At 64.3% G+C, this 115,343-nt stretch carries 102 protein-coding genes and 1 pseudogene (1 of these 103 running past the window's edge); 54 read left to right on the top strand and 49 right to left on the bottom strand.

The genetic code is table 11. From position 1 onward, the window contains the following. From GGD62_RS06880 to GGD62_RS06850, 7 genes are all read right to left on the bottom strand, one after another. Positions 1-1,180: the 5' portion of an arylsulfatase gene (locus GGD62_RS06880; RefSeq protein ID WP_179737406.1), read on the bottom strand. Its footprint begins 464 nt before the window's first position; 1,180 of the gene's 1,644 nt are visible here — the first part of the coding sequence; its start codon is at positions 1,178-1,180; its stop codon lies off the left edge, out of view. A 30-nt stretch (positions 1,181-1,210) separates the two neighbouring features. Beyond that, the gene (locus GGD62_RS06875; RefSeq protein ID WP_179737408.1) at positions 1,211-1,984 is read right to left on the bottom strand and encodes a GntR family transcriptional regulator; all 774 of its coding nucleotides are present in this window, start codon (positions 1,982-1,984) and stop codon (positions 1,211-1,213) included. A gap of 4 nt (positions 1,985-1,988) precedes the next feature. Then, positions 1,989-3,041 carry an ABC transporter ATP-binding protein gene (locus GGD62_RS06870; RefSeq protein WP_179737410.1) on the bottom strand — a complete coding sequence of 351 codons (1,053 nt, stop codon included), beginning with the start codon at positions 3,039-3,041 and terminating at the stop codon, positions 1,989-1,991. Next, positions 3,038-3,877 (bottom strand): carbohydrate ABC transporter permease, encoded by an 840-nt coding sequence (locus GGD62_RS06865; RefSeq protein WP_179737412.1) that lies wholly within the window; start codon positions 3,875-3,877, stop codon positions 3,038-3,040. The genes GGD62_RS06870 and GGD62_RS06865 overlap by 4 nt, the downstream gene beginning before the upstream one ends. Further along, a complete protein-coding gene (locus GGD62_RS06860; RefSeq protein WP_179737415.1) occupies positions 3,874-4,809 on the bottom strand; it encodes a carbohydrate ABC transporter permease in 936 nt (311 codons plus the stop codon). Before GGD62_RS06860 ends, GGD62_RS06865 begins: the two co-directional genes overlap by 4 nt. Positions 4,810-4,811: 2 nt before the next feature. After that, positions 4,812-6,206, bottom strand: a complete 1,395-nt coding sequence (locus GGD62_RS06855) for a sugar ABC transporter substrate-binding protein (protein ID WP_179737417.1) — start codon at positions 6,204-6,206, stop codon at positions 4,812-4,814. 182 nt (positions 6,207-6,388) lie between these two features. Then, a complete protein-coding gene (locus tag GGD62_RS06850) occupies positions 6,389-7,240 on the bottom strand; it encodes a DeoR/GlpR family DNA-binding transcription regulator (RefSeq protein ID WP_246784203.1) in 852 nt (283 codons plus the stop codon). A 174-nt stretch (positions 7,241-7,414) separates the two neighbouring features. Between GGD62_RS06850 and GGD62_RS06845 the strand changes: the two genes are divergently transcribed. The 6 genes from GGD62_RS06845 (at position 7,415) to GGD62_RS06820 (ending at position 12,755) form a co-directional block, all read left to right on the top strand. Continuing rightward, a complete protein-coding gene (locus tag GGD62_RS06845; RefSeq protein ID WP_179737419.1) occupies positions 7,415-8,434 on the top strand; it encodes an ABC transporter ATP-binding protein in 1,020 nt (339 codons plus the stop codon). 63 nt (positions 8,435-8,497) lie between these two features. Continuing rightward, positions 8,498-9,751, top strand: a complete 1,254-nt coding sequence (locus tag GGD62_RS06840; RefSeq protein WP_179737547.1) for an ABC transporter substrate-binding protein — start codon at positions 8,498-8,500, stop codon at positions 9,749-9,751. A gap of 57 nt (positions 9,752-9,808) precedes the next feature. Beyond that, positions 9,809-10,729: a carbohydrate ABC transporter permease gene (locus GGD62_RS06835; RefSeq protein ID WP_018321019.1), complete on the top strand. Its 921-nt coding sequence runs from the start codon at positions 9,809-9,811 to the stop codon at positions 10,727-10,729. Beyond that, on the top strand, positions 10,726-11,535 hold the full coding sequence (locus GGD62_RS06830; protein ID WP_018321018.1) for a carbohydrate ABC transporter permease: 810 nt from the start codon (positions 10,726-10,728) through the stop codon (positions 11,533-11,535). Before GGD62_RS06835 ends, GGD62_RS06830 begins: the two co-directional genes overlap by 4 nt. Then, positions 11,424-12,374 (top strand): endonuclease/exonuclease/phosphatase family protein, encoded by a 951-nt coding sequence (locus tag GGD62_RS06825; RefSeq protein ID WP_244550701.1) that lies wholly within the window; start codon positions 11,424-11,426, stop codon positions 12,372-12,374. Before GGD62_RS06830 ends, GGD62_RS06825 begins: the two co-directional genes overlap by 112 nt. A 3-nt stretch (positions 12,375-12,377) precedes the next feature. Further along, positions 12,378-12,755 carry an NUDIX hydrolase gene (locus GGD62_RS06820; RefSeq protein ID WP_018321016.1) on the top strand — a complete coding sequence of 126 codons (378 nt, stop codon included), beginning with the start codon at positions 12,378-12,380 and terminating at the stop codon, positions 12,753-12,755. Positions 12,756-12,797: 42 nt separating this feature from the next. Here GGD62_RS06820 and GGD62_RS06815 read toward each other — a convergent pair whose 3' ends face one another. Both GGD62_RS06815 and GGD62_RS06810 read right to left on the bottom strand, forming a co-directional pair. Continuing rightward, positions 12,798-13,385 (bottom strand): ANTAR domain-containing response regulator, encoded by a 588-nt coding sequence (locus GGD62_RS06815; RefSeq protein ID WP_018321015.1) that lies wholly within the window; start codon positions 13,383-13,385, stop codon positions 12,798-12,800. Beyond that, a complete protein-coding gene (locus tag GGD62_RS06810; RefSeq protein WP_018321014.1) occupies positions 13,382-14,557 on the bottom strand; it encodes a transporter substrate-binding domain-containing protein in 1,176 nt (391 codons plus the stop codon). The genes GGD62_RS06815 and GGD62_RS06810 overlap by 4 nt, the downstream gene beginning before the upstream one ends. A gap of 428 nt (positions 14,558-14,985) precedes the next feature. Between GGD62_RS06810 and GGD62_RS06805 the strand changes: the two genes are divergently transcribed. From GGD62_RS06805 to GGD62_RS06765, 9 genes are all read left to right on the top strand, one after another. Then, positions 14,986-16,386 (top strand): amidase, encoded by a 1,401-nt coding sequence (locus GGD62_RS06805; protein ID WP_183232640.1) that lies wholly within the window; start codon positions 14,986-14,988, stop codon positions 16,384-16,386. A 17-nt stretch (positions 16,387-16,403) separates the two neighbouring features. Beyond that, positions 16,404-17,399 (top strand): acetamidase/formamidase family protein, encoded by a 996-nt coding sequence (locus GGD62_RS06800; protein ID WP_018321012.1) that lies wholly within the window; start codon positions 16,404-16,406, stop codon positions 17,397-17,399. Between the two features lie 57 nt (positions 17,400-17,456). After that, on the top strand, positions 17,457-18,674 hold the full coding sequence (locus GGD62_RS06795) for an urea ABC transporter substrate-binding protein (RefSeq protein WP_018321011.1): 1,218 nt from the start codon (positions 17,457-17,459) through the stop codon (positions 18,672-18,674). Between the two features lie 93 nt (positions 18,675-18,767). Continuing rightward, a complete protein-coding gene (locus GGD62_RS06790; RefSeq protein ID WP_018321010.1) occupies positions 18,768-19,634 on the top strand; it encodes an ABC transporter permease subunit in 867 nt (288 codons plus the stop codon). 13 nt (positions 19,635-19,647) lie between these two features. Beyond that, the gene (locus tag GGD62_RS06785) at positions 19,648-20,715 is read left to right on the top strand and encodes a branched-chain amino acid ABC transporter permease (RefSeq protein ID WP_183232641.1); all 1,068 of its coding nucleotides are present in this window, start codon (positions 19,648-19,650) and stop codon (positions 20,713-20,715) included. A 2-nt stretch (positions 20,716-20,717) separates the two neighbouring features. After that, the gene (locus GGD62_RS06780; protein ID WP_179737427.1) at positions 20,718-21,437 is read left to right on the top strand and encodes an ABC transporter ATP-binding protein; all 720 of its coding nucleotides are present in this window, start codon (positions 20,718-20,720) and stop codon (positions 21,435-21,437) included. After that, on the top strand, positions 21,427-22,152 hold the full coding sequence (locus tag GGD62_RS06775; RefSeq protein ID WP_179737429.1) for an ABC transporter ATP-binding protein: 726 nt from the start codon (positions 21,427-21,429) through the stop codon (positions 22,150-22,152). Before GGD62_RS06780 ends, GGD62_RS06775 begins: the two co-directional genes overlap by 11 nt. A gap of 46 nt (positions 22,153-22,198) precedes the next feature. Next, positions 22,199-22,960 (top strand): SDR family NAD(P)-dependent oxidoreductase, encoded by a 762-nt coding sequence (locus GGD62_RS06770; protein WP_179737431.1) that lies wholly within the window; start codon positions 22,199-22,201, stop codon positions 22,958-22,960. 84 nt (positions 22,961-23,044) lie between these two features. Next, positions 23,045-24,448 (top strand): amidase, encoded by a 1,404-nt coding sequence (locus GGD62_RS06765; protein WP_179737433.1) that lies wholly within the window; start codon positions 23,045-23,047, stop codon positions 24,446-24,448. Positions 24,449-25,224: 776 nt separating this feature from the next. Here the strand turns inward: GGD62_RS06765 and GGD62_RS41650 are convergent. Further along, on the bottom strand, positions 25,225-26,478 hold the full coding sequence (locus tag GGD62_RS41650) for a site-specific integrase (protein WP_179737435.1): 1,254 nt from the start codon (positions 26,476-26,478) through the stop codon (positions 25,225-25,227). Between the two features lie 283 nt (positions 26,479-26,761). On the opposite strand from GGD62_RS41650, the gene GGD62_RS06755 reads away from it, so the two are divergent. Continuing rightward, positions 26,762-28,222, top strand: a complete 1,461-nt coding sequence (locus GGD62_RS06755) for an ATP-binding protein (RefSeq protein WP_183707696.1) — start codon at positions 26,762-26,764, stop codon at positions 28,220-28,222. After that, on the top strand, positions 28,219-31,203 hold the full coding sequence (locus GGD62_RS06750) for a bifunctional [glutamine synthetase] adenylyltransferase/[glutamine synthetase]-adenylyl-L-tyrosine phosphorylase (RefSeq protein WP_183707694.1): 2,985 nt from the start codon (positions 28,219-28,221) through the stop codon (positions 31,201-31,203). The genes GGD62_RS06755 and GGD62_RS06750 overlap by 4 nt, the downstream gene beginning before the upstream one ends. Here the strand turns inward: GGD62_RS06750 and GGD62_RS06745 are convergent. From GGD62_RS06745 to GGD62_RS06725, 5 genes are read right to left on the bottom strand one after another with little or no spacing between them, the layout of a single operon-like run. Next, complete coding sequence (locus GGD62_RS06745; RefSeq protein ID WP_018315834.1) at positions 31,163-31,393, bottom strand: formate dehydrogenase subunit delta; 231 nt, start codon at positions 31,391-31,393, stop codon at positions 31,163-31,165. The genes GGD62_RS06750 and GGD62_RS06745 overlap by 41 nt on opposite strands. After that, positions 31,383-32,210, bottom strand: a complete 828-nt coding sequence (gene fdhD, locus GGD62_RS06740) for a formate dehydrogenase accessory sulfurtransferase FdhD (RefSeq protein ID WP_018315835.1) — start codon at positions 32,208-32,210, stop codon at positions 31,383-31,385. Before fdhD ends, GGD62_RS06745 begins: the two co-directional genes overlap by 11 nt. 4 nt (positions 32,211-32,214) lie before the next feature. Further along, on the bottom strand, positions 32,215-35,100 hold the full coding sequence (gene fdhF, locus GGD62_RS06735) for a formate dehydrogenase subunit alpha (RefSeq protein ID WP_183238274.1): 2,886 nt from the start codon (positions 35,098-35,100) through the stop codon (positions 32,215-32,217). A 10-nt stretch (positions 35,101-35,110) separates the two neighbouring features. After that, on the bottom strand, positions 35,111-36,667 hold the full coding sequence (locus tag GGD62_RS06730; RefSeq protein WP_183707692.1) for an NADH-quinone oxidoreductase subunit NuoF: 1,557 nt from the start codon (positions 36,665-36,667) through the stop codon (positions 35,111-35,113). Then, the gene (locus GGD62_RS06725) at positions 36,664-37,140 is read right to left on the bottom strand and encodes a formate dehydrogenase subunit gamma (protein WP_018315838.1); all 477 of its coding nucleotides are present in this window, start codon (positions 37,138-37,140) and stop codon (positions 36,664-36,666) included. The genes GGD62_RS06730 and GGD62_RS06725 overlap by 4 nt, the downstream gene beginning before the upstream one ends. A gap of 225 nt (positions 37,141-37,365) precedes the next feature. On the opposite strand from GGD62_RS06725, the gene GGD62_RS06720 reads away from it, so the two are divergent. Next, positions 37,366-38,259 (top strand): LysR family transcriptional regulator, encoded by an 894-nt coding sequence (locus GGD62_RS06720; RefSeq protein ID WP_018315839.1) that lies wholly within the window; start codon positions 37,366-37,368, stop codon positions 38,257-38,259. A gap of 3 nt (positions 38,260-38,262) precedes the next feature. Here GGD62_RS06720 and GGD62_RS06715 read toward each other — a convergent pair whose 3' ends face one another. The 16 genes and pseudogenes from GGD62_RS06715 to GGD62_RS06640 all read right to left on the bottom strand — a co-directional run bounded on the left by GGD62_RS06715 (position 38,263) and on the right by GGD62_RS06640 (position 58,479). Continuing rightward, on the bottom strand, positions 38,263-40,593 hold the full coding sequence (locus GGD62_RS06715) for a PAS domain-containing sensor histidine kinase (protein ID WP_092256462.1): 2,331 nt from the start codon (positions 40,591-40,593) through the stop codon (positions 38,263-38,265). Positions 40,594-40,820: 227 nt separating this feature from the next. Then, entirely contained in the window at positions 40,821-42,194 is a 1,374-nt protein-coding gene (locus GGD62_RS06710) for a cation-efflux pump (RefSeq protein WP_018315841.1), read from the bottom strand. Between the two features lie 207 nt (positions 42,195-42,401). Beyond that, a complete protein-coding gene (locus GGD62_RS06705) occupies positions 42,402-43,373 on the bottom strand; it encodes a zinc-binding dehydrogenase (protein WP_183707690.1) in 972 nt (323 codons plus the stop codon). 25 nt (positions 43,374-43,398) lie between these two features. Further along, positions 43,399-44,394 (bottom strand): nitronate monooxygenase family protein, encoded by a 996-nt coding sequence (locus GGD62_RS06700; RefSeq protein WP_183707688.1) that lies wholly within the window; start codon positions 44,392-44,394, stop codon positions 43,399-43,401. A gap of 1,330 nt (positions 44,395-45,724) precedes the next feature. Beyond that, positions 45,725-46,375 carry a hypothetical protein gene (locus GGD62_RS06695; protein ID WP_092256450.1) on the bottom strand — a complete coding sequence of 217 codons (651 nt, stop codon included), beginning with the start codon at positions 46,373-46,375 and terminating at the stop codon, positions 45,725-45,727. Positions 46,376-46,422: 47 nt separating this feature from the next. Beyond that, on the bottom strand, positions 46,423-46,620 hold the full coding sequence (locus GGD62_RS06690) for a hypothetical protein (RefSeq protein ID WP_018315845.1): 198 nt from the start codon (positions 46,618-46,620) through the stop codon (positions 46,423-46,425). 188 nt (positions 46,621-46,808) lie between these two features. Beyond that, on the bottom strand, positions 46,809-48,215 hold the full coding sequence (locus tag GGD62_RS06685; protein ID WP_183707686.1) for a hypothetical protein: 1,407 nt from the start codon (positions 48,213-48,215) through the stop codon (positions 46,809-46,811). 742 nt (positions 48,216-48,957) lie between these two features. After that, positions 48,958-49,731 carry a fumarylacetoacetate hydrolase family protein gene (locus GGD62_RS06680; RefSeq protein ID WP_049814768.1) on the bottom strand — a complete coding sequence of 258 codons (774 nt, stop codon included), beginning with the start codon at positions 49,729-49,731 and terminating at the stop codon, positions 48,958-48,960. A gap of 11 nt (positions 49,732-49,742) precedes the next feature. Continuing rightward, positions 49,743-50,762 carry a 2-dehydropantoate 2-reductase gene (locus tag GGD62_RS06675; protein WP_179737445.1) on the bottom strand — a complete coding sequence of 340 codons (1,020 nt, stop codon included), beginning with the start codon at positions 50,760-50,762 and terminating at the stop codon, positions 49,743-49,745. Positions 50,763-50,860: 98 nt separating this feature from the next. Next, complete coding sequence (locus tag GGD62_RS06670; RefSeq protein WP_018315849.1) at positions 50,861-51,289, bottom strand: CBS domain-containing protein; 429 nt, start codon at positions 51,287-51,289, stop codon at positions 50,861-50,863. A 178-nt stretch (positions 51,290-51,467) separates the two neighbouring features. After that, complete coding sequence (gene oxlT / locus GGD62_RS06665; RefSeq protein ID WP_183707684.1) at positions 51,468-52,802, bottom strand: oxalate/formate MFS antiporter; 1,335 nt, start codon at positions 52,800-52,802, stop codon at positions 51,468-51,470. 261 nt (positions 52,803-53,063) lie between these two features. Beyond that, the gene (gene oxlT, locus GGD62_RS06660) at positions 53,064-54,353 is read right to left on the bottom strand and encodes an oxalate/formate MFS antiporter (RefSeq protein ID WP_026201561.1); all 1,290 of its coding nucleotides are present in this window, start codon (positions 54,351-54,353) and stop codon (positions 53,064-53,066) included. Between the two features lie 404 nt (positions 54,354-54,757). Further along, a complete protein-coding gene (locus GGD62_RS06655; protein ID WP_183707682.1) occupies positions 54,758-56,257 on the bottom strand; it encodes a tripartite tricarboxylate transporter permease in 1,500 nt (499 codons plus the stop codon). A 42-nt stretch (positions 56,258-56,299) separates the two neighbouring features. After that, complete coding sequence (locus GGD62_RS06650; protein WP_183707680.1) at positions 56,300-56,797, bottom strand: tripartite tricarboxylate transporter TctB family protein; 498 nt, start codon at positions 56,795-56,797, stop codon at positions 56,300-56,302. An 84-nt stretch (positions 56,798-56,881) separates the two neighbouring features. Continuing rightward, positions 56,882-57,885: pseudogene (locus tag GGD62_RS06645) on the bottom strand (Bug family tripartite tricarboxylate transporter substrate binding protein). Between the two features lie 456 nt (positions 57,886-58,341). Then, positions 58,342-58,479, bottom strand: a complete 138-nt coding sequence (locus tag GGD62_RS06640; RefSeq protein WP_018315855.1) for a hypothetical protein — start codon at positions 58,477-58,479, stop codon at positions 58,342-58,344. 397 nt (positions 58,480-58,876) lie between these two features. Between GGD62_RS06640 and GGD62_RS06635 the strand changes: the two genes are divergently transcribed. After that, positions 58,877-60,208 carry an Hsp70 family protein gene (locus GGD62_RS06635; RefSeq protein ID WP_183707678.1) on the top strand — a complete coding sequence of 444 codons (1,332 nt, stop codon included), beginning with the start codon at positions 58,877-58,879 and terminating at the stop codon, positions 60,206-60,208. A 229-nt stretch (positions 60,209-60,437) separates the two neighbouring features. Here the strand turns inward: GGD62_RS06635 and GGD62_RS06630 are convergent, their stop codons facing one another. Further along, positions 60,438-60,881, bottom strand: coding sequence for an SRPBCC family protein (locus tag GGD62_RS06630; RefSeq protein ID WP_091953031.1), 444 nt, complete (start codon positions 60,879-60,881; stop codon positions 60,438-60,440). A 132-nt stretch (positions 60,882-61,013) separates the two neighbouring features. Further along, positions 61,014-61,703: a hypothetical protein gene (locus tag GGD62_RS06625; protein WP_183238285.1), complete on the bottom strand. Its 690-nt coding sequence runs from the start codon at positions 61,701-61,703 to the stop codon at positions 61,014-61,016. A 345-nt stretch (positions 61,704-62,048) separates the two neighbouring features. On the opposite strand from GGD62_RS06625, the gene GGD62_RS06620 reads away from it, so the two are divergent. The 3 genes from GGD62_RS06620 (at position 62,049) to GGD62_RS06610 (ending at position 62,982) form a co-directional block, all read left to right on the top strand. Then, positions 62,049-62,258, top strand: a complete 210-nt coding sequence (locus tag GGD62_RS06620; protein ID WP_026201564.1) for a cold-shock protein — start codon at positions 62,049-62,051, stop codon at positions 62,256-62,258. 200 nt (positions 62,259-62,458) lie between these two features. After that, positions 62,459-62,701, top strand: coding sequence for a hypothetical protein (locus tag GGD62_RS06615; RefSeq protein WP_018315860.1), 243 nt, complete (start codon positions 62,459-62,461; stop codon positions 62,699-62,701). Between the two features lie 56 nt (positions 62,702-62,757). Then, entirely contained in the window at positions 62,758-62,982 is a 225-nt protein-coding gene (locus tag GGD62_RS06610; protein WP_018315861.1) for a hypothetical protein, read from the top strand. 74 nt (positions 62,983-63,056) lie between these two features. On the opposite strand, the gene GGD62_RS06605 is transcribed toward GGD62_RS06610, so the two are convergent. The 4 genes from GGD62_RS06605 to GGD62_RS06590 form a co-directional block, all read right to left on the bottom strand. Then, a complete protein-coding gene (locus GGD62_RS06605) occupies positions 63,057-63,254 on the bottom strand; it encodes a hypothetical protein (protein ID WP_018315862.1) in 198 nt (65 codons plus the stop codon). 281 nt (positions 63,255-63,535) lie between these two features. Then, positions 63,536-64,813, bottom strand: coding sequence for a formyl-CoA transferase (gene frc, locus GGD62_RS06600; protein WP_018315863.1), 1,278 nt, complete (start codon positions 64,811-64,813; stop codon positions 63,536-63,538). A 65-nt stretch (positions 64,814-64,878) separates the two neighbouring features. After that, positions 64,879-66,612, bottom strand: coding sequence for an oxalyl-CoA decarboxylase (oxc, locus tag GGD62_RS06595; RefSeq protein ID WP_183238286.1), 1,734 nt, complete (start codon positions 66,610-66,612; stop codon positions 64,879-64,881). A gap of 66 nt (positions 66,613-66,678) precedes the next feature. Then, a complete protein-coding gene (locus GGD62_RS06590; protein WP_161966556.1) occupies positions 66,679-67,374 on the bottom strand; it encodes a GntR family transcriptional regulator in 696 nt (231 codons plus the stop codon). Between the two features lie 349 nt (positions 67,375-67,723). Between GGD62_RS06590 and GGD62_RS06585 the strand changes: the two genes are divergently transcribed. The 11 genes from GGD62_RS06585 (at position 67,724) to GGD62_RS06535 (ending at position 81,023) form a co-directional block, all read left to right on the top strand. Beyond that, entirely contained in the window at positions 67,724-69,853 is a 2,130-nt protein-coding gene (locus GGD62_RS06585) for an acetate--CoA ligase family protein (protein WP_183238288.1), read from the top strand. A gap of 201 nt (positions 69,854-70,054) precedes the next feature. Further along, positions 70,055-70,897 (top strand): IclR family transcriptional regulator, encoded by an 843-nt coding sequence (locus GGD62_RS06580; RefSeq protein ID WP_177237117.1) that lies wholly within the window; start codon positions 70,055-70,057, stop codon positions 70,895-70,897. A 106-nt stretch (positions 70,898-71,003) separates the two neighbouring features. Then, on the top strand, positions 71,004-71,972 hold the full coding sequence (locus GGD62_RS06575) for a tripartite tricarboxylate transporter substrate binding protein (RefSeq protein ID WP_179737470.1): 969 nt from the start codon (positions 71,004-71,006) through the stop codon (positions 71,970-71,972). Beyond that, positions 71,969-72,454, top strand: coding sequence for a tripartite tricarboxylate transporter TctB family protein (locus GGD62_RS06570; protein ID WP_018315869.1), 486 nt, complete (start codon positions 71,969-71,971; stop codon positions 72,452-72,454). Before GGD62_RS06575 ends, GGD62_RS06570 begins: the two co-directional genes overlap by 4 nt. Continuing rightward, positions 72,454-73,953: a tripartite tricarboxylate transporter permease gene (locus tag GGD62_RS06565; protein ID WP_026201567.1), complete on the top strand. Its 1,500-nt coding sequence runs from the start codon at positions 72,454-72,456 to the stop codon at positions 73,951-73,953. The genes GGD62_RS06570 and GGD62_RS06565 overlap by 1 nt, the downstream gene beginning before the upstream one ends. Before the next feature lie 54 nt (positions 73,954-74,007). Further along, the gene (locus tag GGD62_RS06560) at positions 74,008-74,805 is read left to right on the top strand and encodes an NYN domain-containing protein (protein ID WP_179737474.1); all 798 of its coding nucleotides are present in this window, start codon (positions 74,008-74,010) and stop codon (positions 74,803-74,805) included. An 85-nt stretch (positions 74,806-74,890) separates the two neighbouring features. After that, positions 74,891-76,693, top strand: a complete 1,803-nt coding sequence (locus GGD62_RS06555) for an adenine deaminase (RefSeq protein ID WP_183707676.1) — start codon at positions 74,891-74,893, stop codon at positions 76,691-76,693. A gap of 152 nt (positions 76,694-76,845) precedes the next feature. After that, a complete protein-coding gene (gene gcl, locus GGD62_RS06550) occupies positions 76,846-78,630 on the top strand; it encodes a glyoxylate carboligase (RefSeq protein ID WP_183707673.1) in 1,785 nt (594 codons plus the stop codon). Positions 78,631-78,641: 11 nt separating this feature from the next. Continuing rightward, positions 78,642-79,427 carry a hydroxypyruvate isomerase gene (gene hyi, locus GGD62_RS06545; RefSeq protein WP_183707670.1) on the top strand — a complete coding sequence of 262 codons (786 nt, stop codon included), beginning with the start codon at positions 78,642-78,644 and terminating at the stop codon, positions 79,425-79,427. Between the two features lie 211 nt (positions 79,428-79,638). Further along, positions 79,639-80,526 carry a 2-hydroxy-3-oxopropionate reductase gene (locus GGD62_RS06540; protein WP_018315875.1) on the top strand — a complete coding sequence of 296 codons (888 nt, stop codon included), beginning with the start codon at positions 79,639-79,641 and terminating at the stop codon, positions 80,524-80,526. A gap of 113 nt (positions 80,527-80,639) precedes the next feature. After that, positions 80,640-81,023, top strand: coding sequence for a DUF1236 domain-containing protein (locus GGD62_RS06535; protein WP_018315876.1), 384 nt, complete (start codon positions 80,640-80,642; stop codon positions 81,021-81,023). A gap of 45 nt (positions 81,024-81,068) precedes the next feature. On the opposite strand, the gene GGD62_RS06530 is transcribed toward GGD62_RS06535, so the two are convergent. The 3 genes from GGD62_RS06530 to GGD62_RS06520 form a co-directional block, all read right to left on the bottom strand. Continuing rightward, positions 81,069-81,446 (bottom strand): VanZ family protein, encoded by a 378-nt coding sequence (locus GGD62_RS06530; RefSeq protein WP_092256390.1) that lies wholly within the window; start codon positions 81,444-81,446, stop codon positions 81,069-81,071. A gap of 77 nt (positions 81,447-81,523) precedes the next feature. Continuing rightward, entirely contained in the window at positions 81,524-82,120 is a 597-nt protein-coding gene (locus tag GGD62_RS06525; RefSeq protein ID WP_183707668.1) for a thiamine pyrophosphate-dependent enzyme, read from the bottom strand. An 8-nt stretch (positions 82,121-82,128) separates the two neighbouring features. After that, positions 82,129-82,686, bottom strand: coding sequence for a thiamine pyrophosphate-binding protein (locus GGD62_RS06520; protein WP_018315879.1), 558 nt, complete (start codon positions 82,684-82,686; stop codon positions 82,129-82,131). A gap of 253 nt (positions 82,687-82,939) precedes the next feature. Here GGD62_RS06520 and GGD62_RS06515 point away from each other — a divergent pair, with 253 nt between their 5' ends. The 3 genes from GGD62_RS06515 (at position 82,940) to GGD62_RS06505 (ending at position 84,875) form a co-directional block, all read left to right on the top strand. Then, positions 82,940-83,989 carry a hydroxyacid dehydrogenase gene (locus tag GGD62_RS06515; RefSeq protein ID WP_028142376.1) on the top strand — a complete coding sequence of 350 codons (1,050 nt, stop codon included), beginning with the start codon at positions 82,940-82,942 and terminating at the stop codon, positions 83,987-83,989. A gap of 114 nt (positions 83,990-84,103) precedes the next feature. Further along, positions 84,104-84,541, top strand: a complete 438-nt coding sequence (locus GGD62_RS06510) for a flagellar basal body rod protein FlgC (protein ID WP_183707666.1) — start codon at positions 84,104-84,106, stop codon at positions 84,539-84,541. 121 nt (positions 84,542-84,662) lie between these two features. Then, positions 84,663-84,875 carry a hypothetical protein gene (locus GGD62_RS06505; protein ID WP_018315882.1) on the top strand — a complete coding sequence of 71 codons (213 nt, stop codon included), beginning with the start codon at positions 84,663-84,665 and terminating at the stop codon, positions 84,873-84,875. Positions 84,876-84,878: 3 nt separating this feature from the next. On the opposite strand, the gene GGD62_RS06500 is transcribed toward GGD62_RS06505, so the two are convergent. From GGD62_RS06500 to GGD62_RS06475, 6 genes are all read right to left on the bottom strand, one after another. Then, entirely contained in the window at positions 84,879-85,454 is a 576-nt protein-coding gene (locus GGD62_RS06500; protein WP_183707664.1) for a GNAT family N-acetyltransferase, read from the bottom strand. 6 nt (positions 85,455-85,460) lie between these two features. Next, complete coding sequence (locus GGD62_RS06495) at positions 85,461-87,815, bottom strand: Orn/Lys/Arg decarboxylase N-terminal domain-containing protein (protein WP_183707662.1); 2,355 nt, start codon at positions 87,813-87,815, stop codon at positions 85,461-85,463. A gap of 100 nt (positions 87,816-87,915) precedes the next feature. Next, positions 87,916-90,120: a xanthine dehydrogenase family protein molybdopterin-binding subunit gene (locus tag GGD62_RS06490; RefSeq protein WP_183707660.1), complete on the bottom strand. Its 2,205-nt coding sequence runs from the start codon at positions 90,118-90,120 to the stop codon at positions 87,916-87,918. A gap of 7 nt (positions 90,121-90,127) precedes the next feature. Further along, positions 90,128-91,144 (bottom strand): xanthine dehydrogenase family protein subunit M, encoded by a 1,017-nt coding sequence (locus GGD62_RS06485; RefSeq protein ID WP_018315886.1) that lies wholly within the window; start codon positions 91,142-91,144, stop codon positions 90,128-90,130. Beyond that, positions 91,141-91,626 (bottom strand): (2Fe-2S)-binding protein, encoded by a 486-nt coding sequence (locus tag GGD62_RS06480; RefSeq protein ID WP_018315887.1) that lies wholly within the window; start codon positions 91,624-91,626, stop codon positions 91,141-91,143. Before GGD62_RS06480 ends, GGD62_RS06485 begins: the two co-directional genes overlap by 4 nt. A gap of 140 nt (positions 91,627-91,766) precedes the next feature. After that, positions 91,767-92,246: an Lrp/AsnC family transcriptional regulator gene (locus GGD62_RS06475; protein ID WP_026201569.1), complete on the bottom strand. Its 480-nt coding sequence runs from the start codon at positions 92,244-92,246 to the stop codon at positions 91,767-91,769. 145 nt (positions 92,247-92,391) lie between these two features. Here GGD62_RS06475 and ald point away from each other — a divergent pair, with 145 nt between their 5' ends. Next, positions 92,392-93,507: an alanine dehydrogenase gene (gene ald, locus GGD62_RS06470; protein WP_183707658.1), complete on the top strand. Its 1,116-nt coding sequence runs from the start codon at positions 92,392-92,394 to the stop codon at positions 93,505-93,507. Between the two features lie 76 nt (positions 93,508-93,583). Here the strand turns inward: ald and GGD62_RS06465 are convergent, their stop codons facing one another. Genes GGD62_RS06465 through GGD62_RS06455 form a run of 3 tightly spaced genes read right to left on the bottom strand, consistent with a single transcriptional unit; the run spans position 93,584 to position 97,628 of the window. Next, positions 93,584-95,494 carry an NAD(P)/FAD-dependent oxidoreductase gene (locus GGD62_RS06465; protein WP_183707657.1) on the bottom strand — a complete coding sequence of 637 codons (1,911 nt, stop codon included), beginning with the start codon at positions 95,492-95,494 and terminating at the stop codon, positions 93,584-93,586. Then, complete coding sequence (locus GGD62_RS06460; protein ID WP_018315891.1) at positions 95,491-96,138, bottom strand: TetR/AcrR family transcriptional regulator; 648 nt, start codon at positions 96,136-96,138, stop codon at positions 95,491-95,493. Before GGD62_RS06460 ends, GGD62_RS06465 begins: the two co-directional genes overlap by 4 nt. Beyond that, positions 96,135-97,628 carry an AMP-binding protein gene (locus GGD62_RS06455; RefSeq protein ID WP_183707654.1) on the bottom strand — a complete coding sequence of 498 codons (1,494 nt, stop codon included), beginning with the start codon at positions 97,626-97,628 and terminating at the stop codon, positions 96,135-96,137. The genes GGD62_RS06460 and GGD62_RS06455 overlap by 4 nt, the downstream gene beginning before the upstream one ends. 171 nt (positions 97,629-97,799) lie before the next feature. Here GGD62_RS06455 and GGD62_RS06450 point away from each other — a divergent pair, with 171 nt between their 5' ends. The 17 genes from GGD62_RS06450 to chvE all read left to right on the top strand — a co-directional run bounded on the left by GGD62_RS06450 (position 97,800) and on the right by chvE (position 115,131). Next, a complete protein-coding gene (locus tag GGD62_RS06450) occupies positions 97,800-99,059 on the top strand; it encodes an ABC transporter substrate-binding protein (protein ID WP_183707652.1) in 1,260 nt (419 codons plus the stop codon). A gap of 89 nt (positions 99,060-99,148) precedes the next feature. After that, positions 99,149-100,051, top strand: a complete 903-nt coding sequence (locus GGD62_RS06445; RefSeq protein ID WP_183707650.1) for a branched-chain amino acid ABC transporter permease — start codon at positions 99,149-99,151, stop codon at positions 100,049-100,051. Continuing rightward, positions 100,048-101,067, top strand: coding sequence for a branched-chain amino acid ABC transporter permease (locus tag GGD62_RS06440; protein WP_018315895.1), 1,020 nt, complete (start codon positions 100,048-100,050; stop codon positions 101,065-101,067). The genes GGD62_RS06445 and GGD62_RS06440 overlap by 4 nt, the downstream gene beginning before the upstream one ends. 2 nt (positions 101,068-101,069) lie before the next feature. Then, positions 101,070-101,825, top strand: a complete 756-nt coding sequence (locus GGD62_RS06435) for an ABC transporter ATP-binding protein (protein ID WP_183707648.1) — start codon at positions 101,070-101,072, stop codon at positions 101,823-101,825. Then, entirely contained in the window at positions 101,822-102,535 is a 714-nt protein-coding gene (locus tag GGD62_RS06430) for an ABC transporter ATP-binding protein (RefSeq protein WP_183707646.1), read from the top strand. Before GGD62_RS06435 ends, GGD62_RS06430 begins: the two co-directional genes overlap by 4 nt. Positions 102,536-102,700: 165 nt before the next feature. Beyond that, positions 102,701-102,919: a hypothetical protein gene (locus GGD62_RS06425; protein ID WP_018315898.1), complete on the top strand. Its 219-nt coding sequence runs from the start codon at positions 102,701-102,703 to the stop codon at positions 102,917-102,919. Between the two features lie 111 nt (positions 102,920-103,030). Then, positions 103,031-104,089, top strand: a complete 1,059-nt coding sequence (locus GGD62_RS06420; protein ID WP_183707644.1) for a putative sulfate exporter family transporter — start codon at positions 103,031-103,033, stop codon at positions 104,087-104,089. Positions 104,090-104,184: 95 nt separating this feature from the next. Beyond that, positions 104,185-105,357, top strand: a complete 1,173-nt coding sequence (locus tag GGD62_RS06415) for a fumarylacetoacetate hydrolase family protein (RefSeq protein WP_179737505.1) — start codon at positions 104,185-104,187, stop codon at positions 105,355-105,357. A gap of 388 nt (positions 105,358-105,745) precedes the next feature. After that, on the top strand, positions 105,746-106,711 hold the full coding sequence (gene ytfQ / locus GGD62_RS06410; protein ID WP_018315902.1) for a galactofuranose ABC transporter, galactofuranose-binding protein YtfQ: 966 nt from the start codon (positions 105,746-105,748) through the stop codon (positions 106,709-106,711). A gap of 118 nt (positions 106,712-106,829) precedes the next feature. Then, the gene (locus GGD62_RS06405; protein ID WP_183707642.1) at positions 106,830-108,374 is read left to right on the top strand and encodes a sugar ABC transporter ATP-binding protein; all 1,545 of its coding nucleotides are present in this window, start codon (positions 106,830-106,832) and stop codon (positions 108,372-108,374) included. Beyond that, a complete protein-coding gene (locus tag GGD62_RS06400; RefSeq protein WP_183707640.1) occupies positions 108,371-109,363 on the top strand; it encodes an ABC transporter permease in 993 nt (330 codons plus the stop codon). The genes GGD62_RS06405 and GGD62_RS06400 overlap by 4 nt, the downstream gene beginning before the upstream one ends. Next, positions 109,360-110,340, top strand: a complete 981-nt coding sequence (yjfF, locus tag GGD62_RS06395) for a galactofuranose ABC transporter, permease protein YjfF (RefSeq protein ID WP_183230962.1) — start codon at positions 109,360-109,362, stop codon at positions 110,338-110,340. The genes GGD62_RS06400 and yjfF overlap by 4 nt, the downstream gene beginning before the upstream one ends. After that, entirely contained in the window at positions 110,337-111,101 is a 765-nt protein-coding gene (locus GGD62_RS06390) for a FadR/GntR family transcriptional regulator (RefSeq protein ID WP_018315906.1), read from the top strand. The genes yjfF and GGD62_RS06390 overlap by 4 nt, the downstream gene beginning before the upstream one ends. Next, positions 111,098-112,024: a Gfo/Idh/MocA family protein gene (locus GGD62_RS06385; protein WP_183707638.1), complete on the top strand. Its 927-nt coding sequence runs from the start codon at positions 111,098-111,100 to the stop codon at positions 112,022-112,024. The genes GGD62_RS06390 and GGD62_RS06385 overlap by 4 nt, the downstream gene beginning before the upstream one ends. 2 nt (positions 112,025-112,026) lie before the next feature. Next, positions 112,027-113,103, top strand: a complete 1,077-nt coding sequence (locus tag GGD62_RS06380) for an aldose epimerase family protein (RefSeq protein ID WP_183707636.1) — start codon at positions 112,027-112,029, stop codon at positions 113,101-113,103. Continuing rightward, a complete protein-coding gene (locus GGD62_RS06375; protein WP_183708228.1) occupies positions 113,103-113,981 on the top strand; it encodes an SMP-30/gluconolactonase/LRE family protein in 879 nt (292 codons plus the stop codon). Before GGD62_RS06380 ends, GGD62_RS06375 begins: the two co-directional genes overlap by 1 nt. Positions 113,982-114,057: 76 nt before the next feature. Next, complete coding sequence (gene chvE, locus GGD62_RS06370) at positions 114,058-115,131, top strand: multiple monosaccharide ABC transporter substrate-binding protein (protein ID WP_018315910.1); 1,074 nt, start codon at positions 114,058-114,060, stop codon at positions 115,129-115,131. Positions 115,132-115,343: the final 212 nt, after the last annotated feature.

The following is a 115,343-nucleotide window of genomic DNA, read 5'->3' as shown; positions in this document are numbered from 1 at the left end:
GCACTATGAACGGGGTTGCGATGCCGCCTTCGTGGATCCAGTGCTTGTAGAGACGGAACGGCGTGTTGGAGAGGTTGGCCCAGGCGGTGCCGTAGCTCTGGTAGGTGTCCTCGTCGCCGGGCATCAGGGTCGGGTCATTGCCGAAGCGCACCGGTCTGCCGTCGCGCGTCTTCGCCTGCGCGATCATGAGCTGGTCAACCAGCTCCTCTGCCGTGACACCTTCCGGAATGTCCTCGGCGCAGGCGCCGTTGTCGGAGAGGAAGATGATCAGCGTGTTGTCCATCTGGCCGGTCTCGTCCAGCGCCTTCAGGATGCGGCCGATGCCCTGGTCCATGCGGTCGATCTGGGCCGCGTAGACCTCCATGCAGCGCAGCGTCCATTCGCGCTGCTCCGCGTCGGTCCACGGCGGTTGGGTCGGATCGCGATCGGTCAGGCGCCAGTTCGGATGGATGATGCCGTCGTCGACGAGGCGCTTGAGACGCTCCTCGCGCAGCCGGTCCCAGCCCGCATCGAAGCGGCCCTTGTACTTGGCGATGTCCTCGTCACGGGCATGAAGCGGCCAATGCGGCGCCGTATAGGCGACGTACTGGAAGAATGGCGCGTCGGGCTTCTGCGCCTTGTGCTGGCGGATGAAGGCGGCAGCCTGATCGCTGATCGCATCGGTGTAGAAGAACGAGGGATCCTTCACCGCCTCGTGCTCGATATTGTCGTTGCCGCGGGTGAGCGTGTTGGGATGGTAAAAGGAGCCGGCGCCGATGATGGTGCCGTAGAAGTGGTCGAAGCCGCGCTGCATCGGCCATGCGTCGGTCGGCTCCGTCAGGCTGCTGGCGATGTGCCATTTGCCGCTGAGGTAGGACGTGTAGTTCTTGCTCTTCAGGGCTTCGGCGATTGTCACGCAGCTCTTGTTGAGATTGCCGGAATAGCCTTCCGGGCCGTTGCTGTAGGTGAGGATGCCGATGCCGGTCTGGTGCGGATGCAGGCCGGTGAGCAGCGAGGCGCGTGAAGGGCTGCAGCGGGCGGTGTTGTAGAACTGCGAATAGCGCAAGCCATTGGCCGCGAGGTGATCGAGGTTCGGTGTCTGGATCTCGCCGCCGTAACAGCCGATGTCGGAGAAGCCCATGTCGTCGTTGAGGATGAGCAGGATGTTGGGGGTGTCAGGGGTCTTTGCGCCATTCGGCATGTTCTTGTCCTCGTGATTGACGTGTGGCGGTTAGTGGCGGCGCGTCAGGCTGATGCTGAGGCGGAAATATTTCGGCAAGTACACGGCGCGCAGCAGCTCGAGCGCCCGTCCGTCCTTGCCGAAGGTGACGCGCTCGATGGAGAGCAGGGGCGAGCCGACCTTGACCCCCAGCAGCTTGGCGCTGCCGGCGTCGGCGAGGTCGGCGCTGATGGTCTGCTGGGCGTCCTTGATGGCGAGACCAAGCTCGTCCTCGAAGACGCGGTACATGATGATCGAGACCAGATCGCGCTTCTCGAGCTCGAGACCGATATCCGGGGGATAGAAGGCGTGCTCGATGGCGATCGGCGTGTCGTCCGCGAGCCGCAAGCGCCGGAGCTGCCAGACGGCACGCTCGCGCAGCTGCTCGCGAACGGCGGCATCGTGCCGGTTGGTCATGCCCTGCTGCAGGATCGTGGCGCCGGCCTGGTAGCCGGCGTCGCGGATGGTTTCCGAGAAGCCCATTAGGTGGCCGACCCAGTTCTCGGGCTGGTTCGAGCGCAGGAAGGTGCCGCGGCCGCGCGAGCGGTCGAACATGCCTTCGTTCACGAGGGGGGCTATAGCGTTGCGGATGGTGATGCGGCTGACGCCGAAATGGCGGCCGAGTTCGGCCTCGGTCATCAGGCGGCCGGTCCCGTCGATCAACTTGCCGTCGCGCACCTGGCTGCGAATGGATTCACGGATCTGGATATGCAGGGGCATCGAGCCTTCCGCAACGACATCGCTGCCGAGCGGCGCGGGCTTCTTCTTGCGTGTTTGAATAGCCATGGTGTCAGAGCCGCATGCGTGTTGCTGGATCGAACAGATGAATGTCTTGCGGTCGGGCCGTGATCGAGATCGTGTCGCCCTCGCCGGGAATGTTGCCGTCGGCGACGCGCATGCGGATCATCGTGCCGGCGCAGTCGAGGTCGAGCACGGCGGTATCGCCGAGATCCTCGATCAGATCGACGCGGGCACCGAGGCCACCCACCGCCATGCGCAGGGCGCCGGGCCGAAGTCCAACCACCACATCGCGCTCACCTCGGGTCGTGGCCGTCGTCTTGAGGCGATGGCCGGCGATGATGACGTCGCCGTCCACGTAGCGGGCGGGAACGAGGTTCATCGGGGGATTGCCGATGAAGCCGGCAATGTCGATCGAGTTCGGGCGGGCGAACACCTCTGCGGGCGTGCCGACCTGCTGGATCTGGCCTGACATAAACACCGCCATGCGGTCCGCAAGCGTCATGGCCTCTTCCTGGTCGTGGGTGACGTAGACCGCGGTGACGCCGAGCGAGCGCTGCAGCTTCTTCAACTCGGCGCGGGTTTCCAGCCGCAGCTTTGCATCGAGGTTCGAGAGCGGCTCGTCGAGCAGAAACAGGCGAGCTTTGCGCACGATGGCGCGGGCCAGCGCACAGCGCTGCTGCTGGCCGCCCGAGAGCTGGCCCGGCTTGCGATCGAGCAAATGGTCGATCTTCACCTTGCGCGCCGCATCCTTCACGGCGGGCGTGATCTCGGCCTTCGGCAGCTTGGCCATCTCCAGCGGGAAGGCGATGTTCTCGGCCACCGTCATGTGCGGGTAGAGCGCGTAGCTCTGGAATACCATGGCGATGTCGCGGTCCCGCGCATCGGTCGAGGTGACGTCCTGGTCGTCGATCAGCACGCGGCCGGCGGTCGGCGCATCGAGGCCTGCGAGGATGCGCAGCGTCGTGCTCTTGCCCGAGCCGGACGGACCGAGCAGGGCAAAGAACTCGCCGGGCTTGATGTCGAAATTGACGCCCTTCAGCGCGGCGAACTCGCCGTGCATCTTGACGATGTTGCGAAAACTGACCTGACCCTGGCCGCTCATCGGCGTCCTCCGCCCTTGACTGCACCGACCGTCAGGCCCTTCACGATATGCTTCTGCGCGACCACGCCGAGGACGACGACAGGCAGCATGGCGAGAACCGAGACCGCGGCGAGCTTGGCCCACAGCGTCTGCTCGACGGAGACGAAATTGAACATGGCGACCGTGACCGGGCGCACCGTGTTGCCGCTGAGTACGACGGCGAACAAGAATTCGTTCCACGCATTTAGAAACACGAACACGACCGTCACGGCGATGCCGCCACGGACCTGCGGAATGATGATCCGCCACAATGTCTTCAACCGGCTGGCGCCATCGAGATAGGCGGCTTCCTCCATCTCGAAAGGAATGTCCTCGAAATAGGAGACCAGCAGCCAGATCGCGAAGGGCAGGGAGAACGACAGATAGATCAGGATGATGCCCTGATAGGTGTCGATCCAGCCGATGTTCCGCAACACCAGGAAGTACGGGATGATGATGCCGACCGGCGGCAGCATCTGCGTGGCCAGCACGTAGAAGCCCGCGAACTTCTTGCCGCGAAAGCGCAGGCGCGCCAGCGCATAGGCCGCGGGCACCGCCATCAGCATGGTGACCACGGTGGTGCCGACGGAGATGATGACGCTGGAAAGCAGGTTCGGCAGGAGTGATCCCGAGCCGAACAATACGTCGCGATAGGCTTCCCACGTCGGCGTGAACACCAGCTTGGGCGGATAGGCCAGCACGTCCGAATCGGTCTTGAGCGAATTCATGACGCTCCAGACGATCGGAAACGCCCAGGCGAGCAGGAAGACTGTGGAGATCGCGAGCAGGGCAATGATGCGGAGGCGCTTGGCGGTCATTTCGCCCTCCGGATCGCGAACAGGATGCCGGAGATGATGATGGTCACGACCAGGAGCGCGACCGCGAGCGCCGAACCGTAGCCGATCGACAGCTCGGTGAAGGATTTCCGATAGGCATAGAGGTTGAGGATCTCGGTCGCGGTGCCGGGGCCGCCGGCGGTGACGGTGAAGATCGCTGCGAACGCGGTCAGCGCCACCATGGTCCGCATGATGATGACCATCACGATCGCCGGGCGCAGCAAGGGCAGGGTGATGCGGCGGAAGCGCTGCCAGGCCGAGGCGCGGTCGAGCCGCGCGGCCTCGTAGATGTCCTCGGGCAAGGAGGCCAGCGAGGCCAGCAGCACCATGAACGCGAACGGCGTCCACTGCCAAGTGTGGATCGCGATCACCGAGACCATCGCAAGCATGGGATCGCCGAGCCAGTTCTTGCTGCCGACCCCTGCATTTATCGCGAGGAAGTCGACGATGCCGAATTCCGGCGCCAGCATGAAGGTACGCCAGATCATGCCGACCACGGCCGGGGAAAGGACCACGGGCAGGATGGCGATGACCCTGAACCAGCCCTGGCCGCGCTTCATGTCCATGACCAGCAAGGCGAGCGCGAGGCCGATGATGACCTGCAGCGCGACGGTCGAGCCGGTATAGACGAGGCTCACCAGCAGCGAGGTCCAGAAGCGCTCGTCGGAGAGCAGAACCTGATAGTTCTCGTATCCGACGAAGCCGTTGGTGAACGGCATCGCCAGATCCATCCGGAATGCACTGGTATAGACCAGGAAGAGCAGCGGAAACGTCGTCGTGGCGAGCAGTGCAAGAAACGCCGGTGCAAGCAGGGCCGCTGCAAACCGGCGCTCGCGCTGCGCCAGGACGCGTCCGAAATCGCTGCGAGGCGCCTCGCTCGCGATCCCGGCCGATGTCACCGCTGTCGTCGCCATGCTCACCCGCGCATCATGGGTTCGATGCGGCGCTGCGCATCGTCCAGTGCGGCCTTGATCGAGGCCTGGCCGGAGAGGGCCGACTGAATCGCGGTCGCCATGGTGTCGCCGATCGCCGGCCATTGCGGCACGCGCGGACGCCAGTCGACGTCGGTGTCGTCCTGCAGGGCGCCCATCGTGGCCTCGACGAAGTTCTCGCCAAAGCCATTCATCAGCTTGATGTAGTCGGGATCCTTCCACACCGAGGTGCGGTTGACACCCGAGCGCTTGGTGGGACCGGCGAACTTATGCGCGGTGCGCGCCTGGGTCTCGGCGCTCGCGGCCCACTGGATGAACAGCCAGGTCGCTTTCCGCTTCTTCTCCGGCAGCGCGGAATTGATCGGAAAGCCCCAGTTCCAGATCGACGTGGTGCGCTTGCCCGAGGGCCCCTTGGGCCAGCGGGCATAGGCGACCTTGCCGATCACCTTGGACTTCTCAGGATTGTTGATGACCGAAGCCGACGAATGCGCGTCGATGTAGCTGGCGACGGTGCCTTGCGAGAAGGCGTCGGCGATATCCGGCCAATTCCAGTTGGCGGCTGCCGTCGGCGCGTACTTCTTCATGATGTCGACGTACCAGGCGAGCGCCGCCTCGGCCTCGGGGCCATTGACGGTGAGCTTGCCGCCCTTCATCCAGTCGCCGCCGAACTCGCGGAAGATCGACGGATAGATGTACATGTTCTGGCCGGCACCGGCGACGCCGCGCAGCGCAGCCCCCCAGACGCGATCGTTCGGCGTGTTCAGCGCCGCGGCATTGGACATGTAGGCTTCTAGCGTGTCGGCCGGCTTCAGGCCTTTCGCGTCATAGAGGTCCTTGCGATAGACCTGAATGGTGACTTCACCGTCATAGGGCATGCCGTAGAGCTTGCCGTCGATGCCGTTGGCGCTGCGCCAGGCCGGAATGATGTCGTCGAGCTTGAACCAGGCCGGATCGGTCAGCGATTTGTCGGCGAGGTAAGTGTCGAGCGGCTCGACCCATTTGTTCGCGGCATAGAGCGCGTAATACATGGGATCGGCAGCGTGGGTTGCGTAGGTGCCCGTCTTCGAGGTCAGGTCGATGACGCTCTTCTGCCGGATCTGCGCCGGCGGGATCTTCTCGAAGCGGACGTCGATGCCGGTGAGCGCCTTGAACTGCGGCGCCAGTGCAATGAGGTTTTCGAAATAGCTCGCCGGGATCACGGCGACCGTGATGGTCTCGCCGGAAACCTGCTGCCAGTCGATCTGAGCGGATTTGTAGGGCGCGAGGTTGGCGTCCTGCGCGGCAGCTTGCCGGAGAAAGGCCGGGCCAAGTGTCGCGAAAGCGGCGGCGACGGTTCCGGTCTTGAGTAGCGTTCGTCGCGTCGGCTTGAATGACGTCATGCTGTCCTCCCGAAAATCCGGATTTATACTTCCGGTTAGTTAGGACATTTTCCTAAATGTTATAACAAGTCAACCGCGACAAATTGGGTGTTCTCCGGCCGTTTGACGCGGGCCGGGAACGACCGCGGATCTCGCCTCCGGGAGGCGCGATCGGGCCGAGCGGCGATCAGATGCAGTGTCGGCTAGATGTCGCCGAGGAGCTCGAAATCTGCGCGAGCGTCGCCGGCCGTATGGATCTGGCCGCTATATCGTTGTGCGCTCAGCTCGAACGCTGCCGGCAATCGGTCGTCGATAACGAGATGGTGGCACTCGTCGAGGTGGCCGCCGCGAACCGTCGCATTGCGCCCGAATTTGGTGATGTCGGCCACGAGCACGGACGTTCGTGAATTGGCGGCGATGGATTGGCGTGCCTTGACTTCATCGACATGGAAGTCGAGCAGCGAGCCGTCTGCATCGACGCCGCCGACGCCGAAGATTCCGAAGTCGGCGCGAAATCCAGAGAAGAAATGCACGGCGGCCTCGCCGATGATGTCGCGGTCGAGCGGCCGCAGCGTGCCGCCGGCGATGGTGATCTCCACGTCCGGATTGTGCGAGAAGGCTGCGGCCACGTTCAGGCTGTTGGTGATTACCCGCAGATCCCGTCGGCGGGAAAGTGCCTGCGCGACATATTCGGGGGTCGTGCCGAGCCCGATCATCAGCGACGTCCCGTCGGGAATGAGTTTGGCGGTCGCAAGCGCGATCCGCCGCTTGGCTTCGGCGTTCAGCCTGTGCCTGCTGCTGTAGGCGAGGTTCTGATTCTGGACGGGGAGGCTGACCCCACCATGCACGCGGCGAAGCAATCCCTGGTCGCAGAGCGCATTCACAAGGCGGCGGATAGTCTGCTGGGTCACTTCGAAACGCGCCGCAAGCTGCTCGATGGAAGCGAAGCCTTGCTCGCGCACGATCTCCAGTATGTGGACCTGACGTGTTCTGGCGCTCCTGGCCATGAGCCCTCCGTTCGCGACAAAAATATCATTTGAAGGGGCAAGAGGCAATTTTCTGTTTCATATGGTGTCACACTATGTTCATATGAACATAATAGTTGCTACGCCGATGAATGAGCGTGGCTCGAGGGAGGACGCATGTACTGGTCTTTGACCGGCACTGTGCTGCTCCGTTGGAGCGAGCCGCCATCGGCGTAGCTGCATCATGCTGAGAGCGAACCGGCCATGTCGGCGATTACGCTGAATCATGTCTCCAAGTCGTGGGGCGCGATGCGCGCCGTCGATGACATCAGTCTGACGGCGGACGAGGGCTCGCTGCTGGTGCTGCTGGGGCCGTCCGGCTGCGGCAAGTCGACCACATTGCGGCTGATCGCCGGGCTCGAGGAGGCCGATGCCGGCACGATCGCCATCGGCGGCGTGGACGTGACCCGCCTGTCGCCGGCGGACCGGAAGATCTCCATGGTCTTCCAGTCCTATGCGCTGTTCCCGCATTTGAGCGTGGCCGAGAACATCATTTTCGGCCTGCGCGTGCGGCGGGTGTCGCGCGCCGAACGCGACGCCCGGCTTCGTCGCGTCGCCGACATCGTTGGTCTTGCGCATCTGCTCGATCGCAAGCCGTCGCAATTGTCGGGAGGGCAGCGCCAGCGCGTCGCGCTGGGACGCGCCATCATCGCCGAGGCGCGGGTCTGTCTCATGGACGAGCCGCTGTCCAACCTGGACGCCAAGCTGCGGCACGAGATGCGAACGGAAATCCGCGCGTTGCAGCAGCGCCTTGGCATGACGATGGTCTACGTGACCCACGATCAGACCGAAGCCATGACGATGGCGGACCGCGTCGTCCTGATGCGCGATGGCCGTATCGAGCAGAACGGCTCGCCGGAAGAGCTCTACAACAGGCCGGCGACGGCGTTTACGGCGCGTTTCATCGGCACACCGCCGATGAACCTGGTGCGTCAGGGCGATCATCTGATCGGCATCCGGCCGGAGCACATTCGCATCGTGTCCGGTGGCGATCATGCGGCGCGGGTCAAGGCCGTCGAGCATCTCGGAGCCGACAGCATCGTGCTGTGCGACATCGACGGTCAGCCGATCTCGGTGCGGCTCGACGGGTTTAGCAAGGTTCAGCCCGGCGAGGATGTTCGGCTCGCCTGGGAGGCCGGTCACGAGCATCGGTTCGATCCGGCTACGGAATGCCGATGGGAAACTTCAGCCAGGGAGGGCCGGCTGGCGACCTCCGCTGGATAGCAGCGGTGGTTTCAGGCGCTCGGCGGATCACAGAGGGAGAGAGAGATGTTTGCGCGACGAACGATGCTGATGGCGGCCGCACTTGCCGTGCTCTCGATGGGAGCACGTCCCTCTGCCGCGGTGGATCTGACCATGTACTATCCGGTCGCGGTCGGCGGTCCCGTCACCAAGATCATCGACGACATGGTCTCACGTTTCGAGAAGGACAATCCGGACGTCAAGGTAACGGCAGTCTATGCCGGCAACTACACGGACACGATGACCAAGGCGATGACCGCCATGAAGGGCGGACAGCCGCCGCAACTGTCGGTCCTGCTGTCGACCGACGTCTTCACCCTGATGGACGAGAACGCCATCGTTCCGTTTGATGACCTCGTCGGCGACAAGGCCTGGTTCAAGGAATTCTATCCCGCGTTCATGGCCAACGGCCAGGTGGACGGCAAGACCTGGAGCATCCCGTTCCAGCGTTCGACCATCGTGCTGTACTGGAACAAGGACGCCTTCAAGGAAGCCGGCCTCGATCCCGAGAAGGCGCCGGCGTCCTGGGACGAAATGGTCGAGATGTCGAAGAAGCTGGTCAGGAAGGACGGCGCCAACACGACGCGTTGGGGCGTCGAGATCCCGACGACCGGCTACGGCTACTGGATGCTGCAGGCGCTCGCCATTGAGAACGGCCAGAAGATGATGAACGAGGCCGGCACCGAGGTGTATCTCACCGCGCCGAAGACGGTCGGCGCTCTCGACTACTGGGTCGACCTGTCGCGCAAGCGCAACGTCATGCCGACCGGCAGCATCGACTGGGCGACGCTCCGCACCGACTTCCTCGAAGGCAAGACGGCGATGATGTGGCACACGACGGGCAACCTCACGGCGGTCAAGGACGCCGCGAAATTCCAGTTCGGCGTGGCCATGCTGCCGGCCAAGGAGCGGCGGGGATCGCCGACCGGCGGCGGCAGCTTCTACATCTTCAAGAGCGCTTCGGCCGAGCAGCAGAAGGCCGCCGTCAAGTTCATCCAGTGGATGACGGCGCCCGAGCGTGCGGCGGAATGGAGCATGAAGACCGGCTACGTCGCGGTGTCGCCGGCCGCCTACAAGACCAAGGCGATGGAAGACTACGCCAAGGGCTTTCCGCAGGCGACCGTCGCGCGCGATCAGCTCGAGCATGCCGTGCCGGAGCTCTCCGTCCACGAGAACGGTCGCATCTACAAGTTCGTGAACGATGCCGTGCAGGCTGCGGTCACGGGCTCGCAGAAGCCGCAGGAAGCGCTGGCCGCAGCGCAGGCGCAATCCGACCGCGTGCTGCGCGCCGCCAAGTAAGCGCAAAGTAAGGGACATGGCGGGGTGGCGGTTCGCCGCCATTCCGCCGACTCTAGAATGACCGACTTCGCCGCCTCATCGCCAATCTCCGAACGCCGCGCCCGGTCGCAGGCGTGGTGGAATGCCGTGAATGCGTGGCTGCTGCTGTTGCCGGCGGCGGTGCTGCTGGTTGCGTTCACGCATTGGCCGATCCTGGCGACGATCCGGCATTCGCTGTTCATCACCAAGCGGAACGGCACCGAGGTCTTCGTCGGGGCGGACAGCTACCGGGCCATGGCGGCCGATCCGATCTTCTGGAAGGCGCTGGTCAACAATTTCTGGTTCGCGCTCGGCACGATCCCGACGTCGATCGCGCTCGCGCTGATCATGGCCGTTTGGGTCAATCGCAACATGCGCGGCCGCGGCTTTCTGCGGCTGGCGTACTTCACGCCGACCGTGCTGCCGATGATCGCCGTCGCCAACATCTGGCTGTTCTTCTACACGCCGGATTACGGCGCGCTCGATCAGCTGCGCGGGCTGTTCGGCCTTGGCGGCCGGAACTGGCTCGGCGATCCCTCGACGGTGATGGGCTGCCTGATCGTTATGGTGATCTGGAAGGAAGCCGGCTTCTTCATGATCTTCTATCTGGCGGCGCTGCAGCAGCTCTCGCCGGACCTCGATGAGGCCGCCTCCATCGAGGGCGCGAGCCGATGGTACACGTTCCGCCGGATCACTTTTCCGCTGCTGATGCCGACCACGCTGTTCGTGGCCATCAATGCGGTCATCAACTCGTTCAAGCTGGTGGACCATCTGGTCATCATGACCAAGGGCGGTCCCAACAACGCCAGCACGCTACTGCTCTATTACATCTATGAGGTCGCCTTCACGTTCCAGGATTCGTCCTACGCGGCAACGTTGACGGTTGTGCTTCTCATGCTCCTGAGCGCGATTGCGCTGATCAAGTTCGGCTATCTCGATCGCAGGATCCACTACCAATGAGAGGCCGGACACACCCCGTCGAAGCCGTCGCAGCATGGCTCCTGGCTTTGATTTGGCTCGCCCCGCTGGCCTATGCCTTCTGGAGCGCGCTGCATCCGGCTGCCTACGCCACCTCGTTCAGCCTGTCCGCGCCCTGGACGCTGGAGAATTTCACGCGGGCCTGGAAGCAGGCGCCGTTCGCCCGGTACTATCTCAACACGGTCGTGCTGGTGACGTTGGTCCTTGTTGGCCAACTCATCCTGTCGACGCTGGCTGCGTATGCCTTTGCGCGCTTCAGGTTCAAAGGTAGCGGCATGGCGTTCGCCCTCGTGCTGCTCCAGCTGATGATCATGCCCGACGTCCTCATCGTCGAGAACTATCGCGCGATTGCCAAGCTGGGCTTGCTCGATACGATCCCTGCCATCGCGCTGCCTTACATGGCGAGCGCCTTTGGCATCTTTCTGCTGCGGCAGACCTTCAAGAGCGTGCCTCAGGAGCTGGTCGAGGCCGCGCGGGTCGAGGGAGCAGGCCCACTCGTGATCCTTTGGCGGGTCTATGTGCCGTTGGCACGCCCCACCTACGTCGCCTTCGGCCTCGTCTCCGTCAGCTATCACTGGAACAACTTCCTGTGGCCGCTGATCGTCACGAATTCGGTGGAAGCGCGTCCGCTCACGGTGGGTCTTGCCGTGTTCGGCGCGCCTGAAACTGGTGTGGATTGGTCGGTGATCACGGCCGCGACCGTGATGACGATGGCCCCGCTGCTGATCGCGTTCCTGCTGTTCCAGCGTCAGTTCGTTCAGTCATTCATGCGCGCGGGTATCCGGTAATGCGGCTTCTCACCTGGAACATTCAGTGCGGCAAGGGGTGCGACGGCGTCACCGATCTGTCCAGGATCGTTGCCGTCGCCAGGCAGTCGCTCGATGCCGACGTGTTCTGCTTCCAGGAAGTGAGCGCCAATTTTTCGAGATTTGGCGATGGCGCGGATCAGAGCGCCCAGCTCGTGGCCTTGCTGCCCAGCTACTCCGCGATATTCCGGCCGGCGATCGAGACGGTGGATCGCGCGGGCAGTATCCACTGTTTCGGCAACATGACGCTGTCGCGGTTGCCGGTGCTGCAGATCGCCAATCACCTCTTGCCGTTCCCGGGCGCGGGTGGGGTGCGCAGCATGCGCCGTCACGCCCTGGAGGTGACGGTTCAAGCCTCGTTTGGCGCGATCCGCATCGTCAACACGCATCTCGAGTTTCATTCGGCCGATCAGCGTCAGGCGCAGATCACGCGGCTGCTCGACCTGCAGCAGGACGCATCGGGGAGTCCCAAGCAGGCCAGCTCCCGGCACGATGAGCCATATGGGAGCCAGACCGTCGCGGCGTCGAGCCTGATGTGCGGCGATTTCAATTTCGACGTGGCCGATCCCCAGCACGCCCTGATCGACCGCGCCGGCCGGCCCGGCCTGAATTACCGCGATGCGTGGACCGCCAATCGTCCGGGTCGCCCGCGGGCGCCGACATGCGGCATCTTTGATCGCGCGCAATGGCCCGACGGGCCGGACTGTCGCGACTTCATCTTCGTCACGGAGGATCTGGTCCGTCGCGTGCGCAGCATCGAGGTCAACGCAGCAACCGATGCGTCCGACCACCAACCCCTCGGGATCGAAGTGGCGGACTAGAGAATGGCGAAGTCATCAAAGCTTGTTGTGGCAAGGAAGGGCAGGGTGCTCCTCGTCAGGCGGCGGCGCGACAAGCGCTGGATGTTTCCGGGCGGCCGCAGGCGTGCCGGCGAGAGTGAGAGAAAGTGCCTCGATCGCGAGATCATGGAGGAGCTGCCCAAGCTCAGGCTTGGCGAGTTGAGGCTGTGGAAGGAAGTCAACGGCAAGAACCGCAGGTCCGGCCGAAGGATGAGCGATGCGATCTTCCTGGGCAAGAAGGCCTCGGGTCCCCTGAAGATCGGCGACAAGAAGGAGCTCGACCGGGCGGAATGGCGCAAGCCGCGCGGACTGAAGCTGACCCCAACCTCGCGCTACATTCGCGACAAGCTGTTTCCGAAATAGGCGGGGGCCTGGCTGTTCGCTGTGCGGAGCAGTACAGGCAGTCTAACCAGTTGCGCGCGGGAGCACGCCCCTGGCAGTGATCTCCGCCGAGAGTTCTTCGATCGTCTTGCGCTGCTCCATCGCGGTTCTGCGGATCAGGGCAAAGGCGGCAGGTTCGGCGAGCGCATGCGAATGCATCACCTGGAGAACGGCGGCGAGCACGACGCGACGCGACCGCAGGCGCTGCTCGAGCTTGAGAATCTGCTGCTTCAATTCGCCTGTGCGTTCGTTGCGCTCGAATGCCATGACGAGCGCTGCGTAAATGCCGGCGGACCGCAGCGGCTTGATCAGGAACGATGCCGGGTCGAGCTCGAACACCAGCTTGAGGCGGCTCGGCGTTTCGGTGCCGAGCAGGGCGATGACGGGCGATCGCGCCAGGTACGCGCGTTGCGCCGGTTGCAGCAGGGGCAGGAACTCGTCGTCGATCAGCGATAGATCAGGGGCGAAGCCGACGGGCTCCGCCGGCGTCCATGCGACACCCTCGATCCCGAGACGTTCGAACTGCCGTCGCACGATGGTTGAGTCGCGCTCGTCCTTGATGGCGACGAGCGCCTTGCGTCCGCGTAGCGAAAATGAAGACGGTCTGCTCATTTCACAACCCGCAAATGCGGCGCGTTCGGCAATGCGCAGCCCGCCGAGGTGTCTTTCGACGGGCTGACGGCAACGTCGAGCTGCGTCAGGTAGGGATCAGGCTTAACAGGCGCGTCGGCTTCCCAGAAAATATCAAACTGTCCTTGCGGATTGGATACGGCAAGCCGTGGTGTAAGGACGCAATGATTGTTGCCGCCATCGATCCACACCGGTCCTTGCGGCGAATTGTAGCGATAGCCCGCCGCGGCGCGCCGCACCTCGGCAATGTCGGACGTCCCCGCGCGCTGCAACGCGCGGGCCAGCAGATAGACCGCGACATAGGCGGACTGCCCGTCCACGGAAGGACTGCTGTCCGCGCCGTAGCGCGCCTTCCAGCGTGCGACGAAGGCGCGGTTCTCCGGCAGGCGGATGCTCTCGAAATAGGCCGACGAGGTGATGCAGCCGGCCGATGCCGGACCGACGATCGCCAGTTCCGGCTCGCAGAGGCTGCAGCTCAGCATGGGTATCTCGAGGCCGGCGGCTTTGGTGCCGGCGTCAAAGGCGCGGATGAAGTCGTAACTCGAGCTTCCGACCAGCGTGTTGAACACGATCGGCGGCTTGCGGCGGACGATCTCGTCGACGATGTGACCGACGGCGCTTTCGCCGAGCTCGAGCAGCCGTTCGGCGAGGATGTGGCCATCTGCCGCGCTGACCAGCTCACGGGTGACGCGATTGGTCTCCCAGGTCCACACATAGTTGGAGCCGACACAGAAAAACTCTCGCGACAGATTGTCGAGCACGTAGCGGACCAGCGGCAACACGTTGTGATTAGGCGAGGCGCCGACATAGATCACGTTGTCCGAGCACTCGAAGCCCTCGTAGCGGGCGGGATACCAGAGCAGGCGATCGGTGCGCTCCACGATGGGGAGGACCTGCTTGCGCGAGGCCGAGGTGTAGCAGCCGATGATGTGCTCGACGCCGACATTGCGGATCAAATCGTCACAGACCGTGTGATATTCGGAGACGATGCCGCGGGGGTCGCGGATGTGGGGCGTGATCGAGAAGGCGAACTCGGTCTGCGTGTTGATCTCGTCGACCGCCATCATCGCGCTCTTGAGGATCTCGCGGCCCATTGCCTGATAGGGCCCTGACTGCGAGCAGATGATGCCAACGGGAACAGACGGCTTTGTCATTGGCGGCTTTCGATCGCGAAACGCGAAGATGAAATCATCATCGCCGATGAGAGCGCAAGGGGCTTAGAGTCGGCTTGCCGTTTTGCTGCGCAGCACTCTCGAAATTTAGGCAGGGAGTATCGTTGACAACACGATGGTCAGTTACTTAGACTTTTCTCCTACAGGGCGACCTGTCGAACCTCGCGTGCGCTGATCTGGCCGATGACGTCCAGCTCTTTGCTAACCAAGTGCTTCGTTCGATCACGGCCCCTAAGCGATAGATCATAGCCGCGGCATTTGAGCCATTCGTTACCTCATTCGGGAGGGGCGGGTGGCTTTTTTCGTTTTGCCGCCAGGACAGCTGGCGATGCGTCCGCGTCGCCAGAACGGTGACGCATGTCCGCGCGCGAGCGTGCGTGTGCGTCACATCGCGTGGGAGGATAGGAACGATGGCGGCAACAGATCTCCACTATCTCGGTCTCGTCGACGTCGGACGGAAGATCCAGGCGGAGGAGCTGTCGCCGGTCGAAGCCACCAAGGCGATGCTCGGCCGGATCGAGAAGCTCGACGGCAAGCTCAAAAGCTTCGCCTATGTCATGGCCGACTCGGCGCTCGCGGAAGCGGCCGCGGCCGAGAAGGAGATCGCTTCCGGCAAGATCAGGGGACCGCTGCACGGCGTGCCGGTCGCTGTGAAGGATCTCTGCTGGGCCAAGGGCGCGCCGGCCGCGCATGGCATGACGATCCATCGCGACTTTCGCCCGACCGAGGACGCCACGGTGGTTGCGCGGCTGAAGGAGGCCGGCGCGATCATCCTCGGCAAGCTGCAGCAGACCGAGGGCGCCTATGCCGATCATCATCCGAAGATCGACCCGCCGAAGAATCCGTGGAACGCGGATCTCTGGCCCGGCGCATCGTCGAGCGGCTCGGGCGTGGCGACCGCGGCCGGCCTCTGCTTCGGCTCGCTCGGCACCGATACCGGCGGGTCGATCCGCTTTCCGTCCGCGGCCAATGGTGTCACCGGGCTCAAGCCGACCTGGGGACGGGTCAGCCGCTACGGCGCGTTCGAGCTGGCACCGACGCTGGATCACATCGGCCCGATGGCGCGGAGCGCGGTCGATTGCGGCGCGATGCTTCGCGTGATCGCCGGGCAAGATCCCAAGGATACGACGGCGGTTCCGCTGTCGGTACCCGATTATCTCGCCGGCCTGACCGGCGATCTGCGCGGCGTGACCATCGGCCTCGACCGGCGCTGGACCAGCGAAGGCACCGACGGCGATGCCGGCAAGGTGCTGGCCGAGGGGTTGCGGGTCGCGGCCGATCTCGGTGCGAAGATCAAGGAAGTTGCCTTTCCCGATCCCAAAGCGATCATCGACGACTGGTTCCCGCTCTGCGGCATCGAAGTCGCGGTCGCGCATGAGGAGACCTATCCAGCGCGCAAGGACGAGTACGGCCCGGCGTTGACCGGCCTGCTCGATCTCGGCCGGCAACAGTCCGGCATGGATTACCAGAAGATCGCGCTCCGACGCGAAGCGTTTCGCGGCGCCGTGCGTGTGCTGTTCGAGACGGTCGATCTCCTCGCGATCCCGGCCCAGGCGTTCGCCGCGCCGACGCTTGCCAAGATGGCAGCGCTCGGTGAGGACGCCTCGCTGATCGGAGGCCTGCTCCGCTTTACATGCCCGTTCGACATGACGGGAAGCCCGACCGTGACGTTGCCCGGCGGCTTCGCGGCGAACGGCGGCCCGATTGGCTTCCAGTTCGTCGGCCGTCATTTCGATGAGGCCGGTCTCGTTCGCGCGGGCGATGCGTTCCAGCGCGTCACCGACTGGCACAAGCGTCATCCCGCGATCTGAGTCGAGGAGCCGATCTCATGTCTGAAGACTGGTTGAAGACATCCATCATGGCCAAGCGCGCCGTCGCCAAGGGCGCGACCGGCACGACACATAGCCTGACCATCGAGCAGCAGGGGGACTTCCACTACGTCTATGGTCCCTATGCCAAGCCGACCCTGTCGATCGACCCCGGCGGGGTCGTCGTCGTCGAGACCGAAGATGCGTTCGGCGGCGTGTTGACCAAGGACACCGACAGTCCCACCGCCAAGTTGAACTTTCCCTATCTCAACCCGCAATGCGGGCCGATCGCGGTGAAGGGCGCCAAGAAGGGCGATTGCCTCGCGATCTATATTCGCGACGTCGAGACACGGGGCGAGCAGCCGGCCGGCACGACCTGCATCATTCCGGAGTTCGGTGGGCTGGTCGGGACCGGGTCGACGGCACTGCTCAATCCGCCGCTGCCGGAGCGCGTAAAGAAGCTGCATGTCGACAGGAGCGGCGTGCGCTGGAACGACAAGCTCACGCTGCCCTACGAGCCCTTCATCGGCACCATCGGCGTCTCGCCGGAGATCGAGGCGATCTCGTCGCTGCAGCCGGACTATCACGGCGGCAACATGGATTTGCCCGATGTTGCGCCCGGCGCGATCATCTATTTCCCGGTGCATACCGACGGCGGGATGCTCTACGTCGGCGACTGCCACGCAACGCAGGGCGACGGCGAACTCTCCGGCGTTGCGCTCGAGCAGCGTGCGACTGTCACGCTCCAGGTCGATTTGATCAAGAATTGGAGCTTCGCCTGGCCGCGGCTCGAGACCAAGGACTTCATCATGACGATCGGCAGCGCGCGTCCGCTCGAGGACGCCGCGCGCATCGCCTATCGCGAACTGGTGCGGTGGATGGCGGCCGATTACGGCTTCGACGAGATCGACGCCTACATGCTGCTCAGCCAGGCCGGCCGCATGCGCCTCGGCAACATGGTCGACCCCAAATACACGATGGGGGCGTCCATCTTGAAGAATTACCTCAAGCCATGACACCCAGCCGCTTTCCATAGAGGGGACATCACGATGAATTCGGGACACAAGCTACGGATGGTTTTGCTCGGCGCCATGTTCGGAACCGCGGCGTCGATGAGTATTGCCAACGCCGCGGAGCCGCCGCTGAAGGTGGGCCTGCTCGAAGACGTGTCCGGCGATCTTGCCTTCATGGGCATGCCGAAGCTGCACGGCTCGCAGCTCGCCGTCGAGGAGATCAACAAGAGCGGCGGCATTCTGGGCCGGCAGATCGAGCTGATCCACCTCGATCCCCAGGGCGATAACGCACGCTACCAGGAATTCGGCCGGCGCCTGCTCAATCGCGACAAGGTGGACGTACTGATCGGCGGCATCACTTCGGCCTCGCGCGAGGCGCTGCGTCCGATCGTCGATCGCACCACGACGCCGTATTTCTACACCAACCAGTACGAAGGCGGCGTCTGCGATGCCAGCATGATCAGCATGGGCGCGGTGCCCGAGCAGCAATTCTCGACGCTGATCCCCTGGATGGTCGAGAAGTTCGGCAAGAAGGTCTATGTCATCGCGGCCGACTACAATTTCGGCCAGATCTCGGCGGAGTGGAACCGCAAGATCATGAAGGAACTCGGCGGCGAGGTCGTCGGCGAGGAGTTCATCCCGCTCGGCGTGTCGCAGTTCGCGCAGACCATCCAGAACATCCAGAAGGCCAAGCCCGACTGGCTGCTGACGATCAATGTCGGCGCTGCCCAAGATTCGTTCTTCGAGCAGGCGGCGGCGGCCAACCTCAATTTGCCGATGGGCTCGTCGATCAAGGTCATGCTCGGCTTCGAGCACAAGCGGTTCAAGCCGCCGGCCCTCAACAACATGCACGCGACTGCGAACTGGTTCGAGGAGATCGATACGCCCGAGGCCACCGAGTTCAAGAAGCGCTGGCACGCCAAGTTCCCTGACGAGCTTTACATCAACGACATGGGGTACAACGCCTATAACGCGCTCTACATGTACAAGGCGCTGGTCGAGAAGGCGAAATCGATCAAGCTCGAGGACATGCGGAAAGTGATCGCGACCGGCGATGCCTGCATCGACGCGCCCGAGGGCAAGGTCTGCATCGACCCGAAGAGCCAGCACACCTCTCACCGCATGCGCCTGATATCGGTCGGGCCGAAGCACGAGGTGAAGGTCGAGAAGGACTACGGCACGATCCAGCCTTACTGGCTTGGCGAGATCGGGTGCGATCTCACCAAGAAGAACGACAAGGATCAGTACACGCCGAGCCATCTCCCCAAGAAGTCCTGAGGCGGGCACGGATCTTGCTCGTGTTTGATGTCACGTTTCTGAACAAGACCGGCGCCGCAACGACGCGGCGTCGGGATCGGCAAGGGGACCAAGATGTCGGCTGAAGTGTTCTCGCTGTTCTACCAGTTCGCCGACGTCTTCGCGTTCCTCATTCTCTCGGCCGCAGGCCTCGCCATCGTGTTTGGCATGATGGGTGTCATCAACATGGCGCATGGCGAATTCATAATGTGCGGCGCCTATGTGACCGTCGGCTTGGTGAATCTCGGCGTGCCGCTCGCGATTGCCCAGATGCTGGCCGCGGTGACGGCCGGGCTCATCGGTGTCCTCGTTGAATTCCTCGTCGTGCGGCGGTTCTACAAGCGCCCCCTGGATTCGCTGCTCGCGACCTGGGGACTTAGCCTGATCGTGACGCAGTCGATGCTCCTGATCGTCGGTTCCGCCGTGCGCGGCATCGGGACGCCCGAGGGGAGCTTTGCGATCGGCGGCTATACGTTCTCGACCTACCGCCTGGTGCTGTTCGGTTGCGCCGTGGCGGTGCTGGCCGGCCTCTACACCATCTTCATGAAGACGCGCTTTGGCGTGATCGCGCGAGCGACGATGCAAAATGCGGCAATGGCCAAGGCGCTGGGTGCACGCACCGGCCGCATCTATGCGATCAGCTTCGGGATCGGAACCGGCCTTGCCGGGCTTTGCGGCGCGCTCTACGCGCCGACCATGACGCTGATCCCGACCATGGGCGCGACCTTCGTGGTCGAGAGTTTTGTCACCGTCGTGATCGGCGGAGCCAACGTGCTGCTCGGAACGGCGCCGGCCGCCGTGTTCCTGGCGATGATCCGGATGGCGTTGAACGCGAGCTACGGCCAGATCATCGGACAGATCGGCATGCTGGTCGCCGTCATCCTGATCATCCGCGTCTTGCCCGAGGGACTCTCCAGCGTGCTGGTTCGCCGTGGACGCTAAAGGGGAATCTGTGATGTTCAAGCTGCTCGAAGGTCCACAGACGCTCGGACGCGGCAAGATGTTCTGGTCGTGCTTCCTGGTCGTGCTCGCGGGCGCGCTGGCCTATCCGCTGTTCGCCGATTCCTACGATGTCGGCAATTTCGCCTACTTCCTGATCTGGATCTTCATGGCGCTCGGCCTCTGCCTGATGTGGGGCTATGGCGGCATGCTGTCCTTCGGCCAGACACTTTTCTTCGGTATTGCCGGTTACAGCTACGGCGTGCTCGCGATCAACATGGGCGGCGGCACCGCGACGATCGCCGCGCTCGTTCTCTCTGTCGTCCTGGCAATGATCGCGGCCGGCATCCTCGGCTATTTCATGATCTGGGGCGGCATCAACGGCATCTTCTTTGGCATCGTGACGTTGTCCGCGACGTTGGTGCTGGCTTTCTTCCTCGGCCAGACGGCCGGGCCGGAATGGCATATCGGGCCGGCGCGGCTGAACGGCTTCAACGGCATGAAGGGCATGGACCCGCTGACCGTCGGCGACTTCTATATCGAGGGCTCGGCGCTCTATTACGTCATGATCGCCCTAATCGTGATCGTCTATCTCGCGCTGCGGATGCTGGTGAATTCCGGCATCGGCAACGTCATCGTGGCGACGCGCGAGAATCCGCAGCGTGCCGAGATGCTGGGTTACGACGTCCGCAAATATCAGCTGCTGACCTTCGTGATCGGAAGCGGTCTCGCAGGCCTCAGCGGCGCGCTGTACACGTCCTGGGGACAGTTCATCACGCCGTCCAGCATCGGCTTGCCGGCCGCCGCGATGCCCATCGTGTGGGTGGCGTTCTCCGGGCGCAGCGATCTGACCGCGACCTTGGTCGGGTCGTTCCTGCTGCTGTTCGGCTTTCAGACCATCACGGTCTACAGCCAGCAGGCGGCGCTGGTGCTGATGGGCGCGCTGCTGCTCGCGACCGTGATGCTGGCGCCGCAAGGCTTCGTGCTCGGCATCGGCAAGCTCGCCGCCGACTGGTGGCAGGGGCGCCGGCGACGCAGCGACGTGGTGGCTGAGGCCGGCCGCTTGCAACCGGAAGAGTCCTGATCATGGCGCTGGTCGAAGTCAAAGGCGTCTCGAAGCGCTTCGGCGGATTGACGGCCGTCTCCGGCGTCGACCTGACGGTCAATGCCGGGGAGATCCACTGCCTGATCGGCCCCAACGGTGCCGGCAAGAGCACACTGTTCAAGCTGATCGCCGGCCTCTATCCGCCGACCGAGGGCAGTATCCTGTTCGACACCGTCGATATCACGGCCGAGCGGCCCTACGCGCGCGTGCAGCGGGGCATGAGCATCAAGATGCAGGCCCCGAGCGTGTTCAAGGAATTGCCTGTCCGGCAGAACATCCAGACCGCGCTGCAGGAGCGATTGTCCGGCTCGGAACGCATCGCTGAGGAAGATCGCCTGCTGACGCTGCTCAATCTCGCGGCGGACGGCGACAAGCTCGCGGGCGCGCTGTCGCATGGCCAGCAGCAATGGCTCGAGATCGGGATGGCGCTGGCGTTGAAGCCGCAGCTCCTGCTGCTGGACGAGCCGACCGCGGGCATGTCGCCCGAGGAAACCTTCAGGACCGGCGAACTGATCAGGTCGTTCAATGCCGAGGGCATGACGGTGCTCGTGGTCGAGCACGACATGGCCTTCGTCCGCCAGGTCGCCCGGCGCGTCACGGTGCTGCATCTCGGCAGGATTTTTGCGCGCGGCACGCTCGAAAGCATCCTGCAGGACGAGAAGGTCGCGGAAATCTATCTGGGTAAGACCCATGCTCACTAAACCGTCGTCCTCTGAGCCGATCATCGACGTTGCCGAGTTATGGGCGGGATATGGCGCGACGCCGATCCTGCAGGGCGTCACCATGTCGGTCTCGCGCGGCGAGATCGTCGGCGTGATCGGCCGCAACGGCGTCGGCAAGTCGACCCTGATGCGCTGCCTGATCGGCCTGCTGCAAACTTGGCGCGGGACGATCAGCTTCATGGGGCAGGACGTCACGGCGCTGGAGGCCGACGCACGGGCAAGGGCTGGCTTCGGCTACATCCCGCAAGGGCGCGACGTCTTTCCGCAAATGACCGTCGAGGAGAATCTTCAGGTAGGCGAACTGATCGGCGGTCCTGGCGGCAAGAAGCTGCCGGAGCTGATCTACGAATATTTCCCGCGGCTGAAGGAGCGCCGGCGGCAGGCCGCAGGCACCATGTCGGGCGGCGAGCAACAGCAGCTCGCCATCGGCCGCGCGCTGATCGGCAATCCGTCCCTGATGATCTTGGACGAGCCGTCCGAGGGCATCCAGCCTTCGATCGTGCAGCACATTTGCGAGGCGCTGCGATCGTTCCGGAACGAGCTCGGAACCACCATCATCTTCGTCGAGCAGAACCTCGACACGATCCTGGCGATCGCCGAGCGCTGCTACATCATGGAGAAGGGCAAGATTACGCGGTCGCTCGCTGGCGGCGAGGTCAGTGAGGACAACGTGCGCGAACAGCTTCTGCTCTGATGGGCCTCGGGCGTGCTTTCAAGTCGTCAATAGGGAGGGAATGAACATGGATCTCGGACTCAAGGGAGCAAAGGTTCTCGTCACCGGCAGCACCAAGGGCATCGGCAGGGCGATCGCCGACACCTTCGCGGCGGAAGGGGCCAATGTCGGAATCTGCGCGCGCAACCAGGCGGACGTCGACGGCGCCGTCACCGCGATCAAGGCGAAGGGCGTCGCCGCGTTCGGCAGTTCGGTCGACGTCTCCAATGGTCCGGCGCTCAAGGCCTGGGTGGAGGATATGGCCTCCAAGCTCGGCGGCATCGACATCGTCGTCGCCAATGTCAGCGCCCTGTCGATCGGGCAGGACGAGGAGAGCTGGGAGAAGGAGTTCTCCACCGACATGATGGGCACGGTGCGGCTGGTCAATGCCGCGATGCCTTATCTGGAGAAGAGCAAGGCCGCTGCGATCGTCACGATCTCCAGCGTGTCGGGCCGCGAGGTCGATTTCGCCAGCGGTCCCTACGGCACGTTCAAGGCCGCGATCATCCACTACACGCAAGGGCTCGCCTTCCACCTGGCCGGCAAGGGCATCCGCGCCAACTCAATGTCGCCCGGCAACACCTATTTCGAGGGCGGTGTCTGGAACCAGATCAAGGACGGCAATCCCGAGCTGTACAAGACCGCGCTGGCGCTGAACCCGACCGGCCGCATGGGCACGCCGCAGGAAATGGCGAATGGCGCGGTGTTCCTTGCCAGCAAGGCGGCGAGCTTCATCACCGGGACCAATCTCGTGGTCGATGGGGCGCTCACGCGCGGGGTGCAGTTCTAGGCGCATCCGGAGCCGCGCCGCTACGAGACCGGGCCGTCGCGGCGCCGGTGAGCGAAGCCGTTTCGACAACAACAGGGCTGTCAGATGTCAGCAGATCCAATTCACTACAAGTCGATCACAGAGCTCTCCGAGCTGTTCCGCCGTGGTGAGCTGCTGCCCTCGAAGGTCACCGAGGCCATGCTGAGCCGGATCGCCAAGCTCGATGGCAAATTCCATGGCTATGCGCTTCTCCTCGCTGAGCGCGCCATGACGCGGGCGAAGCGCTGCGACGCCGAGCTGGCCAGGGGCATCTGGCGCGGACCGCTGCACGGCGTGCCGATCGGGCTGAAGGACCTCTGCTACACGACTTTTGCGCCGACGGCCGGTGGCACCACGATCCACGCGAAGTTCATTCCGTCCTTCAACGCCACGATAGTGGATCGGCTGGAGCAGGCCGGCGCCGTCACGCTCGGCAAGTTGAAGATGACCGAGGGGGCCTACACCAGCCATCACCCGAACGATCAGGCACCGCTCAATCCCTGGGGCGTCGATTACTGGGTGGGCTCGTCCTCGAGCGGATCGGGCGTGGCGACGTCGGCGGGGCTCTGCTTCGGCTCGATCGGCAGCGACACCGGCGGCTCAATCCGGTTTCCGTCGGCCACTTGCGGGCTGACCGGGATCAAGCCGACTTGGGGACGCGTCAGCCGCCACGGCGTCTTTCCTTTGGCCGACTCGCTCGACCATGTCGGCCCGATGTGCCGGAGCGCGGCCGATGCGGCCGCGATGCTCGGCGTCATCGCCGGCGCAGATGTCAACGATCCCACCGCGCTGCAGGCGCCGGTGCCGAACTATCTCGCAGGGATCGTCGACGGTGTCCGGGGGTTGCGGATTGGCGTCGACCGCAGCTACACCCAGGACGGAGTCGATCCGCAGGTGGTCGCCGCGTTGCTGGAAGCCGAGCGGACGCTCGCGGCGCTCGGGGCCGATATCCGCGATGTCAAATTCCCGGCCTACGAGAAGCTCGTGAGCATGTGGATTCCGATGTGTTCGATCGAGACCGCGGAGGCGCATCTCGAAACCTATCCCGCGCGGAAGTCGGAATACGGCCCGGACCTGGCGCAGCTGATCGAGCAGGGCAGGTCGGTGAGCGGCGTCGAGATCGCGCAGATCCATCACGAGCGGCTGAAATTCTGCGGCAGCCTGACCGCCCTGTTCGGCGATATCGACCTGCTGTTGATCCCCACCATGCCCGTGCCGATCCCGACGCTGACCAGGATGGGCGAGTACGGCGCCGATCCCAACGTGCTGCTCAGCATCCTGCGCTTCACGGCAGTGTTCGACTTCTCGGGCAGCCCGACCATCACGCTGCCGAATGGCGTGGCGTCGGACGGCCTGCCACTCAGCATGCAGCTCGTCGGCCCGCATCTGTCGGAGGATGTGCTCGCGCGCGCCGGGCATGCCTTCCAGTCGGCGACGGACTGGCATACCCGGCGCGCTCTGATCGATTGAGCCAGTGTCGGCTCGGCTCGTGGACTGGACCACCGCTTTCCTGATCACTGGCGGTATGTGAAGTATACTGTGGCAGTACAAGCGGTGGCGAGTTGCTCTACCTTTGTAAGACAATTCAGTTGATTGATCCCGATAGGTAAAAAAATTCGAGTATTACGAACGGCGCAAATTATCCTGTGAATCCAAGATCGAAAAATTGCGACGAATAGCTCTCACTTTTCCTTGACGTTCTCACCCGCTTCCAAAGTAGAGCTTTGCCGATAAGGGTAATGATCGATCGAAGATGGTTGCGTTGGTTTACAATGCCTGGCCCCACCTGAAGCTCGCCCATGATGGACTGGGCTGACCCACGCTAGCTGACGTTGGCCGTCGCTGGATAGAATTGACCGGCCCGGCCCAGCAGCGTGGGCGCGAGATACCGTGCTCACTTCCGGGAACTCAAACTGAGGTGTAGCGCCATTGCGCCCATGAGCAGTCAGCATTGCAGCGCCGGAAGTCGGCGACTGGCACGAGAGTCATTCTGGCAGGAGAAAATTCTGTAACGATCTCACCAGGCGCAAAGGCTGTGAATTGTCAGAACGAGCCTTGAGCAGGCACAGGAAAACTCGAGGAATCGATCTGCGTCTCCAACAGATCATCTCAGCGCGCGGAATTCCAGTCTGCGCAACACAAGCGTATCGGGAAGAGAGCCAGGAGATTTGAATTCCGGCCTCCTACGATCTGGTCTTATTCTGGTGTCAAAAATAGATCGCTGGCTGAAAGCTTTGTGCGCCTCTTTACACGACAAGTCTGAGCTTCTGCCGCTTCCTTCCGACCGGCTGTTGGCCGGACGGATCTTTGCGCGGCTTGATGAAGTCAGCCCACGCCTGGAGCACCTCGCGTCGCCGTTGGATCATCTCGCTGTCCCAATACGACAGTTCTGCCTCATCGCCGACACGATGCGACAAGCAGAACTCAAGCACTTCACGGCGGAAATTGTGCTCCTTATTGTCTGCGCCCCAGTTTCGGAAGGTCGTGCGGCAGCCATGCATGGTAGATTTGATGGCAGTGCGCTCGATAGCTCCAACAAGGGCGTTCGCGCGGAACGGCTGATGTCCCTCAGCGTGGTCGGAGGGGAATACGTATTTATCTGTGCGCCGCATCGATTGGATGATCTCGATGGCCTGATCTGACAGCGGAACGAGATGCGGTTTGGGTTCTAGGTCGCCCTTTATCTTCATCTTCTCAGCTGGAACCATCCAGGTCTTTGCTTCGAAGTCGAGCTCGGTCCATTCCATGAGCCGGATTTCTTGGCTGCGTGAGACCGTGAGGATGCCGACTTCGGTGCAGCGCGCGGCATTGCCGGGATCAGAGCGCAGCCCTGTCATCATTTGCTTCATCTTCGTGTAAGGGGCGGACCGATGTCCCTTTTTGCGATTTAGCTTGCGGGGAGACGGGAGCAGGTGTTTGAGGTTGCCGCGCCACGCGGCCGGATTCTCACCCGTGCGCAACTTCAACGCCTTGGCTGCGTCCATCAGCCGCTCGATTCGCTGGCGTGTTCGCGACGCTGTGACCGGCTTCACGGTCCAGATCGCTTTGAGAGCATCCAAGACGTGCTCGGTGGTGATCTCATGGAGCTTTTTCTCGTGCAAGCTCGGCACGTCGCGGATGGAGCGCTGCCATTGGGTTAACTCCTCTTTGGACAAGCCCCGGCACCAACCAGGGTACTGCTCGTCTGCAAATTCTTTGAACGTCTTGCTGCTCTGAGCAGCGGCCCGCTTTTTGACGCGCGGATCGATGCCCTCGCGCTTCAATGCAACCTTGTAATCGCGGGCCTTCTCGCGCGCGCTGCTTAGGGTCAGAACGTCCCCCCCTGCGCTGTCGCGGTCGCCAGCCCTGGCGAACTCCATCTGCGCCCGTTTGCCCTCGGGGTCGGTGAAACGGAAGGCCCACACCCGATCTCCGCTCGCGCGTACCACCAGGTAGAGTCCCGCACTGTCCGCATGAACGCCAGCTTGCAGGGATTTAACTTGGTTCGAATTGAGCGCCACTTTAACGTTCCCTTTCGCTTACCACTTACCGTCACGGATCCTTTTTTGCGTCATGGTCAGTGATTCCACGGGAACCGGTGCAGATGTGTGGCCGTCACGGATACTTTCAAATGGACGTATGTGCCTCCTTACCACTTTTTTGCCTGGGCCGCCTGGCGTTCGGCGATTTTAAGCGAAGATAGACGATAGCTTATAAACCCAAGATGCTGTAAATAAAGTAGAATACGAAGAGTGACGATGCTTGGTGATAGTAGACGCGCTACTGAAATTGGATACATGATCCGTGACGGCATTCGGTAAACTGGTCCGCACCACGGCGTTCCGGCTGACGCTGGTCTATCTGCTGCTGTTCGCGATGTTCGCGGCTTCGCTGCTGGCCTATTTCGCCTGGAATACGCGGCGGCTGATCACCGAGGAAATCACGCAGACAGTCAATGCCGAGACCTCGGAAATCAACGAGATCTACGGCCGCGGCGGCATGTTTCGCCTGGTGCGCACGATCGAATACCGCGCGCTGCGCCCGGGCGCCAACCTCTATCTCGTGACGACGCCGACAGGGCAGGCGATCGCCGGCAATGTCGGCTCGCTGGCGCCCGGCGTGATGGCGACGCGCGGCTGGTCCGAGACGGCCTACCGGCGGATCGAGGACGCCGACGACCGCGACCATCGCGCGCTCGTGCGCGTCACCGAACTGGAAAACGGCTTCCGGCTTCTGATCGGCCGCGACCTCGCCGAGCGGCGTCGCCTGTTCGGCATCGTCGCCAAGGCGGCGCAATGGTCGATCCTGATCGTCGTCGTGCTCGGTCTCGGCGGCGGCATTTTCGTCGCGCGCCGCGTGCTGAGGCGCATCGACGCGATGACCGGGACCGCGCAGCGCATCATGACCGGCGATCTCAGCGGGCGTCTCCCGGTGGGGCGTAGCGGCGACGAGCTCGACCGCCTCGCGGAAAATCTCAATGCCATGCTGGAGCGGATCGAGGCGTTGATGGCCGGCTTGAAGGAAGTCTCCGACAACATCGCCCACGACCTCAAGACGCCGCTGACGCGCTTGCGCAACCGCGCCGAGGAGGCGCTGGCGAAATCGGGCTGCGAAGCCGATTACCGCGCGGCGCTTGAGCGGACCATCGAGGAATCCGACGGATTGATCCGCACCTTCAACGCGCTGCTGATGATCGCGCGCGCGGAGTCAGGGCAGGCGCGCGGCAACATGGATGATTTCGACGCCGCCGAGGTCGCCAACGGCATCCACGAGCTCTACGAGCCGCTGGCCGAAGACGACGGCATGACCTTGAAGGTCAAGGCCGAGCCGACGCCGGTTCACGCCAATCGCGAGTTGATCAGCCAGGCGCTCGCCAATTTGGTCGAGAATGCGATCAAATACGGCAAGCCGGTCGCGCAGGCCGGCGGAACCGTGGTCAGCATGGACGCGAGACCGATCACGATCGAGGCCCGACGCGACGGCGACAAGGTGCTGCTCAGCGTCACCGATCGCGGTCCCGGCATCCCCGAAGCCGACCGCGCGCATGCCGTCGAACGATTCGTTCGCCTGGAAGCGAGCCGCACGCTGCCGGGCTCCGGCCTCGGTCTCAGCCTCGCTTCTGCGGTTGCGACATTGCACGGCGGCGAGTTGAGGTTGGACGATGCCCAACCCGGTCTCGTCGCAACGCTGGCGCTGCCCGCGCGCGCCGGGGCCGGCGACAGGGTTGCTCCGCCAATACCGGATGTGCCACAGAAGGTGGCATGAACCACTCCGCGCCGGGAAACGCGGACAAGCATGGTGAGAGGCTGGCCGCGCGCTTCGCGGAGGCTCCCCATATTGCCGCTTCCACAACCGACGAACGACGTCTTGAAAGCTGGCTGTCCGAGCTCGAGCCGACCCAATCGGCGCGTCTCGAAACGCTGCTGACACATCCTTTCGCCCGGAACATCCTGGCCGGTATCGCGGAATTCTCGCCCTATCTGTTCGATCTGGTGCGCGCCGATGCCTTGCGCCTGATCCGGTTGCTCGAATGCGATCCGGATGCGCATCTGACGGCACTGATCGCGGAGGCGAGGGGGGCGGTGCTCGCGGCCCCTGACGAGGCCGAGGTGATGCGGCTGCTTCGCCGCATGAAGGCCGAGGCCGCGCTCCTGACCGCCTTGTGCGACATCGGCGGGGTCTGGCCGGTGATGCGGGTGACGGCGGCGCTGACCGATGTCGCGGTGTCCTCGGTGCAGGCGGCGCTCCAATACCTGCTGCGGCAGGAGGCCGCACGTGGCAAGATCTCGCCGCCCAATCCCGAGGCGCCCGAGGAGGGCTGCGGCCTGATCGTGCTCGCGATGGGCAAGATGGGGGCGGGCGAGCTGAACTATTCCAGCGATATCGATCTCATCGTGTTCTTCGATCCCGACGAGACAACGCTGGCAGCGGACATCGAGCCGCAGCCGTTCTTTGTCCGGGTCACGCAGGGGATGGCGCGCATCCTGCAGCAGCGCACCTATGACGGCTATGTGTTCCGCGTCGACCTGCGCCTGCGTCCCGACCCATCCTCGACCCAGGTCGCGATCTCCCGTGACGCCGCTCTGAATTATTACGAGCGGGAAGGGCGCACCTGGGAGCGCGCCGCGATGATCAAGGCGCGTGCCTGCGCCGGTGATGCCAGGGCGGGCGAGGCATTGCTCGCCGAGATCGCGCCCTTCGTCTGGCGCAAGCATCTCGATTTCGCCGCGCTCGCCGACGTCCACGACATGAAGCGGCAGATGCAAACCTATCGCGGCCAGAGCGAGGTCGCGGTGGAAGGGCACAACGTCAAGGTCGGCCGCGGTGGCATCCGCGAGATCGAGTTCTTCGCGCAGACCCAGCAATTGATCGCCGGCGGCCGCCATCCGGAATTGCGGGTGCGGCCGACACTCGAGGCGCTCGACATTCTCGCCTCCAGCAACTGGATCACCGTTGCGGCGCGTGACGAGCTGACCATTGCGTACGAATTCCTGCGCCGGGTCGAGCATCGCCTCCAGATGATCGCCGACGAGCAGACCCATGCGCTGCCTGAGGACAAGGACGCGGTCGAGCGCTTTGCGCGCTTCTTCGGCTATGCGGATCGCGAGGCCTTCGCGGGCGAGCTGCTGCGACAGCTCAAGATCGTGCAGGGGCACTACGAAAAACTGTTCGAAGGCGACGATCCGACCGGCACGGCAAAGCTGCCGGCGCTCGACCACCGTGCGGGTCCCGAGGATCCGCGCCTGCTCCAGCACCTCGCGACGCTCGGATTCAAGAAGCCTGCCGCGGTCGCGCAGACGGTGCGCGACTGGATCGCCGGCGACTATCGCGTGTTCCGCAATGAGGCGACGCGCAGCGCCTTCGTCGAGTTCGTGCCGGCCCTGATCGACGGCCTTGCCCATGCCGAGGAGCCGGATCGCGCCGTCGTGGCGTTCGATCAATTCCTTGGGGCGCTCCAGCGCGGCGGCCGGCTGATCACCCTGCTCGGCCAGAACCGCGAGCTCGTCGCGCTGGTCGCGCTGGTGCTCGGTGCGGCGCCGCGGCTCGGCGAGATGCTGGCGCGGCAGCCGCAGCTGATGGATGGCCTGATCGATCCGCGCTTCTTCGGCGCCATGCCGGACAGGCAGGAATTGTCGGGGCGGTTGGCTGCGACCGTGCAGGACGCCGGCTCATACGAAGAGTTTCTCGATCGGCTGCGCCTGTTCGGGCAGGAGAGCCTGTTCCTGATCGGCACGCGCATTCTCTCCGGCACCGTCTCGGCGCAGCAGGCGAGCACGGCCTTTGCCGACGTCGCCGAAGGAATCGTCCACACCGTGCATGGCCTCGTTGCCGACCGCTTCGCGGCCCAGCATGGCCGGATCAAGGGGCAGGAGACCGCGATCATCGCGATGGGCCGGCTCGGCAGCCGCGAGATGACGGCCTCATCCGATCTCGATCTGATCCTGCTCTACGATTTCGACAGCGACAATCCGGACTCCGATGGGCCGAAATCGCTGCAGGGTCCGCATTATTTTGCGCGTCTGACCCAGCGCCTGATCAGCGCGTTCACGACGCGCACCAATTATGGCGTGCTCTACGAGATCGACATGCGGCTGCGTCCTTCAGGGCGCGCCGGTCCCGTAGCCTCGAGCCTCGTCTCATTCGCGGATTACCAGGCCAACGAGGCCTGGACCTGGGAGCACATGGCGCTGACGCGCGCGCGCGTGGTGTCGGCTTCGCCCGAATTCCGGATGCGGATCGAACGCGTCATCCGCGGCGTCCTGACCCGCCGCCGCGATTCCGCAATCACCGCCAACGACGTCGCCGACATGCGACGCGCGATCGCCCAGGAGAAGGGCGAGGCCGATTGCTGGGATCTCAAACATGCCGCCGGCGGCATGGTCGACATCGATTTCATCGCGCAATATCTCCAGCTCGTGCACGCGCACGATAAGCCGGAGATCCTCGACGTCAGCACGTTGCAGGTGCTCGACAATGCATGCAGGCTCGGCGTCCTCCCGCAATCGGAAACCGAGATATTGCGTGCGGCCGCACGGCTCTATCACGACCTCACGCAGATCCTGCGGCTCTGCGTCAGCGACCGCTTCAAGCCGGAAACCGCGGGCACCGATCTGCAACGCGTGATGGCGCGGGCCGGCGACGCGCCGGATTTCTCGTCGCTGGAGGCGCGCGTGAAGGAGACGCAGAGCGAGGTGCGGCGCGTGTTCAGGGCGCTGCTGGAAGGGACGTTGCCTTCAACGAGCTGAGCGCCTCGCGGACGTCAGGCTCGAGCCCCGCGCCGCCGGCATCGAGATGGGCGAAGATCGCGCGCTTCATCCTGGGATCCCAGAACTTCTTGATGTGCTCGGCGATTCCCGGCACGGCCTTGCCGTGGCCCTGGCTCTCGAAGAACTTGCCGATCTGGTTGGCCATGTAGATCAGGCGGTCAGGCGACATCGGCAACCTCCGTGGCATGGCGACCGACGATCCGGTCACCATGCGAAAACACCTCGAACCCATCCTGGCGGGCAATGGCGATCAGCGTGATGCCCGCGGCTTCCGCGGTACGCACCGCGAGCGCGGTGGGCGCGGACACCGCGATCATCACCGGCGCGCCGATCGCCGCAGTCTTCTGCACCATCTCGACCGAAACACGGCTCGTCAGCAGCACCATGCCGGCGCCTGCGTCGGTGCGGCTGCGCGCGAGGGCGCCTGCGAGCTTGTCCAGCGCGTTGTGGCGGCCGACATCCTCACGCAGCGCGACGATGTGGCCGGCAGGGGACCAGAACGCGGCGGCATGAACCGCGCGGGTCTGCAGATTGATCGATTGCAGCGGCGCGATCGCCTGCATCGCCGTCATGATTTCTTCCGGCGTGAAGCTCTGCCCCTGCGGCACGACCGCAGCGGGTCGCACGGCTTCGGCAATCGACTCGATACCGCAGATGCCGCAGCCGGTGGGACCGGCGACGTGGCGGCGGCGCTCGCTGATCAGTGCCGCGTCATCCGACGCCAGCCACATCCGCAGCTCAATGCCGTCGTCGAGGCGAACAATTTCGAGCGAGCGGATGTCGTCGACCGATTTAACGATGCCTTCGCTCAGGCTGAAGCCGACCGCAAAATCTTCCAGGTTCTGCGGCGTTCCCATCATGACGGCGTAAGTGCCGCCATTATAGGTCAGAGCCAGCGGCGTCTCCTCCGGAATGAACCGCGTTCCTTCGGACGCGACGCCGTTGCGCCAGATTCCGCGATCGATTGCCTGGACAGCTACATGCATGCGGTTACTCCGCGGCCTCGGCCGGCGCAATGCGCCGCGACTGGCGCGCCTGGGCGTCATAGGCCTTCTGCCAGTCGGACGGGCCGTTCGAGGGCGAGACCTCGACCGCCGTCACCTTGTATTCGGGGCAGTTGGTCGCCCAGTCCGAATAGTCGGTCGTGATGACGTTGGCCTGCGTGTCCGGATGGTGGAAGGTGGTGTAGACGACGCCGGGCGCCACGCGATCGGTGATCTCCGCACGCAGCGTGGTCTCGCCGGCGCGGCTCTTCAGCCGCACCCAGTCGCCGTCGCGCACGCCGCGCTGTTCGGCATCGTGCGGATGAATCTCCAACCGGTCCTCGGCGTGCCAGACCACGTTGTCGGTGCGCCTTGTCTGCGCGCCGACATTGTACTGGCTGAGGATGCGGCCGGTCGTGAGCAGCAGCGGATAACGCGGACCGGTGCGCTCGTCGGTCGCGACATATTCAGTGACGACGAACTTGCCCTTGCCGCGGACGAAGCCGTCGATATGCATCACCGGCGTGCCTTCGGGCGCCTTCTCGTTGCAGGGCCACTGCACCGAGCCGAGCTCGTCGAGCTTGGCGTAGGAGACGCCGGAGAAGGTCGGCGTCAGCGCCGCGATCTCGTCCATGATCTCGGAAGGATGGCTGTAGTTCATCTCGAAACCCATCGCCTTGGCAAGGCCGATGGTGACCTCCCAGTCGGCCATGCCATTCTTCGGGGTCATCACCTTGCGCACGCGCTGGATGCGGCGCTCGGCGTTGGTGAAGGTGCCGTCCTTCTCGAGGAAGCTCGAGCCGGGCAGGAAGACATGGGCGTAGTTCGCGGTCTCGTTGAGGAAGAGGTCGTGGACGATGACGCATTCCATCGCGGACAGTGCAGCCACCACGTGCTTGGTGTTGGGATCGGACTGCAGAATGTCCTCGCCCTGCACGTAGATCCCCATGAAGGTGCCCTCGACCGCGGCATCGAACATGTTGGGAATGCGCAGGCCCGGCTCGGGGTTGAGCTTGACGTTCCACAGCGCCTCGAACTGATCGCGCACTGCGTCGCCGGAGATGTGGCGATAGCCGGGCAGCTCGTGCGGGAACGAGCCCATGTCGCAGGAGCCCTGCACGTTGTTCTGGCCGCGTAGCGGGTTCACGCCGACGCCGGGACGGCCGATATTGCCCGTGACCATCGCAAGGTTCGCGATCGCGATCACGGTGGTCGAGCCCTGGCTGTGCTCGGTGACGCCGAGGCCGTAATAGATCGCGCCGTTGCCGCCGGTGGCGTAGGTGCGGGCGGCTTCGCGCAGATCCTTCGGATTGACGCCGGTGAGGATGGCGGTGGCTTCCGGACTGTTCTTGGGCTGCGCGACAAAGGCCGCCCATTCCTCGAACTCGCTCCAGTCGCAACGCTCGCGCACGAAGGCTTCGTTGACGAGGCCCTCGGTGACGATGACATGCGCCAGCGCGGTCATGACCGCGACGTTGGTGCCGGGCATCAGGGGCAGGTGCAGCGCCTTCACATGCGGCGATTCCACCATCTCGGTGCGGCGCGGATCGATCACGATCAGCTTGGCGCCCTGGCGCAGCCGCTTCTTCAGGCGGGACGCGAACACCGGATGAGCGGAGGCCGGATTGGCACCGATCACAAGGACGACGTCGGTGTCCTCGACCGAGTCGAAATCCTGCGTGCCTGCGGAAGTGCCGAAGGTGGTGGCAAGGCCATAGCCGGTCGGCGAGTGGCAGACGCGGGCGCAGGTGTCGACATTGTTGTTGCCGAAGCCGGCGCGGATCAGCTTCTGCACCAGATAGGTCTCTTCATTGGTGCAGCGGGACGAGGTAATGCCGCCGATGGCATCGCGGCCGTATGTCTTCTGGATGCCGCGCATCTTGGCGGCCGCGAACGAGAACGCCTCGTCCCAGGACACTTCGCGCCAGGGATCCTCGATCCGTTCGCGGATCATCGGATTGAGGATGCGTTCGCCGTGGTTGGTGTAGCCCCAGGCGAAGCGGCCCTTGACGCAGGAATGGCCGCGATTGGCCTTGCCGTCCTTGTACGGCACCATGCGCACGACTTCCTCGCCGCGCATCTCGGCCTTGAAAGTGCAGCCGACGCCGCAATAGGCGCAGGTGGTGACGACGGAGTGCTCGGGCTGGCCGATTTCGATCACCGACTTTTCGGTCAGCGTTGCGGTCGGGCAGGCCTGCACGCAGGCGCCGCAGGAGACGCATTCCGAGCCGAGGAAGCTTTCGCTCATGCCCGGCGAGACGCGGCTGTCGAAGCCTCGGCCGGAGATGGTCAGCGCGAAGGTGCCTTGCACCTCCTCGCAAGCGCGGACGCAGCGCGAGCAGACGATGCACTTGGAGGGATCATAGGTGAAATAGGGATTGGATTCGTCCTTCGGCATCCAATGGTCGTTGTCGCAGCCGTGGCTCTTGCCAGGTGTCTTGGCGAAGACGTGGTTTTCGCCCTCATAGCCGTAGCGCACGTCGCGTAGGCCCACGGCGCCGGCCATGTCCTGCAACTCGCAATCGCCATTGGCACCGCAGGTGAGGCAATCGAGCGGATGGTCGGAGATGTAGAGCTCCATCACGCCCTTGCGAAGCTTCTTCAGCCGCTCGCTCTGGGTATGGACGACGAGGCCGGGCATCACCGGCGTGGTGCAGGACGCCGGCGTGCCGGCGCGGCCCTCGATCTCGACGAGGCAGAGACGGCAGGAGCCGAACGCGTCGACCATGTCGGTGGCGCAGAGTTTTGGGATCTGGTGGCCCGCGTCCATCGCGGCCCGCATGATCGAAGTGCCCTCGGGCACCGTGACCTCATTGCCGTCGATGGTCAGCGTTACCATCGTTTCCGATTTGGAAGCCGGCGTGCCGAAGTCGATTTCTTCGATCAGAGACATTGTCGTTCTCCTATTCCGCGGCCTGAAGCGTGGTCGGCGCCGGAATGAAATCCTCCCGGAAGTGCTTCAATGCGCTGAGCACGGGGTAGGGCGTGAAGCCGCCGAGTGCGCAGAGCGAGCCGAATTTCATGGTGTTGCAGAGGTCCTCGACCAGCGCGATGTTTTCATGGACGCGCTCGCCGTTGATGATCTTCTCGATGGTCTCGACGCCGCGGGTCGAGCCGATCCGGCAGGGCGTGCACTTGCCGCAGGATTCGACGGCGCAGAATTCCATGGCGAAGCGCGCCTGCCTGCGCATGTCGACGCTGTCGTCGAACACGACGATGCCGCCATGGCCGATCAGGCCGTCGCGTGCGGCAAAGGCCTCGTAGTCGAATGGCGTGTCGAACAGGGCACGGGGGAAATAGGCCCCTAACGGACCGCCGACCTGCACGGCGCGGACCGGCCGGCCCGTGAACGTGCCGCCGCCGATGTCGTCGACGAGTTCGCCAAGCGTCACGCCGAAAGCGGTTTCATACAGTCCGCCATAGCGGATGTTGCCGGCGAGCTGGATCGGCATCGTGCCGCGCGAACGGCCCATACCGAAATCGGCATAGGCCTTGGCGCCCTCGGCGAGGATGAAGGGCACGGCCGCGAACGACAGCACGTTGTTGATGACGGTCGGCTTGCCGAACAGGCCGTGATGCGCCGGCAGCGGCGGCTTGGCCCGCACGATGCCGCGGCGGCCTTCGAGGCTCTCCAGCAGCGAAGTTTCCTCGCCGCAGACGTAAGCACCGGCGCCGACCCGGACTTCGAGGTCGAAGCTGTGGGTGGATCCGCCGATCTTGTCGCCGAGATAACCGCCGCGCTTGGCAGCCCGGATCGCAGCGTTCATCGCTTCCACCGCATGCGGATATTCGCTGCGGATGTAGATGTAGCCCTTGGTCGCGCCGACCGTGATGCCGGCGATGGTCATGCCCTCGATCACCAGGAAGGGATCGCCTTCCATGATCATGCGGTCGGCGAAAGTGCCGCTGTCGCCTTCGTCGGCGTTGCAGACGATGAACTTACGGTCGGCCTTGGCCTGCGTGACCGTCTTCCATTTGATGCCGGTCGGGAAGCCGGCGCCGCCGCGGCCGCGCAGGCCCGAGGCCGTGACTTCGTTGAGGATCGCATCCGAGCCGAGTGACAGCGCGCGCTCCAGCCCCTTGTAGCCGCCATGGGCGCGGTAGTCGTCGAGCGAACGCGGGTCGATCACGCCGCAACGGACGAAGGTGAGGCGGGTCTGGCGCTTCAACCAGGGAATCTCGTCGGTCGCCCCCAGCCGCAGCAGATGCGGCGTGTTGCTCGCGAGCGCGTCGAGCAGGGAGGGCACATCGGCTTCAGTAACCGGGCCGAAAGCGATCCGGCCCTGTGGCGTCGCCACCTCGACCAGCGGCTCCAGCCAGTACATGCCGCGCGAGCCGGTCCTGACGATCTCGACTGCAATGCCGCGCCCGGCTGCTGCCTGCTCAAGCGCCAGCGCAACCTGATCAGCACCAACGGCGATCGCGCCGGCGTCGCGTGAGACGAACAGACGCAAGCTCATCGCTGTGCCTCCACAATCAGCGCATCGAGGCGCTTCTGATCGAGCCTGCCGATGAGGCGGCCGTCGAGCATTGCGGACGGGGCGGTGGCGCACAGGCCGAGGCAGTAGATCGGCTCCAGCGTGACACGATCGTCGGCCGTCGTGTTGCCGAGCGACACGCCGAGTTTTGCTTCGGCGCGCGCCGCCAAGGCATCGCCGCCCGCGGCCTGGCAGGCCTCCGCGCGGCAGAGCTTCAGCACGTGGCGGCCGGCCGGCTTGTGGCGGAAATCATGATAGAACGTGAATACGCCGTGGACTTCGGCGCGCGACAGGTTGAGCGCCTGCGCGACCATGGGAATGGCGGCCTCCGGCACGTAGCCGAACGCCTCCTGCAGCGCGTGCAAGATGACGAGCGTCGCGCCCTCCTGGTTGGCGTGCTCGGCGATGATTTCGGCGCCGCGCGTCTCGTTCCAAGGCTCAAAAACCGCTGTCATTCTTCGTTCTCAACCAGAGCGTTTCCTTGGGCGCAAACTAGTTGGAATCATTCGAAGATCAATAAAGCTGTCCCGTGCTGCGATTGCGAATTCGGATCGATTTGCAACCGCAATCGACCGATACGAATTGGTAATGGAAGTTGGATCGGATGCCGGTTTTTGCGTGTTGGCGCAGGCCCGGCGTGCTAGCTTGCATGCCACGATGGAATTCGAGGGGACGGCCGGTTGATCGACAAACTTGAACTATTGCTGGCGCTGGCGAAGGAGCGGCATTTCGGACGCGCGGCGGAGGTCTGCGGCGTGACGCAACCGACGATGTCGACCGGGCTCAAGCAGCTTGAGGAGATTCTCGGCGTGATGCTGGTGCAGCGCGGCTCCCGTTTTCAGGGGTTCACTCCCGAAGGCGAGCGCGCGCTCGACTGGGCGCGGCGGATCGTCGGCGATGCCCGCGCGATGCGTGACGAGATCAACGGGCTGAAGCATCAGCTCTCCGGCGAGATCCGCATCGCGGCGATACCGACCGTGCTCGGCATGGTGGCCGCGCTGACGACGCCGTTTCGCGCAAGGCATCCCGAGGTGCGTTTCAGCATCCGCTCAACGACCTCATCGGAGGTGCTGGGATTGCTCGAAAATCTCGAGGTCGATGCGGGGCTGACCTATATCGAGAACGAGCCGATCGGCAAGGTGCGGACCATTCCGCTCTACAACGAGAGCTATCGTTTGCTGACGTCGCCGGACGGCATGTTTGGCGATCGCGAGACGGTGACCTGGAAGGAGGTCGGGCAGGTGCCGCTATGCTTGCTGACGCCCGACATGCAGAACCGCCGTATCATCGACCGCGCGCTGCGTTCGGTCGGCGCGGAGGCGACGCCGACGCTGACCTCGAACTCGTTGCTGGTGCTGTTCACGCATGTGAAGACGGGGCGCTGGGCGAGCGTGATGCCGGCCAAGCTTGCCGAGACGCTCGGCCTGTCCGACACGGTGCGCTCGATCCCGATCACCGATCCCGACGTCAATTACAGCATCGGCATGGTGATCCCGCAGCGCGATCCGATGACGCCGCTGATCGCAGCGCTGGTCAATGTCGCGCGGGAAGTCGCGCCGTCGCTGCAGCTGTAAGGATCACGCCGCCGCCGAAATCCCGGACGCAGCCTTGATCGCGTCGCGCGGCAGGGTCACGCGGACGACGGTGCCGACCTCGATCTTGGAGCGCAGCCGCATCGAGCCGCCGTGGAGTTGCGCCAGCGAGCGGGCGATCGCAAGGCCGAGGCCCGAGCCGTGATAGGTCTTGGTGAGCTGGCTCTCGACCTGCTCGAACGGGCGGCCGAGCCGCGCCAGCGAATGCGGCGCGATGCCGATGCCGGTGTCGGCGATCATCAGCACGATCCGGTCGTCGAGTTGCCGGCTGCGCACCACGACGCGTCCGCCGTCCGGCGTGAATTTCACGGCGTTGGAGAGCAGGTTGACGATGATCTGCTTGGTGGCGCGGCGGTCGGCGACGACGGAGATGGATTTTGCGATGTCGGCATCTAACGTGATGTGCTTGTCCTGGGCCCGGCCGGTGACGACCCGTAAGGATTCCGCCAGCGTCCGCGACAGGTCGAGCTCTTCCATGTCGAGCTTCATGCGGCCCGCCTCGATCTTGGACATGTCGAGGATGTCGTTGATGACCTCGAGCAGATAGTGGCCGCTGGTCAGGATGTCCTGGCAGTATTCCTGGTACTTTTCGCTGCCGAGCTCGCCGAACATGCCCGAGCCCATGATCTCGGAGAAGCCGATGATGGCGTTGAGCGGCGTGCGCAGCTCGTGGCTCATATTGGCGAGGAATTTCGACTTGGTCTGGTTGGCTTCCTCGGCGCGGGTCTTCTCGCGCTGGTACTTCTCGGCGAGGTCGGCAAGCTCGACCGCCTGGCGCTCCAGGGCCGCCTGCGAGCGCTTCAGGTCGATGACGGTGGCGCGCAGGCGCAGATCGTTGTCGACCAGCTTCTGCTCGTGCTCCTTGATGCGGGTGATGTCGGTGCCGACCGAGACGTAGCCGCCGTCCTTGGTGCGGCGCTCGCTGATGTGCAGCCAGCTGCCGTCGTCGAGCTGCGCCTCGAAGGTGCGCGCGCCGGGGCCTTGGGCAGCGGTCTCGTTGTGGCGGGTGCGCACCTCCGGCATGCGGCCGACCTCGAGCACGGTCTCGTAGGAGGTGCCCGGAATGACGGCGGTGTCGGGCAGCTTGTGCAGGCGCTGGAAGTGCGAGTTGCAGAGCACGAGGCGGTCGCTCGCGTCCCACAGCACGAAGGCTTCCGGGATGGTCTCGATCGCGTCGCGCAGGCGGAGGTCGGCTTCCACGGTCCTCTCGGCAAGGCTCTTCTGCTCGGTGATGTCGACGGCGATCCCGATCAGGTGCACGCTGGAATCGGTCGCCCCGCGCGTCTTCTCGCAGCGGACGCGGAGCCAGATCCAATGGCCGTCGACATGCTGCATCCGGAAGGTCTGGTCGATGTGGTCGATCTTCTCGGAGATGAGCTGGTCGGCGATCGCGAACAGGTCGATGTCGTCGGACTTCACCAGCGCGTTGACCTCGCCGAAGGTGAGGAGCTCGTTGCGGCCGTCGAGGCCCAGCATCGAGAACATCGACTGCGACCAGAAGATCCGGCCGCGCGACAGGTCCCAGTCCCACAGTCCGCAACGGCCGCGGTTGAGCGCGGTGTCGATCCGGCCGCGCACGGCGTCGTTGATGAGGTCGCCTTCGCGGGCGCGGGTGGACTGCCAGTGGAAGGCGAAGCCCAGGATCAGGACGACGAATCCGGTGGTCGCCGACAGCGTCACCGAGAGCGCGGCGTCCGAGCCCCAGATCGGCTCGTTGCGCTCCTGGATCACGGTGACGAAGCCGGGCAGCGACTTGATCTGCCGCGAGGTCGCCATCGCGGCGTTGCCGCTCGGCAGCGTCATGTCGGAGACGTTGCCGTCGCGTGTCGGCGCCGCGAGCAATTGTGCTGTCGTGATGGCATCGAGCAGGCGGTCGTTACCGGAAGGGTCGCTGTCGACCGGGACGCGGGCGAGGAGACGGCGATCGACGCCGGCCGAGGTGACGATGACGTGGCGGCCCGAGGCCGTGCCCCAGGACGGGATCATATCCGGCAACAGCGCCGGCAGGCTCTCGATGTTCTTGAGCCGCTCCTGACGGGCGGAGGTCAGGCGGTCGATGCGTTCGGCGAGCAGGTCGGCCAGCGCCGAGATGTCGTGCCGGATCACCAGCCGCTTCTGACGCGTCTGATCGACGACCTGCACGAAGGCGCCGAGGCAGATCGTGATCAGGAACGCGATGATGAGCGTCGGCACGGCGCGACGAAGCGCCGGCTCTGCAATCAAGAGCCGATGATAGGCAGGTTTCGCGATCGATTGCGCCAATCCCTTGATCGAATCGGATTGGACGCACGCGTTCGCGGCGTCTGCACGCGACATGCCTTCGGCCCCCTAAAAACCTAGCTTGCAACTGAAGTTCGGAGGCAGCCCCACATCGCTTCCGAATCACAGCGATTTGAATCCAGTTTTCGCGGGGTGTCGAGAGTCAATGAATCGTTAACGCGAAATTATTCTTATCCCACGCGCAGTTTGCGCATCGCGCGTCCGCAAACGCACGGGCGCGAGGAGTCCGAAACGAGAACGTGTGACTCCTCGCACGCTCTCCGTCACGCACGCGGCGGTTCGGCGTGGCTGATCACGCGCTTCACGCTCGGGAACGCGCGCCGCAGCGCGCGCTCGATGGCGTCGACGTGCTCGTGCACCTTGATCACGCTCATCGACGGCGCGGCGCGGCAGTGGAAATTGACGATCTCGCCGGCGTCGGTGTTGCGGACGCGCACATTATGGATGTCGTGGATCTCGCCGCCAGCGGCATATTCGGTCAGCGCGGCGGCGATGGCCTGGACGCGTTCCGGCGCGGCATCGACTCCGAACGGCAGTTCCGGTTCCAGCGGCTCGATGTGGACGTCGACCTCGACGTCCTCGCCGAACTCCTCCTGGATGTTGCGCTCCAGCGTGTTGGCGACGTCGTGGGCGGCCTCTAACTGCATCCCGGCGTCGACCTCGAGGTCGATGCTGACGATCAGCTTGGCGCCGAGATCGTGCACCGTGACGTGGTGGACGGCGAGGCCCGAATTGCGCGCGATCACCATGATGCGGTCGCGCACGGTCTCGTTGTCGCGTGCGACGGGAACGGCGGTGAAGGAGAGGTCGGTGTCGCCGAACGCCTTGGCGACGGCGGCTTGCGCGTTGTGCTTGATGTCCTCGACGCGGTCGATCGGATAGGTCCGCGGCACCTTGACGATGGTGTCGATGAACGTGGTCGCCCCGACCATGCGCACCCGCAGTCGCTCCACGTCGATCACGCCCGGGACGCTTCGGATCGCGGCCGTAGCCTTCTCCTGCGCGCCCTCCGGGGCGCGGTCGACCAGCGTCTGCACGGTCGAGCCGGCCATGCGCAGGCCGAGCGCTGCGATCATCACGGCGACCGCGGCGGCCGCCGCGGCGTCGCCCCACCAGAAGCCGAGGGCGGCGAGGATCAGGCCGATGATCACGGCGAACGAGCCCATCACGTCTGAGGCGAAATGCAGCGCGTCGGCGGCGAGCGCCTGGCTCCTGGTCTCGCGCGCGGCGCGGTGCAGGGCGCGGGCGCGCCAGAGATTGACGACGATGTCGATCACCAGCACGACGAAGGGCACGGCCGAAATGGTCGGCGGCGGGGTTCCCTCGCGCAGCCGGCTGTAGGCCTCGACCAGGATGCCGCCGGCGAGCACGTAGAGCAGGGCGGTAACACCGAGTGCCGAAACGCTCTCCAGCTTGCCGTGGCCGTAATGGTGCTCCTCGTCGGCCGGCTTGTCCGACACCCGCACCACCGCCCAGGTGATGATGGTCGCGACCAGGTCGATCGAGGAGTGCAGCGCCTCGGAGATCAGCGCGAGCGAGCCGATCGCGATGCCGACCACGAACTTGGCCGCCGCCATGCCGCCGCTGGCGAAGATCGAGATCGCGGCGACCGAGGTTTTGTTGTGCTGGGAGGTCATGGCGGGGATTTAGCAGCCCGGGGGTGAACATCAAGCGGCGATCCACAGCTGTTGTCGCTAGTGATTTGCAGGAGCGATCCGCGTCTTGCTCCGGCCTCCTAGGGTGGGCAAAGGCGCGTTGGCGCCGTGCCCACCATTCGTCCGTGATGGATACCGATCGTGGGCACGCTTCGCTTTGCCCACCCTTACGGGACCGCTGTCGGCGCTCTACGGCACCGTCACCACGATCTTCCCCAAATGCTTGTTCGCCTCCATGTGCTCGAACGCCTGGTCGATGTCGTCGAATGCGAACACCCGGTCGATCGGCAGCTGCAGTTTTCGCGACTCCACCGCGCCCCAGATGTCCTTCCTGACCTCCTCGAAGATCTCGCGGACCTCCTCGATGGTGCGGGTGCGGAAGGTGACGCCGACATAGTCGATGCGGCGCGCGGCGTGCAGGTCGAAGTTGAAATCGGCATGGGTGCCGCCGAGCCGGCCGACATTGACGATGCGGCCCTTCACTTTGGTCGCCGCAAGGTTCTGGCTCGCGACCTTGCCCGAGACCTGGTCGACGATGAGGTCGACGCCTTCACCGTTCGTCGCCTTCAGCACCTCGTCGACCCATTTCGGATCGGAGCTGTCGACGGCGAGGTCGGCGCCGTACTCCTTCAGCCGGCCGCGGCGCGTGGCGTCGGTCGACGAGCCGATCACGAGCTTTGCGCCTTTGAGTTTTGCAATCTGCATCGCCATCAGGCCGACACCGGAGCTGGCGCCCTGGATCAGCACGCTCTGGCCCGCCTGCACGCCGCCGACGGTGACGACGGCGTTGTGCATGATCGCGAGCGCGACGGGGAGGGTGGCGGCTTCCTCGAAGTTCATGTTCGACGGCGCGCGGAACAACCGGCCGTGATCGGCCAGTGTGTACTCGGCAAACGCAGCGCCGCCCGAGCCCATGATGCGGTCGCCGATCCTGACGCCCTTGGCATCCGGCCCGAGCTCGGCGACCTCGCCGGCCCATTCCATGCCGAGCACGGTGCCGGCGCCGCCGGCCGCGCCGTGGGCGTGCCCCTTGCGCATACCGGTGTCGGCGCGGTTGAGCCCGCAGGCGCGGACGCGCACCAGCACCTGCGTGCCTTTCGGCTTTGGTTGAGCGACGTCGGAAATCCTAGCGCCCTCAGGGCCGTAGACGTAAGCCTTCATGGATTGCTCTCGCTTCTTGCGGTGATTATTCGGCGGCTTCGCGTTGCGGCTGAACGATCATGGCTTCGAGCCGGCTACGAATGATCGCTTCCGCCTCGCGCACGATGCGGGAGATGAGCTCGGCGCAGGTCGGGATGTCCTGGATCAGGCCCTGCACCTGTCCGGCCGACCAGATGCCTTCGTCGGAATTCCCGGTCGCATAGACCATCTTGCCGCGGGCCCCCGCGACCAGCTCGCGGATGTCCTCGAACTTCGCGCCTTCCTTCTCCATCGCGACGACCTTGGTCGAGATCTCGTTCTTGGCGACGCGCGAGGTGTTGCGCATGGTGCGGAAGATCAGCTCGGTCTCACGCTCGTCATTGGCGACGATTTTCTCCTTGATGAGCTGGTGGATCGGGCTTTCCCTGGTCGCCATGAAGCGCGTGCCCATGTTGATGCCGTCGGCGCCCAGCGCCAGCGCGGCGACGAGGCCGCGGGCGTCGGCAAAGCCGCCCGAGGCGATCATCGGGATCTTGATCCTGTTGGCGGCGGCGGGGATCAGGATCAGGCCGGGCGTGTCATCCTCGCCGGGATGGCCGGCGCATTCGAAGCCGTCGATCGAGATGGCGTCCACGCCCATGCGTTCGGCCGACAGCGCGTGGCGGACGCTGGTGCATTTGTGCACGACCTTGACGCCGTGCTTCCTGAACTCGTCGACGTGCTCCTGCGGCTTGTTGCCGGCGGTCTCGACCACCTTGATCCCGGCCTCGATGATGGCGGCGCGGTATTCGGCATAAGGCGGCGGCTTGATCGCGGGCAGGATGGTGAGGTTGACGCCGAACGGCTTGTCGGTGAGGTCGCGGCAGCGCGCGATCTCCTTGGTTAGATCCTCCGGCGTCGGCTGGGTCAGCGCCGTGATGAAGCCGAGCGCGCCGGCATTGGCGACCGCGGCGACCAGCTCGGCGCGGCCGACCCATTGCATGCCGCCCTGGACGATCGGGTGCTCGACGCCGACGAGTTTCGTGAACCGTGTCTGCAACATGATGTGTTTCCCCTGATATGGCCCGCAGGCTCTGTTGTCGGTTGATGGCGCAAGGATGCCGCCCGGGTCGGGAAATGTCTATTGCGCGGGCGTGCGGTGGGGGCGGGGCGATCATGCGGGAGGTGGGGATGATTCCGCGGGGCGGATAATTTTGTTCCGTCATCCCCGCGCAACCGCGAAGCGGTTGTCGCTGGAGGTGCGAGCTGCACGGTGCGAAGCAAGGTGCAGCAAGCCTCGAAGGATGAGCGGCCACGCTGCGAAAGCTGGGCTGTCGCCCTTCGAGGCTTGCTCAGTGGCGCGATGCGCCCCTGAGCGCGCACCTCAGGGTGACGATCATAGATTTGGACCCGCGGCAATAAGCAGTTTGTGCTCATCGCAGACACACCTTCGCGCTCTCGCGGCATCTGCGCCCGAGCTTTGCTTCGTCGCGTTGCCCTCATGAAAGACAAGGGCGCAGGGAAGGCCGGGCGCCGGCTGGCACCCGTAAGTCCGTGCGCGAAAAAGATGCACACGGGGTGGACCACAGGTGAGCCGAACGCCCGGCCTTCCCTGCGCGATGGTTTACGGCGTACTTCGTGCTCTCCCCGGGGAGCGATGCACTATTGCCCCCGTCGCCTTGCGGATGACTGATGCGCGCACCGGTTGGCCGCCACATCACCGCAGGACTTGACGCACAGACCCCGGGCGTCAGGACCACACGACTTGACCGTCCGCGCACGTCTTCGCATGTCGCTTCGAGTGCTGGCGCGTGCTCACGCCCGAAGCCATGCGAAGACGCTGTCGGCGCCGGGTCGTATGCGCGAAGCGCTTTGCTCACGGTTTCCCGCCCTGCAATGCTGCTCGCGCCCGACGCCGTCGCGTCCATCGCACCCCGGCCCGCGGTTCGTGACGATCGCGATCCGCCCCTTGTCTCGGGCCAGGGTGGCTTGTGTGTACGACAAATCCGAATTTCGGTAAAGTGGAATATTTTGGCGGGTGAGGCTTGACAGGCGGGGTGGAGAAATTGGCAGGGTGTTTTGCCCGACGGGCGAGGGTGCTCCGAACGTGCCGGAGCGCTATGCGCACCGCTGCGTCAACCACCGTCATTGCGAGCGCAGCGACTTGTCCGCCGAAGCCTTTGGCGAAGGCGGAAGCAATCCAGAATCCCTCCGCGGAAACACTCTGGATTGCTTCGTCGCAAGGGCTTGCCTCGCAATGACGCCGGAGGTGACGGCGGCGGTTCGTAGCCCGGATGGAGCGTAGCGCAATCCGGGGCCTGTGCGACAAGCGAAGGCGGTCCCGGATTTCGCTTTCGCTCCATCCGGGCTACGAGGCCGCCGCTACAGGGCAGCTACTCCGCCGACAGCCGCACCATCTGGCGGCCGCCGTTCATGTCCTTCAGGCTGTTGACGAAGTTCTCCGGGCGCTGCCAGCGATACGGGACCTTCAGGCCCATGAACTCGGCGATGTCGCCGATGAAGCCGGTGCAATTGGTGGTCTCGGCGTTCCAGACCGGCGAACTCGCCTGCAGTTTCTTGATATAGGCGAACACGCGCTTGGCGTCGGCCTCGTTCAGATAGACCCGGTAGCTCGCGGTCAGATATTCCGGATCGAGATCGCCGTAGCTCGCACCGGTCTCCGACGGCACGAAGGTGATGTGGCCGAGCACGTAAGCCAGCGTGTCGCCGGCGGGCGTGAGGCCTGCGACCTCGACCGCCTTCTCGCTGGTCTTGCCGTACCAGACGAAGGCATGGCCCCAGCTCGCGGCCGTGCGGGCGCGGAAGTCGACGTAATAGGGACCTTTCTCCACGCGCGCGACGGAGCGCCGCGCCGCTTGCGGCTGAGGCCGCGATGTGGAGTCGGTCGTGGCAAGCGCGTTGGCGTCAGCAACGCGCTTGTTCGCTTCGTGGGCCGAGGCCGAGGGCGTCGTACACGCGATCATGGCCGCGAGGGCGAACCCCGCAAGGATGCAGGGTCCCGATCGATCAGGTTTGTTCGTCACGCTGTGCCCCTCGACTGTCAGCCGCTTACGCTAGTCTTGCTTGCGTTTCAGTAACGCGCAGCGACCGGGCCGGGCGCCTTGCCGATCGGGGCCTTTCCAACCGGGCTCTTGCCAATCGGCATCTTGCCGATCGGCGCCTGCTCGGCCGGATAGACCGGCACGGGCTGGCGGCGCGGCAGATCCGCAGCGTTCGCAGCCGTCACCAGAGCAAGCGTGGCACCCAGAGCAATTACAATCTTCTTCACAGCGATACCCCTAGAAGGTTTGGTCCAAACACGGCAGTGCCGTGCCCCCCAGACACGCCTCACAGAAGGGCGGCCGAATGCGACCAAGTTGCGGCGCGCGCGGGACATGTTGGCGGCATATCTCTGACGCGCACAGATGTGATGTGTCTGGATGTTTCGGAGTGCTGCTGTCAGTCCTACGCGGCAACTCACCCGATCCGGTTGAGGCTATTCCTGATCGTCGAGAAGATGCCGCCGATGTCCTTGCGCAAGGCATCGAGCGCGTTGAAATTGTCGAAGATGCGGGCGAGGCGGTCTTCGACCTCGCGCTTGCTCTTGGTGAGCGCGTCGACGCGCGAGGCGAGGGTGACGTCGCCGTTCGCCTCGATCTCGCCGACGGTTTTGGCGAGGAGGTCGCGGGTGCTGCCGACCTCCGCGATCAGGGCCTCGATGCCGAACACCGGCGCCTTCAGCGGGACGAGGTCGGCCTGCGATTTCGACAGCTCCGCCTTGAAGGCGTTCAGCGTCGCCAGCGTCTCCTGCAGGGCGCCGAGGCGCTGGCGCGACTGCAGGACGAAATCGTTCAGCGCGTTCTGCCGGTCGGCAAGGGTCTTGCCGTCGGGGTCGGTCTCGACGTCGGCGAGCGAGCGTTCGAGCTGGGCCTGGCGCTGGCCGAGCTCTTCGAAGTCGAGCCGGATGCTTTTGAGAATGTTGAAGCTGTCGTCGATGCGGGCGAGGCGCTGCTCGATCTCGATCTTGTTCTTCGACAGCGTCTCGACGCGCGTGGGAAGCGGCGTCTCGCCGCCGGTCTCGAGCTCGTCGATGGTCTTGGCAAGGCGCTCGTGGCCGAGGCTGAGCTCGCCGATCAGGGCGTTGATGCCGGCGTCGGTTGACCGCAGCGGCACCAGCTCCGCGTGGGATTTGGCCAGATCCTCCTTGTACTGGTTGAGGGTCGCAAATGTCTCCTGGACGCTGTTCACCCGTCCTAGAAGCGCCGCCACGTCGCGCGCGATGTCCCTTTGCCGGTCGGCAAGGTTGTTCTTGCGATCGTCGGTCTCGAGATCGTGCAGGGAGCGTTCGAGCTGATTCTGGCGGTCGCGGATCTCGGTGAAGATCGGCTCGACCGCGCGGCGCTGCTCGGCGATTTTGCCGACCATGTCGCGCAGGTGCTGCTGGCGACTGCGGATTTCGGCGAGCTGGTCGTGCATGTCGGTGGATTGGTTGCGCCCCTGCTGGAGCAGCGCGCGCTGCTCGGTCTCGCCCAGCTTGTCGTGGAGCGCGGAGACCGCCTCCCTCGGGTCGCTCTCGATCAAATGCTGGACGGTGGCGTCGAGATGGTTTTGCAGGGCGTGGGCGACGACGACGTCCTCGCGGGTTTTCTTGAGCCGGTCACGCAGCGTCTTCAGGCTGCGGTCCTGGCGCGATAGCCGCCAGGCTGAAGCGCCGATCAGGGCCAGGGCGAGGGCGGGGAAGACTCCGGTCGCGACGCGTTGCGGCACCGGCAGGCCCGCGAACCAGGCGGGCAGGTGACTGAAATCGTGACCGAGCGCCTGCTGGGCGAAGACCGCGACGATGGCCAACAGGCCGAACCAGGCAACCAGGAAAAACAGCCACATCGTGAATTCCTCACGCCGGCGCACATTTTCGCCATGATTGCCAAGAGCGGAACCGAGCGCAAGGGGCGGGGAGGCCTGTGGGCTGTTTCGGGCGGCGTGATCCACGGCTGGTTGCGTTGGGCCTATGGGTGGAGGCGGCGCGGGGAGTGCCGGGTTTTCCCGCACAGACGTTCCCCACACGCGTCATGCCCGGGCTTGTTCCGCCTGCGCGGCCGAAGCCGCTTCGGCGCGGCGAAGGCCCGGCCAACCTGTCAGTGATGTGTCCGAACAGGTGTCAGCCATGTCCCCGGACTCTAAACAACAAACCCGGCCATGACGGAGCGAGCAGCATTAGTAGCCCGCATGAGCGGAGCGACATGGGAGACCATGCGAAGAATCGTCCCGGATGTCGCTTGGCTCATCCGGACTGCGGCGCCGTGCGCGCTATCATTTCCCGAGGAAGTTCGAGCGCATCTTGTCGGCGAACCAGACCGCGAAGATCGCACCGAACGCGAGAGCAAAGTACAGAGCCGTCCACAAAAGTGCATTACCTGCATTCGTCATGGCGTCCTCCCTGGCGTCAGAAATGGATTGCCCGGGAAGGATAAGGCGGCCGTGCCGGTGCGATTTGCGCCGGATCAATTTTGCCGCGCTGCAGCGAGAATAAGTGAGTAGCCCGCACGAGCGTAGCGCATGCGGGACCAAGCGAAGAGCCGTCCCGGATGTCGCTGCGCTCATCCGGGCTACGGCACTGCGTCTGCAGCTACAGCCGAAACTCGTTGGTGAGCTCGCCGATGCCGTCGATCGCGACGGTGACGGTGTTGACCGGCTCCTTCATCACGCCGACGCCGACCGAGGTGCCGACGGCGATGAGGTCGCCGGGGAGCAGGGTCATGTCGTGGGAGATCTTGCTGACCAGCTGCTGCGCCGAGAAGATCATGTCGGAGATCGGGTAGTTCTGCCGCTCCGCGCCGTTGAGGATGGTGCGGACGGTCAGCTTGGCCGGATCGAGGCCGGTTGCGATGACGGGACCGAACGGGCCGTAATCGTCGATGCCCTTGGCGCGGGCCCATTGCGGGAAGGTAGGGTCGCTGGTCAGGATGTCGTTGGCGGTGATGTCGTTGACGCAGGTATAGCCGAAGATGAAGCTGTTGGCTTCGCTGGGGGAGACACGCGCGCAGGTCTTGCCGATGACGATGCCGAGCTCGCCTTCATAGGTGGTCTTGCCGTCGTAATAGGAGGGACGGCGGATCACGGCGCCCGGCGTCGTGATGGTGGTGGTGGCCTTGAGCAGATAAAGCGGCTCCGGCGGCTCGGGCTGGTTCAGCTTGGCGGCGAGCGCGTGGAAATTATTCCAGAGGGCGACGATCTTGCTGGGCGCGCAAGGCGCCAGCAGCTCGACCTCCGACAGTGCCAGGATCTTGCCGGTGGCGGTGTTGCGGCCGAACATCTCGCCCTCGTGCACGCTGATGCCCGATGGCGTCAGCGTGCCGAAACCGGTCGCGCCATTATTCCGGAAGCGCAGCCACTGCTTCATCTCGCCCGCCATCACGCCACCGCCAGTGCGCGGGGATCTGACGGCGTCGAGACGCCGTCATAGAGGCCGGCGATGCGGGCGCGCTGGGTCACCATCGCCAGCACCGAATCGAGCGCGGGCGTCGCGATGCCGGTGAGGCGGCCCATCTCCTGCACCACGGTGACGAGCGGGTCGATCTCCATCGGGCGGCCGCGCTCGAGATCCTGGAGCATCGAGGTCTTGTGCGCGCCGACCTTGCGGGCGCCCTCGATGCGGCGCTCGACGTCGACGCGGAATTTGACACCGAAGGTCTCGGCGATCGCTTGTGTCTCCACCATGATCGCGCGCGACAGCGCACGGGTAGACGGATCGGTGCAGATCACGTCGAGCGTTGCATGGGTCAACGCGCTGATCGGGTTGAAGCAGACATTGCCCCACAGCTTGAGCCAGATCTCGTCGCGGATGCGGTCGAGCACCGGCGCCTTCAGCCCGGCCGCGACGAACAGATCGGCGAGGCGCTGCACGTCGCTAGTGATCTCGCCGGAGGGCTCGCCGAGCGGGAAGTTGTTGCCGTAGACGTGGCGGATCACGCCGGGCGCCTCGATCTCGGTGGCGGGATAGACGATGCAGCCGATGGCGCGCTCGGCGCCGATCTCGCGCCACTGCCGCCCGCCGGGGTCGATGCTCTCCAGCGTTGAATTCTCGTATTGGCCGCCGTGTTTGTAGAAGTACCAATAGGGGATGCCGTTGACGGCGGTGACGATGCGGGTGTGCGGCCCGAGCAGCGGCTGCATCTTCTCGATCACGCCGGTGATGGAATGGGCCTTCAGCGTGATGATGATGTAGTCCTGCACGCCGAGCTCGGCGGGATCGTCGGTGCAGCGCGGATGCACGGTGTGCTTCTCCTCGCCCGCGAGCAGCGTCAGGCCGCGCTCGCGCATTGCGGCAAGGTGCGCGCCGCGCGCGATGAGGCTGACATCGGCGCCTGCGCGCGCAAGCTGAACCCCGAGATATCCGCCGATTGCGCCGGCGCCGTAGATGCAGATCTTCATGAAATCCTCGCGGGAGACCGGAATTTTGGGACGAAAGATCCGGTCCGGCTCGAACGCGTCCGAGCCGGCCGGTAGTCACAGGGGAAGAGTGCGTCGCTTCAGGCTGCCGCTTGCGGCTTGCCGTTGATGGCCTCGTCCATGGCAGCTGCGATGTCGCGCATGCTGATGACGGAGACGAGGCTGTAATCGTCGATGACTGGCAAATGGCGGATGTGATGCCGGTTCATCAGATGCCGGACCTGCTCGATCGTATCGCTGGAGCTGCAGGACACCAGCTGCTGCACCGAGACGAGCTGCGAGACCTTGACGTTGACGGCGTTCGCGCCGTGCTCGGCGACGGCGCGCACCACGTCGCGCTCGGTGAACATGCCGACGGCGGTATTGCCCTCGGAGCGGACCACGTCCTTGACCACGAGAGCGCTGATGTTGTTGGCGCGCATCAGCTTGGCGGCGATACCCACCGTTTCGTTCATCCGCACCGTGACAACGCGCGGCGTCTTCTTGCGCAGAATGTCTCCGACCAGCATTGCAACCTCCCTGGGTGAATGTTGCGAGAAGTGTGGTATACATAATGCCAATCGTCAAGCGCTGGTTTGGGCGATCCGAAAAATCTTGCGACAGCAATACTGACGTTTGCCGTGCGCGAAAAAGAAAAGGGGCGCATCGCTGCGCCCCTTGGGTCGATCCCTGCAATGTAAGTGGCGGCTACGCCGTCTCGGTCTTTGCAGTGGTCTTGGCGCTGCCGGTTGCGGTGTTCGCGCTCTCGACTTCCTTGCCGAGGATGAAGGAGCGGCGCATCGGCTTGATCACGAACAGCGCCGTCAGCGCCGCCGTCGCGTTCAAGGCGACGGCGACCACGAACACGGCCTTCCAGCCGTAGGTCGCCGAGATCACGCTGGCGAGCGGGACGAGCAGGGAGGCGGTGCCCTTCGCGGTGTAGAGCATGCCGTTGTTGGTGGTCGCGAATTTCGAGCCGAAGGTGTCGCCGCAGGTCGCGGGGAACAGCGAGTAGATCTCGCCGAACACGCCGAAATACACCGCGGTCGCGAGCACGAACACGACCGGGACATGGCCGTAAGCTGACAGCGTCAGCAGCATCAGCGCCGCGGTGCCGAAGGCGATGAACATGGTGTGCTCGCGGCCGATCGTGTCGGAGACCCAGCCGAAGAAGGGGCGTCCGAAACCGTCGAGGATGCGGTCGAGCGAGATCGCGAAGGTCAGTGCCGCCATCTGGAAGCCGGCCAGCGTGACCGGGGTGTCGGCGATCCTGAAGTCATGCGCGATCGGGCCGATCTGCGCCGCGGTCATCAGGCCGCCGGATGCGACCATGACGAAGACGAGATACATCACCCAGAAAATAGGGCTGCGCAGCACCTGCGGCGGGGTGAAGTCGATCTTGGTCTGCGGCAGGTTGAGCTGCTTCTTCTTCGGCGGGATCGAGAGCCGCGGCGGCTGGATGAAGAAGGCGAGCACGAACACGATCACGCCCTGGCCGATGCCGAAGGTGAAGAAGGCGTGCTGATAGCCGCTCGATGCGATCATGGTCGCGATCGGCACGATGGTGAGCGCGGCGCCGGCGCCGAAGCCGGCCGCGGTCGCGCCGGCGGCAAGGCCCCGGCGGTCGGGAAACCACTTCAGCGCGTTGCCGACGCAGGTGCCGTACACCGCGCCCGCGCCCATGCCGCCGATGATCGCGGCCGCGTAGAGCAGGGTGAGACTGTCGGCATAGGAGTTGAGAATCCAGGACAGCGCGATCATCACGCCGCCGAACATGACGACGATGCGCGGGCCGTATTTGTCGACGAACCAGGCTTCGATCGGCACCAGCCAGGTCTCGGTGACGACGAAGACGGTGAAGGCGAGTTGGATCGCAGCGCGTCCCCAGTGGTGGGCCGCATCGATCGGATCGACGAACAGCGTCCAGCCATATTGCAAATTGGCGATCATCGCCATGCAGACGATGCCCATGACGAGCTGGAGCCAACGGAAACCGGTGCGAAGAGGCGCGGCCGTGACGGCGCCGTCCGTGCTGGAAATCATCAAGAAACCTCCCAACGCGCCTGATTGATCGCGACTTTGGATGGCAAGATGACCCAATGTCGCAAATGTTGTGGCTTATCGTCGCAAGCGCGGCACGGAGCTTGGTATACCATATTCCAGAATGCAAGCCCTAACTGCGGCGGATTGTCACAAATCTGCGGTTCCATTGGAGGGGAACGGCGCTGCAAGAACGTCGCCAAAACGAAAACGCCCGGCCGTGAGGCCGGGCGTCTGCTTGATGAAGAGCTGTGATAGAGCGTGTCAGATGGTCGATTTGGCCACCACGACCTTGCGCCAGGGCTTGAGCACCGCGATCGCCAGCAGCGAAGCCAGGATGTTGGCACCGGCCGCGATGATGAACACGCTGTCCCAGGTGCCGGACGATTGCTGCATGTAGTTGCCGATCGGGACCAGCAGTGCGGCGGTGCCCTTCGCGGTGTAGAGCAGGCCGGCATTGGTGGTCGCGAACTTGGCGCCGAACGTGTCGGTGCAGGTCGAGGGGAACAGCGAGTAGATCTCACCCCAGGCGAAGAACACGAAGCCCGAGAGCAGCACGAACCAGATCGGATCGTGGCCCCAGAGGTAGAGCATCCAGATGCCGAAACCTTCCATGCCGAAGGCGATGAACATCGTGTTCTCGCGGCCGATCATGTCGGAGATCCAGCCGAAGAACGGACGCGTCAGGCCGTTGAGCACGCGGTCGATGGTGGCCGCGAACGTCACCGCCGTCATCGTCACCGCCATCAGCGTGACCGGCACGTTGTCGACCTTCCAGTCGGCCGCGATGGGCTTCAGGTTGGCCGTCACCATCAAGCCGCCGGCGCCGACGATCACGAACATGAAGTACATCAGCCAGAAGATCGGCTGACGCAGCACCTCGGTCGGCTGGTAGTTGCGCCGGGTCTGCAGCAAGTTGGCATTGGCCACCACGGTCGGCACCTGGCCTGCTTTCGGCGCGAGCAGGAAGAAGGCGAGGATGCAGATGATGATGCCCTGTCCGAGGCCGAAATAGAGGAAGGTGGTCTGGAATCCACTGTCCTTGATCATGGCCTGTATCGGCGCGACGGTGAGCGCGGAGCCCGCACCGAAGCCCGCGGCGGTGATACCCGCGGCAAGACCGCGCTTGTCCGGAAACCACTTCAGCGCGTTGCCGACGCAGGTGCCGTAGACGCCGCCGGCGCCGATGCCGGCGATGATCATGCCGAGGTAGTAGCCGTTGAGCGAGGTGGCCTGGGCGTTGATCGCCCAGCCGATGGCGCAGAGCACGCCGCCAACCAGCACGACGATGCGCGGACCGTATTTGTCGACGAACCATCCTTCGACCGGGACCAGCCAGGTCTCGAACAGGACGAAGAGCGTAAAGGCCCATTGGATCGACGCGCGATCCCAGCCGAACTTCTTCTGGATGTCAGGGACGAAGAACGTCCAGCCGTACTGATAATTGGCGATCATCACCATCGCGGCGACGCCAACTGCCAACTGCGTCCAGCGATAGGCGTCGCTGACGCGCGCGACGCTTGGGGCCGCTGTTGACTGCACCATGTCTGTCATAAAAAACCTCCCGAAGGCGCCGATCATTTTTATGCGTGCGCTGGCCGCATCCTGGTATTCATTATGCCAAGATTCAAGCGAAGGACTGGAGGGTGCGGCGAAATATCGCGGCTTTATCACATGCGCCATGGCTGGGCGATTGTAAAGCCCAATTCGCTTTCGGCCTGCGATCAACGCATTGATTTCGTGAGAAGTCTTCCCCGTTGCGGCGAAGCCGCAAGCGGCTGGTGGGAACCTACGCATCCACAATTTTCAGCTTCTGGGTCGGTCGAGCGCGCGGCAGCCTGGCACATCGGTGCGCGGCTATGCTGTGACTGCTCCGTCGTGGAATTCTGTATTCCAGAAGTTCGGCCGCATGGCGGGTTCGACGGCGGCCGCCGACGCCGATTGCGCCGGCGCCCGCCTCACGCCATCGACATGCGCAGCCGGCTGTAGCCTTCCTGGATCGCGGACCAGAACAGGGCGACCAGACCGAGCGCCATGATGGTGCTGACGAGGCCGTTGGAGAAGAACACCCCGAGCGAGCCCTGCGATCCCAGCAGCGATTGGCGGAAGGCTTCCTCCGCCTTGTCGCCGAGCACGATGGCGAGCACAAGAGGTGCGAGCGGGTAGTTGCACTTCTTCAGGAGATAGCCGAGCACGCCGAACACCAGCATCAGCATCACGTCGAAGGTGCTGTTGTGCACCGAATAGGCGCCGATCGCGCACAGCACCAGGATCAGCGGGGCGATGATGCCGAACGGCACGCGCAGGATCGCGGCGAAGAGCGGCACGCAGGTGAGCACGACGATGAGCCCGGCGAGATTGCCGAGATACATCGAGGCGATCAGGCCCCAGACGAATTCCTTCTGCTCGACGAACAGCATCGGGCCCGGCTGCAGGCCCCAGATCAGGAGGCCGCCGAGCAGCACGGCAGCCGTCGGCGAGCCGGGCACGCCGAGCGACAGCATCGGCAGCAGCGCCGAGGTGCCCGCCGCATGCGCGGCCGTCTCCGGCGCGATCACGCCTTCGATCTCGCCCTTGCCGAAATTGTTGCCGCGCCGCGCCAGGCGCTTGGCGATACCGTAGCTCATGAAGGAGGCCGGCGTCGCTCCGGCGGGCGTGACGCCCATCCAGCAGCCGATCAGGCAGGAGCGCAGCGAGGTCATCCAGTAGGTGGGCAGCTCGCGCCAGGTCTGAAGCACGACCCGAAGGTTGATGCTGGCACTGCCGCCGCGGAAGGCGAGCCCTTCCTCCATGGTCAGCAGAATCTCGCCGATCCCGAACAGGCCGATCACGGCGATCAGGAAGTCGAAACCGTTGAGCAGCTCGGTGACGCCGAAGGTGAGCCGCAATTGCCCGGTGATCGAATCGAGGCCGACCGCCGCGAGCGCGAAGCCCATCATCATCGCCGCGATGGTCTTGAAAGGTGGCTCCTTGCTGAGGCCGACGAAGCTGCAGAAGGCGAGGAAGTACACTGCGAACTTCTCCGCCGGACCAAATCGCAGCGCAAAGCCCGCGACCAGCGGCGCGACCAGCGTGATCATGATGACGGCAAACAGCGCGCCGACGAAGGAGGAGGTGAAGGCGGCGGTCAGGGCTTCGCCGGGCTTGCCCTGCTGCGCCATCGGGTAGCCGTCGAAGGTGGTCGCCACGGACCAGGGCTCGCCGGGGATGTTGAACAGGATCGAGGTGATGGCGCCGCCGAACAAGGCGCCCCAGTAGATGCATGACAGCATGATGATCGCCGATGTTGGCGGCATGCTGAAGGTCAGGGGAAGCAGGATCGCCACGCCGTTGGCGCCCCCGAGCCCCGGCAGCACGCCGATGATGACCCCGAGCGTGATGCCGATGATCATCAGCATGATGTTATAGGGCTGCAGGGCGACCGCGAAGCCGTGAAATAGATTGGCCAACTCTTCCATATCGATACGTCCTGCAGCAGCAATTGAATGAATGCGTGGCCCTTACAGACCGAGCCATTCCTCGAACGGCCCCTTGGGAAGCGGGACCAGGAACCAGCGCTCGAAAACGAGATAGGTCACCACCGGCATGCCGACCGCCACCGCGATGACCGTCAGCCAGCGATAACTGCCGAGCCAGCGCATGAACCAGGCGATGAAGACCATCGAGGCGACGTAGAGGCCGATGAACGGCATCGAACCGACATAGATCGCGGTGGGCACGACGACGCTCATGACCTGGCGAAGCTGTCCCCATTCCGCGAACAGGCGGCCGTCGTCGTCGCGCCGCGCGTGCCACAGGTTGATGGCGCTGGCGCCGACGATTGCGGCGCCGACATAGAAGGGGAAGAACCCGGCTCGCGGACCCTCCGCGCCCCAGTTGATGCCGGCCTTCAGGCTGCCGAAGATCACGACGAGACCAAAGGCGCCGATCAACAGCGCCATGCCGATTTCCATCGTCTTGTGTGCCGGGCCAGATTCGGATCCGGATCGTTCACTCATGAGACCTCCGCGCAGAAATGCAGTCGTCGCATTCGCCGACGGCCTGAGGACGACAGCATCCTCGGCCGTCATCGATGCCGTGGCTCAATTCGATGCGAGGAAACCGGCTTCCTTCATCAAGCCCTCGTGCCGCTTCTCCTCCGCCTCGATCCACTTGGCGTAGTCAGCCCCGGTCAGGAAGGTCGTGTTGAAGGCGCCGCTCTTCATGAAATCCTGCCATTCCGGCATGGCGCGAACCTTCTTGAACAGCTCGACGTAATACTCGACCTGATCCTTGGTGGCCTTGGGCGACATGAAGATGCCGCGCAGCATGAGATATTCCATCGCGAGGCCCTGCGACTTGCAGGTCGGAATATCCTTCCAGGCCTTGCCCTCGGCGATCGGCTCGTCATAGGCCATCGGCTGGGCGTCGAAGACGCAGAGCGGACGGAGCTTGCCGCCGCGCCATTGCGCGACCGCCTCGATCGGATTGTTGACGGTGGAATCGACGTGATTGCCGACGAGCTGAACCGCGACCTCGCCGCCGCCCTTGTAGGGGATGTAGGTGAACTTCGCGTCGATTGCCTTCTCGATGCCGACCGTAATGATCTGGTCTTCCTGCTTCGAGCCGGTGCCGCCCATCTTGAACGAGCCGCTTGGTGCCTTCTTCGCGGCGTCGACATAATCCTTGACGCTGGTGTACGGCTTTTCGGCATTCACCCAGAGCACGAATTCATCCAGCGCCAGCATCGCGACCGGAGTCAAATCCTTCCAGTTGAACGGAATCCCATTGCCAGCGGTGTCGTGAACAAGTTCGAGAGCGTGATGATGATCTTGTGCGGATTGCCCGACGACGTCTTCACGTCGAGAAAGCCTTCGCCGCCTGCACCGCCGGCCTTGTTGATGACGACCAGCGGCTGCTTCATGAGATTATGCTTGGTGACGATGCCCTGGATGGTTCGTGCCATCTGATCGGCGCCGCCGCCGGTGCCCGCGGGCACGATGAACTCGACCGGACGAACCGGCTCCCAAGCCGCAAAACTTGCGGTGCTGCCTGCGCACGACATCGCCATTGCCGCCAAAGCGACATTCAGAACGAATGACTTCATCTCGTTTCACTCCCTGTCGAAACGCGGCCGTTCTTTGCCGGCTCGCGTCAGCCCATCCGGATTCACACGCTTGGGGTCACCTTTGCGGTCGATCTCCCATTGCAGTCTCACCAACCAGAAGTTTATGAGCGGGGACAAGGCGCGACATCCGCTCCTTTGGGCTAAGGCTCCGCCATGATTGGCAAACGTGCCATGTCCTTGGCCGTTCCTGTCCCGCGCTCTGCATTCCCATCTAGCACCTTGGTCGTGCAATCGTTTTTGGTTGTCGAATGGTATGCGAGATACCAGATGGCTCACAATTGGACAGCTGGCCAGATCGGCGGACCAATCGTCGCAGTTGTGTCCGCGGGCGAAGCGGGACCAAAAGAAAATGGCCCCGACGAGGGGGCCATTATCAAACTTAGCGCCTGCGATTGCCGGCCGCGCGCCGTTTCGGCTGCGCGAGAAAGGCCTTTCTTACAGGCCGAAACGCGGCAGGTCGCCGTTGTGGTTCGAGATCGCGGCGCTCGCCATCAGGAAACGATCGACCGCAGCCATAAAGCGGCTGAACAGCGAGGAGGAGGGGGCGAAAGCGACGGAAGCGGTCTTGGACATTGGAATTCCCTTTCTTGAGACGATCGGTCTTGGCGTCTCGTCTGGGGATGAAACTATGTATACCAGATGCCACTGTCTATGCGCTTGTTTGCATAGCAGCATACAAAGTTCCGCATTGCAGCATAATACCGGGTTAATCCGGCCGGTTCGGGCTTAAAAGGCCCATCAAGAGAGGCTTTTCCGTCTTAGACGCCATCTTCGGACGCCGAAAGCATATCGATCAGAGGCAAATTCATACGATTGAAGCGGAAAACGGTGCCTCCGGCGCGAACCTGACGCGAGCCTCAATGGCCGAGGGCTTTGCAGGGCAAGGGCTTTCTTGGCGGGGCAAGGCTTGGCAGGGCAGGTCAAAGTCGCTAGTGGTCTGCCCCCTTCCAATCATCTGTCAGAGTGGTTCATGTCGAGCGCCTCGCCCGCCGTCTCGATCGGCATCGATTTTGGGACCAGCAATACGGTCGTCGCCCTTGCCGCGGACGACCGCCGGGTCGAGGCCATCCGCTTCGACCACGGCGGACAGCGCCATAGCGTCTATGTATCGGCTTTGTGCTTCTGGGAGGACCGGCCGGGCGCCGGTGCCCAGGCCGAAGGCGGCCCCTGGGCGATCGAGCAATTCCTCGAAGGACGCCACGTCTACCGCTTCCTGCAATCGTTCAAGACGTTTGCGGCGAGCAGCAGCTTCAACACCACGCAAGTGTTCCGGCAGCGCTTCAAGTTCGAGGATATTCTGGCGGCGTTCCTGCGGACGCTGGCGCGCCATGGCGGCGACAGGTTCGGCTTCGAGACCTCGACCATCACGGTCGGCCGCCCGGTGCGCTTCGCCGGCGGCAATCCCGATGAAGAGCTGGCGATGCAGCGCTACCGCGCCGCGTTCGAGCGCCTGGGCGCCGGCCACGCGCGCTACGTCTACGAGCCCGTCGGCGCCGCGTTCTCCTTTGCCCGAAGGCTGGAGCGCGATGCCACCGTGCTGGTGGCGGATTTCGGCGGCGGCACCAGCGATTTCTCCGTGATGCGCTTCTCGCGCGCGGGCGGCAGCCTTCGCGCCGAGCCGCTCGGCCACGCCGGCATCGGCATCGCCGGCGACACGTTCGACTACCGGATCGTCGACCACGTCGTCTCGCCGCGGCTCGGCAAGGGCTCCAGCTTCCGCTCCTTCGACAAGGTGCTGCCGATCCCCAGCGGCCATTACACCAACCTCGCGCGCTGGCATCAACTGGCGATGATGAAGAGCAACGGCGATCTGCGCGAGCTCAGGGAGCTTGCGCGCACCGCGCTGAAGCCGAAGCTGCTCGAGGATTTCATCACCATCGTCGATCTCGACCTCGGCTTTTCGCTGTACCGCGCGGTGTCCGACGCAAAGGTCGCGCTGTCGGCGCAGGACGAGGTGGATTTCCGCTTCAAGGGCGGCGGCGTCGACATCGGCGCGGCCATCACGCGGAAGAATTTCGAATCCTGGATTGCCGACGACATCGCCCGGCTCGGGGCCACCGTCGACAAGGTGCTGGCCGAAGCCGGCATCACCGCGCGCGAGATCGAGAAGGTGTTCTTGACCGGCGGCACGTCCTTCGTACCGGCGGTCCGAAAACTGTTCGCCGAGCGGTTCGGCAACGAACGGCTGATGTCGGGCGACCAGTTCGAGTCGATCGCCTATGGGCTCGCCTTGATCGGACACAGCCCCAACCCGGACCGCTGGACTGCCGGCGGCGGGCTCGAGGCGAAGGCGGGGGCTTAACGATTCTCCGTCATTGCGAGCGCAGCAAAGCAATCCAGAATCCCTCCGCGGAAAGTCTCTGGATTGTCGCTACGCTCGCAATGACGGCGTGGGTAGAACGGCGCATCGGCTCGACCAGTGCCGTAGGGTGGGCAAAGCGAAGCGTGCCCACGCGTCTGTCGCCGTATCGGAAAGAGCGTGGGCACGGCGCAGTTGCGCCTTTGCCCACCCTACGGCACCAACGCCGTCGCTACTGATTGATCTCCGGCTCGACGAGCTTCGCCAGATTGCGCAGCGATTCCTGCCACCCGAGATAGCAGGCCTCCGGCGGGATCACGTCGGGGATGCCGGCCTGCGTGATGTCGATCTCGGTGCCAACCGAGACCTTCTTCAGGATCACGGTGACCTGAATTTCGCCGGGCAGGTTGGGATCGTCGAACCTGTCGGTGTAGCGGAGACGTTCGCCGGGCACGAGCTCGACATATTCGCCGCCGAACGAATGGCTGTTGCCCGTCGTGAAATTCCGGAACGACATCTTGAACGTGCCGCCGACCTTGGGCTCGAAATGATGCACGGTGCAGGTGAAGCCGTTCGGCGGCAGCCATTTCGCCATCGCATCGGCCTCCAGGAAAGCGCGATAGACTTTTTGCGGGCTGGTGGCGAGAACGCGGTGCAGGCGGATCGTGCTGGGCATGGTTGTTATCCTCAGTGATTGATGGGCCCGAGATTGGCGTCTATGGCCCATTCATGTCACGAGGACGACCGGGAAGGCGCCGATCCGACATGGCATCTCGTTTTTTTGTCGACGGTCCTTCTGGCCGGGTTGCTAGGTCGCTGCGACATCCTGTGGCGTCATCGTGAATGCCAGCCTGTAGCGGCCGATCGTCGCATTGTTCTGTGCGCCGAGATCGCCAAGCTTTCCTGGCGAAAGCGGGCTGGCGATCACAGCCTCAACCACATCGGCATCGTAGCCTGAGAGCAGCACGATCCAGTCGGCAGCGCCGTCCTTGCCGCGGATCTGTTGTTCAGTCGTGGGCGCGCTGGTGCGAGGCGTGTCGGTGAAGAGGAGGTGGGCGCCTGTCAGCCCCGGCTGCAGCGCCAATGCGCTGAGCGTTTCCGACAGGCGCGTCTGCAATTGCGCATCCCGTCCGGCTTCCGGCGACAGCCTGATGGTGGCAAGCGAGGTCGCCACACCTCCGCCAAAGCTCGCGACGATCCGGCTTTGGCTGCGGACCATGCCGAGATGATGCGGCATCATCCTGGTCGACCACGGCGTTGGCGCGTTGAGCCGGTCGAGATATCCCTTCGACGTGAGGACCTCGTATTGTTCGAGCTCGTAGAGCACGAAGAAACCTTCGGCGTCCGTCGTGCTGGTCCAGCGCGACCCGCGCCGGAAGCCGGGAATGCTCATCCGCTCCTGGAAGTGTTCATGCGAATGCCAGTCGCCGAACTCGGTGCGCTGCTCGGGGCGAACGCTCCACCACATCGCGACGGCGGCCTTGCCCAGTAGTGACATGGTGACCTCCCATCCTGAGCAGCAAGATCAGCCCGAATGTCTACGCCTCGTCAACGGAAGCCACGATTCCGCTGCCGTTCCTCGTTCAGACCTAATCCGTTTCGCCAGAGGGAGGCTCCGCGTAGTCGCCTCAAACCTGGGACTGTTCCGCCGAGGTCCCTGGTGCAATTAAGCTTGGCCAAGCCTTGCAAGTGGGGATGGTGGGGTATACCCTGAATTCGTTCGTTCAGCCGCTGTGCCTTGTTGAATGCGCCCGCGGGCTCCTTTTCCATAGACATCGACGAATTGAATTGGTTCTGCGTGAGCGTCACGCGGAATGTGCGCTTGCGCGCTTTGGAGAAGAAAATGACGACAGGTACCGTGAAGTGGTTCAACGGCCAGAAGGGCTTTGGATTCATTCAGCCCGACGACGGCGGCAACGATGTGTTCGTTCACATCAGCGCGGTCGAGCGGGCTGGTCTTGCGGGTCTCGCTGAAGGCCAAAAGGTCAACTTCGAGGCCAAGACCGACAAGATGCGGGGCAAAGTCAGCGCTGAGAATCTCTCGCTGGCTTGAGCTCGCTAAAGCATGATCCGGAAAACTGCGCAGCGGTTTTCCGAAGGGATCATGCTTAGACAACAATCTAGAAGCGCGATGACGGTTCATCGTGATCGCATCGCGCTTTGGTACCGTTTCACGGATGTACTGAAACGGTTACGCTGCCCGCTCGATCGTAAGGATTGAGCGGGTTTTGTCTATTCGGAGCAGGGTGAAGGATGAGCGCCAGGAAATCGGCAGAACCGTCACCCGAAGGCATCGCGCGTTCCAACCGCCAGCGCCTGGCGGCCGAGGAAGGAGCACGCGCGATGGCGGATGCCGAAAAGCAGGCGGTGGACGTTCGCAAGAACATGGCAAGGCTTCGCGAACTGCGCGAAGCCAAGGAAGCGGCCGATGCAACTCTTCGCGCATCGTTACCGGCACCAACCCCGACGAAGCGCAAGAAGAAGCCGCCGCAATAGTCGACTTCAGCAGCGCCGCCGACGAAATCTGGAGAGGACCGGTCACATGCCGAAGAGTGCGGGTCGTGCCTAGAGCCAAGTCGGACGGCGGTGGCACAATCACCTTTTTCCTGGCGCTTGGCGCAGGCCGGCAGATGTGCCGGCTCGCGACCACGTTCCAAACGCAGAAACAGGCTTTCAGCTATCTTCAGAAGCACCGCACCGAGTTCGAGCGCATCGCGCGAACCCGGCTGGCGTCCGGGGAACTCGAAGACGGCATCGTCGTTCTCTCGATGCTCTAGGTGGCTATCCGGCGCCGATTTCGGCGGCTTTCAACCGGCCGGATGTCAGATCGTAACCAGCGACGGGGCGCTTCCTATTCGGGCAAGCCTTTTTCGAGCAGCTCTTTCGACTTTGCCTCGCGGGCCAATCGCTCTGCTTTGAGCCGCTCGCGGTTCTCGTTGAGGGAGTGCTGGTGCTTCGCATAGTCAGTCATGGGCTTCTGCGTCTTGACAGGCTTGAACGCCTTGTTGGCTTCACGCCTGGCCCGATCAGAGGATTGATCTCTCAACATTTCGACCTCACTTCGATCAATGGGCGTGGCCCGCGAGCGCCGAACGCGACGCCACCCGCTTGCGAGCGGATTAGTCACCCTCTGAACGGGAGGGTGGACAATCCTTCAGTGTTGGGCGGTTTGGCGCGAGGTTTGGTCACTCGCCGTGGAGGCGGCACGTTCGCACTTCTGAGAGCATGCCGGTCGAAGGAGTAACGGCCGGCGCGTGGTTCAGTTCCTTCGGTCCGAAACAAAAAGGCCGCCGAAACCGGCGGCCTTTCGTCGTTCACTGATAGGTCCGCTTACTCCGCGGCCTGCTTCTGCGGCGGGTCGAGCGCGCCGGACTTGTGGATGTCGGCGACCTGGTGGTCGCTGAAGCCGAGCACGGAGCGCAGGATCTCGTCGGTGTGCTCGCCGAGCAGCGGGGAGCGCTCGACGTCGCTCGGGCTATCCGACAGCTTGATCGGGTTGCCGACCGAAATGTACTTGCCGCGGGTGGGGTGGTCGACTTCGACCAAGGTACCGGTGGCGCGCAGCGACTGGTCCTCGATGATCTCCTTCATCGACAGGATCGGGCCGCAGGGGATGTCGTCCTTGTTGAGGATTTCCATCGCCTCGAACTTGGTCTTGGTCATCGTCCACTGCTCGATGCGCGCAAAAATCTCGTTGAGGCGCGACAGCCGGGCCGGCGGCTTGGCGTAGTCGGGATGGGTCTTCCAGCCGGGTTCGCCGATCACGTCGCAGATCTTCTCCCAGACCGGCGCCTGGGTGATGAAATAGAGGTAGGCGTTGGGATCGGTCTCCCAGCCTTTGCACTTGACGATGCGGCCGGGCTGGCCGCCGCCGGAATCATTGCCGGCGCGCGGCACGGCGTCGCCGAACGGAATGCCTTCGCCGTACTGGCTGTATTCCTTCAGCGGGCCATGGGCGAGGCGCTGCTGGTCGCGCAGCTTGACGCGGGCGAGGTTGAGCACGCCGTCCTGCATCGCAGCCGTAACCTTCTGGCCCTTGCCGGTGACGGTGCGCTGGTAGAGCGCGGTGACGATGCCGAGCGCGAGGTGGAGGCCGGTGCCGCTGTCGCCGATCTGCGCGCCGGTGACGAGCGGAAGACCGTCGCGGAAGCCGGTGGTGGAAGCGGCGCCGCCGGTGCACTGCGCGACGTTCTCATAGACCTTGCAGTCTTCGTACGGTCCGGGGCCGAAGCCCTTGATCGAGGCGACGATCATCTTCGGGTTGATGGCCTGGATCTTCTCCCAGGGGAAGCCCATGCGGTCGAGCACGCCGGGGCCGAAGTTTTCCACCAGCACGTCGCACTTCTTGATCAGCTCGGTGAGGACTTCCTTGCCCTTGGGGTTCTTGGTGTCGAGCGTGATCGAGCGCTTGTTGTGGTTGAGCATGGTGAAATACAGGCTGTCCACGTTCGGGATGTCCTGCAGCTGGCCGCGGGTGATGTCACCCACGCCCGGACGTTCCACCTTGATCACGTCGGCGCCGAACCAGGCGAGCAGCTGCGTGCAGGTCGGTCCTGATTGAACGTGGGTGAAGTCGAGAATGCGAACGCCCGTAAGCGCTTTGGTCATCGTGTTGCTCCGTACTCTGTGTCTGCCCCCGCCAACCGCAGGGAATTAAGGGTTGAGGGGTGGACTTACTTCTTCTTCTGCAGAACGCTCTGCGGATTGAGATTGCCGATGCGGCCGCTCTCCGAGCCCGCGGCCGGATCGATCACCGCGTTGATGAGCGTCGGCTTGCCGGACTTCATGGCCTCGTTGACGGCTCGCTTGAGCTCGTCCGGCGAGGTGGCATTCACGCCGACGCCGCCGAAGGCTTCCATCATCTTGTCGTAGCGCGCGCCCTTGACGAATACCGTCGTTGCCGGATCGGCGTTGGCGCCGTTGACGTCGGTGCCGCGATAGATGCCGTCATTGTTGAAGATCACGACGCAGATCGGAAGGTTGTAGCGGCAGATGGTCTCGACCTCCATGCCGGAGAAGCCGAAGGCCGAGTCGCCTTCCACTGCGAGCACGGGGTGACCGGTCTCGAGCGCGGCGGCAATCGCCTGGCCCATGCCGATGCCCATCACGCCCCAGGTGCCGACGTCGAGACGCTTGCGCGGCCGGTACATGTCGATCACGCCGCGGGCGAGATCGAGCGTGTTGGCGCCTTCGTTGACGAGGATCGCCTCGGGGTACTCCTTGATGACGTTCTTCAGCACGCCGAGCGCTCCGTGATAGTCCATCGGCGATTTGTTGTTCATGAGCTTCGGCGCCATCTTGGCGACGTTCTCTTCGCGCTTGGACGAGATCGCCTTGGTCCATTCGGCGGGCGGGGCGGTCCAGCCCGTACCCATCGCCTGATTGAAGGCAGAGACGACCGAGCCGATGTCGCCGACGACGGGCGCGACGATCTCGACGTTGGAGTCCATTTCCTTCGGCTCGATGTCGACCTGGATGAACTTCTTGGGCGCTTCGCCCCAGCTCTTGCCCTTGCCGTGCGAGAGCAGCCAGTTCAGCCGCGCGCCGATCAGCATGACGACGTCGGATTCCTTCAGCACGGTCGAGCGGGCCGCACCGGCGCATTGCGGATGGGTGTCGGGCAGGAGGCCCTTGGCCATGCTCATCGGCAGGAAGGGCACGCCGCTCTTCTCGACGAAGGATTTGATCTCTTCGTCGGCCTGGGCGTAGGCCGCGCCCTTGCCGAGGATGATGAGCGGACGCTTTGCGCCCTTCAACACGTCGAGCGCACGCTTGACCGAAGCGGGCGAGGGGATCTGCGCGGGCGCAGCGTCGATCACCTTGACCAGCGACTTCTGGCCGGCATCGGCGCTCATCACCTGGCCGAACAGCTTTGCCGGCAGGTCGAGATAGACGCCGCCCGGACGGCCCGAGACCGCAGCGCGGATGGCGCGGGCGAGGCCGATGCCGATGTCCTGGGCGTGCAGCACGCGATAGGCCGCCTTGCACAGCGGCTTTGCGATCGCGAGCTGGTCCATCTCTTCGTAGTCGCCCTGCTGCAGGTCGACGATCTCGCGCTCGGACGAGCCCGAGACCAGGATCATCGGGTAGCAGTTGGTGGTGGCGTGGGCGAGCGCGGTGAGACCGTTGAGGAAGCCGGGCGCGGAGACCGTGAGGCAGACGCCGGGCTTCTTGGTGAGGTAGCCGGCAATGCCTGCGGCGTAACCGGCATTCTGCTCGTGGCGGAACGAGATCACGCGGATGCCCTCGGCCTGCGCCATGCGGCCCAAATCCGTGATCGGGATGCCCGGCACATTATAGATGGTGTTGATGCCGTTCAGCTTGAGCGCGTCAATGACGAGATGGAAGCCATCCGTCAGCTCCTGCTCGGTGCCCGGTGCCTCGGACTTGGTCGCGGTATTCAGCATGGGCCTTGTCTCCCTGGTCTCAGATAGCGGGGCGAATTGTTCGCCCTTCTGGTGAACGTTGCTTGGTTACGTGAACAGTTCCTGGCCGTGCGCTTCGACGTAAGCGGCAAGGCCGAGAGTGTGGTCGCGGGCGCGCTTCTCGGCGAGCTCGGTGTCGCGCGCCTCCAGTGCTTCGATCATGCCGAGATGCTCGGGCAGCGAGGTCGCGGTGCGGTCCTTGCGTCCGATGGTCAGCTGGCGATAGCCGCGCACGTGCAGCAGCAGGTCGTTGGTGAGATCGACCAGCACCGGCGATTCCGACAGCGAGATCAGCGCCTGGTGGAAGGCGATATTGGCGCGCGAATATTCCTCGACGTGATCCTCGGGCAGGCGGTCCTTGCCGAAGTCCTTGAAGTAGTCGCGCAGCGCCGTGATGTCCTTCTTGCGCGCGGTGGTGGTGATGAGGCGCGCGGCCATGCTCTCCAGCGCCGCCCAGGCGCGGATCATGTCGACGATCTCGCTCTTGGTCCTGCGCACCACCATGATGCCGCGGCGCGGCACCGTCTTCACGAAGCCGTCCTGCTCGAGCATCGCGATCGCTTCGCGGATCGGGGTGCGGCTGACACCCAGACGTTCGGACAGCGCGCGCTCGTCGAGCATCACCGGCTCGGGCGTCGAATAGATGTCCATCCTGAGGATGGCTTCCTTCAAGGCGTCATACGCCTTGTTCTTGAAGCTGCTCTCCGGGGCAATACGAACGATTGCGATATCTGCCTCGGCCATGTTCGGCAACGCCTTGGTTGGTTTCCGCAGTGACACGACGAATCTCCTCCAGTGGGAGTCGTCTTTTACAGGATTATTAACGGGAAAGTTTTTGGCATACCACATGCCAGAATGTCAAGCTGGCTATTTTTTGCGGCGTTCCAAGCAATGCTGCAGCTTGACAAGTTGGCTTCTGGCATACCAAATGCCATCGCCAGCCATTTTTGATCCACGGCGGCGGAGTAGTCTGGCTTATGCCGCTCCGTTCCGCGGAATGGAACAGAGCGCGGCGAATGGCAAGCATCACGGGCAGCCGCAAAACCACGCGCGCGCTTTGAAAAGAACGAACTGAGGTCAAGGGAGAAGCCACATGTCCAATTCCAAAGAAGCCGTCCGCAAGGTGCTTGACCAGGTCAAGGCGGACAACCGCACCAGCCTGACGGCCCCGGAAGGCAAGCTGGTCTGCGACGCCTATGGCATTCCGGTGCCGAAGGAGGGCGTGGCGAAGTCGGCGGGCGAGGCCGGCAAGATGGCCTCGTCGATGGGCTTCCCGGTCGTGATGAAGATCGTCTCGCCGGACATTCTCCACAAGACCGAAGCCGGCGGCGTCATCGTCGGCCTCAAGACCGCCGAAGATGCCGAGAAGGCCTATGAGACCATTCTCGGCAACGCCAGGAAGTACAAGGCCGATGCCAAGATCGACGGCGTCCAGGTGCAGCAGATGCTGGCTGGCGGCACCGAGGTCATCGTCGGCTCGATCACCGACGGCTCGTTCGGCAAACTCGTCGCCTTCGGCCTCGGCGGCGTCCTGGTCGAGGTGCTCAAGGACATCACCTTCCGCCTCGCGCCCGCGACCAGGGAAGACGCGCTCTCGATGCTCGACGGCATCCAGGCACATGAGATCCTGAAAGGCGTGCGCGGCGGCGAGCCGGTGAACCGCAACGCCCTTGCCGATGTCATCGTCAAGGTCTCGCAGCTCGTCACCGATTTCCCTGAGATCGTCGAGCTCGACCTCAATCCGGTGTTCGCGACGGCGAAGGGCGCGACCGCCGCCGACGTGCGCATCGTCGTCGACTTCGCCTATGTGCCGAAGCCGAAGCCGCGCCCGACCGAAGAGATTGTCGCGGCGATGAGCCGCATCATGCAGCCGAAGGCGGTCGCCGTGGTCGGCGCCTCCGCCGAGGACGGCAAGATCGGCAACTCCGTGATGAAGAACCTCATCAACGGCGGCTACAAGGGCGACATCTACCCGATCCACCCCAAGGCCGCCGAGATCCTCGGCTACAAGGCCTATAAGAGCGTCAAGGACGTGCCTGGCGTGATCGACACGGCGGTGTTCGCGATCCCCGCGAAGTTCGTCGCGGCGGCGCTCACCGAATGCGGCGAGAAGAAAATCCCGGGCGCGGTGCTGATTCCGTCGGGCTTTGCGGAGGCCGGTGCGCCCGAGCTGCAGGCCGAGATCGTCGAGGTCGGCAAGAAGTACGACATCCGCCTGATGGGGCCGAACATCTACGGCTTCTACTATACGCCCGCCAATCTCTGCGCGACCTTCTGCACGGCTTACGACGTCAAGGGCCACGCGGCACTGTCGTCGCAGTCGGGCGGCATCGGCATGGCCATCATCGGCTTCTCGCGCTCGGCGAAGATGGGCGTCTCGGCCATCGTCGGCCTCGGCAACAAGTCCGATATCGACGAGGACGATCTGCTCGCCTTCTTCGAGCAGGATCCGAACACCAATTTGATCGCGCAGCACTGCGAAGACCTCAAGGACGGCCGCGCCTTCGCGGAAGCCGCCAAGCGCGTCTCCAAGAAGAAGCCGGTCGTCGTGCTCAAGGCCGGTCGTACCTCGGCTGGTGCCAAGGCGGCCTCGTCGCACACCGGCGCGCTCGCCGGTAACGACAAGATCTACGAGGACGTCCTGGCGCAGTCCGGCGTGATCCGCGCTCGTTCGCTGCGGCAACTGCTCGAATTCGCCCGCGGCGTACCGGTGCTGCCGACGCCGAAGGGCGAGAACGTGCTGATCATCACCGGTGCCGGCGGCTCCGGCGTGCTGCTGTCGGACTCCTGCGTCGACAACGGCCTGTCGCTGATGTCGATGCCGGCGGATCTGGATGCGGCCTTCCGCAAGTTCATCCCGCCGTTCGGGGCTGCCGGAAATCCTGTGGATATCACCGGCGGCGAGCCGCCGATCACCTACGTGAACACGGTGAAGCTCGGCCTCTCTGATGAGCGCATCCATTCGCTGATCCTCGGCTACTGGCACACCATCGTCACGCCGCCGATGGTGTTCGCCCGCAACATGGTCGAGGTGAAGAAGGAGATGGAGGCGAAAGGCTTCGTGAAGCCGATCGTCGCCTCGCTCGCCGGCGACGTCGAGGTCGAGGAAGCCGCCGAATATCTCTACCAGAACGGCATTCCGGCCTACGCCTACTCGACCGAGCTGCCGGTCGAGGTCCTCGGCGCCAAGTACAAATGGGCGCGCGGGGCAGGGCTGCTCTGAGTATGACGACCTTCGCCTCTCCCCGCTTGCGGGGAGAGGCCGGAATTTGCGCAGCAAATTCCGGGTGAGGGGGACTCTCCGCGAGTCTGACTGCTGCCGTCCTTGCGGAGGCTCCCCCTCACCCTGACCCTCTCAGAGCGAGCGGAGCTCGTCTCGGCCCCGCAAGCGGGGAGAGGGGAAGAAGAACGAATGCAGGTCGCGATGAGCAAGAACGTGATCCGGCGCAAATCGCTCGAGCCTCGATCGGCATCGGAGGCCGATAACGACACGCGCGACGGCGGCGTGCAGTCCGTCGATCGCGCGCTGTCGATCCTGGAAACGCTGGCCGAGGACGACGAAGGCTATCGCCTCAGCGATCTGGCGGTGCGCACCGGCCTGTCGGCTTCCACGGTGCACCGCCTGCTGGCGACGCTGGAAAGCCGCCGCTTCGTGCAGTTCGACCGCGCCGAATCCAAATGGCACGTCGGCTCGCGCGCCTTCACGGTCGGCGCGAGCTTCGCGCGGCGGCGTAATTTCTCCACGCAGGCGATTCCCTACTTGCGCAAGCTGCGTGATCTCACCCGCGAGACCGCCAATCTCGCCGTGGTCGACGATGAGTTCATCATCGTGCTGACCCGCATGGAGAGCCGCGAGATCATGCGCTCGCTGACCCAGGTCGGCGGCCGCGTTCCCATGGTGACGTCGGGCGTCGGCAAGGCCGTGCTCGCAACCTATTCCGATGAGGACGTCGGCGCCGTCATCCGCCATCACGGCATGCCCCGGCTGACCGAGAAATCCATCGTGCGGCCGAGCGACCTGTTCAAGGAGCTCGAAAAAATCCGCAAGCAAGGTTTTGCGCTCGACGATGAAGAGGCCTGCATGGGGCTGCGCTGTATTGCCGCAGTGGTCTACAACGACTGCGCCGAGCCGCTCGCGGCGATTTCCGTCTCCGGCATGACCAGCCGCCTGACCGACGACAGGCTGCCGGAGATCGGCCAAATCGTGCGCGAGGTCGCCGGCGAGCTGACCGTCGCGCTCGGCGGGGTGATGCCGATACCGCGCTAATTGGGGAACCCGGGCACTGTCGCTGGACAGCATCGGCCGTTTTGGCTGATATGCGACCAAACGACACAATGCGGCAAACGTCCGCATGAGCCTGGAGAGCGTCCTTATGTTCCAATTTTCCGCGCGCCTTGCCGGCGCAGCCGTCGCGCTGACCCTTGCGGCAGCGACGCCGTCCCTTGCCCAGCAGCTCGAGCTCAAGCTGATGGCGCCGGCGGCCCCGGGCGGCGGCTGGGACCAGACCGCGCGCTCGATGCAGCAGGCACTGGTGGCCGCGGGCGTCGCGCGCAGCGTGCAGGTCACCAACGTTCCCGGCGCCGGCGGCAGCGTCGGCATCGCCCAGTTCGTCAATGGCGCCAAGGGCGACGGCAACCAGCTGATGGTCAACGGCTTCGTCATGGTGGGCGCGCTCGCCATGAACAAGTCGCCGGTGACGCTCGAGCAGGTGACGCCGATCGCGCGCCTCACCGAGGAAATCCAGGTAATCGTGGTTCCCGCGAATTCGCCGATCAAGACCGCGCAGGATCTGGCCGCCGCGGTGAAGGCCGATATTGCTAAGGTGACTTTCGCCGGGGGCTCGGCCGGCGGCGTCGACCATGTGATGGCGGCGTTGTTCGCCGGCGCGGTCGGTGCCGACGCCAAGAAGATCAACTACATCCCGTTCTCCGGCGGCGGCGAGTCGCTGGCTGCGATCCTCGGCGGCAAGGTCACCGCGGGCATTTCGGGCCTCAGCGAATATGAAGGGCAGATCAAGTCCGGCAAGCTGCGCGCGATCGGCGTGACCTCGGAGAAGCGCATCGCAGGTAGCGACATCCCGACCTTCAAGGAACAGGGCATCGACCTCGTGATCGCCAACTGGCGCTCGGTGGTGGCGCCTCCCGGCATCACGCCGGAGCAGCGCAAGACCTTGAGCGATGCGGTCGAGAAGATGGTGAAGTCGGACGCCTGGAAGGAAATCCTCAAGCAGAAGGGCTGGGAAGACGCCTATCTCGGCGGTGACGCCTTCGCCGATTTCCTGAAGAAGGAAACCGTGCGCGTCACCGACGTGCTGAAATCGGTCGGTCTGGTCAAGTCATGACCTCTGGCGATCCGGCCCAGCCGCCGCGGCGCGTCGATCGCGCCGGCATCGTCATCGCTGCACTGCTCGCAGGTCTCGCTGCGTTGCTGGTCTTCGACGCCCGCGGCCTGTCATCCACCGCGATGTACGGCATGGGGCCCGAGGCGATGCCGGTCGTAGTCGCCAGCGGCCTCGCGCTGCTCGCGATCGGCAATTTCATCGACGCGCTGCGCGGCAATTTGCCGGCGCGCGAGAGCGCCGATCCGGTGCCCGTGGTTCTGATCCTCATCGGCCTTGCGCTGCTGATCGCCATCATCGGCTTTGGCGGCGGCTTCATCCTGGCAACGTCGGCGCTGTTCGTGACGACGTCGGCCGCCTTCGGCCGCCGCGCCATCCTGGTAGATTCCATCATCGCCCTCGTGATGTCGACCCTGATCTATCTCGCGTTCGACCGGCTGCTCACGCTCAGCCTTCCGACCGGCCCGCTGGAGCGACTGCTGTGATGGACACTTTTGCCGCGCTGGCCCACGGCATGGCGGTCGCCGTTCAGCCGATGAACCTGCTTTACGCGCTGATCGGTGTGTTCCTCGGCACTGCCGTGGGCGTGCTGCCCGGCATCGGCCCCGCCCTGACGGTCGCGCTGTTGCTGCCCGTCACCTATAAGCTCGACCCCGGCGGTTCGCTGATCATGTTCGCCGGCATCTATTATGGCGGCATGTATGGCGGCTCGACCACCGCGATCCTGATCAACACGCCCGGCGAGAGCGCCTCGATGGCGACTGCGCTCGAAGGCAACAAGATGGCCAAGGCCGGCCGCGGCGGGCCAGCGCTTGCGACATCCGCGATCGGCTCCTTTGTCGCCGGAACCATCGCCACCATCGGTCTGGCCTTCCTCGCGCCGTGGCTGGTCGATTTCGCAGTGCGCTTCGGCCCTGAGGACTATTTCGCGCTGATGTGCGTCGCCTTCGTCACGGTGTCGGCGACCTTCGGCGATTCCCCGGTTCGCGGCCTGACCAGCCTGTTCATCGGTCTGACGCTCGGTCTCGTTGGCATCGACAAGCTGACGGGGCAGGCGCGGCTTGCGTTCGGTGTCCCTGAACTGCTCGACGGCGTCGAGGTGACGACGCTGGCCGTCGGCCTGTTCGCGGTCGGCGAGGCGCTCTATGTCGCGTCGCGACGCCACCACAGCGAGGAGAAGCTCGAGCCGGTGCGCGGCTCGCTGTGGATGACCAAGGAAGACTGGAAGCGATCGTGGAAGCCGTGGCTGCGCGGCACGATGTTCGGCTTTCCGATCGGCGCGCTGCCGGCGGGCGGCGCGGAGATCCCGACCTTCCTGTCCTATTCGACCGAGAAGCGGCTGACGAAACACCCCGAAGAGTTCGGCAAGGGCGCGATCGAAGGTGTCGCGGGGCCGGAAGCCGCCAACAACGCCTCCGCCGCCGGCACGCTGGTGCCGCTGCTGACGCTCGGGCTGCCGACCTCGGCGACGGCAGCGATGATGCTGGCGGGCTTCCAGCAATACGGCCTCAACCCGGGGCCGCTGCTGTTCGCCGAGCGGCCTGACTTGGTGTGGGGCCTGATCGCCAGTCTGTTCATTGCCAATTGCATGCTGCTGGTGCTGAACCTGCCGCTGGTCGGCCTCTGGGTGCGGCTGCTCGCAATCCCGCAGCCGTGGCTTTATGCCGGCATCCTCGTGTTCGCGACCATGGGCACCATCGCCGCAAAGCCGTCGGTGGTCGAATTGTCGATGCTTGCCGGCTTCGGCGTGCTCGGCTTCCTGATGCGCCGGTTCGATTTTCCAATCGCGCCCGTCGTCGTCGGCCTGATCCTGGGCCCGATCGCCGAGAGCCAGTTGCGCAGGGCGCTCGCGATCAGTCTCGGCGATCCCATGACGCTGCTGCAGAGCCCGATCTCGGCGACGCTGCTGGCGCTGGCCCTGATCGCGCTGCTGGCGCCGTTTGTGCTGAAGGGGCTGGGCCGGTTCAAAGCGACCGAAGATTAGTCATCCCGGCGCACGCGTCTTTTGATGCCGCGTCCATCCGTAGGGACATGCCCCATGCCGTCAGAACTTCGCTCGCCCCGTCTCGCCGTCCTGATCGATGCCGATAATGCGTCGGCGAAAATCGCGGACGGACTGTTCGAGGAGATCGCCAAGATCGGCGAGGCCAGCGTTCGCCGCATCTACGGCGACTTCTCCAATGCGCGGTCGAAGGGATGGGCCGACATTCTGTCCAAACACGCCATCATCCCGCAGCAGCAATTTGCCTATACGACGGGAAAGAATGCATCAGACATCACGCTGGTCATCGACGCCATGGACCTGCTTCACAGCGGCCGGTTCGACGGCTTTTGCCTGGTGTCATCGGACAGCGATTTCACCCGGCTTGCCGCCCGCATCCGGGAGCAGGGCATCGATGTTTTTGGGTTTGGCGAGCAGAAGACACCCGAAAGCTTCAGGCAGGCCTGCCGCAGATTCGTCTATACGGAGAACCTGCTCGCCGGCACTGCGACCACCCAGGACGCATCCTCACGCTCAGCGCCGCTTCAGCCGCCCGATGCCGCCACGCCCATCATCAAGAAGGTCATCACCCAGATGGAGAGCGAGGACGGCTGGGTCGCGCTCGGTGAAGTCGGACGGCAGCTCGCCAATCTCGCTTCCGATTTTGATCCGAGGACCTACGGCTTCCGCAAGCTGAGCGACCTCGTGCGGAAGACGAATTCGTTCGAGATCGATGAGCCGAAGGGCCGGTCGATGCGGATTCGGGTCAAGCCCATTGCTGCACCGCCGGCAAGAACGCGGAACCCGCGCCGGTCTGCCAGGTCGGGGGCAGGCGGCGCGGCGCCTAAGGCGTAAGCAGGGCGTGCCGTCATATTTGCACTTGCCCGGTTTGGTGCAGGGCGTAACCATCGCCGGGCCGTAACGCCGCGCGAGGGTCCCGATGCCCAAACTCACCCGCTTCACCGTCGCCCCGCTGCATGCGATGACCCGGCGCCTGGCCGACGTCGCTTCTGCGCGCCTCGCGCCAGATCTGGTCATTACCGGAGCGCGGGTGCTCTCGACCTATTCGGAACGCATTCATCCCGGTCGGGAGATCTGGATCACCGGCGGGCGCATCGCGGCGGTGAAGCCATCAGGTGCGGCGAAGAAAGTCTGGCCCAGCGTGCCGCTCTACGATGCCGCTGGCGGCATCGTCGCGCCGGGCTTGGTCGATCCGCACATCCACATCGAATCCTCGATGGTGACGGCCTGCGCCTATGCCGAGGCCGCGCTGCTCAACGGCACCACCACGATCTTCTGCGACAGCCACGAGATCGGAAATGTCATGGACGTCGCCGGCGTCGAGGCGATGCTGGAGGACGCGCGCGAGGCGCCGCTCTCGATCTTTTTGACGGTGCCGAGCACGGTGCCGGCAACGTCGGCCGAATTGGAAACGGCGGGCGGCGACCTCACGCCGGACAAGATCGCCGGCCTGTTCGACCGCTGGCCCGAAGCCGTGGGGCTTGGTGAGAAGATGGATTTCGTGCCCGTCACGATGGGCGACGAGCGTAGCCATGCCATCCTTGCGGCCGCCTTGAAGCGGGGACGTCCGGTGTCCGGCCACGTCTATGGCCGCGAATTCGTCTCGGCCTATGCGGCGAGCGGTGTCACCGACACGCATGAGGCGATCGAGCGCGACATCGCCGACGATCTGCTCGATGCCGGCGTCTGGGTATTCCTGCGCGGCGGACCGCCGACGACGCCATGGCATTCGCTGCCGCAGGCGATCCGCACCATCACCGAGCTCGGTGCCTCGCACAAGCGCACGGCCGTGTGCACCGACGACCGCGACGCCGACGATTTGCTCATGTTCGGCCTCGACTGGGTGGTGCGCGAAGCCGTGAAGGCCGGGATGTCACCGGAGCAGGCCTGGTCGATGGGCTCGCTGCATGGCGCGACGCGCTTCGGCATGGATGGCGACATCGGTGGCCTCGGCGGCGGCCGCCGCGCCGACCTCGTGCTGATGGACGACCAGCTCAAGCCACAATGCACCTGGTATGGCGGCGAGCTCGTGGTCGAGAACCGCAAGATCACCGGGCTTCTCGATCAGGCGCTGTCGCACCGCTATCAATATCCAAAGGCGGCTTACGCGACGGTGAAGCTGCCGAAGAAGGTCAAGCTGACGCCGGATCTCCCGGCGAAGGCCTGCACCGTCAATGCCATCAAGACGGCGCTGCCGGGCATCACGCTGATCCATGACAAAGTCGCGATCGAACCCGCCAAAGACTGGCCGTCTTTGTTCGCGCGCTACGGCCTCTGCTTCGTCACGGTCATCGAGCGCCACGGCAAGTCGTCTGGCAACGTCGCTTATGGACTGCTGAAGGACTTTGGCCTCAAGCGCGGCGCGGTCGCCTCCAGCGTCGGACACGACAGCCACAACATCATTGTCGCCGGCACCAACGAGCCCGATATGCAAGTCGCGATCGCGGCCATCAAGGACCTGCAGGGCGGCGTCTGCGTCGTCGCCGACGGCAAGGTAAGGGCGCTGGTCCCGCTGCCGATCGCGGGGCTTCTCTCGGACAAGCGCGTCACGGAGGTGGCCGAAGAGGTCAAGGCGCTGAAGAAGGAATGGGCCGAGGCCGGCTGCACCATTCCCTACATGGGCTTCAATTTGATTCCCCTATCGGTCATTCCGGAAATTCGCATCACCGACAAGGGCCTCGTGCTGGTGCCGCAGATGGAACTGGCGCCGCTGTTCGAGTGATCCGCTTTCACGCGACTCTCGATCTAACCGTTTGAGACGCCCAAGATTTTTCCGCGGCTGCCACATCGTGGAAAATAAAATCGATCTCGTTGAGATCGCATCACGCGCACCCGATGATCTCGCTCGCTGACTTGAACCGAGCGAGGTCCGATATGGCGAAGATGCGAGCTATCGATGCTGCCGTCCGAATTCTGGAAAAGGAAGGCATCTCCACCGCCTTCGGCGTTCCCGGGGCCGCGATCAATCCGCTTTACTCGGCGCTGAAGAAGCGCGGCTCGATCCACCACATTCTAGCGCGGCATGTCGAGGGTGCCTCGCACATGGCCGAGGGCTATACGAGGGCGAAGGCCGGCAATATCGGCGTCTGCATCGGAACCTCGGGGCCGGCCGGCACCGACATGATCACCGGGCTCTATTCGGCGATCGCCGATTCCATTCCGATCCTCTGCATCACCGGGCAGGCGCCGCGGGCGCGGCTCTACAAGGAAGATTTTCAGGCCGTCGATATCGAATCGATCGCAAAGCCCGTGACGAAATGGGCCGTGACGGTGCGCGAACCGGCGCTGGTGCCGCGCGTGTTCAGCCAGGCGTTTCATGTCATGCGCTCGGGCCGGCCCGGGCCGGTCCTGATCGACATGCCGCTCGACGTGCAGCTGGCCGAGATCGAGTTCGACGATGAGACCTATGAGCCGCTGCCCGTCTACAAGCCCGCTGCCACGCGAAAACAGGTCGAGAAGGCGCTGGAGATGCTCAACGCCGCCGAGCGTCCGCTGATCGTCGCGGGCGGCGGCATCATCAACGCCGATGCGTCCGACCTCCTGGTCGAATTCGCCGAGATCGCCAACGTTCCTGTGGTGCCCACGCTGATGGGGTGGGGCGCGATCCCCGACGATCACGTGCTGATGGCGGGCATGGTCGGCCTTCAGACCAGCCACCGCTACGGCAACGCCACCATGCTGGAATCCGACTTCGTGCTCGGCATCGGCAATCGCTGGGCCAATCGCCACACCGGCTCGGTCGAGACCTACACCAAGGGCCGCAAATTCGTTCACGTCGACATCGAGCCGACCCAGATCGGGCGCGTGTTCAATCCGGATCTCGGCATCGTCTCGGACGCCAAGGCCGCGCTCGAGCTGTTCGTCAGCGTCGCCAGGGAGTGGCGCCGGTCGGGCAAGCTGCGCGAGCGCCAGGCGTGGCCCGCGGCCTGCCGCGATCGCAAGAAGACGATGCTGCGCAAGAGCCACTTCGACAACGTCCCGATCAAGCCGCAGCGCGTCTATGAGGAGATGACCAAGGCCTTTGGTCGCGACACCTGCTACGTCACCGTGATCGGCCTGTCGCAGATCGCCGGCGCCCAGTTCCTCGGCGTCTACAAGCCGCGCAACTGGATCAATGCCGGGCAGGCGGGGCCGCTCGGCTGGACACTGCCCGCCGCGCTCGGCGTGCGTGCGGCGTGCCCGGATCGCGATATCGTCGCGCTCTCCGGCGACTACGACTTCCAGTTCCTGATCGAGGAGCTCGCCGTCGGGGCGCAGTTCAATCTGCCCTACATCCACGTCGTCGTGAACAATTCTTATCTCGGCTTGATCCGCCAGGCCCAGCGCGGCTTCGAGATGGACTATCACGTCCAGCTCTCTTTCGAGAACATCAACGCGCCCGAGATCGGCGTCTACGGCGTCGACCACGTCGCGGTCGCCGAAGGCCTCGGCTGCAAGGCGATCCGCGTCACCGATCCAAAGGACGCGCAGGCCGCGTTCGCGACCGCGCGTGAATTGATGGCCAAGCACCGCGTGCCCGTGGTGGTCGAGTTCATCCTCGAACGCGTCACCAACATCGCGATGGGAACGGAGATCGACAACATCGTCGAGTTCGAGGAGGTGCTGGACCTGCCGCTCGACGAGGTCGGCGCCACGCGGGTGCTGCAGCCGGCGGAATAGGGGAGAGCATCATGCCGAAATTCGCCGCCAACCTCACCATGCTCTTCAACGAGATGCCGTTCCTCGACCGCTTCGCAGCGGCGAAGGCGGCGGGCTTTTCCGGGGTCGAGTATCTCTTCCCCTATGATTTCGACAAGGCGCAGCTGCGCGAGCAGCTGGAAGCCCATGGTCTGACGCAGGTGCTGCACAATCTGCCGGCGGGAAACTGGGCGGGGGGCGAGCGTGGCATTGCAATCCTGCCCGATCGCACAGCTGAATTCCGCGACGGCGTGTTTCGCGCCATCGACTATGCCAAGGCGCTCGATTGCGAGCAGCTCAACTGCCTCGTGGGTATCGCGCCTGCCGATACCGATCCACGCGAGCTGAGCGAGACGCTGGTGGGCAATCTGCGCTTTGCGGCCTCGACGCTGGCGCGCGAGAACATCAAGCTGCTGGTCGAGCCGATCAACACGCTCGACATTCCCGGCTTCTTCCTCAACGGCACCGAGCAGGCGATACAGCTGATCTCCGAGGTGCGGTCGAACAACCTGTTCGTCCAGTACGACATCTATCACATGCAGATCATGGAGGGCGATCTCGCCCGCACCATGCAGGAATATCTGCCTGAGATCGCGCACATCCAGCTCGCCGACAATCCGGGCCGCCACGAGCCCGGCACCGGCGAGATCAACTATCCCTTCCTGTTCCGCCATCTCGACGCGATCGGCTATCGCGGCTGGATCGGCTGCGAATACAAGCCGCGCACCACGACGCTGGAAGGGCTGTCCTGGCACGCCGCGCAGACCTTTGAGACCTGAGAACGCACCCACAGCGACGGTGCGCTCCCTCTCTCGCTTGCGGGGGAGGGCTGGGGTGGGGGTATCTCCGCGAAAAGATTCGATCGAGATGCGCTGAAAGACCCCAAGCGGATAGAGCCCCCACCCGGCGCTACGCGCCGACCTCCCCCGCAAGCGGGAGAGGTGCACCGAGCTTGTGGATCGACTTGGCCTAAATCTGGAGGAATGAGACATGACCAACATCGGCTTCATCGGACTTGGCACCATGGGACGGCCGATGGCCGGCCATCTCCTTAGCGCTGGCCATCGTGTTCTCCTGCACGATGTTGCGCCGGTTGCGGCTGAGCTGATTTCCGCGGGCGGCATCGCCTGCAAGTCGGCCAAGGAAGTCGCGGAGGGCGCGGATGCCGTCATCATCATGGTGCCGGATACGCCGCATGTGGAAGCGGTGCTGTTCGGCAAGGATGGTGTTGCGAGCGGTATCTCGAAAGGCAAGATCGTCGTCGACATGAGCTCGATCTCGCCGCTGGCGACGAAGGAGTTCGCCAAGAAGATCGAGGCGCTCGGGGCGGATTATCTCGACGCGCCGGTGTCGGGCGGGGAGGTCGGCGCCAAGGCGGCGAGTCTCACCATCATGGTTGGCGGGCCGGAGCGGGCCTTTGGCACCATGAAGCCGGTGTTCGACAAGATGGGCAAGAACGTCACTCACGTCGGCGCCAATGGCGACGGGCAGACGACGAAGGTTGCCAACCAGATCATCGTCGCGCTGACGATCGAGGCGGTGAGCGAGGCGCTGTTATTTGCATCCAAAGCCGGGGCCGATCCGGCGCTGGTGCGCAAGGCGCTGATGGGCGGCTTTGCCTCCTCGCGCATCCTCGAAGTGCACGGCGAGCGCATGGTGAAGCGCAATTTCGATCCTGGTTTCCGCATCGAGCTGCACCAGAAGGATCTCAATCTCGCGCTCGAGGGCGCGCGCACGCTCGGCCTGTCGCTGCCGAGCACGGCGGTGGCGCAGCAATTGTTCTCGGCCTGCACCGCGCATGGCGGCAAGGGCTGGGATCATTCCGCGATGGTGCGGGCATTGGAACTGATGGCAGGCCACGAGATCGCGGCGGCCTGAACTGTTACGCGGTAACAGTCTCCAGTTTTGAAGCCTCTTCGCCACGGGGGAACCGGAACAATGCTCCGGCCCCGCGGTTGAAGGCGCAGGACAATCACTGGAGACAAAACAACATGAAAACCCGTCTTGCGATTACGTTGGCTGCAGCGTCGCTGCTGGCATCGAGCGCAGCCTTTGCTCAGTCGACGACCGAACAAGGCGCCAGGGACGGCGCGCGTGCTGGTGGCGACATCGGCGGACCGATCGGCGCGATGGTTGGCGGCACCGTTGGTGCGGCCGTCGGAGCCGGCCTCGAGATTCCGAATGCGGTGCTGGGCGGAATCCCGCGGAGTGACTCCGTCGTGGTCGAGGAGCGCGTCGTGGTGGGCGAGCCGTTGCCGCCGACCGTGGTGCTCCGCCCCGTGCCGAACTACACCGAGTATCGCTATGCGGTCGTGAACGATCGCCGCGTGATCGTCGAACCGCGCACGCGTCGCGTCGTCAAGATCATCGACTGATCCAGGCCGACCACAGGCGTGGAGAGAAAAGGGCCCTGCGGAGTTCTACTCCGCGGGGCCTTCACTTGCTGCAGAGGGGCTTGCGAGAAAGCGTGTCACAACCCAATCGGTGATCGCCGCGAGCGCAAAGCCAAGGCAGGCCGTCAGCGCGTCGACCAGAAAGTCCTCCAGCCGGGCGTGGCGTCCGGGTGCCCAAAATTGCATCAGTTCGAGCACGCCAATCAGCACGACTGCGGCCCCCGCACCCAGCAGGCGCCGCCGCGGATAGGCGAGGCCGAAGGCCAGCCCCACCAGGATGAATGCGAGAGCGTGTTCGCCGTCCTGGCCGAGGTCGGAATGGGGCCGCAGGCCAGGGGGACCGAGGGTGGCGAAAGTAACGGCGGCCGCGAGCAGCCAGGCAAAGGAACGGATCAAAATGGACATCCGGTTCGCTTAGCACAGATTGGCAGCGGGCCGGTACAGTCACTCCATCAGATCGCTGTGTAGTTAATGACAAAAAGTTAAAGCGGTTCGCGCACGCCGAGCCCGTGCATGAAGCGCTCCCGGATTTGTACGGGATCGCGCCTTGTGGTGCCGACGCCCGGCTTGTCGTCGATGCGGACCGCGATCAGGCTCGGCTCGGCGGCGGACATCGCCGCATCGACCAGGTGCTCGAAATCCTCCTCGTCCGCAGCCCAGGCGCTATTCGCAAGGCCGGAGCCTGCGGCGATGGCAACGATATCCGCGACGCTGGCCGCGGGTGTCGGCTGTGCGCCGGTAATCTGATAGATGCCGTTGTCCATCACGATCATGATGAGGTTCTTCGGCTTCAACGTCGCGATCGTCGAGAGCGCGCCGAGCTGCATCAACAGCGAGCCATCGCCTTCGAGCGCGAAGACGCGGCGGTCGGGCTGCGCCAGCGCCACGCCGAGCGCGATCGGGAAGGCGAGCCCCATGCTGCCCAGCATGTAGAAATTCTGCGGGCGATGCCCGGCGGCCCAGAGGTCGAAATTGGTGTTGCCGATGCCGCCGATCACGGCTTCCTCGTGCTTGAGCTTTGCGATCAGGCGCGAGGTCACATCGAACCGGTTCATCACCTTGGTATTGCCAGTGTTCATGGTGGCGCTCACTTGTCGAAAACCTTGCCGCCGGTGAGCAGCGGGTTGAGGATCAGGGCCACCGGCGCCTGTGTCGTGACGGCCTGCTTGATCGAACGGTCGGCGATGAATTCGAGCTCGTCGAGCCGGGTGATGGTGTGGTGCTCCAGCGCCAGCGAATCCAGCACCGGACGCATGGTGCGGCAGACCAGCGACTGGCCGTAGTTGAACTCGCCGAGCGTGCCGCGCTCGGACACGAACATGATCAGCGGGATCTGGTAGGGCACGGCGAGCGAGGCGAGCACATTGGCGAGGGTGGCGAAGCCGGAGGTCTGCATCAGCACCGCGCCGCGCCGCCCACCCATCCAGGCGCCCGAGACGATGCCGACGGCTTCCTCCTCGCGGGCAGTGGCGAAGGTGGTGAAGAAGGGATCGGCGTGCAGGTTCTTGATCAGGGGCGTCAGCACCCGGTCGGGCACGTAAGGAATGAGGCTGATCTCGTTGCGCTTCAGGGTTTGCAGGACGATGCCGTGCCAGCTCTGGTCACCGGACGCCTGTCCCTGCGTCTGCTGTTCCGCAATCGCCATTGCGTTCTCCCTTGGCGTATTTTCTTGGGCCGCGCATGCTTCTTGGTTCTGGCCGTCGCGGCGATCGGTCGAACTTGACGGAGCAGGCGGGATTGTCAACATGTCCGGGCCGCACCGTGATCTGCGCTGGACGGCCTGCCGCGGTCGGCGCCGCCATGTCATAAGCGGCGACAACGAGAAAACGGGAGGGGGCACGGACGGGCGCGCATCGCGCCGACCTTGCGGATCTCCCTGGAGAGCCGGAAGGGTCCTGATGTCCGTCAACAGCAAGCGCGTCTTCTACTCCAATTATTTGGCCAATCCGATCTATGTCGACATCCTGAAGGCGCGGCCCGACGTCCGGCTCGACCGCATCGAGAACGGGAGTCCCGAAGATGTCTACGCGCCGATCCTGAATGCGGCGCACGTTTACCAGATCGGTGCCGCCCGGGACGAGCTCGCCCCGCATTTCCATGTCGATGCCACCTTCCTGAAGCGGACGCCGAACCTGCTGCTGGTCTCCAGCAATGGCGCGGGCTTCGACCCTGTCGACGTCGAGGCCTGCACGGATGCGGGCGTGCTGGTCGTCAACCAGTCCGGCGGCAATGCCCATTCGGTTGCCGAGCACGCGCTGGCGATGATGCTGACCTTGTCCAAGCGCATCATCCAGTCCGACCGCCGCCTGCGCCGCGAGCGCGACGTCAACCGCAATGATCTGGTCGGCAACGAGGTCGAGCACAAGACCGTCGGCATCATCGGCCTCGGCAATGTCGGCCGCCGCATCGCCGCGCTGTGCAAGGGCCTGCTCGGCATGAAGGTGCTGGCCTACGACCCGTATTTGTCGGCCGAAGTGATGGCCGAACGGGGCGGCGAGAAGGTCGAGCTCGACGAGCTGTTGCGCCGCGCCGATTTCGTTTCGATCTCTTGTCCGCTCGACAAGGGCAGCCGCAACATGATCAGCACGCGCGAGTTCGGGCTGATGCAGCCGCATGCGTATTTCATCACCACGGCGCGCGGCTTCATCCATGACGAGGATGCGCTGCTCCAGGCCCTGCGCGACAAGCGCATCGCCGGTGCCGGCCTCGACGTCTGGTCCAAGGAGCCGCCACCGCCGGAGCATCCGCTGCTCCAGTTCGACAACGTGCTGGCGAGCCCGCACACCGCGGGAGTGACCATCGAAGCGCGCCAGAACATGGGGCGGATCGCGGCCGAGCAGGTGCTGGACACGCTCGACGGCAAGCGCCCGCCGCGCATCATCAATCCCGAGGTCTGGCCGCGTTATGCGGAGCGCTTCAAGCAGGCTTTTGGCGTGACGCCGGGGTAGGGCGCGAAGGCTCAGCGCGCTCCGATCATTGGTTACCACGACGGAAAGGCAAAGCGCCGCATCTTATCGAGCGGGTAAGTGAACGCGTATCACTTGTCCTGTAGTTGAAAGTCCATGAGCATATTTTCGATTGCGACATCCGGACTTTCGGCGGCGAGTTTGCGCGTGAACGTGGCCGCGAGCAACATCGCCAATGTTCAAACGACCGGCCCGCTGCCGGGGTCGGGCGGGTCGAGCCCATCGGCCGTTACAGGGAGTCCGGGCATTGCTCCGACATTTCCCACGGCTTACGTGCCATTGCGCGTCGACCAGGTCGACCAAACGCCGGGCGGCACGATCGCGAAGGTGTCGACGGTATCGCCGAGCTATACCGCGCAATCCGACCCAAGCGCTTCCTTCGCAAACCAGGATGGGCTGGTCGCAGCGCCGAATGTCGATATCGCCAGCGAATTCGTTCAACTGGCGGCCGCCAAGTACAGCTTCATTGCCAATGCGAAAGTCATTCAGGCTTACGCGGAAACGACAGAGTCGCTTCTCGACATCACCACATGAGGGCGGACTGCCGCCCGGATGGGCGGCGGGAACCTTGCCGGTCCTTGATCCGCGTCAAAATCTCCTTCCCCGGTCCGGCTTAAATGGGATTAGAGTGCGGCCGGGGCAGCAGGGAGGTCCCATGTCAACCTATGTCGTCAAGTTCATGAAAGATGTGCTCGGCGAGTACGGCCGGCAGAGCGAGATTTGCCAGGGTACGCTGGAAATCGACGCCTCCGACGAGGACGAGGCCAGGGAGCGGGCGAAGGCCAGGTTCTGCAAGGACCAGGCCCTGCATCACTGGTCGCTGCATGCCGACCGCATCCATGTGAGAGCGGCCGACTTTCCGTCCTGAGGTCTACCGGCCCGGCGCCACGACGGGTGGGGGCGCCGTGGTCCCCGCGCCGAGCGATCGCTGCACCATGACGGTGTCGGACCAGCGGCCGTGGCGATAGGCCACGCCGCAAAGCAGGCCGGCGCGCGCGAAGCCGAACTTCTCGTGCAGCGCCAGCGAGGGCGTGTTGTCGGCGTCGATATAGCCGATCATCTGGCGGAAGCCGGCCGCCGCACAAGCATCGATCAACTCGTGCAGCAGCAGCCGTCCGACCCCGCGGCCGAGCTGCTCGTGGTGGACGTAGATCGAGTGCTTGGCCGTGTAGCGATAGGCCGGGCGCTTGCGGAACAGCACCGCATAGGCATAGCCGACCACCTCGCCGCGAAAGGTCGCGACCAGATGCGGCAGGCGGGTCTGCCTGAGGTTCTTGCGCCGGTCGCGCAGATCGTCCGGCTCGGGCGCGCCGGTTCCTTCGATGTCGCGCGCCACGCCGTTGCGGACGTGATGGCGGTAGATCGCCAGCATCGCCTCGACATCGCTGTCGCGTGACGGTCTGACCAGGACGGGTTCGTCACTCGCGCGCGCAGCTGTTTCGTTCATTCGCACCTACTCGGCAACGACGTAAGTATAGAGCCCGATGCGCCCCTGGGCATCGATCTCCTTGTAGACGCCCTGGATCTCGACGTCGAAACCCGGAAACGTGTTGAAGCAGGTTTCGAACATCTTGAGATAATCGACCATGGGCTTGGCCCGTTCCGTCAGCCGCTCGCCGGGCACGATGGTGGCGATGCCGGGCGGATAGACCACGAAGGGCGTGGTCGCGATGCGGCCCGCGATGGCCTCGATCGGCAAATAGTCGACATCGTTCTTGAACAGATAGCGCGCGGCATCGCGAGGCGACATCGCGATCTCAGGCATGTGCTCAGGCATGAACTGCCGGGCCTGAAGCGCGCTGACGTCGGCGGTGCGGAAGAAACGGTGCATCTCGCCGCAGAGGTCGCGTAAGCGCACGCCGGCATAGCGTGCCTGCCGCCGCTGGTAGAATTCTGGAATGACGTCGGCCAGCAGCGCGTTGTCATCGTGGAGCTTCTTGAAGGCGACAAGGCCGGAGATCAGCGTGCCGGCCTTGCTCGCCTCGACGCCGGGGGTCAGCAGGAAGAGCAGGGAGTTGAGGTCGTTCTTCTCGGGGACGATGCGGTTCTCGCGCAAATATTGCGCCACGACGGGGGCGGGGATGCCGTGCTCGGCATAGGCGCCTGAGCGGTCGAAGCCGGGGGTGAGCAGCGTCAGCTTGTTCGGATCTGTCATGGCAAACCCCTCGGCCATGCCGGGGAAGCCGTGCCAGTTGGTATCGGGCGAGAGCTGCCACAGCGCGGCGTTGGTGGCGAGCTCATCGGTGGAGAGGGTTTCCCAGGCGACGTTGTGGACGGCGCCCGGGCGGCCGACATCGGGAATGGCGACGCGGTCGGGAACGAAGGGTTCGAAGAACCAGCGCCGGTCCGGATTCTGCTCCTTCTCTTCGAACTCCCTGCGCATCGCGCGGATCTTCTTGCGCAGCTCGATGCCGAGGCGAATCGTGTCGTCCCACAGCACTTCGCCCGAGCGGCCCTTCATCATCTGCGCACCGACGTCGAGCGAGGCAAACAGCGGATAGAAGGGTGACGTGGAGGCGTGCTGCATGAAGCTTTCGTTGAAGCGGCGGTGCTCGACGCGTCGCTTCTGGCCGCGGATGTGGCGGTCCTTGATGTGGATCTGGGAGGCCTGCGAGAAGCTGGCCAGCTGCTTGTGGGTCGATTGCGTCGCGATGATGCCCGGTGCTTCCGGCGGAAGGTTCGCCAGCCCCATGGCGAAACGGCCGGCATAGAGCGGGTGGAATTTCATGAAGCCGGCCCAGGCTTCGTCGAACAGGATGTACTCGCACAGATGGCCGATGCGCTTCAGGATCATCTCGGCGCTGTGGATCGTCCCATCATAGGTGCACTGTTCGACGACGGCGACGCGGAACGGCCGCTCCTTGCGCCAGGCCTCCTTGTCCGTGACCAGCGGGTGATTGCGGATCGCCTCGCGCAAGGTCTTCTCGTCCAGCACGTCCCAGCGCATTGGGCCGATCAGGCCCCAGGCGTTGCGGATGGTCGGCACGTAAACCGGGACGCCGCCGTTGATCATCAGGGCGCCGTGATGGGCGGCCTTGTGGTTGTTGCGGTCGAACAGGACGAGGTCGCCGTCGGTGACGAGTGCGCCGAGCGCGACCTTGTTCGAGGTCGAGGTGCCGTTGAGCACGAAATAGGTCTTCTCCGCGCCAAAAATCTGCGCGGCTTCCTTTTGCGCCTTCAGCGCCGGCCCCTCGTGGGTGAGGAGGTCGCCGAGATCGAGCACGGAATTGTCGAGGTCGTCGCGGAACACGGATTCGCCGAGATGCTCGACGAAGACCCGGCCGATCGGGCTGCGGTTGTAGAATACGCCGCCATTGTGCCCCGGGCAGGTCCAGAGCTGGTTGCCTTCCTCGGCATAGTCGACCAGCGCGCCAAAGAACGGCGTCTTCAACGTTTCGGCATATTGCTTGAGCCGGCTGATCAGATTCTTGGCAATGAAGGTCGGCGTCTCCTCGGACAGGAAGACATAGCCGTCGATGAAATCGAGCACCTCGACCGGCAGGTCCTCGAAGCGCTTGCGCCGGATAAGGAGGATGATCGGGAAATCGAGGCCGCGGCGGCGCATCAAATTGATCAGCGCCGAGGTCTTGCCCTCCAGGCCCTTCTTGCCCCAGTCCACCACCATGCAGCCGATCGCGGCGTCGGTCTGCACCGCCATCTCGGCATCCTCGAGCTTGCGCGCCCGGACCACCTCGAAGCCGGAGCGCTGGATCTCCTCGATGATCTGGTTGAAGCGGACGCCTTCGAGATCGTCGGCGTCGAACATTGGTGCGGCGAACAGGAAGTTGAAGCGCTTGAAATAGTCCATGTCGGGTCCTGAATGTGCCAGAGACACAGCTCATCGACACATTCGATGACAGCTGGATGACACTGACCCGATCCAGGCATGGCTCGGATGACAAGGCAGGTCAGCCGAGCAGCTTGTCCAGCGTGATCGGGAAGTGCCGGACACGCTTGCCGATGGCATGATAGACGGCGTTCGCGATTGCCGCAGGCACGCCCACGATGCCGATCTCGCCGAGACCCTTGACGCCGAGCTTGTTGATTCGGTCGTCCGGCTCGTCGACGAAGATGACGTCGATGTCGTGAATATCGGCATTCACCGGGATGTGGTACTCGGCGATGTTCGCGTTCATGATGCGGCCGAAGCGGTGGTCCATGACCGTCTCCTCGTGCAGCGCCATTCCGATCCCCCAGACCACGCTGCCCATGATCTGGCTGCGGCCTGTCTTGGTATTCAGGATCCGCCCGGCCGCGACGGCGCTCACGACTCGCGTGACCCGAATGACGCCGAGTTCCTCGTCGACCTTCACCTCGGCGAAGACAGCCGAATGCGTGTTGCGGGCGTGCGACTTGTCCTCCGCGAACTGGTTGAGCTTCTGCTTCTCGATCCGCTCGAGCTTGCCGTGACGCATCACATCGGCGATCGAGACAGCGCGGCTCTTGTCGCCGGCCTTGGAAATCGTGCCGTCAACAAGAACCATTTCCGATGCATTGAGGCCGCCAAGTGGCGAGTCAGGTATCGCCTTGGCCAGACGCGCGAGCTCCTGGCGAATGTCCTCGGCCGCTCCCAAGACCGCATGTGCGCTCGAAGCGGCCATCCAGGAGCCGCCCTCGACGGGCGCTTGGGGCAGGGTTGAATCGGCAAGCTTCACGTCGATATTCCCGATCGGCAGCCCGAGGGCGTCGGCCGCGACCTGCGCCATGATGGTGTAGGTGCCGGTGCCGATATCGGACGCGGCGCAGGATACCTCGGCGTGGCCGTTGGCGGTCAGCACGATGCGCACGGCGACCGGCATCTGCAGCGCCTCCCACACCCCTGTCGCCATGCCCCAGCCGACCAGGTCCTTGCCATCGCGCATCGCACGCGGCGCGGGATTGCGGCGAGCCCAGCCGAAGGCTTCCGCGCCACGGGCGTAACATTCGCGCAGCTGCTTGCTGGTGAAGGGCAGGTCTTCGCTCTGGTCGCGATCCGAGTAGCACTTCAGGCGCAGCTCGATCGGATCGAGCTTGAGTGCGACGGCCAGCTCGTCCATGGCGCATTCGAGTGCGCAGACGCCCGTTGCCGCGCCCGGCGCACGCATGTCGCAGGGGGTGGGGACGTCCAGGTGGACGAGCTTGTGGGAGAGGCGACTGTTGGGGCTCTTGTAGAGCTGCTGCGCCCAGCCGGTGTCATTGCGTGAGAAATCCTCGTAGCGCGAGGTGACGGCAATGGCTTCGTGCGTGACCGCATCGAGCGTGCCGTCCGACTTTGCGCCGAGCGCGACGCGCTGGATGGTCATCGGCCGGTAGCCGAGCCCATACATCTGCTGCCGCGTCAATACGACACGAACGGATCGCTTCAGCGCGAGGGCGGCAAGCGTTGCCAGCACCACCTGGTGCTGCGGCCGCAGGCCGGAGCCGAAGGCGCCGCCGACATAGGGCGAGACCACGCGGATGTCCTCCGGCTTCATGTCGAACACGCCGCAGAGATATTTATGGACGTTCTGGACGCCCTGCGTCTTGTCGTAGACCGTGAGGCTGCCGCTGCCGTCCCAGACCGCTGTCGTCGCATAGAGCTCCATCGGGTTGTGGTGCTCGGTCGGGAGGACGTAGTCGGCCTCATGGCGAACCGCTGCCCCAGCCAGCGCCGCTGCGGCGTCGCCGCGCGGCTTGTGCGGCTGGTCCACCTTGGCGGATGTGCCGCGTTCGGTTTCGAGATCGGTCGCAAACGCCTCCTGCTCGTATTCGACACGCACGCGCGTTGCCGCGAATTTGGCAGTTTCCCAGTCCTCCGCGATGACGAGCGCGATTGGCTGACCGTTGAACTTGACCCTGTCGTCGTAAAGCGGGCGGAAGGGTGAACCCTTCTCCGGCGCCACCTCGTCCTTCCAGGCCTCATCCTTGTCGGCGAGGGCCACGCGATGCGTATGCGTGAGCACGTCGACCACGCCCTTCACCTTCAGCGCGTCGCTGGTGTCGAGCCGAGCGATGCGCCCGCGCGGAACCGTGGCATCGACGATGAAGCCATGGAGGAGGCCGTCTGCCGCGAATTCGCCGGCATATTTGGCGGCGCCAGTGACTTTGGCCCGGCCATCGACGCGGGACGTTGGTGTTCCGACATAGCCGTTCATCGGTCCCTCACGCGATCTTCTTGTGAGCTTGTGACTGTGGTGTGCCGCTTGCGGCCTGCATCAGCGTACGCACGACGGCCCGGCGTGCGAGTTCGAGCTTGAAGCCGTTGTGCGAACCAGCGACCGCTCCCTGCAGCAGCAGATCGGCAGCGCGTCCAAAATGATCCGGCGTTGCCGCCTGGCCGCGCAACGCCGCTTCAGCTTCGAGCCTGCGCCACGGCTTGTGAGCCACACCGCCGAGTGCCAGGCGCGCTTCGCTGATTGCGTTGCCCTCCAGTTCGAGCGCAGCCGCGACCGAGACCAAGGCAAAGGCGTACGACAGCCGGTCACGGATCTTCAGATAGCTGTAGTTCCGGGCAAAGCCGCGCGGCGGCAGCCCGATCGCGGTGATGATCTCGCCGGTGCTGAGATTGGTATCGACGTGAGGTTTGTCGCCTGGAAGCCGATGGAAATCTGTCAGCGCGATGGTGCGCTCACCGGTGGGGCCTGCGATGTGCACCAGCGCGCCGAGCGCGGCCAGCGCCACGCTCATGTCGGATGGGTTGGTCGCGATGCAGGAATTGCTGGCGCCTAGGATCGCGTGGTTGCGGTTGAGACCGTCGATCGCCGAGCAGCCGCTGCCGGGCTCTCGCTTGTTACAAGGGGTGGTCGTATCATAGAAATAGGCGCAACGCGTTCGCTGCATCAGATTGCCGCCGACCGAAGCCATGTTGCGCAATTGCGCGGAGGCGCCGGCGAGGATGGCGCTGGCGAGCAGGGGATAGCGCTGTTCGATCAACGGATGGTAAGCGAGGTCCGAATTCGGCACCAGGGCGCCGATGCGCAGCCCCTGATCGGGTGTCTCCTCGACGTTGCGGAGCGGCAGGCGGGAGATGTCGATCAGCCGCGAGGGGCGTTCGACGTTCTCCTTCATCAGGTCGATCAGATTGGTCCCGCCGGCAATCAGTTTTGCGCCAGGATCGGCGGCCAGAAGGCGGATCGCGTCGGCGACATCGTTGGCGCGGGAATACTGAAAATTATTCATGACCGGCTCATTGCCTGCTCGATCGCAGCCACGATGTTGGGATATGCGCCGCAGCGACAAAGATTTCCGCTCATCAACTCCCGGATCTCGTCGGCATCGCGCGCCCGACCTTCGGCCAACAAGCCCGCGGCAGAGCAAATCTGTCCCGGCGTGCAATAGCCGCACTGGAAGGCATCGTGGTCGATGAAGGCCTGTTGCAGGGGATGCAACGTGCCGTCCCTGGCCAAGCCTTCGATCGTCGTGATCTCGGCGCCATCCTTCATGACCGCGAGGGTCAGGCAGGAATTGACCCGTCTTCCGTCGACCAGCAGGGTGCAAGCGCCGCATTGGCCGTGATCGCAGCCTTTCTTGGTGCCGGTCAACTCCAAGCGGTCACGCAGCGCATCGAGAAGCGTGGTCCACGGCACGACCTGAAGCGCGCGCCTTTCGCCATTGACGACGAGGTTGATCAGAATGCGCTCGGGGATCGTAGTGTCGGCCATATCCTAATTCCTTGCGGAAAGGCCGAGCTGGACAAATAGTGGAAGTGACGCAAGAATGCGCTGCCGCCGCTGGCCGATAGCGCCCAACGGATGACGCGTTGCTTGGTTCCAGACCGATTCCCCCGACCGGATAGACGAGGTCAGCGCTTCACTTCGCCGAATACCACCGTCGGCACCGCGCGGTTGACGATTTCGCGCAGGGCAAAGCTCGATTGCACGCGCGCGACGCGCGGCAGGCGGGACAGCTCGGTGCGGTGGATGCGCTCGAAATCCTGGATGTCGCGGGCAAGCACGATCAGGATGTAGTCGTCGGTTCCCGACATCAGGAAGCAGCGCACGACGGAAGGGCATTTCACCACCTCCGCCTCGAACGCCTTCAACGCGTCGTCGCTCTGGCTTTCCAGCGCGATGCGCACCAACACGGTGATGGTGAGGCCGAACTGGGCGAGATCGAGTGCGGCCTGGTAGGCCTGGATGTAGCCCTCGTCCTCCAGAGCCTTCTGCCGCCGGGCCAGCGCCGTGCTGGAGAGCCCGACCTTGTTGGCAAGCTCGGTGTGGCTGGCACGCGCATTGGTCGTGAGTTCCGCGAGGATCGCGAGGTCTTTCCGGTCGAGGGCCAATGTTTCGTTTCCAGCGTGAAAGGGCAGCTTGGCGCCGGAAACCGGCGCGCGCCTGCCGAAACTAGCGGATATTTGCACGAAACCAAACCGGTCCCGTCGCTACGATGAGGAACAGAATCAAGGCGTCGGCAAAGGAGCCCGGAAGATGCGCGTCGGTGTGCCCAAGGAGATCAAGGTGCAGGAATATCGCGTCGGGCTCACCCCGGGCGCCGTCCGTGAATATGTCGCGGCCGGGCACCAGGTCACGGTCGAGACCGGCGCCGGCGGCGGCATCGGCGCATCCGACGAGGTGTATCGGCGGGCAGGGGCCACCATTGCCGAGAGCGCCCGCGACATCTTTGCCAAGTCCGACATGATCGTGAAGGTAAAGGAGCCGCAGAAGAGCGAATGGGCCCAGCTCCGGGACGGCCAGATCCTGTTCACTTATCTTCATCTTGCGCCGGATCCGGAGCAGGCCAAGGGCCTGCTTGCCTCCGGCTGCACCGCGATCGCCTATGAAACCGTCACGGACGCGAACGGTCACCTCCCGCTGCTCGCCCCGATGAGCGAAGTCGCCGGCCGACTCGCCATCGAGGCCGCCGGCGCCGCGCTCAAGCGCTCGGCCGGCGGCCGCGGCCTGTTGCTGGGCGGCGTGCCCGGCGTGCAGCCGGCGCGTGTCGTCGTGCTCGGCGGCGGCGTGGTCGGAACGCAGGCGGCGCGCATGGCCGCAGGCCTCGGTGCCGAAGTCACCGTGATCGACCGCTCGATCCCGCGCTTGCGCCAACTGGACGATCTTTTTGCCGGACGCGTGCGTACCCGCTTCTCGACCATCGAATCGGTCGAGGACGAGGTGTTCACCGCCGACGTCGTGATCGGTGCGGTGCTGGTGCCGGGCGCCAGCGCCCCCAAGCTGGTCACGCGCGCGATGCTGAAGTCGATGCGGCCGGGTGCGGTGCTGGTCGATGTCGCGATCGACCAGGGCGGCTGCTTCGAGACTTCGCACGCGACCACGCATACCGACCCGACCTATGAGGTGGACGGCGTCGTGCACTATTGCGTTGCCAATATGCCGGGCGCGGTGCCCGTGACGTCGAGCCAGGCGCTGAACAATGCGACACTGCCGTTCGGCCTGATGCTCGCGAACAAGGGCTTTGCCGCGGTGCTGGAAAACCCGCATTTGCGAAATGGGCTGAACGTCCATCGCGGGCGCATCACCAACAAGGCGGTGGCGGAGAGCCTCGGGCTGGAGTTTGCTCCGGTGGAGAGTGGGCTGGCGGCTTAGCGGCGCGGCGTACGCGGATGTCTCACCCTTTCCCACAAGGGGAGAGGGTGCACCGGTTCTGCCGAGCGATCAACGTTCACGCCTTCGTCAGCCTGTACTGCCGCAGATCGGGATCATGGGTCATGCGCCAATAGTCCACGAACCGCCACGGCATCGCCGAAAACACCCGACCACTCGAATTGCGATAGTAGGTGCTCATGCCAGGGTGCGTCCAGATCATCGCTTCGTGCTCGACATCGACCTTACGGACGTAGTCGTCGAGCACGTCCTGGCGGACGTCGATGGCAGCGACGTCGTGCTCGATCATTTCGGCGAGGCAGGCGGCGATGTAGCGGCTCTGGCATTCCGACTGGAAGATGACGCTGCCGCCATGCGCCGGGCCGGAGTTGGGGCCGAGCATGCAGAAGAAGTTGGGGAAATCGGGCACGGTGAGGCCGAGGAACGCGGTCGGATTGTCGTTGGCCCAGGCTTGGCGCAAATCCTTGCCGTTGCGGCCGCTGATGTTGAGGCGGGCGGCCATTTCCGTCACCTTGAAACCGGTTGCGACCACGATGACGTCGGCAGGGCGGTGATTGCCATCGGCGGTTACGATGCCGCGCTGGTCGAAATGGTCGATTGCGTCGGTGACGAGCTCCACGTTCGGCCGCGTCAACGTCTTGAACCAGTTGTTGTCGAGCAGGATGCGCTTGCCGTAGGGCGGATAGGTCGGCACGCATTTCTCGATCAGGTCCGGCCGGCCCTGCAATTCCGACAGGATGAAATCGGTCAGCTCCTGGCGGTGCCGGTCGTTGCCCTTGTTGACGGCACGCTCGGGATGCGGCCAGGCCGGGTCCTTGCGCAGGAAAGGCAAGAGGCCGTCGCCATAGCGCCAGAACATGTTAAAGCGGTACCATTGCACGTAGAAAGGCAGATGCGCCAACAGCCAGCGCGCACCCTCGCTGATCGGATCGGCATAGCCCTTCACCGGCCGCGCCCATTGCGCGCTGCGCTGATAGACGGTGACCGAGGCGACGCGGCCGGCGATCGACGGCACCAGCTGCATCGACGTCGCGCCGGTGCCGATCACGGCGACATGCTTGCCGTCGATGTTGATGTCATCGGACCACAGCGCCGAATGCAGGATCGTTCCCGTGAACTTGTCCTCGCCCTCGAAGTGTGCACGGGAGGGATCGTTGAGCTGGCCGATGGCCGAGACCAGCGCGGTGGATTCGAAGGTCTCTTCGCCGCTCTCGGTCTTGAGCGTCGAGATCCAGCGCCTTTTGCCTTCGTCCCAGCGCGACGAGGTCAGCTCGGTTTTGATGCGCAGGTGCTCGCGGATGCCGTATTCGTCGGCGACCTTCTGAAGATAGCCGAGCAGTTCCTCGCGCTGGCAGAAGTAGCGGGTCCATGCATTCCCGGAGCCGAAGGAATAAGAATAGGAATGGTTCGGCGTATCGACGCCGCAGCCGGGATAGCGGTTGATCCACCAGGTGCCGCCAAGCTCGGCGTTCTTCTCGACGATAGTGTAGGGAATGCCGAGATGACCGAGCGCCACGCCGAGCGCAATGGCGCAGACGCCGGCACCGACGATCAGCACGTGCTGCTCCGCGAGCTTGTCGCTCGATGGCTGCTTGGTCCAACGCGCCTCGCGCGCAACAAACCCCATCTCCTCGCGCATCAGCGGGGCGTATTCCGGCGCGACATTCTCGCCGAGGCAGCCGCGCATCATCTTCAGCAGCAGCTCGTCGCCGGGATCAGTGATGACGGGCTTCGGCGTGCCATTGGCGAAGAGCTTCACCACCGCGGCGCGGATTTCGTCCTGGATTTCCTTGGGCACGCCTGCCTCGGGATCGGGAATGAGGCGGATGTCGCGCTTGGGCAAGTACGGCGCAGCGAGCCATTTCTCGTCGCCGGTCATATGCACCAGCACCATCAGGAGGCAGCGGATGTCGCCTTCTGCGATGGTCGAGGCAAGGTCGAGCGGCCTGTGCGGAGATTCGATGTTCATGGCGTGTCCTGGTCTCCGGAGCCGGTGAAGAGGCCGCGCGTCATTAGCTTGCGATAAGCGGAGATGACGTGCTCGGGCACAGCGGTGACGCCGCCGGCCGAGTAGGAGTAGCGGCGGCTGAGATAGCCGCGCGCACCCATCAGCATGTGGACGATCGCCTCGAACTCCTCGTCGCTGAAATCCGCGATGGCGCCGGCAAGGCGCGCACGGCGGAGGATGCGGACATAGGCGACCGAGATGTTGTCGAGATGTTTCTGGTAACCGATGGGTGCGAAGAATTCGGCCTCGTTGAGGATGCGCAAAAATTCCGGCACCTCGCGGATGAAGTCGAAGAAGGCGGCGAAACGCTCGATCTCCTGCCGCGCCGCATCCGCCGTGCCGGTGCGTACGCGGATGAACTCGACCATGTCGAGGCCGATCTTGGGCAGCAGCTGGTCGAGCAGCTCCTGGCGGTTCTCGAAATGATTGTAGAAGGTGCCCTGCGCGACGCCGGCCTGTTCGGTGATGCGGGCGACGGAGGCTTCGGCATAGCCATGCTTGCCGACGACCTTGGTGGCGGCCTCGAAGATCTTCTGCTTGGTCCAGGCGTTGCGCTCGATGCGGTTGAGCTTTGTGACTTTCGCGGTGGCTGGGCCTTGCGTCATGCCACGGTCTCCAGTTCGGCGCGCAGCACGCGCTTGAGAATTTTTCCAGATGGATTGCGCGGGAGGCTGTCGCGGATGATCAGCTCTTTCGGCACCTTGAAGCTCGCGAGCCGCGCGCGGCAATGCTCGGTGAGGGCAGGGAGCTCGAGCCTGGCGCCCTCGGTCAGCACGACGATCGCGACCGGCCGTTCACCCCAGCGTGCGTCGCGCAGGCCGATCACCGCGACCTCGCGCACCCCAGGCAATTCATAGATGACGCGCTCGACCTCGGAGGAGGCGATGTTCTCGCCGCCGGAGATGATCATGTCCTTCTTGCGGTCGGTCAGATACAGGAAGCCATCCTCATCGAGATAACCGACGTCGCCGCTGCGGAACCAGTCGCCGAAGAAGGCGGACGCCGTCTTGTCCGGATCCTTCCAGTAGCCGCGCGTGATCTTCGGTCCGCGCAGGCAGATCTCGCCGTTAACGTTCGCCGGCACGGCCTTGCCGTCCTCGTCGCGGATCTCGATCTCGACATGGGCAATCGCACGCCCGGTCGAGCCGATCTTCTCGATCTCGCGGCCGGCCTCCATGAAGGTGTCGCCGCCGACGGTTTCGGTGAGGCCATAGGCATCAATATAGCGCGCGTTGCGGAAATATTCGGCGAAGGCGCGGATGCGCAGCTCCGGCGTTTTCTCGCCGCCGCCGATGGCCCATTGCAGGCTGGAGACGTCGTAGCGCTCGCGCGTCGGGCAGGTGAGCATCGCGCTGGTCATCACAGGTGCGAACCAGGCTGCGTTGAGCTTGTCCTCGGCGATCGCTGCAAGCGCCGTCTCCGGCTCGAAATTGCGTTCGATGCGAATGAAGCCGCCGTGCCAGAGCACCGCGAGGCCGGGAAGGTCGAGCGCGCCGACGTGATAGAGTGGGCCGACGACGAGAAGGCGGGTCTCGGCGCTGAGGCCGAGCGCGATCGTCTGGTCGGCGGACTTCCAGTAGAAATTATCGTAAGACAGCATCACGCCCTTGGGGCGGTCGGTCGTGCCCGAGGTATACATCAGCCGCATCAGGTCCGATGGTGCGCGGACATGCATCGGCGCGGGCAGCGCATCGCCAGCAAGACGCGCAAGGCTCTGCTGCGCGGCCTCGTCGAGCACGACAACCTCTGTGCCCGCGGCATTCGCAGCCAATTCCTCGTCGACGATCAGAAGCCGTGCGCCGGCATTGCCGGTGATGTAGCCGACCTCGTCGCGGGAGAGGCGGAAGTTGATCGGCAAGAACACCGCGCCGAGATGGCTGGTGGCGAAGACGAGCTCCAGGAAAGCCGCACTGTTCTTCATCAGCACGGTCACGACATCGCCGGCGCCGATGCCCTGCGCGGCCAGCCAGCCCGCCACCGTTCGGACACGCGCATCGAACGCCGCGTAGGAAATCTCCTCGCCGCGATATTTCAGCGCGGGCCGGTCCGGCGTGCGCCGGGCATGAAAGGCGATGAAACTCGAAAGATTGATCATTTGCGGACTTTTGGGCCGTTTGTCGGCCGCACTTCCTCCTACAATGAATTCTGACTCGTAATTCATCTTCGGCTTGACGTCACCCCCCACCCTCTGAAATCCTCCGGAATACGGAGACGACACGATCTCCGACAGGGATTTGAAACGCCGACCCGACAGAGGGAGGGAAAAATGACGAGGACCCGCACGCCGGGCATCAGCCGCCGTTCAACGTTGGCGCTGATGGGCGCCGGTGCGATGAGTGTTGCCGCGCCTTGGGTGGCGCGTGCGCAAGCCAAGACCATCAAGATCGGTATGCCGACGATCCTGTCGGGCCGCGTGGCCCAGCTCGGCACGTCCTCGCGCAATGCGGTGATGCTCGAGGTCGAGAAGGTCAACGTCGCCGGCGGCCTGGCCGGCCGGCAGATCGAGATGGTGATCCGCGATTCCAAGGGCCAGCCGCAGGAAGCCGCCCGCGTCGCGCGCGAGCTCGTGAATACCGATGGCTGTGAGCTGCTGATCGACGCCGAAGCCTCGTCTGGCGCCTTCGCGGTGCATGAGGTTGCACGCGATCTCGGCGTGTTCTGCATCCACACCAATTCGGAAACTTCGTCGCTGACTGCGGACCCGAAGCAGCACATTCCCAATGCCTTCCGCACTGCGCGACAGGGCGTGCACGATTCCATCATCGGCGGCAGCTATGCCGCGGCGATCGCCAAGACCAAGGGTCTGAAGAAATGGGCGACCTGCTCGCCCGATTATGCTTATGGCCGCGACACAACGGCGGAGTTCACGCTGTACCTGAAGCGCTTCGCGCCCGAAGTCGAGATCATCAGCGAGTCCTGGCCCAAGCTGTTCCAGCCCGACTACACCGAGGTGGTGACGAAGATCCTGCAGGCCAAACCCCAGGCGCTTTATTCCTGCCTGTGGGGCGGCGATCTCACCTCCTATATCGATCAGGCCAACATCTACGCGATGTTCGGCCAGATGGAGGTGTTCGCGGTCAACATGGCCGACTACACCGCGCTCACTGTCGTGAAGAACCTGCCCAAGGGCATCCACTCCGGCAACCGCTACATCAAGACCTTCCCGACCACGCCGGAGAATGCCGCCTGGGGCGACGCCTACAAGGCGAAGTACAACGAATATCCGACCAACTGGTCATGGGAGAACGCCACCGCCATCATGTTGATGGCCGAAGCTTCGAAGAAGGCGAACTCGGCCGACGGCAAGAAGATCGCGGAGGCGCTGAAGGGCCTCACCATCAAGTGCCCGTTCGGCGCCGACGGCACCGTGACGATGCGCGGCGACGATCACACGCTGGTCGGCTACGCCATCGGCTGGGGCACCACGATCCCGCAGGAGCCCTATGTACCGGAGGTCAAGGCCGGCGATTGGAAGACGATCTTCGAGCTCGAAGCCGAGTGGAAGAAGAGCAAGGGCTACACCTGATCTGATGCGCGGCGGAGGCGGGCGACCGTCTTCGCCGTTTCGTTTGAGTTTTCGCGCCGTGTCAGGCGCCCGATAATGAAAGTGCTCTCGTGGATCTCGACGCGCTTGCCGGCTGCCTCTCCAGTTCCGCCTGCCTGGTGACGCAAACCACCAGCGGCCTCATCATCGGCATGCTGCTGTTCCTGGTCGCGGTTGGGCTGACGCTGATCTTCGGCGTGCTCAAGGTGGTCAATTTCAGCCACGGCGCCTTCTACATGTTCGGCGCCTACTTCGCGATGACCGCCTATCAGATCACCGGCAGTTTCGCGCTGGCGATGCTGGCGGGCGCTGCCGGCACCGCTATTCTCGGCCTGATCTTCGAGCGCGTCTTCATGAGCCGCGTCTATGGCGCCGACGTCTTGATGCAGCTCCTCGTCTGCTACGCCTTCGTGCTGATTTTCGACGATGTCGTGCGCCTGATCTGGGGGCCGGAATTCAAGTCGATGGGCATGCCGTCCGCGTTCCAGGTGATGCCGCTGTTCATCGCCGGAGGCGTGGTGCCGCCTTATTACCTGCTGCTGATCGGTGTCGCGCTGGTCGCAGCGATCGTGCTCGGCATCGGGCTGTCGCGCAGCCGGATCGGCAAGGTGATCCGCGCCGCCGCGCAGAATCCCGGCATGGTGTCCGCGCTCGGCATCAACACCGGCCTGATCTATGGCGGCGTGTTCGCGCTCGGCGGCATGCTGGCGGGGCTCGCGGGTGCACTCGCCGCACCGGTGCGCTCGCTGACGCCCGGCATGGGATTCTCGGTGCTGATCGAATCCTTCATCGTCACCGTGATCGGCGGCATGGGCTCGATCCTGGGCGCCCTGATCGGCGCGCTGCTGCTCGGCCTGATCCGCTCGTTCGGCTCGCTCGGCTTTCCCCTGTTCACCGAAGGCCTGATGTATCTGTTCATGGTGATCGTGCTGGTCTCGAAACCCACCGGCCTGTTCGGCAAGGAGGCGGCATGACCGAGCTGGAGGCCGGACGTGCGCAAGGGCTGGCACCCGTGCGCGGTGGTTCGGTGCTGCAACGTTATCGCGACGTCCTGATCGCGCTGATCGCCTTTGCCGTGCTGGCGAGCTTGCCGCTGTTGACGGGCAGCAAGGCGCTGCTCGATTTCGTCATCCGCTGCTCCGCCTACGGGCTGTTCGCGACCTCACTCAACCTACTGGTCGGCTACACCGGCCTGACCTCGTTCGGCCATGGCATGTTCTTCGGCCTTGGCGCCTACAGTTTCGGCCTGATCATGCAGAAGCTCGGCGTGCCCGTTCCGGTCGCCTTCGTGGCGACGCTGGCGATCACGGCGCTCGTCGCGGCCGTCATCGGCGCCATCTGCGTGCGGCTCAAGGAGATCTATTTCGCCTTCGTCACGCTCGCCTTCCAGATGCTGATCCACTCGACCATCCTGTCCTGGGCTTCCTTCACCGGCGGCGACCAAGGCCTGCGCGGCGGCATTCCGCGACCGGTCTTTCTCGGCATCGATCTGGCCAACCACGTCCATCTCTACATCGCCAGTTGCGCGCTGTTGATCCTCGGACTGCTCGGAATGCGCCAGATCGCGCAATCGCCGTTCGGCTACACGTTGCGGATGATCCGCGACAATGCCGCGCGCGCGAGCTTTCTCGGCATCGACGTCTGGCGCGCCAAGCTCACCGTGTTCGTGCTGGCAGCGCTGTTCGCGGCGATGGGCGGCATGGTGATGGCGCTGTTCGTTTCCGGCGCCTATCCGGAATTCGCCTATTGGACCATCTCGGGTGAAGGCATCTTCATCAACATGCTCGGCGGTGTCTCAACCTTCCTCGGGCCGATGGTCGGCACCGTGCTCTTGCTGCTGCTCAACGACACCGTGACGCGGTTCACCGAGTACCATGGCATCGTGCTCGGCGTTGTCATCCTGTTCTTCGCGCTGGGCCTGCGCAAAGGCTTGCTGGATTTCGTCGCGGAATGGTTTTCGCAGCGGCGCGACGCAGGCGAGGGCCGCTAGCGATGCTGGAGATCCGCAACCTCGCAAAGTCCTTTGGCGGCGTGAAGGCAACCAACGACGTCTCGCTCGATTTCCCCGACGGTTCGCTTACCGCGGTGATCGGTCCGAACGGCGCCGGCAAGAGCACGTTCTTCAATTTGATCACCGGCGCGTTGAAGCCTGACACCGGCCAGGTGCTGCTCGACGGCGTCGATCTCGCCGGCCGCTCGCCGCCGGAGATCGTCCGGCACGGCATCGGCCGCGCCTTCCAGGTTGCGAGCATCTTCAAGTCGCTGACGGTGCACGAAACAATGCTCGCTGCGGTCAGTGCCGACCAGCGCAGCTCGGCGGTGCTGCACAAGCGCTTTCCGTTGGCGGAGACGCGCGACCGCGCCGAGCACGTGATGGAGCTGCTCGGCCTTGCGGGCAAACGCCATCGCACCGCCGCGACACTGTCGCATGGCGATCAGAAGCTGCTCGATATTGCCCTTGCGCTGGTGCTCGAACCAAAAGTGCTGCTGCTGGACGAGCCCACCGCCGGGATGGGGCCGGAAGAGCGTTGGCGCATGATCGACAAGGTGCGCGAGCTCTGGGAGACCCAGAAGATCACCGTCGTCTTCATCGAGCACGACATGGACATCGTGTTCAAGATCGCGCCTAAAATCGTCGTGCTCTGCTATGGCCGCATTCTTGCGACCGGCACGCCCGAGGAGATCCGCAACAACAGCGCCGTGATCGAGGCCTATCTTGGCACCGAGCATGCGGGAGCGACCGCATGAGTTCTGTCGTCATCGAAGTCGTCGATCTCGACGTCTATTACGGCACCAGCCAGATCCTGTTCGGCGTCGGCCTCTCGGTGCGGCAGGGCGAGACCATGGCGCTGCTGGGCCGCAACGGCGCCGGCAAGTCCACGACCATGAAGGCGATCATGGGGCTGGCGCCGCCGCGGCGCGGCAGGGTGAGCCTCCGCGGCTCGGTGATCTCCGGCTGGAAGCCGCACCATATCGCGCGTGCCGGCCTCGGCTTCGTGTCGGAGGACCGCCAGATCTTTCCGGAGCACACCGTCGAGGACAATCTCGTGATCGGAAAGAAGAGGGGGCCGGAGGGCCAGGACGAATGGCCGATCAAGCGCATCTATGAGGTGTTCCCGCTGCTGGAGCCGCTGCGCCATCGCATTGCCGGCCGTCTTTCGGGCGGCGAGCAGCAGATGCTGGCCATCGCGCGCACGCTGATGGGCAATCCGGCGCTGTTGCTGCTGGACGAGCCGAGCGAGGGGCTCGCGCCAATCATCGTGCAGCGGATCGGCGAGCTGTTGCGGCAGCTTCGAAGCATCGGATCGACCGTGCTGATCGCCGAGCAGAACATGCATTTCTGCCTGGGGCTCGCGAGCCACGCCACGATCATCGACAAGGGCCAGATCGTCTACGCCGCCGGAATCGACGAGCTGAAAGCCAATGAGGCGATCCGCCGGCGTTATCTGGCCCTTTGAGCCGGGCGGGCGGTGCCCGAATAGGCCCGAAGAAGAAAACGGTTGTCCGGGGTCATTCCGGCGGAAGGAGTTTCCCCGCGGGGGACCAAAAAAGCCAATCGCTTCCATTGCTGTTTGGGGTCGAAAAGACGACATTTCAGCCACGAATTGATGGATTGGCCTGCTATGGAACGCACTGGATTTGAGCCCTTCGGCGAGCAATTGGTGTCCGCAACGGATGCCCAGCCGAAGTCGCGCGCGTCAAAGCTCCTGTTGCGGGTCGGCACCGGCCTGTTCTGGTCGCTCGTGGCCGGAATTGTGCTCGCGCGTGCAGCGTTCTTCGAACCCGGCGTCTACGACGGGTTCAGCCGTGTGGCCTCGCTCGCCAAGAGCCTGATCTTCTGAGGCCGTTTATTCCGGGTTGAGGACAGAACTTCCCTCGGCCCTGATATGTCGAAAACTTATTCCCCATTGAGCTGGCGCTGCGTATAAATCTTTCTCCCCTGGGAGAGATTTGTGTCGCAGAATCAAGCATCCAGCCCGGCCGATGCCAAGCCGGCCACCGCCGCGAGCCGTATTTTCGCGCTGATTCCAGGCATCCTCCTCTGTATCGCCGTCGCCGGTGTCTCGGCCCTGCTAGAAAGGGCTGAGCTCGGGGTGTTCGAGCATCCCTATGTCGAGGCGCTGGTGATGGCGATCCTGCTCGGGATGGCCCTGCGCAGCTTCTGGAAACCCGCGCCGCGCTGGCAGGCCGGCATCGCCTTCAGCGCAAAACAGCTGCTCGAAGTCGCGGTCATGCTGCTGGGCGCCTCGATCAGCTTCGCCGCTATCGCGGCTTCCGGCGTCGCGCTGCTGGCGTCGATCGCAGCCGTCGTGGTGATTGCACTCTGCGTGTCCTTTGGCATCAGCCGGATGCTGGGCCTGTCGACGCGGCTGTCGATCCTGATCGCCTGCGGCAACTCGATCTGCGGCAATTCGGCGATCGCCGCCGTGGCGCCGATTATCGGCGCCAACAATGACGAGATCGCATCCTCGATCTCCTTCACCGCGATCCTTGGCGTGATGATGGTGCTCGGCCTGCCGCTGCTGATTCCGCTGTTGCAATTGTCTGCCACGCAATACGGCATCCTCGCCGGCCTCACGGTCTATGCGGTGCCGCAGGTGCTGGCCGCGACGGTCCCGGCCGGGCTCGTCTCGACGCAGATCGGCACGCTCGTGAAGCTGATGCGTGTGCTGATGCTCGGGCCGGTCGTCGTCGGCCTGTCGCTGGTTGCCTCGCGCTGGCAGAGCGATGCCAAGAAGACCAGCGTCGGCTTCTTCCGCCTCGTGCCCTGGTTCATCCTCGGCTTTCTGGCGCTGGCGACCTTGCGTTCCCTCGAGATCGTGCCGGGGACGGTGGTTGGGCCGGTGACCAAGATCACGAGTTTTCTCACTGTGGTGTCGATGGCGGCCCTCGGACTCGGCGTCGACGTGCGCGTGCTCGCCAATGTCGGCGGGCGGGTGACGGCCGCGGTGACGCTGTCGCTGATGCTGCTGCTCGGCATCAGCATCACACTGGTGCATTGGTTCAAGTGAGGGGCGCGCTCTCTGGACTTCCCCCGCCAGACGTTTATTGCTCTTCGCCAATATGATCGGCTGCGGCTGATCCGAGAAACAGTGAGGGCGCGGCCATGACGATATTGACGGTGAAAGACCTTCTCCCCGAGGACGGAACACGCGGCACACTCGCCGGCCGCGTCTGGCTGCCGCAGGCGAACGGTCCGGCCGTGGTCGCCGTCCGTGGCGATGGCGTGTTCGACGTCACCGCAAGATTTCCGACCATCAGCGCGCTCTGCGAAGAGGACAACCCAGCCAAGGCGCTGAGCCTGACCAAGGGCGAGCGCATCGGCGATCTCGACGCCATCGTGGCCAACACGGCGCCGGACCAGCGCGATCGCCAAAAGCCGTGGCTGCTTGCGCCCGTGGACCTGCAGACGCTGAAAGCTGCTGGCGTGACTTTCGCCATCTCGATGCTGGAGCGCGTGATTGAGGAGCGGGCGAAGGGCAATCCCGCCTCGGCCGAAGCGATCCGCAAGGAGGTGACGCGGCTGATCGGCGACGATTTGTCAAAGCTCAAGCCGGGCTCCGACCAGGCGATGCATCTGAAGCAGGTGCTGATCGATCAGAACGCCTGGAGCCAATATCTCGAGGTTGGCATCGGTCCCGATGCCGAAGTCTTCACCAAGGCGCCGACCATGTCCTCGGTCGGCACCGGCATGGATGCCGGCCTGCATCCGAAATCGACCTGGAACAACCCGGAGCCGGAGCTCGTGCTGTTCGTGTCGAGCCGCGGCAAGATCGTCGGCGGCGCACTCGGCAACGACGTGAATCTGCGCGACTTCGAAGGACGCTCCGCGCTGCTGCTGTCGAAGGCCAAGGACAACAACGCCTCCTGCGCGATCGGACCGCTGCTGCGCCTGTTCGACGACAGCTTTACGCTCGACGATGCGCGCAAGCTCGACATCAGCCTGAACGTGAAGGGAGCGGACGGCTTCATTCTCGACGGCCATTCCTCGATCAGCAAGATCAGCCGTGATCCGACCGATCTGGTCGAGCAGACCATCGGCAAGGTGCATCAATACCCTGATGGCTTCGTGCTGTTCCTCGGCACGATGTTCGCGCCGGTCAAGGATCGCGATGCGCCGGGGCAGGGCTTCACCCACAAGCGCGACGACATCGTCACGATCGCAGCGCCGCAACTCGGCAATCTCGTCAACCGGATGCGCACCAGCGACGAGTGCGAGCCCTGGACCTTCGGCATTGGTGCGCTGATGAAGAACCTGGCGCAGCGGAAGCTGATTTAGCGCTTCACGTCTCGCAGCTGACCTCCCAAGCGAACGTCTATGGGGCCGTCATGCCCGGGCTTGTCCCGGGCATCGACGTTCTTCGTCATGCGAGATGAGCGTGGATGGCCGGGGACAAGTGTTTAGCCCGGCCATGACGGTGTCCGCGGCTGGACCCAACCACAAAACCTTCTTCATCTTCCCGTTGCATCGGCGGAACAAAATCGCGCTTGGCGTGTCTTAGAACCGCTTGCCGCCGCTCGGGCGCGTTTTCCTTCAAATAGTCAAATAATATGACTAGTCGGAACCCATCTTCCGTGAAATAGTCCCTCCCGCCGCCTCAAAGGCCGGCCTGCGGGTGCCATGCTACCAATCGGCGCCCCGGATAACATCTTGGGAGACTCGCCTGATGATCCTCAAAGCCCTCTTTGCGGCCAGCGCCACGGCCGCCTTGCTGCTCGCGCTGCCCGCGAATGCCGCCGAGCTCACCATCGGCTTCTCGCAGATCGGATCGGAATCCGGCTGGCGCGCCGCCGAGACGTCGGTCTCCAAGCAGGAGGCCGCCAAGCGCAAAGTCAATCTCAAGATCGCCGACGCGCAGCAGAAGCAGGAGAACCAGATCAAGGCGATCCGCTCCTTCATCGCGCAGAACGTCGATGCGATCTTTCTTGCGCCCGTGGTCTCGACCGGCTGGGACTCGGTGCTGAAGGAGGCCAAGGAAGCCAAGATCCCGGTCGTGCTGCTCGACCGCGACATCGATCCCTCCGGCAAGGAGCTCTATCTCACCGCCGTAACCTCGGACAGCGTGCATGAGGGCGAGGTCGCCGGCGACTGGCTGGCCAAGACGGTCGGCGCCAAGGCCTGCAACATCGTCGAGCTGCAGGGCACGGTCGGCGCCAGCGTCGCCACCAACCGCAAGAAAGGCTTCGACACCGCCATCGCCAAGCACGCGAACCTAAAGGTGGTGCGCAGCCAGACCGGCGACTTCACCCGCGCCAAGGGCAAGGAGGTAATGGAAAGCTTCATCAAGGCCGAAGGCGGCGGCAAGAACATCTGCGCGGTCTACGCCCACAACGACGACATGATGGTGGGCGCGATTCAGGCGATGAAGGAAGCCGGCCTCAAGCCTGGCAAGGACATCCTCACCGTTTCGATCGACGCGGTCCCCGATATCTTCAAGGCGATGGTTGCCGGCGAAGCGAACGCCACGGTGGAGTTGACGCCGAACATGGCGGGCCCGGCGCTCGATGCCGTCGCAGCCTTCAAGGGCAAGGGCACGGTTCCGCCGAAGTGGATCCAGACCGAGTCCAAGCTCTATACCGCCGCCGACGATCCGCAGAAGATCTACGACAGCAAGAAGGGCCTCGGTTACTGAGGGGGGCTCCGCGCCGGACCGCCTCCAGTGGTCCGGCGATCCCCCTTCGAAACCGCTGCACGAACGGCTAGGCTGGGTGTCCGCTTCAATGGCGGGCACCCGTGGGAGTGAATTTGCCATGCAGAACAGCCCCGATCCTGCTCTGCCCCTTCTTGAGGTGCGCGGGATCAGCAAAAGCTTTGGCGCTGTGCGCGCGCTGCAGGAGGTCGACTTCACGCTGCGCGCCGGCGAGATCCATGCGCTGCTCGGCGAGAACGGCGCCGGCAAGTCCACGCTGATCAAGGTCGTCACCGGCGTATTCCCGCGTGATGCCGGCATCGTCAGGATCGGCGGTGAAGAGGTCGCGCCGCGCTCGGCCAAGGCAGCGCTGGCAGCGGGCATTGCCACCGTCTACCAGGAAGTCAACCTGCTGCCGAACCTGTCGGTGGCGCAGAACCTGTTCCTCGATCGCCAGCCGATGCGCTTCGGCATCGTGCGCGAGGGCGAGATGCGCCGCCGCGCCAAGGCGCTGCTTGCGGAGTTTGGCCTCGACATCGACGTTGCCGCGCCGCTCAGCAGCTATTCGGTCGCTGTGCAGCACGTCACCGCGATCGCCCGCGCCGTCGATCTCTCCGCGCGCGTGCTGATCCTGGACGAGCCCACCGCAAGCCTCGACCGCCACGAGGTCGAGATCCTGTTCGGCATCATGCGCCAGCTTGCCAAGCGCGGCATCGGCATCGTCTTCGTCAGTCATTTTCTCGATCAGGTCTATGAGATCTCCGATCGCATCACGGTGCTGCGTAACGGCCGCCTCGTTGGGGAGCGCGAGACCGCCTCGCTGCCCCGGCTCGAGCTGATCCGGCTGATGCTCGGCCGCGAATTGGCCGAAACCACCGGCGCGCGCGCATCAGTGGGCGAGCACAAGGTGCGCGAGGTCTGCGCGAGTTTCGAGAATTACGGCAAGGCCGGCTATGTCGCGCCGTTCAATCTCGAGCTGCGCCATGGCGAGGTCGTCGGTCTCGCCGGCCTCCTCGGCTCGGGCCGGACCGAGACGGCGCGGCTGGTGTTCGGCGCCGAGCGCGCCGATGGCGGGAAGGCGAGGGTGGAGGGTGCGCCGGTGCGGCTGCAGTCGCCCCGCGACGGCGTCCGCCACGGCTTTGGCTATTGCCCGGAGGAGCGCAAGACCGACGGCATCGTCGCCGAGCTCACCGTGCGCGAGAACATCGTGCTCGCGCTCCAGGCCAAGCGCGGCCTGCATCGGCCGCTGTCGCGCCGCGAGCAGGACGAGATCGCGCGCCGCTACGTCAAGATGCTCGACATCCGCCCGCCCGATCCGGAGCGCCCCGTGGGCCTGCTCTCCGGCGGCAACCAGCAAAAGGTGTTGCTGGCGCGTTGGCTCGCGACCTCGCCGCGGCTTCTCGTGCTGGACGAGCCGACCCGCGGCATCGATGTCGGCGCGCATGCCGAAATCATCCGCCTGATCCGCGAGCTCTGCGACGACGGGCTTTCGCTGCTCGTGATCTCCTCCGAGCTCGACGAGATCGTGACCTATTCGGACCGCGTCGTCGTGCTGCGCGACCGCGCCCATATCGAGGAGCTCGCGGGCGAGGCGATCGACGTCGGCAACATTCTCGCCGCCATTGCTGCCGATAGCGTCGCTGTTGCGCTTGAGGCCCACACATGACAGCGCTGCTGCCGCGCCGCGGCCTTGCCCAGATCCTGGCGCTGATCGTCATCCTCGCGGTCGATCGCGTGGTGTCGCCGCAATTCTTCGACCTGCGCCTGCAGGACGGCCGGCTGTTCGGCAGCCTGATCGACGTGCTCAACCGCGGCACGCCGGTGGCGCTGCTCTCGCTCGGCATGGTGCTGGTGATCGCGACGCGTGGCATCGATCTCTCGGTCGGCGCCGTCATGGCGATCTGCGGCGCGATCGCAGCGAGCCTCGCCGACACTCACAGTCTGGCCGTCGTGCTGGCGGCAGCACTCGGCGCGGGCTTGATTTGCGGCCTGTGGAACGGCTTCCTCGTCGCGGTGCTCGGCATGCAGCCGATCGTGGCGACGTTGATTTTGATGGTGGCGGGACGCGGCATCGCCCAGCTCATCACCGAGGGACGCATCGTGACGTTCTCCTCGCCGGATCTGGTCTGGCTCGGAAATGGCTCGGTGCTCGGCCTGCCGGTACCGGTGGTGATTGCCCTGGGCATGCTCATCCTGACCGGCGCGGTGGTGCGGGGCTCCGCGCTCGGCCTCCTGATCGAGGCGACCGGCGGCAATGCGCGCGCGAGCGAGCTTGCCGGTGTCGGCACCCGTGCGATGATCCTGTCGGTCTATGTCTGGTGCGGCGTCTGCGCCGCGCTGGCCGGCGTGATCGCGGCGGCCGACATCATGGGAGCGGACGCGAACAATGCCGGCCTCTGGCTCGAGCTCGATGCCATTCTGGCCGTGGTGATCGGCGGCACCTCGTTGTTCGGCGGCCGCTTCAGGCTCTTGCTGGCCGTCCTCGGTGCGCTGATTATCCAGACCATGAACACCGGCATCCTTTTGTCCGGCTATCCGCCGGAGTTCAACCTGCTGGTCAAGGCGGTGGTGGTGCTCACGGTGCTGTTGCTGCAATCGCCCAAGCTGACCGGATTTGCCGGCATCGCCGCGCGGTTGCGGAGGACGAAAGCATGAGAGGTCTGCCGCCCGCCCTCATCACGGCGATCGTGCTGGTCGCGGGCTTCGCCGCCTGCGCGGTGCAGTTTCCCAACATCGCATCGACCCGCGTCGTCGGCAATCTGCTCACCGACAACGCTTTCCTCGGCATCGTCGCGGCCGGCATGACCTTCGTCATCATCTCCGGCGGCATCGATCTCTCGGTCGGCTCGGTGATCGGCTTCACCACCGTCTTTGTTGCGCTCGCGATCGAGCGGTGGGGCATGCCGCCGCTGGTTGCTTTCGTCGCCGTCCTCGCACTCTCGGCGGCCTTCGGTGCGGCGATGGGCGCGGTGATCCATGTCTTTGATTTGCCACCCTTCATCGTGACGCTCGCCGGCATGTTCCTGGCGCGCGGAGCGAGCTTCCTGCTCTCCACCGAATCCATACCGATCACCGCGCCGATCTATTCCACCGTGTCGGACTTCGCCTTGCGATTGCCGGGTGGCGGGCGATTGACGGCGATTGCGATCATCATGCTCGCGATCGTGATCGGCGGAGCCTTGCTGCTGCATCTCACCCGGTTCGGCGCCAATGTCTATGCGCTCGGCGGCAGCCGGACGACAGCGAGCCTGATGGGGGTTGCGGTCGGCAAGATGACGGTGAAGATCTATATGCTGTCGGGCCTGCTCGCAGGCATCGCCGGCATCGTCTTCTCGTTCTACACCAGCGCCGGCTATTCGCTTTCCGCCGTCGGCGTCGAGCTCGACACCATCGCGGCCGTCGTGATCGGCGGCACGCTGCTCACGGGCGGGCAGGGCTCGGTGATCGGTACTTTCCTCGGCGTGCTGATCCAGGGTCTGATCCAGACCTACATCAATTTCGACGGCACGCTGTCGAGTTGGTGGACCAAGATCGCGACCGGCATATTGCTGTTCGCCTTCATTGCTTTGCAGCAGGGACTGGTCGCGCTCGCGCGCCGGCCGCTGGCGAAGAGCGCAGGAGCCGCCACATGACATCGCGCATCGTCGTCATCCCGACGCGGCGGGCTCACTCCAACCATGCGGAGGTCGCCCGCTCGATCGGCGTCGACATCATCGCCGGCCGCTACGCGGAAGGGACGCGCCTGCCTGGTGATGCCGAGATGATCGCGATGTTCGGCGTGTCGCGGCCGGTGCTGCGGGAGAGCGTGAAGACCCTGGTCGCCAAGGGCCTGCTGACCACCAAGGCGCGCGTCGGCACCGTCGTGCGCGAACGCGCCGCCTGGAACATGTTCGACGCCGACGTGCTGGCCTGGCATCTGGACGCCGGTATCGACAAGCGTTTCCTCAATGACCTCGCCGAGATCCGTCTCGCGGTCGAGCCGCGCGCGGCCATGCTGGCGGCCAAGCAGCGGTCGGAGGAGGATCTGGCCGAACTTCGGCGCAGCATGGAGCGCATGCGGCTCGAAGCGTCCGATTCGGTCGGCTTTGCCGATGCCGACCTCGCACTTCACGTCGCCGTGGCGCGCGCCTCCGGCAACCTGTTCATGCGCTCGATCGGCCACGTCATCGAGGCCGCGCTTCGCGCCTCGTTCCTGCTGAGCGCGCCGGTCGAATTGGAGGACCGCGACACGGTGCTGCTCTGGCACCAGAAGATCGTCGATGCGATTGCGGCCGGCGATGCGGAGGCCGCCTCTGAGGCGATGATTTTCGTCATTCACAACGGCATGCATCGCCATGAGGGCACGGTCATCGAGACGGCACCGGCCTCCGTGGAATCTGGAGAGGGATCGTGACGGAACTCCGCATCGCCATCGTCGGCTTCGGCAAGATCGCGCGCGACCAGCATGTGGGCGCAATCGCCGCCGTGCCGGGCGCGACGCTGGCGGCGATTGCCAGCCGTAACGCCTCGCTGCCAGAACTGCCGCATTTCGCCACCATCGAGGAGCTGCTGGAGAAAGGGCCGCCGATCGATGCGGTCTCGCTCTGCACGCCGCCGCAGGTGCGTCGCGCGCAGGCTGCCGCGGCGCTCGCCGCCGGCAAGCATGTCATGCTGGAGAAGCCGCCGGGTATCGGTGTCGCCGAGCTCGATCCGCTGATCGCGATGGCGGCGGAGGCAAAGCTAACGCTGTTTGCGACCTGGCATTCACGCCATGCGCCGGCGGTCGAGCCCGCGCGGCAATGGCTCACTGAGCGTCGCATCAAGTCGGTGCACATCAGCTGGAAGGAAGATGTCCGCGTCTGGCATCCCGGGCAGGGCTGGATCTGGGAGCCGGGCGGCCTCGGCGTGTTCGACCCCGGCATCAACGCGCTGTCGATCCTGACCAGGATCCTGCCGAAACCCGTGTTCGTCACCGCGGCTGAGCTGGCGTTTCCCGCCAATTGCCAGGCACCGATTGCGGCGAACCTGACGCTGACCGACATCGATGGCCTTGCTGTCACCGCCGAGTTCGATTTCCGCCAGACCGGACCGCAGAGCTGGGATATCGTCGTCGAAACGGACCAGGGCCGGATGACTTTGTCCAGCGGTGGCGCGCGGATGGAGGTCGACGGCAAGGTGCTTGCCGAGGCGCCCGATGAGGAATATCGCGGACTCTACCGGCGCTTCGTCGAGCTCGCGGCGACCGGCGCAAGCGACGTCGATCTGACGCCGCTTCGCCTCGTCGCCGACGCCTTCCTGCTCGGTAGGCGCACCGTGGTCGAACCGTTTGTGGATTAGACATGGCCGCATCAAAAATCACAAAAGACATCTTCGGAACACTGCCTGACGGCCGCGAAGTCGAGCGCATCGTGCTGCGCGGCGAGGGCGGCTTCGAGGCGCGGATCATCACCCACGGCGCGGTGATCCAGGCGCTGATTGCGCCGGATGCGAAGGGCGGTCACGACGATGTCGTGCTCGGCCATGATGCGTTCGCCGGCTATCTCGCGGAGCGAAAGTTCCTTGGGGCGACCGTCGGCCGCTATGCCAACCGTATCGCCAACGGACAGTTCTCGCTCGACGGTGAAACGGTACAGCTCCCGGTCAACAACGGCCCGAATGCGCTGCACGGCGGCCTCGACGGTTTTGATCGCAAGCTCTGGCAGATTGCGGAGATCGACGACGGCGCCGCGCCCGGGGTGACGCTCACTTACACAAGTCCGCATGGCGAGGAGAATTATCCCGGCCAGCTCGATGTCCGCCTGACCTATCGCGTCACCGGCCCGACCGAATTGTCGTTGAGCATGGAGGCGCGGACCGACCGTCCCACCATCGTCAACCTCACCAACCACAGCTTCTTCAATCTGGAAGGCGCGACGTCAGGCACGCCCATTCTCGATCACAGGCTGACGGTCGCCGCCGAGCATTTCCTCGCCATCGACCCCACCGCCATTCCGCTGCCTGGACCGCCTCGCGCGGTGGCGGGAACGCCGTTCGACTTCCGTGAGCCTCGACCCGTGGGAGAACGTATCCGGCAAGGCGATGAGCAATTGCGCAACGGCAGGGGCTACGACCACACCTACTGCCTTGCGCGCGACGGCAAGCTTGCGCTCGCGGCGCGGCTGGAGGCACCGCGCGCGGGGCGCGTCATGGAGCTGTTCACCGACCAACCCGGCCTGCAAGTCTATTCCGGCAACTATCTCGACGGCACGATTTCGGGGAAGGGCCGCAAGCTGATCCGGCAATCGGATGCCATGTGCCTGGAGCCGCACATCTGGCCTGACGCGCCGAACCGGCCGGATTTCCCGAGCCCGCGCCTCGATCCCGGCGGAGTTTATCGGCATCACACGGTCTATCGCTTCGGTGTGAGGGCGTCATGATGGAACAGGTGCCGACATCAGTTCTCTCGGACGATCCCTGTCATCTCGGCGAGGGCCCGACCTATGACGTGGCCACAGACACCGCCTGGTGGTTCGACATTCGCGAGGGACGGCTGTTCGAGGCGCAACTCGACAGCGGCAGCATTCGCGTCCACGCGCTCGGCCGGATGGCGAGCGCGCTCGGGCGCATCGATGCCGAGCGGCAATTGATCGTCGCCGAGGATGGGCTTTACATCCGCAAGGTCGCCGACGGTGCGATGACGCTGTTCCTTCCGCTCGAAGCGGACAAGCCCGCCACGCGCTCCAATGATTGCCGCGTGCACCAGTCCGGCACGTTCTGGATCGGCACCATGGGCAAGAAGGCTGAGCCGAAGGCAGGGGCGATCTATGCGCTGCATCGCGGCAAGATCTCCACGCTGTTTCCCGGCATCAGCATCCCCAATTCGATCTGCTTCTCGCCGGACGGCGCCATTGGCTATTTCACCGACACCGTACGCGCCGTGCTCTACGCAGTCCCGCTTAATCCCGCGACCGGCCTGCCGCGCGGCGAGCCGGAGGTGCTGCTGCGACACACCGGTATCGGCGGCCTCGATGGGTCAGTGTGCGATGCCGACGGAAACATCTGGAATGCCTGCTGGGGCGCGAGCCGGATCGATGTCTATTCTCCGCAAGGCGAGCGTCTGCGCTCGCTGAGCGTGCCGGCAAAGCAGGCAAGCTGCCCGGCTTTCGTCGGCCCCGATCTGTCGCGCCTCCTCGTCACGTCAGCGTGGCAGGATATGGACGCGGCGGCGCGTGCCGCCGATCCGCAAGCCGGTTGCACTTTTCTATTGGAGCCATCCGCGCGCGGTCGCGCGGAGCCCGACGTCAAGCTCGCATAGGAGACCAGAGGCAGTCCACGACGACGACGTTCTCGACGACATCAAGAAACAGTCTGACACCCAAGGGAGTGAAAACATGCTGAAACTGAAGACGACATTCCTCGCACTGGCGTTGGCCGGCGCTGCGACGATGGCCACAGGCCTCACCGCCTCCGCCCAGGACAAGGCGACCGTCGGCATCGCGATGCCGACCAAATCGTCGGCGCGCTGGATCGACGACGGCAACAACATGGTCAAGGTGCTGAAGGAGCGGGGTTACAACACCGACCTGCAATATGCCGAGGATGACATCCCGAACCAGCTCTCGCAGGTCGAGAACATGGTGACCAAGGGCGCGAAAGCGCTGGTGATCGCTGCAATCGACGGCACCACGCTGTCCGACGTGCTCAAGCAAGCCAAGGCGAAGGGCATCACCGTGATCGCCTATGACCGCCTGATCCGCGGCACGCCGAACGTCGACTATTACGCGACCTTCGACAATTTCCAGGTCGGCGTGCTCCAGGCGCAGTCGATCGAGCAGGGGCTCGGGCTGAAGGACGGCAAAGGCCCGTTCAACATCGAGCTGTTCGGCGGCTCCCCCGACGACAACAACGCCTACTTCTTTTATAACGGCGCGATGAGCGTGCTGAAGCCCTATATCGACAGCGGCAAGCTCGTCGTCGGCTCGGGCCAGATGGGTATGGACAAGGTCGCGACGCTCCGCTGGGACGGCGCCACCGCCCAGGCCCGCATGGACAATCTGCTCAGCGCCTACTACGGCAACAAGAAGATCAACGCCGTGCTCTCGCCCTATGACGGCATCTCGATCGGCATCATCTCCTCACTGAAAGGCGTCGGCTACGGCAGCGCCGATCAGCCGATGCCGATCATTTCGGGTCAGGACGCCGAGGTGCCCTCGATCAAGGCGATGCTGCGCGGCGACCAATATTCGACCATCTTCAAGGATACCCGCGACCTCGCCAAGGTGACCGCCGACATGGTCGACGCCGCGCTTGCCGGCAAGCAGGTCACGGTCAACGACACCAAGACCTACGAGAACGGCGTCAAGACCGTGCCGTCCTACCTGCTCAAGCCGGTCGTGGTCTACAAGGACAATTGGGAGAAGGTGCTGGTCGACAGCGGCTACTACAAGAAGGCGCAGTTCCAGTAATACTCTTTCCTTCCCCTCTCCCCGCTTGCGGGGAGAGGGTTAGGGTGAGGGGGAGCCTCCGCGAGCGAGGTGGCAGTGGGACTCGCGGAGAGGGGGGGGGGGGGGGGGGGGGGGGGGGGGGGGGGCGGGGGGGGGGGGGGGGGGGGGGGGGGGGGGGCGCGCAGACAACCCCGCACGACACTCAACCAAAGAGAAACACGAAAAAAAAAAAA

The sequence above is a fragment of the Bradyrhizobium sp. ERR14 genome, from assembly GCF_014198235.1.
In the GTDB taxonomy this organism is placed as follows: Bacteria; Pseudomonadota; Alphaproteobacteria; order Rhizobiales; family Xanthobacteraceae; genus Bradyrhizobium.
This window is presented reverse-complemented; position numbering and strand designations above follow the sequence as displayed.

Bases quoted from the DNA above. Each gene is read 5' to 3' on its own strand.
- GGD62_RS06875 (WP_179737408.1), bottom strand. From the start codon at position 1,984: ATGGCTATTCAAACACGCAAGAAGAAGCCCGCGCCGCTCGGCAGCGAT.
- GGD62_RS06870 (WP_179737410.1), bottom strand. From the start codon at position 3,041: ATGAGCGGCCAGGGTCAGGTCAGTTTTCGCAACATCGTCAAGATGCAC.
- GGD62_RS06865 (WP_179737412.1), bottom strand. From the start codon at position 3,877: ATGACCGCCAAGCGCCTCCGCATCATTGCCCTGCTCGCGATCTCCACA.
- GGD62_RS06860 (WP_179737415.1), bottom strand. From the start codon at position 4,809: ATGGCGACGACAGCGGTGACATCGGCCGGGATCGCGAGCGAGGCGCCT.
- GGD62_RS06855 (WP_179737417.1), bottom strand. From the start codon at position 6,206: ATGACGTCATTCAAGCCGACGCGACGAACGCTACTCAAGACCGGAACC.
- GGD62_RS06845 (WP_179737419.1), top strand. From the start codon at position 7,415: ATGTCGGCGATTACGCTGAATCATGTCTCCAAGTCGTGGGGCGCGATG.
- GGD62_RS06840 (WP_179737547.1), top strand. From the start codon at position 8,498: ATGCTGATGGCGGCCGCACTTGCCGTGCTCTCGATGGGAGCACGTCCC.
- GGD62_RS06835 (WP_018321019.1), top strand. From the start codon at position 9,809: ATGACCGACTTCGCCGCCTCATCGCCAATCTCCGAACGCCGCGCCCGG.
- GGD62_RS06830 (WP_018321018.1), top strand. From the start codon at position 10,726: ATGAGAGGCCGGACACACCCCGTCGAAGCCGTCGCAGCATGGCTCCTG.
- GGD62_RS06820 (WP_018321016.1), top strand. From the start codon at position 12,378: ATGGCGAAGTCATCAAAGCTTGTTGTGGCAAGGAAGGGCAGGGTGCTC.
- GGD62_RS06815 (WP_018321015.1), bottom strand. From the start codon at position 13,385: ATGAGCAGACCGTCTTCATTTTCGCTACGCGGACGCAAGGCGCTCGTC.
- GGD62_RS06810 (WP_018321014.1), bottom strand. From the start codon at position 14,557: ATGACAAAGCCGTCTGTTCCCGTTGGCATCATCTGCTCGCAGTCAGGG.
- GGD62_RS06805 (WP_183232640.1), top strand. From the start codon at position 14,986: ATGGCGGCAACAGATCTCCACTATCTCGGTCTCGTCGACGTCGGACGG.
- GGD62_RS06800 (WP_018321012.1), top strand. From the start codon at position 16,404: ATGTCTGAAGACTGGTTGAAGACATCCATCATGGCCAAGCGCGCCGTC.
- GGD62_RS06795 (WP_018321011.1), top strand. From the start codon at position 17,457: ATGGTTTTGCTCGGCGCCATGTTCGGAACCGCGGCGTCGATGAGTATT.
- GGD62_RS06790 (WP_018321010.1), top strand. From the start codon at position 18,768: ATGTCGGCTGAAGTGTTCTCGCTGTTCTACCAGTTCGCCGACGTCTTC.
- GGD62_RS06785 (WP_183232641.1), top strand. From the start codon at position 19,648: ATGTTCAAGCTGCTCGAAGGTCCACAGACGCTCGGACGCGGCAAGATG.
- GGD62_RS06780 (WP_179737427.1), top strand. From the start codon at position 20,718: ATGGCGCTGGTCGAAGTCAAAGGCGTCTCGAAGCGCTTCGGCGGATTG.
- GGD62_RS06775 (WP_179737429.1), top strand. From the start codon at position 21,427: ATGCTCACTAAACCGTCGTCCTCTGAGCCGATCATCGACGTTGCCGAG.
- GGD62_RS06770 (WP_179737431.1), top strand. From the start codon at position 22,199: ATGGATCTCGGACTCAAGGGAGCAAAGGTTCTCGTCACCGGCAGCACC.
- GGD62_RS06765 (WP_179737433.1), top strand. From the start codon at position 23,045: ATGTCAGCAGATCCAATTCACTACAAGTCGATCACAGAGCTCTCCGAG.
- GGD62_RS06750 (WP_183707694.1), top strand. From the start codon at position 28,219: ATGAACCACTCCGCGCCGGGAAACGCGGACAAGCATGGTGAGAGGCTG.
- GGD62_RS06745 (WP_018315834.1), bottom strand. From the start codon at position 31,393: ATGTCGCCTGACCGCCTGATCTACATGGCCAACCAGATCGGCAAGTTC.
- fdhD (WP_018315835.1), bottom strand. From the start codon at position 32,210: ATGCATGTAGCTGTCCAGGCAATCGATCGCGGAATCTGGCGCAACGGC.
- fdhF (WP_183238274.1), bottom strand. From the start codon at position 35,100: ATGTCTCTGATCGAAGAAATCGACTTCGGCACGCCGGCTTCCAAATCG.
- GGD62_RS06730 (WP_183707692.1), bottom strand. From the start codon at position 36,667: ATGAGCTTGCGTCTGTTCGTCTCACGCGACGCCGGCGCGATCGCCGTT.
- GGD62_RS06725 (WP_018315838.1), bottom strand. From the start codon at position 37,140: ATGACAGCGGTTTTTGAGCCTTGGAACGAGACGCGCGGCGCCGAAATC.
- GGD62_RS06715 (WP_092256462.1), bottom strand. From the start codon at position 40,593: ATGTCGCGTGCAGACGCCGCGAACGCGTGCGTCCAATCCGATTCGATC.
- GGD62_RS06710 (WP_018315841.1), bottom strand. From the start codon at position 42,194: ATGACCTCCCAGCACAACAAAACCTCGGTCGCCGCGATCTCGATCTTC.
- GGD62_RS06705 (WP_183707690.1), bottom strand. From the start codon at position 43,373: ATGAAGGCTTACGTCTACGGCCCTGAGGGCGCTAGGATTTCCGACGTC.
- GGD62_RS06700 (WP_183707688.1), bottom strand. From the start codon at position 44,394: ATGTTGCAGACACGGTTCACGAAACTCGTCGGCGTCGAGCACCCGATC.
- GGD62_RS06685 (WP_183707686.1), bottom strand. From the start codon at position 48,215: ATGTGGCTGTTTTTCCTGGTTGCCTGGTTCGGCCTGTTGGCCATCGTC.
- GGD62_RS06680 (WP_049814768.1), bottom strand. From the start codon at position 49,731: ATGAAGCAGTGGCTGCGCTTCCGGAATAATGGCGCGACCGGTTTCGGC.
- GGD62_RS06675 (WP_179737445.1), bottom strand. From the start codon at position 50,762: ATGAAGATCTGCATCTACGGCGCCGGCGCAATCGGCGGATATCTCGGG.
- GGD62_RS06670 (WP_018315849.1), bottom strand. From the start codon at position 51,289: ATGCTGGTCGGAGACATTCTGCGCAAGAAGACGCCGCGCGTTGTCACG.
- oxlT (WP_183707684.1), bottom strand. From the start codon at position 52,802: ATGATTTCCAGCACGGACGGCGCCGTCACGGCCGCGCCTCTTCGCACC.
- oxlT (WP_026201561.1), bottom strand. From the start codon at position 54,353: ATGACAGACATGGTGCAGTCAACAGCGGCCCCAAGCGTCGCGCGCGTC.
- GGD62_RS06655 (WP_183707682.1), bottom strand. From the start codon at position 56,257: ATGGAAGAGTTGGCCAATCTATTTCACGGCTTCGCGGTCGCCCTGCAG.
- GGD62_RS06650 (WP_183707680.1), bottom strand. From the start codon at position 56,797: ATGAGTGAACGATCCGGATCCGAATCTGGCCCGGCACACAAGACGATG.
- GGD62_RS06640 (WP_018315855.1), bottom strand. From the start codon at position 58,479: ATGTCCAAGACCGCTTCCGTCGCTTTCGCCCCCTCCTCCTCGCTGTTC.
- GGD62_RS06635 (WP_183707678.1), top strand. From the start codon at position 58,877: ATGTCGAGCGCCTCGCCCGCCGTCTCGATCGGCATCGATTTTGGGACC.
- GGD62_RS06630 (WP_091953031.1), bottom strand. From the start codon at position 60,881: ATGCCCAGCACGATCCGCCTGCACCGCGTTCTCGCCACCAGCCCGCAA.
- GGD62_RS06625 (WP_183238285.1), bottom strand. From the start codon at position 61,703: ATGTCACTACTGGGCAAGGCCGCCGTCGCGATGTGGTGGAGCGTTCGC.
- GGD62_RS06620 (WP_026201564.1), top strand. From the start codon at position 62,049: ATGACGACAGGTACCGTGAAGTGGTTCAACGGCCAGAAGGGCTTTGGA.
- GGD62_RS06615 (WP_018315860.1), top strand. From the start codon at position 62,459: ATGAGCGCCAGGAAATCGGCAGAACCGTCACCCGAAGGCATCGCGCGT.
- GGD62_RS06605 (WP_018315862.1), bottom strand. From the start codon at position 63,254: ATGTTGAGAGATCAATCCTCTGATCGGGCCAGGCGTGAAGCCAACAAG.
- frc (WP_018315863.1), bottom strand. From the start codon at position 64,813: ATGACCAAAGCGCTTACGGGCGTTCGCATTCTCGACTTCACCCACGTT.
- oxc (WP_183238286.1), bottom strand. From the start codon at position 66,612: ATGCTGAATACCGCGACCAAGTCCGAGGCACCGGGCACCGAGCAGGAG.
- GGD62_RS06590 (WP_161966556.1), bottom strand. From the start codon at position 67,374: ATGGCCGAGGCAGATATCGCAATCGTTCGTATTGCCCCGGAGAGCAGC.
- GGD62_RS06585 (WP_183238288.1), top strand. From the start codon at position 67,724: ATGTCCAATTCCAAAGAAGCCGTCCGCAAGGTGCTTGACCAGGTCAAG.
- GGD62_RS06580 (WP_177237117.1), top strand. From the start codon at position 70,055: ATGAGCAAGAACGTGATCCGGCGCAAATCGCTCGAGCCTCGATCGGCA.
- GGD62_RS06575 (WP_179737470.1), top strand. From the start codon at position 71,004: ATGTTCCAATTTTCCGCGCGCCTTGCCGGCGCAGCCGTCGCGCTGACC.
- GGD62_RS06570 (WP_018315869.1), top strand. From the start codon at position 71,969: ATGACCTCTGGCGATCCGGCCCAGCCGCCGCGGCGCGTCGATCGCGCC.
- GGD62_RS06565 (WP_026201567.1), top strand. From the start codon at position 72,454: ATGGACACTTTTGCCGCGCTGGCCCACGGCATGGCGGTCGCCGTTCAG.
- GGD62_RS06560 (WP_179737474.1), top strand. From the start codon at position 74,008: ATGCCGTCAGAACTTCGCTCGCCCCGTCTCGCCGTCCTGATCGATGCC.
- GGD62_RS06555 (WP_183707676.1), top strand. From the start codon at position 74,891: ATGCCCAAACTCACCCGCTTCACCGTCGCCCCGCTGCATGCGATGACC.
- gcl (WP_183707673.1), top strand. From the start codon at position 76,846: ATGGCGAAGATGCGAGCTATCGATGCTGCCGTCCGAATTCTGGAAAAG.
- hyi (WP_183707670.1), top strand. From the start codon at position 78,642: ATGCCGAAATTCGCCGCCAACCTCACCATGCTCTTCAACGAGATGCCG.
- GGD62_RS06540 (WP_018315875.1), top strand. From the start codon at position 79,639: ATGACCAACATCGGCTTCATCGGACTTGGCACCATGGGACGGCCGATG.
- GGD62_RS06535 (WP_018315876.1), top strand. From the start codon at position 80,640: ATGAAAACCCGTCTTGCGATTACGTTGGCTGCAGCGTCGCTGCTGGCA.
- GGD62_RS06530 (WP_092256390.1), bottom strand. From the start codon at position 81,446: ATGTCCATTTTGATCCGTTCCTTTGCCTGGCTGCTCGCGGCCGCCGTT.
- GGD62_RS06525 (WP_183707668.1), bottom strand. From the start codon at position 82,120: ATGAACACTGGCAATACCAAGGTGATGAACCGGTTCGATGTGACCTCG.
- GGD62_RS06520 (WP_018315879.1), bottom strand. From the start codon at position 82,686: ATGGCGATTGCGGAACAGCAGACGCAGGGACAGGCGTCCGGTGACCAG.
- GGD62_RS06515 (WP_028142376.1), top strand. From the start codon at position 82,940: ATGTCCGTCAACAGCAAGCGCGTCTTCTACTCCAATTATTTGGCCAAT.
- GGD62_RS06510 (WP_183707666.1), top strand. From the start codon at position 84,104: ATGAGCATATTTTCGATTGCGACATCCGGACTTTCGGCGGCGAGTTTG.
- GGD62_RS06505 (WP_018315882.1), top strand. From the start codon at position 84,663: ATGTCAACCTATGTCGTCAAGTTCATGAAAGATGTGCTCGGCGAGTAC.
- GGD62_RS06500 (WP_183707664.1), bottom strand. From the start codon at position 85,454: ATGAACGAAACAGCTGCGCGCGCGAGTGACGAACCCGTCCTGGTCAGA.
- GGD62_RS06495 (WP_183707662.1), bottom strand. From the start codon at position 87,815: ATGGACTATTTCAAGCGCTTCAACTTCCTGTTCGCCGCACCAATGTTC.
- GGD62_RS06490 (WP_183707660.1), bottom strand. From the start codon at position 90,120: ATGAACGGCTATGTCGGAACACCAACGTCCCGCGTCGATGGCCGGGCC.
- GGD62_RS06485 (WP_018315886.1), bottom strand. From the start codon at position 91,144: ATGAATAATTTTCAGTATTCCCGCGCCAACGATGTCGCCGACGCGATC.
- GGD62_RS06480 (WP_018315887.1), bottom strand. From the start codon at position 91,626: ATGGCCGACACTACGATCCCCGAGCGCATTCTGATCAACCTCGTCGTC.
- ald (WP_183707658.1), top strand. From the start codon at position 92,392: ATGCGCGTCGGTGTGCCCAAGGAGATCAAGGTGCAGGAATATCGCGTC.
- GGD62_RS06465 (WP_183707657.1), bottom strand. From the start codon at position 95,494: ATGAACATCGAATCTCCGCACAGGCCGCTCGACCTTGCCTCGACCATC.
- GGD62_RS06460 (WP_018315891.1), bottom strand. From the start codon at position 96,138: ATGACGCAAGGCCCAGCCACCGCGAAAGTCACAAAGCTCAACCGCATC.
- GGD62_RS06455 (WP_183707654.1), bottom strand. From the start codon at position 97,628: ATGATCAATCTTTCGAGTTTCATCGCCTTTCATGCCCGGCGCACGCCG.
- GGD62_RS06450 (WP_183707652.1), top strand. From the start codon at position 97,800: ATGACGAGGACCCGCACGCCGGGCATCAGCCGCCGTTCAACGTTGGCG.
- GGD62_RS06440 (WP_018315895.1), top strand. From the start codon at position 100,048: ATGACCGAGCTGGAGGCCGGACGTGCGCAAGGGCTGGCACCCGTGCGC.
- GGD62_RS06435 (WP_183707648.1), top strand. From the start codon at position 101,070: ATGCTGGAGATCCGCAACCTCGCAAAGTCCTTTGGCGGCGTGAAGGCA.
- GGD62_RS06430 (WP_183707646.1), top strand. From the start codon at position 101,822: ATGAGTTCTGTCGTCATCGAAGTCGTCGATCTCGACGTCTATTACGGC.
- GGD62_RS06425 (WP_018315898.1), top strand. From the start codon at position 102,701: ATGGAACGCACTGGATTTGAGCCCTTCGGCGAGCAATTGGTGTCCGCA.
- GGD62_RS06415 (WP_179737505.1), top strand. From the start codon at position 104,185: ATGACGATATTGACGGTGAAAGACCTTCTCCCCGAGGACGGAACACGC.
- ytfQ (WP_018315902.1), top strand. From the start codon at position 105,746: ATGATCCTCAAAGCCCTCTTTGCGGCCAGCGCCACGGCCGCCTTGCTG.
- GGD62_RS06405 (WP_183707642.1), top strand. From the start codon at position 106,830: ATGCAGAACAGCCCCGATCCTGCTCTGCCCCTTCTTGAGGTGCGCGGG.
- GGD62_RS06400 (WP_183707640.1), top strand. From the start codon at position 108,371: ATGACAGCGCTGCTGCCGCGCCGCGGCCTTGCCCAGATCCTGGCGCTG.
- yjfF (WP_183230962.1), top strand. From the start codon at position 109,360: ATGAGAGGTCTGCCGCCCGCCCTCATCACGGCGATCGTGCTGGTCGCG.
- GGD62_RS06390 (WP_018315906.1), top strand. From the start codon at position 110,337: ATGACATCGCGCATCGTCGTCATCCCGACGCGGCGGGCTCACTCCAAC.
- GGD62_RS06380 (WP_183707636.1), top strand. From the start codon at position 112,027: ATGGCCGCATCAAAAATCACAAAAGACATCTTCGGAACACTGCCTGAC.
- GGD62_RS06375 (WP_183708228.1), top strand. From the start codon at position 113,103: ATGGAACAGGTGCCGACATCAGTTCTCTCGGACGATCCCTGTCATCTC.
- chvE (WP_018315910.1), top strand. From the start codon at position 114,058: ATGCTGAAACTGAAGACGACATTCCTCGCACTGGCGTTGGCCGGCGCT.